97 protein-coding genes and 1 pseudogene (1 of these 98 running past the window's edge) are annotated in these 115343 nt (G+C 63.7%); 47 read left to right on the forward strand and 51 right to left on the reverse strand.

Features of this window, described 5'->3' with window-relative positions; genetic code table 11:
- Together JV241A_RS19465 and xerD are read right to left on the reverse strand one after the other, a co-directional pair.
- The coding region (locus tag JV241A_RS19465; protein ID WP_177414903.1) for a PAAR domain-containing protein at positions 1 to 699 on the reverse strand (699 nt) is incomplete at its 3' end.
- 105 nt (positions 700 to 804) lie between these two features.
- A complete protein-coding gene (xerD, locus tag JV241A_RS19470) occupies positions 805 to 1701 on the reverse strand; it encodes a site-specific tyrosine recombinase XerD (RefSeq protein ID WP_115088453.1) in 897 nt (298 codons plus the stop codon).
- Positions 1702 to 1777: 76 nt separating this feature from the next.
- On the opposite strand from xerD, the gene JV241A_RS19475 reads away from it, so the two are divergent.
- A complete protein-coding gene (locus JV241A_RS19475) occupies positions 1778 to 3574 on the forward strand; it encodes a sodium:proton antiporter (protein ID WP_134064068.1) in 1797 nt (598 codons plus the stop codon).
- 74 nt (positions 3575 to 3648) lie between these two features.
- On the opposite strand, the gene JV241A_RS19480 is transcribed toward JV241A_RS19475, so the two are convergent.
- The 6 genes from JV241A_RS19480 to ffh all read right to left on the reverse strand — a co-directional run bounded on the left by JV241A_RS19480 (position 3649) and on the right by ffh (position 7710).
- Positions 3649 to 4056 carry an acyl-CoA thioesterase gene (locus JV241A_RS19480; protein WP_115088455.1) on the reverse strand — a complete coding sequence of 136 codons (408 nt, stop codon included), beginning with the start codon at positions 4054 to 4056 and terminating at the stop codon, positions 3649 to 3651.
- Between the two features lie 95 nt (positions 4057 to 4151).
- A complete protein-coding gene (rplS, locus tag JV241A_RS19485) occupies positions 4152 to 4502 on the reverse strand; it encodes a 50S ribosomal protein L19 (protein WP_038996821.1) in 351 nt (116 codons plus the stop codon).
- A 43-nt stretch (positions 4503 to 4545) separates the two neighbouring features.
- Complete coding sequence (trmD, locus tag JV241A_RS19490; RefSeq protein WP_038996822.1) at positions 4546 to 5298, reverse strand: tRNA (guanosine(37)-N1)-methyltransferase TrmD; 753 nt, start codon at positions 5296 to 5298, stop codon at positions 4546 to 4548.
- Positions 5299 to 5301: 3 nt separating this feature from the next.
- A complete protein-coding gene (gene rimM / locus JV241A_RS19495; protein WP_115088457.1) occupies positions 5302 to 5838 on the reverse strand; it encodes a ribosome maturation factor RimM in 537 nt (178 codons plus the stop codon).
- 5 nt (positions 5839 to 5843) lie between these two features.
- Positions 5844 to 6095 (reverse strand): 30S ribosomal protein S16, encoded by a 252-nt coding sequence (rpsP, locus tag JV241A_RS19500; protein ID WP_028942918.1) that lies wholly within the window; start codon positions 6093 to 6095, stop codon positions 5844 to 5846.
- A 238-nt stretch (positions 6096 to 6333) separates the two neighbouring features.
- Positions 6334 to 7710, reverse strand: coding sequence for a signal recognition particle protein (ffh, locus tag JV241A_RS19505; RefSeq protein ID WP_115088458.1), 1377 nt, complete (start codon positions 7708 to 7710; stop codon positions 6334 to 6336).
- A 205-nt stretch (positions 7711 to 7915) separates the two neighbouring features.
- Here ffh and ccsA point away from each other — a divergent pair, with 205 nt between their 5' ends.
- From ccsA to JV241A_RS19520, 3 genes are all read left to right on the forward strand, one after another.
- Positions 7916 to 8719 (forward strand): cytochrome c biogenesis protein CcsA, encoded by an 804-nt coding sequence (gene ccsA / locus JV241A_RS19510; protein WP_177414905.1) that lies wholly within the window; start codon positions 7916 to 7918, stop codon positions 8717 to 8719.
- Between the two features lie 13 nt (positions 8720 to 8732).
- Positions 8733 to 9947 carry a transporter associated domain-containing protein gene (locus tag JV241A_RS19515; RefSeq protein ID WP_134064070.1) on the forward strand — a complete coding sequence of 405 codons (1215 nt, stop codon included), beginning with the start codon at positions 8733 to 8735 and terminating at the stop codon, positions 9945 to 9947.
- A gap of 264 nt (positions 9948 to 10211) precedes the next feature.
- Entirely contained in the window at positions 10212 to 11516 is a 1305-nt protein-coding gene (locus JV241A_RS19520; protein WP_115088461.1) for an MFS transporter, read from the forward strand.
- Between the two features lie 59 nt (positions 11517 to 11575).
- Here the strand turns inward: JV241A_RS19520 and purT are convergent, their stop codons facing one another.
- From purT to JV241A_RS19545, 5 genes are all read right to left on the reverse strand, one after another.
- Complete coding sequence (gene purT / locus JV241A_RS19525) at positions 11576 to 12757, reverse strand: formate-dependent phosphoribosylglycinamide formyltransferase (RefSeq protein WP_134064072.1); 1182 nt, start codon at positions 12755 to 12757, stop codon at positions 11576 to 11578.
- 97 nt (positions 12758 to 12854) lie between these two features.
- Positions 12855 to 13322 (reverse strand): VUT family protein, encoded by a 468-nt coding sequence (locus JV241A_RS19530; protein WP_134064074.1) that lies wholly within the window; start codon positions 13320 to 13322, stop codon positions 12855 to 12857.
- Positions 13323 to 13385: 63 nt separating this feature from the next.
- Positions 13386 to 13589: a DUF1289 domain-containing protein gene (locus tag JV241A_RS19535; protein WP_115088464.1), complete on the reverse strand. Its 204-nt coding sequence runs from the start codon at positions 13587 to 13589 to the stop codon at positions 13386 to 13388.
- A complete protein-coding gene (locus tag JV241A_RS19540; protein ID WP_134064076.1) occupies positions 13589 to 14113 on the reverse strand; it encodes a gamma carbonic anhydrase family protein in 525 nt (174 codons plus the stop codon). The genes JV241A_RS19535 and JV241A_RS19540 overlap by 1 nt, the downstream gene beginning before the upstream one ends.
- Before the next feature lie 43 nt (positions 14114 to 14156).
- Positions 14157 to 14756 (reverse strand): CoA pyrophosphatase, encoded by a 600-nt coding sequence (locus JV241A_RS19545; protein ID WP_010220257.1) that lies wholly within the window; start codon positions 14754 to 14756, stop codon positions 14157 to 14159.
- Positions 14757 to 14890: 134 nt separating this feature from the next.
- Here JV241A_RS19545 and JV241A_RS19550 point away from each other — a divergent pair, with 134 nt between their 5' ends.
- From JV241A_RS19550 to JV241A_RS19565, 4 genes are all read left to right on the forward strand, one after another.
- A complete protein-coding gene (locus JV241A_RS19550; protein ID WP_115088466.1) occupies positions 14891 to 15445 on the forward strand; it encodes an NUDIX hydrolase in 555 nt (184 codons plus the stop codon).
- A 21-nt stretch (positions 15446 to 15466) separates the two neighbouring features.
- Entirely contained in the window at positions 15467 to 16024 is a 558-nt protein-coding gene (locus JV241A_RS19555; protein ID WP_115088467.1) for a L,D-transpeptidase family protein, read from the forward strand.
- Between the two features lie 151 nt (positions 16025 to 16175).
- Positions 16176 to 17885 (forward strand): ShlB/FhaC/HecB family hemolysin secretion/activation protein, encoded by a 1710-nt coding sequence (locus JV241A_RS19560; protein WP_134064078.1) that lies wholly within the window; start codon positions 16176 to 16178, stop codon positions 17883 to 17885.
- A 28-nt stretch (positions 17886 to 17913) separates the two neighbouring features.
- Positions 17914 to 22467, forward strand: coding sequence for a hemagglutinin repeat-containing protein (locus tag JV241A_RS19565; protein ID WP_134064080.1), 4554 nt, complete (start codon positions 17914 to 17916; stop codon positions 22465 to 22467).
- A 13-nt stretch (positions 22468 to 22480) separates the two neighbouring features.
- On the opposite strand, the gene gspN is transcribed toward JV241A_RS19565, so the two are convergent.
- From gspN to JV241A_RS19625, 12 genes are read right to left on the reverse strand one after another with little or no spacing between them, the layout of a single operon-like run.
- Positions 22481 to 23128, reverse strand: a complete 648-nt coding sequence (gene gspN, locus JV241A_RS19570; protein WP_166675724.1) for a type II secretion system protein N — start codon at positions 23126 to 23128, stop codon at positions 22481 to 22483.
- Positions 23125 to 23511 carry a type II secretion system protein GspM gene (gene gspM / locus JV241A_RS19575; RefSeq protein ID WP_134064082.1) on the reverse strand — a complete coding sequence of 129 codons (387 nt, stop codon included), beginning with the start codon at positions 23509 to 23511 and terminating at the stop codon, positions 23125 to 23127. Before gspM ends, gspN begins: the two co-directional genes overlap by 4 nt.
- Complete coding sequence (locus JV241A_RS19580; RefSeq protein ID WP_134064084.1) at positions 23508 to 24617, reverse strand: type II secretion system protein GspL; 1110 nt, start codon at positions 24615 to 24617, stop codon at positions 23508 to 23510. The genes gspM and JV241A_RS19580 overlap by 4 nt, the downstream gene beginning before the upstream one ends.
- On the reverse strand, positions 24617 to 25204 hold the full coding sequence (locus JV241A_RS19585; RefSeq protein WP_134064086.1) for a prepilin-type N-terminal cleavage/methylation domain-containing protein: 588 nt from the start codon (positions 25202 to 25204) through the stop codon (positions 24617 to 24619). The genes JV241A_RS19580 and JV241A_RS19585 overlap by 1 nt, the downstream gene beginning before the upstream one ends.
- Positions 25201 to 25569, reverse strand: coding sequence for a type II secretion system protein GspI (locus JV241A_RS19590; RefSeq protein ID WP_134064088.1), 369 nt, complete (start codon positions 25567 to 25569; stop codon positions 25201 to 25203). Before JV241A_RS19590 ends, JV241A_RS19585 begins: the two co-directional genes overlap by 4 nt.
- The gene (locus JV241A_RS19595) at positions 25566 to 26000 is read right to left on the reverse strand and encodes a prepilin-type N-terminal cleavage/methylation domain-containing protein (RefSeq protein ID WP_115088474.1); all 435 of its coding nucleotides are present in this window, start codon (positions 25998 to 26000) and stop codon (positions 25566 to 25568) included. Before JV241A_RS19595 ends, JV241A_RS19590 begins: the two co-directional genes overlap by 4 nt.
- A gap of 2 nt (positions 26001 to 26002) precedes the next feature.
- Positions 26003 to 26437: a type II secretion system major pseudopilin GspG gene (gene gspG, locus JV241A_RS19600; RefSeq protein ID WP_115088475.1), complete on the reverse strand. Its 435-nt coding sequence runs from the start codon at positions 26435 to 26437 to the stop codon at positions 26003 to 26005.
- Positions 26438 to 26451: 14 nt separating this feature from the next.
- Positions 26452 to 27654 (reverse strand): type II secretion system inner membrane protein GspF, encoded by a 1203-nt coding sequence (gene gspF / locus JV241A_RS19605; protein WP_134064090.1) that lies wholly within the window; start codon positions 27652 to 27654, stop codon positions 26452 to 26454.
- A gap of 3 nt (positions 27655 to 27657) precedes the next feature.
- Positions 27658 to 29106, reverse strand: coding sequence for an ATPase, T2SS/T4P/T4SS family (locus JV241A_RS19610; protein ID WP_134064156.1), 1449 nt, complete (start codon positions 29104 to 29106; stop codon positions 27658 to 27660).
- Positions 29107 to 29111: 5 nt separating this feature from the next.
- Positions 29112 to 31064 carry a type II secretion system secretin GspD gene (gene gspD / locus JV241A_RS19615; protein ID WP_115088521.1) on the reverse strand — a complete coding sequence of 651 codons (1953 nt, stop codon included), beginning with the start codon at positions 31062 to 31064 and terminating at the stop codon, positions 29112 to 29114.
- Between the two features lie 3 nt (positions 31065 to 31067).
- A complete protein-coding gene (locus JV241A_RS19620) occupies positions 31068 to 31493 on the reverse strand; it encodes a pilus assembly protein PilZ (protein WP_115088477.1) in 426 nt (141 codons plus the stop codon).
- Complete coding sequence (locus JV241A_RS19625; protein ID WP_134064092.1) at positions 31490 to 33121, reverse strand: lipoprotein UxpA; 1632 nt, start codon at positions 33119 to 33121, stop codon at positions 31490 to 31492. Before JV241A_RS19625 ends, JV241A_RS19620 begins: the two co-directional genes overlap by 4 nt.
- Positions 33122 to 33358: 237 nt before the next feature.
- Here JV241A_RS19625 and JV241A_RS19630 point away from each other — a divergent pair, with 237 nt between their 5' ends.
- Positions 33359 to 35407: a PhoX family phosphatase gene (locus JV241A_RS19630; protein WP_115088479.1), complete on the forward strand. Its 2049-nt coding sequence runs from the start codon at positions 33359 to 33361 to the stop codon at positions 35405 to 35407.
- Positions 35408 to 35431: 24 nt separating this feature from the next.
- Here JV241A_RS19630 and gspK read toward each other — a convergent pair whose 3' ends face one another.
- Positions 35432 to 36397: a type II secretion system minor pseudopilin GspK gene (gene gspK, locus JV241A_RS19635; protein WP_134064094.1), complete on the reverse strand. Its 966-nt coding sequence runs from the start codon at positions 36395 to 36397 to the stop codon at positions 35432 to 35434.
- 143 nt (positions 36398 to 36540) lie between these two features.
- On the opposite strand from gspK, the gene tatA reads away from it, so the two are divergent.
- From tatA to nagE, 8 genes are all read left to right on the forward strand, one after another.
- Positions 36541 to 36765 (forward strand): twin-arginine translocase TatA/TatE family subunit, encoded by a 225-nt coding sequence (gene tatA, locus JV241A_RS19640; RefSeq protein WP_115088481.1) that lies wholly within the window; start codon positions 36541 to 36543, stop codon positions 36763 to 36765.
- Positions 36765 to 37043, forward strand: coding sequence for a Sec-independent protein translocase protein TatB (tatB, locus tag JV241A_RS19645; RefSeq protein ID WP_115088482.1), 279 nt, complete (start codon positions 36765 to 36767; stop codon positions 37041 to 37043). The genes tatA and tatB overlap by 1 nt, the downstream gene beginning before the upstream one ends.
- Positions 37043 to 37798: a twin-arginine translocase subunit TatC gene (gene tatC / locus JV241A_RS19650; protein WP_134064096.1), complete on the forward strand. Its 756-nt coding sequence runs from the start codon at positions 37043 to 37045 to the stop codon at positions 37796 to 37798. The genes tatB and tatC overlap by 1 nt, the downstream gene beginning before the upstream one ends.
- Before the next feature lie 70 nt (positions 37799 to 37868).
- Positions 37869 to 38600, forward strand: a complete 732-nt coding sequence (locus JV241A_RS19655) for a GntR family transcriptional regulator (protein ID WP_115088484.1) — start codon at positions 37869 to 37871, stop codon at positions 38598 to 38600.
- 10 nt (positions 38601 to 38610) lie between these two features.
- The gene (nagA, locus tag JV241A_RS19660; protein ID WP_115088485.1) at positions 38611 to 39708 is read left to right on the forward strand and encodes an N-acetylglucosamine-6-phosphate deacetylase; all 1098 of its coding nucleotides are present in this window, start codon (positions 38611 to 38613) and stop codon (positions 39706 to 39708) included.
- Positions 39698 to 40720 (forward strand): SIS domain-containing protein, encoded by a 1023-nt coding sequence (locus tag JV241A_RS19665; RefSeq protein WP_134064098.1) that lies wholly within the window; start codon positions 39698 to 39700, stop codon positions 40718 to 40720. The genes nagA and JV241A_RS19665 overlap by 11 nt, the downstream gene beginning before the upstream one ends.
- Before the next feature lie 19 nt (positions 40721 to 40739).
- A complete protein-coding gene (ptsP, locus tag JV241A_RS19670) occupies positions 40740 to 43280 on the forward strand; it encodes a phosphoenolpyruvate--protein phosphotransferase (protein WP_134064100.1) in 2541 nt (846 codons plus the stop codon).
- A gap of 12 nt (positions 43281 to 43292) precedes the next feature.
- Positions 43293 to 44960: an N-acetylglucosamine-specific PTS transporter subunit IIBC gene (gene nagE, locus JV241A_RS19675; RefSeq protein ID WP_134064102.1), complete on the forward strand. Its 1668-nt coding sequence runs from the start codon at positions 43293 to 43295 to the stop codon at positions 44958 to 44960.
- A 116-nt stretch (positions 44961 to 45076) separates the two neighbouring features.
- Here nagE and JV241A_RS19680 read toward each other — a convergent pair whose 3' ends face one another.
- Both JV241A_RS19680 and purL read right to left on the reverse strand, forming a co-directional pair.
- Positions 45077 to 45388 carry a YqfO family protein gene (locus JV241A_RS19680; RefSeq protein ID WP_134064158.1) on the reverse strand — a complete coding sequence of 104 codons (312 nt, stop codon included), beginning with the start codon at positions 45386 to 45388 and terminating at the stop codon, positions 45077 to 45079.
- 2 nt (positions 45389 to 45390) lie between these two features.
- Complete coding sequence (gene purL / locus JV241A_RS19685) at positions 45391 to 49290, reverse strand: phosphoribosylformylglycinamidine synthase (RefSeq protein ID WP_134064104.1); 3900 nt, start codon at positions 49288 to 49290, stop codon at positions 45391 to 45393.
- 246 nt (positions 49291 to 49536) lie between these two features.
- Between purL and mltF the strand changes: the two genes are divergently transcribed.
- Positions 49537 to 50997 carry a membrane-bound lytic murein transglycosylase MltF gene (mltF, locus tag JV241A_RS19690; protein WP_134064106.1) on the forward strand — a complete coding sequence of 487 codons (1461 nt, stop codon included), beginning with the start codon at positions 49537 to 49539 and terminating at the stop codon, positions 50995 to 50997.
- Positions 50998 to 51068: 71 nt separating this feature from the next.
- On the opposite strand, the gene tadA is transcribed toward mltF, so the two are convergent.
- The 7 genes from tadA to JV241A_RS19725 form a co-directional block, all read right to left on the reverse strand.
- Positions 51069 to 51551: a tRNA adenosine(34) deaminase TadA gene (gene tadA / locus JV241A_RS19695; protein WP_115088523.1), complete on the reverse strand. Its 483-nt coding sequence runs from the start codon at positions 51549 to 51551 to the stop codon at positions 51069 to 51071.
- Entirely contained in the window at positions 51551 to 52927 is a 1377-nt protein-coding gene (locus tag JV241A_RS19700; protein ID WP_115088524.1) for a multicopper oxidase family protein, read from the reverse strand. Before JV241A_RS19700 ends, tadA begins: the two co-directional genes overlap by 1 nt.
- Before the next feature lie 131 nt (positions 52928 to 53058).
- Positions 53059 to 55647 carry a membrane-targeted effector domain-containing toxin gene (locus JV241A_RS19705; protein ID WP_134064108.1) on the reverse strand — a complete coding sequence of 863 codons (2589 nt, stop codon included), beginning with the start codon at positions 55645 to 55647 and terminating at the stop codon, positions 53059 to 53061.
- 132 nt (positions 55648 to 55779) lie between these two features.
- On the reverse strand, positions 55780 to 57357 hold the full coding sequence (gene guaA, locus JV241A_RS19710) for a glutamine-hydrolyzing GMP synthase (protein WP_115088526.1): 1578 nt from the start codon (positions 57355 to 57357) through the stop codon (positions 55780 to 55782).
- 79 nt (positions 57358 to 57436) lie between these two features.
- Positions 57437 to 58906 (reverse strand): IMP dehydrogenase, encoded by a 1470-nt coding sequence (guaB, locus tag JV241A_RS19715; protein WP_115088527.1) that lies wholly within the window; start codon positions 58904 to 58906, stop codon positions 57437 to 57439.
- A gap of 85 nt (positions 58907 to 58991) precedes the next feature.
- On the reverse strand, positions 58992 to 59549 hold the full coding sequence (locus JV241A_RS19720) for a sugar ABC transporter ATPase (RefSeq protein WP_115088528.1): 558 nt from the start codon (positions 59547 to 59549) through the stop codon (positions 58992 to 58994).
- Between the two features lie 18 nt (positions 59550 to 59567).
- Positions 59568 to 60350 (reverse strand): sulfite exporter TauE/SafE family protein, encoded by a 783-nt coding sequence (locus JV241A_RS19725; RefSeq protein ID WP_134064110.1) that lies wholly within the window; start codon positions 60348 to 60350, stop codon positions 59568 to 59570.
- Positions 60351 to 60452: 102 nt separating this feature from the next.
- Between JV241A_RS19725 and JV241A_RS19730 the strand changes: the two are divergent.
- From JV241A_RS19730 to JV241A_RS19760, 7 genes and pseudogenes are all read left to right on the forward strand, one after another.
- Positions 60453 to 61316, forward strand: a pseudogene (locus JV241A_RS19730) (LysR substrate-binding domain-containing protein); the annotation flags it as partial.
- A 143-nt stretch (positions 61317 to 61459) separates the two neighbouring features.
- Positions 61460 to 62839, forward strand: a complete 1380-nt coding sequence (xseA, locus tag JV241A_RS19735; RefSeq protein WP_115088530.1) for an exodeoxyribonuclease VII large subunit — start codon at positions 61460 to 61462, stop codon at positions 62837 to 62839.
- 3 nt (positions 62840 to 62842) lie between these two features.
- Positions 62843 to 63667 (forward strand): peptidoglycan DD-metalloendopeptidase family protein, encoded by an 825-nt coding sequence (locus JV241A_RS19740; RefSeq protein ID WP_115088531.1) that lies wholly within the window; start codon positions 62843 to 62845, stop codon positions 63665 to 63667.
- 311 nt (positions 63668 to 63978) lie between these two features.
- Positions 63979 to 65652 carry a 2-isopropylmalate synthase gene (gene leuA / locus JV241A_RS19745; protein ID WP_134064112.1) on the forward strand — a complete coding sequence of 558 codons (1674 nt, stop codon included), beginning with the start codon at positions 63979 to 63981 and terminating at the stop codon, positions 65650 to 65652.
- Positions 65653 to 65810: 158 nt separating this feature from the next.
- The gene (locus JV241A_RS19750) at positions 65811 to 66950 is read left to right on the forward strand and encodes a merozoite surface protein 3b (RefSeq protein ID WP_115088533.1); all 1140 of its coding nucleotides are present in this window, start codon (positions 65811 to 65813) and stop codon (positions 66948 to 66950) included.
- Positions 66950 to 68389 carry a DUF6384 family protein gene (locus JV241A_RS19755; protein ID WP_134064115.1) on the forward strand — a complete coding sequence of 480 codons (1440 nt, stop codon included), beginning with the start codon at positions 66950 to 66952 and terminating at the stop codon, positions 68387 to 68389. Before JV241A_RS19750 ends, JV241A_RS19755 begins: the two co-directional genes overlap by 1 nt.
- 4 nt (positions 68390 to 68393) lie before the next feature.
- Positions 68394 to 69746, forward strand: a complete 1353-nt coding sequence (locus JV241A_RS19760; protein ID WP_134064117.1) for a hypothetical protein — start codon at positions 68394 to 68396, stop codon at positions 69744 to 69746.
- Positions 69747 to 69814: 68 nt separating this feature from the next.
- On the opposite strand, the gene JV241A_RS19765 is transcribed toward JV241A_RS19760, so the two are convergent.
- The 3 genes from JV241A_RS19765 to zwf are packed head-to-tail and all read right to left on the reverse strand — an operon-like array spanning position 69815 to position 72676.
- Positions 69815 to 70489, reverse strand: a complete 675-nt coding sequence (locus JV241A_RS19765; protein ID WP_115088536.1) for a bifunctional 4-hydroxy-2-oxoglutarate aldolase/2-dehydro-3-deoxy-phosphogluconate aldolase — start codon at positions 70487 to 70489, stop codon at positions 69815 to 69817.
- 17 nt (positions 70490 to 70506) lie between these two features.
- Positions 70507 to 71220 (reverse strand): 6-phosphogluconolactonase, encoded by a 714-nt coding sequence (pgl, locus tag JV241A_RS19770; RefSeq protein WP_134064119.1) that lies wholly within the window; start codon positions 71218 to 71220, stop codon positions 70507 to 70509.
- Positions 71207 to 72676 carry a glucose-6-phosphate dehydrogenase gene (gene zwf, locus JV241A_RS19775; protein WP_134064121.1) on the reverse strand — a complete coding sequence of 490 codons (1470 nt, stop codon included), beginning with the start codon at positions 72674 to 72676 and terminating at the stop codon, positions 71207 to 71209. Before zwf ends, pgl begins: the two co-directional genes overlap by 14 nt.
- 213 nt (positions 72677 to 72889) lie before the next feature.
- Between zwf and hexR the strand changes: the two genes are divergently transcribed.
- Positions 72890 to 73750, forward strand: coding sequence for a DNA-binding transcriptional regulator HexR (hexR, locus tag JV241A_RS19780; RefSeq protein WP_174242320.1), 861 nt, complete (start codon positions 72890 to 72892; stop codon positions 73748 to 73750).
- Here hexR and JV241A_RS19785 read toward each other — a convergent pair.
- The 10 genes from JV241A_RS19785 to edd all read right to left on the reverse strand — a co-directional run bounded on the left by JV241A_RS19785 (position 73743) and on the right by edd (position 85579).
- Positions 73743 to 74597 carry a D-hexose-6-phosphate mutarotase gene (locus tag JV241A_RS19785; RefSeq protein WP_134064123.1) on the reverse strand — a complete coding sequence of 285 codons (855 nt, stop codon included), beginning with the start codon at positions 74595 to 74597 and terminating at the stop codon, positions 73743 to 73745. The genes hexR and JV241A_RS19785 overlap by 8 nt on opposite strands.
- 143 nt (positions 74598 to 74740) lie before the next feature.
- Positions 74741 to 76087, reverse strand: coding sequence for a carbohydrate porin (locus JV241A_RS19790; protein ID WP_134064125.1), 1347 nt, complete (start codon positions 76085 to 76087; stop codon positions 74741 to 74743).
- A 54-nt stretch (positions 76088 to 76141) separates the two neighbouring features.
- On the reverse strand, positions 76142 to 77296 hold the full coding sequence (locus tag JV241A_RS19795) for an ABC transporter ATP-binding protein (protein WP_134064127.1): 1155 nt from the start codon (positions 77294 to 77296) through the stop codon (positions 76142 to 76144).
- Between the two features lie 6 nt (positions 77297 to 77302).
- Complete coding sequence (locus JV241A_RS19800; RefSeq protein ID WP_115088542.1) at positions 77303 to 78148, reverse strand: carbohydrate ABC transporter permease; 846 nt, start codon at positions 78146 to 78148, stop codon at positions 77303 to 77305.
- Entirely contained in the window at positions 78141 to 79049 is a 909-nt protein-coding gene (locus JV241A_RS19805) for a sugar ABC transporter permease (RefSeq protein ID WP_115088543.1), read from the reverse strand. The genes JV241A_RS19800 and JV241A_RS19805 overlap by 8 nt, the downstream gene beginning before the upstream one ends.
- 135 nt (positions 79050 to 79184) lie before the next feature.
- Positions 79185 to 80447: an ABC transporter substrate-binding protein gene (locus tag JV241A_RS19810; RefSeq protein WP_134064130.1), complete on the reverse strand. Its 1263-nt coding sequence runs from the start codon at positions 80445 to 80447 to the stop codon at positions 79185 to 79187.
- Positions 80448 to 80591: 144 nt separating this feature from the next.
- Positions 80592 to 81986 carry an ATP-binding protein gene (locus JV241A_RS19815; RefSeq protein WP_275670891.1) on the reverse strand — a complete coding sequence of 465 codons (1395 nt, stop codon included), beginning with the start codon at positions 81984 to 81986 and terminating at the stop codon, positions 80592 to 80594.
- A 43-nt stretch (positions 81987 to 82029) separates the two neighbouring features.
- The gene (locus tag JV241A_RS19820; protein WP_115088878.1) at positions 82030 to 82728 is read right to left on the reverse strand and encodes a response regulator transcription factor; all 699 of its coding nucleotides are present in this window, start codon (positions 82726 to 82728) and stop codon (positions 82030 to 82032) included.
- A gap of 74 nt (positions 82729 to 82802) precedes the next feature.
- Positions 82803 to 83756 carry a glucokinase gene (locus JV241A_RS19825; protein ID WP_115088546.1) on the reverse strand — a complete coding sequence of 318 codons (954 nt, stop codon included), beginning with the start codon at positions 83754 to 83756 and terminating at the stop codon, positions 82803 to 82805.
- Positions 83753 to 85579: a phosphogluconate dehydratase gene (gene edd / locus JV241A_RS19830; protein ID WP_134064132.1), complete on the reverse strand. Its 1827-nt coding sequence runs from the start codon at positions 85577 to 85579 to the stop codon at positions 83753 to 83755. The genes JV241A_RS19825 and edd overlap by 4 nt, the downstream gene beginning before the upstream one ends.
- 269 nt (positions 85580 to 85848) lie before the next feature.
- Here edd and gap point away from each other — a divergent pair, with 269 nt between their 5' ends.
- The 8 genes from gap (at position 85849) to JV241A_RS19870 (ending at position 96104) form a co-directional block, all read left to right on the forward strand.
- Complete coding sequence (gap, locus tag JV241A_RS19835) at positions 85849 to 86850, forward strand: type I glyceraldehyde-3-phosphate dehydrogenase (RefSeq protein WP_115088548.1); 1002 nt, start codon at positions 85849 to 85851, stop codon at positions 86848 to 86850.
- A gap of 88 nt (positions 86851 to 86938) precedes the next feature.
- Entirely contained in the window at positions 86939 to 87451 is a 513-nt protein-coding gene (locus JV241A_RS19840; protein ID WP_115088549.1) for a sigma-70 family RNA polymerase sigma factor, read from the forward strand.
- 94 nt (positions 87452 to 87545) lie between these two features.
- On the forward strand, positions 87546 to 88508 hold the full coding sequence (locus JV241A_RS19845; RefSeq protein WP_115088880.1) for a FecR domain-containing protein: 963 nt from the start codon (positions 87546 to 87548) through the stop codon (positions 88506 to 88508).
- Between the two features lie 119 nt (positions 88509 to 88627).
- On the forward strand, positions 88628 to 91222 hold the full coding sequence (locus JV241A_RS19850; protein WP_115088550.1) for a TonB-dependent receptor: 2595 nt from the start codon (positions 88628 to 88630) through the stop codon (positions 91220 to 91222).
- A gap of 145 nt (positions 91223 to 91367) precedes the next feature.
- Complete coding sequence (locus JV241A_RS19855; protein ID WP_115088551.1) at positions 91368 to 91982, forward strand: biliverdin-producing heme oxygenase; 615 nt, start codon at positions 91368 to 91370, stop codon at positions 91980 to 91982.
- A 60-nt stretch (positions 91983 to 92042) separates the two neighbouring features.
- Positions 92043 to 92468, forward strand: a complete 426-nt coding sequence (locus JV241A_RS19860; protein WP_115088882.1) for a YbaN family protein — start codon at positions 92043 to 92045, stop codon at positions 92466 to 92468.
- A gap of 101 nt (positions 92469 to 92569) precedes the next feature.
- Positions 92570 to 94696 (forward strand): methyl-accepting chemotaxis protein, encoded by a 2127-nt coding sequence (locus JV241A_RS19865; protein WP_134064134.1) that lies wholly within the window; start codon positions 92570 to 92572, stop codon positions 94694 to 94696.
- 49 nt (positions 94697 to 94745) lie between these two features.
- The gene (locus tag JV241A_RS19870) at positions 94746 to 96104 is read left to right on the forward strand and encodes a CoA transferase (RefSeq protein WP_134064136.1); all 1359 of its coding nucleotides are present in this window, start codon (positions 94746 to 94748) and stop codon (positions 96102 to 96104) included.
- A 105-nt stretch (positions 96105 to 96209) separates the two neighbouring features.
- On the opposite strand, the gene arcD (JV241A_RS19875) is transcribed toward JV241A_RS19870, so the two are convergent.
- Positions 96210 to 97637: an arginine-ornithine antiporter gene (gene arcD / locus JV241A_RS19875; RefSeq protein ID WP_115088554.1), complete on the reverse strand. Its 1428-nt coding sequence runs from the start codon at positions 97635 to 97637 to the stop codon at positions 96210 to 96212.
- Between the two features lie 441 nt (positions 97638 to 98078).
- Here arcD (JV241A_RS19875) and arcD (JV241A_RS19880) point away from each other — a divergent pair, with 441 nt between their 5' ends.
- The 12 genes from arcD (JV241A_RS19880) to JV241A_RS19935 all read left to right on the forward strand — a co-directional run bounded on the left by arcD (JV241A_RS19880) (position 98079) and on the right by JV241A_RS19935 (position 112312).
- On the forward strand, positions 98079 to 99506 hold the full coding sequence (gene arcD, locus JV241A_RS19880) for an arginine-ornithine antiporter (protein WP_115088555.1): 1428 nt from the start codon (positions 98079 to 98081) through the stop codon (positions 99504 to 99506).
- Between the two features lie 33 nt (positions 99507 to 99539).
- A complete protein-coding gene (gene arcA / locus JV241A_RS19885) occupies positions 99540 to 100796 on the forward strand; it encodes an arginine deiminase (RefSeq protein WP_115088556.1) in 1257 nt (418 codons plus the stop codon).
- Positions 100797 to 100875: 79 nt separating this feature from the next.
- Positions 100876 to 101886 carry an ornithine carbamoyltransferase gene (locus JV241A_RS19890; RefSeq protein WP_115088557.1) on the forward strand — a complete coding sequence of 337 codons (1011 nt, stop codon included), beginning with the start codon at positions 100876 to 100878 and terminating at the stop codon, positions 101884 to 101886.
- A 131-nt stretch (positions 101887 to 102017) separates the two neighbouring features.
- On the forward strand, positions 102018 to 102947 hold the full coding sequence (gene arcC, locus JV241A_RS19895) for a carbamate kinase (RefSeq protein ID WP_134064138.1): 930 nt from the start codon (positions 102018 to 102020) through the stop codon (positions 102945 to 102947).
- Positions 102948 to 103002: 55 nt separating this feature from the next.
- Positions 103003 to 103368: a DUF5064 family protein gene (locus JV241A_RS19900; protein WP_115088558.1), complete on the forward strand. Its 366-nt coding sequence runs from the start codon at positions 103003 to 103005 to the stop codon at positions 103366 to 103368.
- A 115-nt stretch (positions 103369 to 103483) separates the two neighbouring features.
- On the forward strand, positions 103484 to 104992 hold the full coding sequence (locus JV241A_RS19905) for a sigma-54-dependent transcriptional regulator (protein WP_134064140.1): 1509 nt from the start codon (positions 103484 to 103486) through the stop codon (positions 104990 to 104992).
- Between the two features lie 274 nt (positions 104993 to 105266).
- Positions 105267 to 105650 (forward strand): glycine cleavage system protein GcvH, encoded by a 384-nt coding sequence (gene gcvH, locus JV241A_RS19910; protein ID WP_134064142.1) that lies wholly within the window; start codon positions 105267 to 105269, stop codon positions 105648 to 105650.
- Positions 105651 to 105659: 9 nt separating this feature from the next.
- Positions 105660 to 108515, forward strand: a complete 2856-nt coding sequence (gcvP, locus tag JV241A_RS19915) for an aminomethyl-transferring glycine dehydrogenase (protein ID WP_134064144.1) — start codon at positions 105660 to 105662, stop codon at positions 108513 to 108515.
- Between the two features lie 120 nt (positions 108516 to 108635).
- Entirely contained in the window at positions 108636 to 110012 is a 1377-nt protein-coding gene (locus JV241A_RS19920; protein ID WP_115088562.1) for an L-serine ammonia-lyase, read from the forward strand.
- 28 nt (positions 110013 to 110040) lie between these two features.
- A complete protein-coding gene (gcvT, locus tag JV241A_RS19925; protein ID WP_134064146.1) occupies positions 110041 to 111165 on the forward strand; it encodes a glycine cleavage system aminomethyltransferase GcvT in 1125 nt (374 codons plus the stop codon).
- Positions 111166 to 111513: 348 nt separating this feature from the next.
- On the forward strand, positions 111514 to 111726 hold the full coding sequence (locus tag JV241A_RS19930; RefSeq protein ID WP_007931076.1) for a cold-shock protein: 213 nt from the start codon (positions 111514 to 111516) through the stop codon (positions 111724 to 111726).
- Between the two features lie 97 nt (positions 111727 to 111823).
- Positions 111824 to 112312 carry an RDD family protein gene (locus JV241A_RS19935; protein ID WP_115088564.1) on the forward strand — a complete coding sequence of 163 codons (489 nt, stop codon included), beginning with the start codon at positions 111824 to 111826 and terminating at the stop codon, positions 112310 to 112312.
- A gap of 51 nt (positions 112313 to 112363) precedes the next feature.
- Here JV241A_RS19935 and lptG read toward each other — a convergent pair whose 3' ends face one another.
- Positions 112364 to 113425 carry an LPS export ABC transporter permease LptG gene (gene lptG, locus JV241A_RS19940; protein ID WP_115088565.1) on the reverse strand — a complete coding sequence of 354 codons (1062 nt, stop codon included), beginning with the start codon at positions 113423 to 113425 and terminating at the stop codon, positions 112364 to 112366.
- Entirely contained in the window at positions 113418 to 114533 is a 1116-nt protein-coding gene (gene lptF, locus JV241A_RS19945) for an LPS export ABC transporter permease LptF (protein ID WP_115088566.1), read from the reverse strand. Before lptF ends, lptG begins: the two co-directional genes overlap by 8 nt.
- 280 nt (positions 114534 to 114813) lie before the next feature.
- Between lptF and JV241A_RS19950 the strand changes: the two genes are divergently transcribed.
- Positions 114814 to 115343, forward strand: partial view of a leucyl aminopeptidase gene (locus tag JV241A_RS19950; RefSeq protein ID WP_134064148.1) — the beginning only. It continues 964 nt past the right edge of the window; only the first 530 of its 1494 coding nucleotides appear in the window; the start codon lies at positions 114814 to 114816; the stop codon falls past the right edge of the window.

Raw genomic sequence — 115343 nt, forward strand, 5'->3', positions numbered from 1 at the left:
GCCGCCGCCGATGCGCACGTTATCGGAGATCAGCCCGGCGTCGACGATCACCGCCTCGCAGGTGCTGCGATCGCCGCTGCGACAGGCCGGGTGGCCGTTGATGGTGACCTTGCTCGAGCCTTCGGCCAGGTACTGCGGCGGCATCGGCGGGTGCTTGCTGCAGAGGATCTTGTCGTCGTCGGCAGGCTCGGTGTTCGGCGCCGGGCTGGCGACCGTAGGCCGCCACATCTGCGAGAAAAAGCCCTTGGCCATATCGAGGAAGCTTTCTTCCTCCTCCTCGGCCGGTGGCTGAGCCGCGTCGCTGCCAGCGGGCGCCGCGGCGGCAACGATGACACCTGCAGCGCGGGCGGCCGGTTTGCCATTGGTGTGGGTGTTCTTCGAGCCGGTGAGGATGTTGGCCTGCACCGAGGGCGGGAACAAAAAGTTGCCGATGCCCTCGCATAAACTGCTTAAACCCTTGTCGGCCCCGGTCTTGCTCATGGCCACGCCGACCACGATACCCACCACCGCGCCGAGCACGAAGCAGCCGAGGCCGCCGGTGACCACGGTCAGGCCCAGCGCCGCCGTCACCGCCGCGGTGGCCAGCACGCCGATGGCGACGTTGGCGGCCACCTCCAGCACGCCGCTGACGATGTCGGCCATCATCGAGGTGTGCATCAGCGCATCGCCCTGGCGGGCGGCCCACAGGGCGTCAGACATTACTGACCGGCAACGGCAAGGCTGCAGGGCACTTGAACCTGGTCATGCTTGATTTCCATATCGAGCGTTTGAGGTGTCGGAATCTGCTGGATGATCGCCCGAGCGTCAACCCCGAGGGTGATGCAAAGCGTGTAGTTCCTGCAGCCGCGCACGGGCCACATGGGTGTAGATCTGGGTGGTCGACAGGTCGCTGTGGCCCAGCAGCATCTGCACCACCCGCAGGTCGGCGCCGTGGTTGAGCAGGTGGGTGGCAAAGGCGTGGCGCAGCGTGTGCGGCGACAGGCTCTTGTCGATACCGGCCACCAACGCCTGGTGCTTGATGCGGTGCCAGAAGGTCTGGCGGGTCATCTGCTCGCCGCGCTGGCTGGGGAACAGCACATCGCTGGGGCGCCCGCCGAGCAGCTCGTTACGGCCGTCACGCAGGTAACGCTCGATCCACACCACCGCCTCTTCGCCCATGGGCACCAGGCGTTCCTTGCTGCCCTTGCCCATCACCCGCAGCACGCCCTGGCGCAGGTTGACCTGGTCGAGGGTCAGGCTGACCAGTTCGGTGACGCGCAAACCACAGGCGTAGAGCACTTCGAGCATGGCGCGGTCGCGCTGGCCGATCGGCTCGCTCAGGTCCGGCGCCTGCAACAAGGCCTCGACGTCGGCTTCCGACAGGGATTTGGGCAACGGCCGACCCAGTTGCGGCATTTCCACCTGCAGGGTCGGGTCGACGCCAATCAGTTTTTCCCGCAGCAAGTAGCGATAAAACCCTCGCACACCGGAGAGAAAGCGTGCCGTCGAACGCGGCTTGTAGCCCTGTTCCAGGCGCCAGGCCAGGTGATCGAGGATCAGTTCGCGCCCGGCATTGGGCAACTCGACGCCCTGCTCCTTGAGCCAGCCGTTGAACAGCGCCAGGTCGCTGCGGTAGGCATCGCGGGTGTTGTCGGCCAGGCCCTTTTCCAGCCACAGGGCGTCAAGGAACTGATCGATAAGCGGATGTTCAATAGCGGGCATGACAACTCTGCGGCAGGCGACGAAAACGACGAATTGCCGCTAGTCTTCCATAACACTGCCGGCATAGGGAGCCTGAATGAACGAACAACAGATATTGCTGGCATTTGGTGGTATCGGTCTAGCTGCATTGTGCTGCCAATGGCTGGCCTGGCGCCTGAAACTGCCAGCGATTCTTTTCCTGCTGCTCAGCGGCATTCTCGCCGGCCCCGTGCTCGGCTGGCTCGACCCGCAAGAATTGTTCGGCCCGCTGTTGATGCCGCTGGTATCACTGGCGGTGGCGCTGATCCTGTTCGAGGGCAGCTTGACCCTGCACCTGTCGCAGTGGAAAGACATCGGCAGCGTGGTACAGCGCATGGTCACCCTCGGTGCGCTGTCGACCTGGTTGCTGATTACCCTGGCCACCCATTGGCTGCTGGGTTTTGACTGGATGCTGGCGACGCTGTTCGGCACCCTGACCCTGGTCACCGGGCCGACGGTGATCGTACCGATGTTGCGGGTGGTGCGGCCCAAGGCGGCCATCGCCAACATCCTGCGCTGGGAAGGCATCGTCATCGACCCGATCGGCGCGCTGCTGGCGGTGGTGGTGTACAGCTTCATCATCGCCAGTGCCGCCGGCGAGGGCCTGAGCCATAGCCTGGTGACCTTTGCCGGGGTGATTGTCTGCGGCAGCGGTTTCGGCGTGGCCGGCGGCTGGTTGCTGGGCCAGGTAATCCGTCACCAGTGGTTGCCGGAGTATCTGCACAATCTGGCTTCGCTGGCGGCGGTGCTGGGAATTTTCATTGCTTCCAACCAGGTAATGCACGAGTCAGGACTGCTGGCGGTCACCCTCATGGGCATGTGGCTGGCGAACATGAAGGGCGTGGATGTACGACAGATCCTGCACTTCAAGGAGAACCTCAGCGTGCTGCTGATCTCCGGGCTGTTCATCCTCCTGGCTGCGCGCCTGGACCTGGATGCCCTGATTGGCCTGGGCCCGGCGGTACTGGCCTTGCTGCTGGTCATCCAGTTCGTTGCCCGGCCGCTGAACGTCGCGTTGTCGACCTTTGGTTCGCAACTGAACTGGCGCGAACGCGCCCTGCTCGCCTGGATCGCCCCACGCGGCATCGTTGCCGCAGCAGTGTCGGCGATTTTTGCCATTCGCCTGGACGAAGCCGGACATGCAGGCGCCCTGTTGCTGGTGCCGCTGACCTTCGCCGTGATCATCGGCACCGTGGTGCTGCAGAGCGCCACCTCGCGGCCATTGGCGCGCCTGCTCAAGGTTGCCGAGCCCGCCCCCAGCGGCTTTCTGATCGTCGGCGCCAACCCGCCGGCGCGGGCCGTGGCCAAGGCCCTGCAGCAGCTGGATTGCCGGGTGCTGCTGGCCGATTCCAGCTGGGAAAACATCCGCGCCGCGCGCATGGAGGGCTTGCCGACTTACTTTGGCCACCCTGCCTCGCAGCATGCCGATGCGCACCTGGACCTGGTGGGCCTGGGCCATCTGCTCGGGCTGTCGCCGGCGGGCGAGCTCAATACCCTGGCCTGCACCCGTTTTCGCCATGACTTTGGCCCGCAGCGGCTGTTTGTCCTGGCCAGCGGCCTGGAGGCCAAGCGCAGCGACAAGCACCGGGCCAGCGATGAGCATCGCGGGCAGACGCTGGGGAGCCAGCCGCTGACCTACGGGCAGTTGGCCGGTTTGCTCAACAACGGAGCGGAGCTGTACAGCACGCACCTGACCGAAACCTTTGGATGGGCGGACTATCAGGCGCTGCATGGCGAGCGGGCGAACCCGCTGTTTGCCCGCGATGGCAGCGGCTGGGTGCATGTGTTCGGGCCGGACAGTGTGCTGAAGCCTGGGCCAGGGTGGACGCTGGTGGCGTTGATTCAGCCGCAGTAGGAGCGGGCTTGCCCCGCGATGAGGCCGGTGAAGCCTGCACATTATCGCGGGGCACGCCCGCTCCTACAGGATGGTCAGAAACCGGGCAGCACCGGCACCGGGCGCTTGTCTTCATCAATGGCGACAAAGCTGAACAGGCCGTGGATAGCCTTCTCGCGGCTGTCACAGCTCATGCTCTCGACAAACACCTCGACCTCGACCTTGAGGCTGGTGTTACCTACCGTCGCCACCCGCCCAACCAGCTCGACGATGGAACCTGCGGCAATCGGGTGCTTGAAGTCGATGCGGTCGGTGGACACGGTCACCAGCGGCAAACGGCAGAAACGCGTCGCGGCGATGAACGACACTTCGTCCATCCAGGCCAGCGCGGTGCCGCCGAACAGGGTGTTGTGGTGGTTGGTGGTGGACGGGAATACCGCCTTGGTCACGCGGGTCACCGACAGTTCGGTGCGGCGTTCGATTTCCTGCTCTCTGGGGGTCATGGGCTTCATATCGGCAAACAAATTTCAGACAACAAAAAAGCAGCCCGAAGGCTGCTTTTTTCGCATGGTGGCCGCAGCCACCGGTCAAGCTGTCCTCAGGACAGTTTTTCCTTGATGCGAGCGGCTTTACCGGACAGGTCGCGCAGGTAGTACAGCTTGGCTTTACGCACGTCACCACGACGTTTCACGGCCAGGCTGTCGATTTGCGGGCTGTAGGTCTGGAAAGTACGCTCTACGCCAACACCGTTGGAGATCTTGCGAACAGTGAAAGCACTGTTCACACCACGGTTACGCTTGGCGATTACAACGCCTTCGAAAGCCTGCAGACGCGAACGATCGCCTTCCTTCACTTTCACCTGAACGACGATGGTGTCGCCCGGGGCAAAGGTCGGGATCTCTTTGGTCATCTGCTCTGCTTCGAGTGCAAGAATGATTTTGTTGGTCATGCTGTGCTCCTAAGGTAAATCAACTGGATTTACCATCGATACGTTAACTATCGTCCCGCTCACGGAGGTATTCCGCCAGCAGCTTCTTCTCTTCTCCAGAAAGTGAGCGACTTTCCAGAAGATCGACGCGTCGTTCATAGGTCCGCCCAAGGGACTGCTGTAAACGCCATCGCCGGATGTGTGCATGGTTGCCACTAAGCAACACGTCGGGAACACGCTGATCCGCATACACCTCAGGTCGGGTGTAGTGCGGGCAATCAAGCAGACCATCGGTGAAGGAGTCTTCCTCCGCCGAGTCCGCATGCCCTAAAGCTCCGGGCAGCAGTCGTGTAACCGCATCGATCAGGACCATCGCCGGCAGCTCGCCGCCAGACAGGACATAGTCTCCAATCGACCACTCTTCATCGACATGAGCTTCAATAAAGCGCTCGTCGATGCCTTCATATCGACCGGCTATCAGAATCAACGATTCGTGCTTCGCCAGGTCTTTGACCGCCGACTGAGTCAGCTTGCGGCCTTGTGGGCTCAGGTAAATCACCTTTGCCGCCTCTCCGGTTGCCTGCCTGGCATTCACCAGGGCGTCTTCCAGAGGCTTGATCTTCATCACCATGCCCGGACCACCGCCAAACGGCCGATCATCTACCGTATGGTGACGATCTGTGGTGTAGTCCCGCGGATTCCAGCAGGTCAGTTGCAACAACCCCTGTTTCACCGCGCGGCTGGTAATGCCGTACTCACTGATGGCCGAGAACATCTCGGGGAACAGCGTGATGACGTCTACGCGCAGGCTGGCCATTGCTTAGAAGTCCGCGTCCCATTCGACCCTCATTTCGCCTGCAACCAGGTCGATCTTCAACACGCATTGCCCGGTATAAGGCAACAGGCGTTCTCGATCATCCAGGCTGCCCGCGCAGGGCTTGACCACCATTACATCGTTCGCGCCGGTCTCCAACAGGTGATCAATCTTGCCGAACAGCTGTTCGTCCTGATTGATGACTTTCAGACCCACCAACTGGTACCAGTAGTACTCGTCGGCAGACAGGTTGGGCAAAAGGCTACGCGAGATACAAATCTCATAACCGCTCAGAAGACGGGCTTCATCACGATCGTCGAGGCCTTTGAGCTTGGCGACCAGGTCCTTTTGAGTGGAACGGCCACTGACCAGCTCGACCTGTTTTACCTTCCCTTCGTGCCGAAGCGTCCAGTTAGGGTAATCCAACAGGTTTTCAATCGGATCGGTAAAGGAAAAGACCTTTACCTCGCCGCGAACGCCGTGAACCGAAAAAATCTTGCCGACGACGATCAGGTCATCAGCTTTTTCTGGCGTCGCGCTCATACTATTCAGGCAGCAGCCTTAGCAGCATCTTTCAGCAGTTTTGCAACGCGCTCGGATGGCTGTGCGCCAACGCTCAGCCAGTGAGCAACGCGGTCTTGTTTAACGGACAGGCGAACTTCCTGGCCACGAGCGATAGGGTTGAAGAAACCAACCTGCTCGATGTGCGAACCGGTAACCGGGTTACGCGAGTCGGTCACGGTCAGGGTGTAGAATGGGCGCTTTTTAGAGCCACCACGGGCAAGACGGATGGTTAGCATTGAACATCGTTCCTGTAGTCGGTGCTGCAAATCATAATGCACAGCGGGCACACGGGTGCCCGAAAGGCCGCATATTCTCAAGGAATACACGGACTTTTGCAAATGCCTTTTTACGCCAGGTAAAAAGGCCAGCCTGCAGATCTGCGGTTCGTGCTGCCTCTATATAAAGGCAGCGGTGTTCCCGCCGGGGCGGGGTTCCGATCGTCGGCCCGTTTCCAGGCCGCCGATCCGAATGGGGTTACAGCTTGGGCATGCCGCCGCCGGGCATCATGCCACCCAGGCCGCGCATCATTTTGGCCATGCCGCCTTTGGCAGAAAACTTCTTCATCATCTTCTGCATCTGCTTGTGTTGCTTGATCAGACGGCCGATGTCCTGCACCTGGGTGCCGGAACCGAGGGCGATACGGCGTTTGCGCGAACCGCTGATCAGCTCAGGGTCGCGGCGCTCGGCCGGGGTCATCGAGTTGATGATCGCTTCCATCTGCTTGAACTGCTTCTCGGCGGCGCCCTGGGCGCTGCCCATCTGGGCCAGGTTGACGCCGCCGATGCTCGGCAGCTTGTCCATCAGGCCGCCCAGGCCACCCATGTTCTTCATTTGTTGCAGCTGGTCGCGGAAGTCTTCGAGGTCGAAGCCCTTGCCCTTCTTCAGCTTCTTGGCCAGTTTGTCGGCCTTTTCCTTGTCGAGGGTCTGTTCGGCCTGCTCGATCAGGCTGAGCACGTCGCCCATGCCAAGGATGCGCGAAGCGATACGGTCGGGGTGGAACGGCTCGAGCGCGTCGCTCTTCTCGCCCATACCGATGAATTTGATCGGCTTGCCGGTAATGGCGCGCACCGACAGCGCGGCACCGCCACGGGCGTCACCGTCGACCTTGGTGAGGATCACACCGGTCAGCGGCAGCGCGTCGCCGAAGGCCTTGGCGGTGTTGGCGGCGTCCTGGCCGGTCATGGCGTCGACCACGAACAACGTCTCGATCGGCTTGACCGCGGCGTGCAGGTCCTTGATCTCGGCCATCATTTCGGTGTCGATGTGCAGACGACCGGCGGTGTCGACGATGACCACGTCGATGAACTTGAGCTTGGCTTCGCGGATTGCCGCTTCAGCAATGGCCACCGGCTTCTGGCTGATATCGGACGGGAAGAAGGTCACGCCGATGTCGCCCGCCAGGGTTTCCAGCTGCTTGATCGCCGCCGGACGGTAGACGTCGGCCGACACCACCATCACGGTCTTCTTCTTGCGCTCTTTAAGAAAGCGCGCCAGCTTGCCGGCGGTGGTGGTCTTGCCCGCACCCTGCAGACCGGCCATCAGCACCACGGCAGGCGGCGCGGCGTTGAGCGCCAGGTCTTCGTTGGCAGCGCCCATCAGGCCTTCGAGCTCGGCCTGGACGATCTTCACGAACGCCTGGCCCGGGGTCAGGCTGCGCGACACCTCGGTGCCGACCGCACGCTCCTTGACCTTGTTGACGAAATCCTTGACCACCGGCAGGGCGACGTCAGCCTCGAGCAACGCCATGCGCACTTCACGCAGGGTGTCTTTGATGTTGTCTTCGGTCAGCTTGGCCTTGCCGGTGACATGGCGCAGCGTCTGTGACAGACGGTCGGTCAGGTTTTCAAACATGGTGATCCTTTCGGGCTCTGTAGAACCGAGGTTTATCAGCTGCCTCTGGCGTATTCGGCCGGCCTTGGGCAGGGGCAGGTCGGCGATTATAACGAAGACTTGGCCCAGCGCACACCATGCCGTCGGCTGGCAGTCTTCCTAGGCGGGCGCGATCTATGCCAAACTCATTCTCTTTCGGGCTTGCCTAACAGGACTTATGCTCCCCTTGTCACCCAGCTTGCTACCCAATCTCATCGCCGCCTGCCTGTATGCCGCCGCGACCTTCTATCAAGGCTCACGCCTGGCCCAGGGCACCAAGGCCGACAAACGCCTGCTCGGCCTGCTTGGCGCACTGGCGGTCATCGCCCAGGGCACCGCGCTGTTCTGGCAACTGCTCACGCCCCTGGGCCTGAGCCTGGACTTCTTCAGCGCCGCCAGCCTGATCGCCACTGCAGTGATCGCCCTGACCCTGCTGGCCTGCCTGCGCATCCCGGTGGAGAACCTGCTGCTGTTGCTGTTCCCGCTGGGCATGACCACGGCTCTGATCGCCCAGTTCGCGCCGTCGGGCACGGTGCCGCTGATCAACGAAGAGCCGGGCATCCTCGCGCATATCCTGCTGTCGATCCTGGCCTACGGCATGTTCACCATCGCCGTGGTCCAGTCCTTGCTGCTGCTGTTGCAGGATCACCAGCTCAAGCACAAACACCCGTCCGGGCTGATCAAGAACTTCCCGCCGCTGCAGACCATGGAAAGCCTGCTGTTCGGCTTCCTCTGGGCCGGCTGGGGCCTGCTGTCGCTGTCGCTGCTCTCCGGCTGGCTGTTCCTCGACAACCTGTTCGCCCAGCACCTGGTGCACAAGACCCTGCTGGCTTGCCTGGCCTGGATCGTCTTCAGCGTACTGCTGTGGGGCCGCACCCGCCTCGGCTGGCGCGGGCACAAGGCGATCCGCTGGACCCTGGCCGGTTTCTGCCTGCTGATGCTGGCCTATTTTGGCAGCAAGCTGGTACGCGAATTCATCCTGCATATCTGACGAGCACAGGTAAATGGACGCTCTGCCGTTAGGACCGCTACTCGGCGTATTGGCACTGGCACTGCTCTGGTCGGCGTTATTCACTGCGGTGGACGCCGCCCAGCAGCAGCTCAATGGTGCGCGGCGCAACGCCCAGACCGGCGCACACCCCGACCTTGCCGTTACCCCCCAGGCCCTGGTGCTGTGCTCGACCCTGGGCAAGCTGCTGGTGCTGGCCCTGGCCTGCCTGATCGGCCAGCGTTACAGCGGCGAACACGGCTTCTGGCTGGCGGGCCTGGGTGCCGCAGCGCTGCTGCTGATCGTCGCCGAGTACCTGCCACGGCAACTGGCCCGACGTAACCCGCAGGCCTTCATTGGCCTGGGCAACAGCCTGCTCAAGGTGCCGCTCAAGCTGCTGCAACCCCTGGCCTGGCTGCTCGATGGCTGCGCGCGCCTGCTGCTGCGCCCGTTTCGCGTGCAAAGCCATGCCGTGGCCGTGCACGACAACGACGATGCCGACAGCTACGCCGCCGATGAACCCGACACCGACCAGCGCCTGAACCTGCCCGAAAGCCTGCTGGCGCTGGATAAAATCACCGTCAACGACATCCTGGTGCCGCGCAACGATGTCGACGGCATCAACCTCGATGAGTCGATCGAGGCGATCATCGAGCAGTTGATCATCAGCCGCCACACCCGCCTGCCGGTCTACCACAGCGACATCAACCAGGTTGAAGCGATCCTCAACACCAAGCTGATCAGCCACCTGCTGCCCAAGGCCGAGCTGACCCGCGAAACACTGCAAGCAGCCTGCTACGAACCCTACTTCGTGCCGGAAAGCACGCCGCTGCAGCTGCAATTGCTCAACTTCCACAAGCAACAGCGGCGCCTGGGCGTGGTGGTCGACGAGTACGGTGAAGTGCTCGGCATCGTCACCCTGGAAGACATCCTCGAAGAAATCGTCGGCGAATTCGAAGACGAGCACAGCCTCGACAACCCGCACATTCACCCGCAAGCCGACGGGCGCTTCGTCATCGAAGGCAACGTGTCGATCCGCGAGCTGAACCGTACCCTGGGCTGGCACCTGCCCAGCGATGGGCCAAAAACCCTCAACGGCCTGGTCACCGAAGCCCTGGAAAGCATTCCGGCAAGCGCGGTATGCCTGAAAATCGGCCGTTATCGCCTGGAAATCCTCGAAACCGAGGACAATTGTGCCAGCCGCATACTGGTCTGGACGCTCAAGCGCTAGCTATACTCAGCAACGCTTACCCAGCCCCAGCCGTCTCGCCCGCTACCCGCACCGGCGTCACACGGCCAGTCAGCCTGACTGAATATTGCGCGCAATAGCGGTACTGGTTCACACCCCGAGCCTTGCCCGCGCCCGCCCCCATCCCCAAAGGGCGTATGTTCAGTTGCGCGACCATAACAATTCGCTTCGACGCACGCCCTTGCCTGCCTGTTCACCAGGCCTGGGGCCATGCCCATGGAGCTCTCGACTGTCAGGGAAAATCGCATGACGACCAGCAGCACCTACTCCGATACCGCCCAGGCCAGCCCCGGCAACTCGCCGGCGCGGGTCGCCACGGCCAGCTTCATCGGCACCGCCATCGAGTTCTACGACTTCTACGTGTACGCCACGGCGGCAGCGCTGGTGATCGGCCCGGTGTTCTTCCCGCAGACGTCGGGCACCGCACAGATGCTCTCGGCCTTCCTGACCTTCGGTATTGCCTTCCTGGCCCGGCCCCTGGGCTCGGCGCTGTTCGGCCACTTTGGCGACCGGGTCGGGCGTAAATCGACCCTGGTGGCCTCGCTACTGCTGATGGGGGTCTGTACCACCCTGATCGGCGTACTGCCCGGCTACGACAGTATCGGTGCCTGGGCGCCGATCCTGCTCTGCGTGCTGCGCTTCGGCCAGGGCCTGGGCTTGGGCGGCGAATGGGGCGGCGCGGCGCTGCTGGCCACCGAGAATGCGCCCAAGGGCAAGCGCGCCTGGTTCGGCATGTTCCCGCAGTTAGGCCCTTCGATTGGTTTTCTGGCGGCTAACGGCCTGTTCCTGACCCTGGCCATGCTGCTGACCGATGAGCAGTTCCGCAGTTGGGGCTGGCGCATTCCGTTCCTGCTCAGCGCCGCTCTGGTCATGGTTGGCCTGTACGTGCGCCTGAAGCTGGAAGAAACGCCGGTGTTCGCCAAGGCCGTGGCTCGTCACGAGCGGGTGAAAATGCCGGTGGTCGAGCTGTTTGCCCAGTACTGGGCCCCTACCCTGCTGGGTGCTGGGGCCATGGTGGTGTGCTATGCGCTGTTCTACATCTCGACGGTGTTTTCGCTCAGCTATGGCGTTTCGACCCTGGGCTACAGCCGTGAGACCTTCCTCGGCCTGCTGTGCTTCGCGGTCCTGTTCATGGCCCTGGCCACGCCACTGTCGGCCTGGCTCAGCGATCGTTACGGGCGCAAGCCGGTGCTGATTGTCGGTGGCCTGCTGGCGATCGCTTCGGGCTTTACCATGGAGCCGCTGCTGACCTCGGGTTCGACCACGGGGGTGGCGTTGTTCCTGGCCATCGAGCTGTTCTTGATGGGCGTGACTTTCGCGCCGATGGGGGCATTGCTGCCTGAGCTGTTCCCCACCCACGTGCGTTACACCGGGGCGTCGGCAGCTTATAACCTGGGCGGGATTGTCGGGGCCTCGGCGGCGCCGTTCTTTGCCCAGAAGCTGGTGGCGATGGGCGGTTTGAGCTGGGTCGGCGGGTATGTGTCGGCGGCGGCTGTGCTGAGCCTGATTGCGGTGTTGTGCCTGAAAGAGACGCGGCACTCGGAGCTGTAAAACCATCGCGGGGCAAGCCCGCTCCTACACCGGTAGGAGCGGGCTTGCCCCGCGATTGCCTAGAACTCTACCTTGACCGCCTGCGAAGCACGGGTTGCCTTGGCGCGGGCAGCTTCGATCGACTCGTCACGGGCCAGGCACACGCCCATGCGCCGCTGGCCATTGACCTCAGGTTTGCCGAACAGGCGAATCGCGGTATCCGGCTCGCTCAACGCCGCGCCCAGGTTATCGAATGCAGTCTGCTGCGACTGACCTTCAACCAGGATCACCGCCGATGCCGACGGGCCGAACTGGCGGATCAGCGGGATCGGCAAGCCCAGAATCGCCCGCGCATGCAGGGCAAATTGCGACAGGTCCTGGGAAATCAGGGTCACCAGGCCGGTGTCGTGCGGGCGCGGCGAAACTTCGCTGAACCACACCTGGTCGCCTTTGACGAACAACTCGACACCGAACAACCCACGACCGCCCAGCGCCTCGGTAACCGCCTTGGCCACCCGCTCGGACTCGGCCAGGGCCAGCGGGCTCATCGCCTGCGGCTGCCAGGATTCCTGGTAATCGCCCTTTTCCTGACGGTGGCCGACCGGTGCGCAGAAGGTAGTACCGCCGACATGACGAACGGTCAGCAGGGTAATTTCGTAGTCGAAATCGATAAAGCCTTCGATGATCACCCGGCCCTTGCCGGCACGCCCGCCTTCCTGGGCGTAGTCCCAGGCCTTATGCAGGTCGTCAGCGCTGCGCAGCAGGCTCTGGCCCTTGCCCGACGAGCTCATGACCGGCTTGACCACGCACGGGAAACCCAGGTCTTCGACAGCCTTGGAATACGCCTCGAAGGTATCGGCGAAATGATAGGGCGAGGTCGGCAGGTCCAGCTCTTCCGCTGCCAGGCGACGGATGCCTTCGCGGTTCATGGTCAGCTGCGCGGCGCGGGCGGTCGGCACCACGGTGAAGCCTTCGTTTTCCAGCTCGACCAGGGTCGCGGTGGCGATGGCTTCGATTTCCGGGACGATGTAATGCGGCTTCTCGGCCTCGATCACTGCCCGCAGGGCGGCGCCGTCGAGCATGTTGATCACGTGGCTGCGATGGGCCACCTGCATGGCCGGGGCATTGGCGTAACGGTCCACGGCAATCACTTCAACGCCCAGGCGTTGTAGCTCGATCACCACTTCCTTGCCCAGCTCGCCGCAGCCACAGAGCAGTACGCGGGTCGCGGTCGGCGACAATGGGGTTCCGATACGGGTCATTTCAGGTCCTCAGAGGGAAGAACATCCTGGGCCGCCCCGTACTCGGTGCAACCCGGTGAAAAGGAGCGCCATTTTACATGAACCGCGGCCGCTGGCCTCAGCCGGTGACCACCCGCTTGCGCGCACGCCAGGCCATGGCCAGCCAGACCACGGTGACACCGGCGAATTTCGACGCCATGGCGGTGCCGACCACGGCCGGGGTCAGGGCCCCGATCATGCCGAAGAAGATAAAGGTGTCGATCGGAATGCTCAGTGCCGAACTCAGCCACAGGCGATCATGCAAGGGCCGTTTGGTAAGGGTGAACACCAGCCAGTCGATGCATTCGGACACGGCAAAGGCGGTGGCACTGGCCAGGGCAATGGCCGGCTCCGAGGTGACATAGGACAGCACCAGAGCCGCCAGCATGGCGATCAGCGCACCATGGCCGAAGCGGGTCTGGACCATGTCGCGCAGGATGAACACCAGGCCGCCCCAGGCAGACCAGATGACATCCAGGTGCGGGGCACTGGAGAAGGCGTAGTTGATCAGCACTACGCTGCTGATATAGGCAATCAGAAAGAACATGGGATCGACCGCTGGGCAAGCGCTACAGGGTACTGCAGCGACTGCCGGCGGCCAAGGGGCGGATCATGCGCCGACGCTGAAGATCAGCCCGGCAGCGACTGCACGCTCATGGCACAGCTTGAGCACCTGGCGGCGCTCAATGTTGTCCATCCGCCCCCAGCGGGTGATTTCAGCGGCGGTGCGCTGGCAGCCGGTGCAGATATCATCGTCGTCCAGCGCGCAGATCTGCACGCAGGGCGAGGCCACCGGGCGTTCAGGCGTACTCATCAATCCTCCTGCAGGGCCAGGTCGCGGGCATAACGCTCGGCGTTGTGCACATAGTGAGCGGCGCTCGCTTCGAGCAGCTTTTTCTGCGCGTCGGTCAGCTCACGCACGACTTTGCCCGGCGAGCCCATGACCAGCGAGCCGTCGGGAATCTCCTTGCCTTCGGGGATCAGCGCATTGGCGCCGATAATGCAGTACTTGCCGATCCGCGCGCCGTTGAGGATCACCGCGTTGATGCCGATCAGGCTGTAGTCGTCGACCGAGCAACCGTGGAGCATGGCGTTGTGACCGACGGTCACGCCCTTGCCCAGGGTCAGCGGCGAGCCCATATCGGTGTGCATCACCGTGCCGTCCTGGACGTTGCTGTTCTCGCCGATGTCGATCAGTTCGTTATCGCCGCGCAGCACCGCGCCGAACCAGACGTTGGCACCGGCCTGCAGGCGCACCTTGCCGATCAGCGTGGCGGTGGGCGCAACCCAGCTGCGCGGATGGGTTTCGACCCGCAGGTCGCCCAGACGGTATTTCATGCGTGGTTCCTCACGGTGCGGCATGGCTGGCGGGTGGTCCCGCTCAAATTGGGGTAAAGCGTTCAGGCGGCTGATGCAGGCTGATGTTGGCATCGTAAAGCAAGTTGACCAGCTCGACGATCATGATCGCCGACAGGCCCCAGATCTTGTACTCGCCATACCGATAGCTGGGCACGTACCAGCTGCGGCCCTGATAATCGATACGGTGGGTATGGTCGCGCGGGTCCTGGCGGAAGAATTCCAGCGGCACGGTGAACACCGCGGCAATCTCGGCGTCGTTGGCCTGGTACTCGACGAAATCGGGGATCAGCCCGACGAAAGGCGTCACTTTCAGCCCATGCAGGGAAATCAGCGGGCTCAGTGGGCCGATGATTTCCACCAGGCCCGGCGGCAGGCCGATTTCTTCTTCGGCTTCACGCAGGGCGGTGAAGATCAGGTCGGGGTCTTCCGGGTCGCGGCGCCCACCGGGAAAAGCCACCTCGCCACCGTGGGTCGACAGCCCTTTGGCGCGCAGGGTCAACACCAGCTCCGGCTCTTCGCTACGGGTGATGGGCAATAACACGGCGGCCTCGGGAAAACGTCGGTCCGTCTCCAGGGTACTCGGCGTATGACTGCTCACGCGGCGAAGTAGCTCGTCCAGCATTGCTCTCTCTCGATTCCAAAGCCTGTCCTGCATGATGCACCAAAGCCGCGGGCCGCCCAAGTCCCGGCGACGATCCGGCTTGCGGCCCCGGTGACAGTGGCGCCAAGATAGGCGCACCTAACAGGAATAAAAGCATGAAATTCTGTAGCGCGTGTGGCAATCAGGTAATTCAGCGTGTTCCCGAAGGCGATACCCGCCTGCGCTATGTCTGTGATCACTGCCAGACCATTCATTATCAGAACCCCAACATCGTCGCCGGGGTACTGCCGACCTGGGGCAGCCAGGTACTCTTGTGCCGTCGCGCCATCGAACCGCGCCGCGGCTACTGGACCTTGCCCGCCGGGTTCATGGAGAACGGCGAGACGGTGGAACAAGCCGCGCGCCGGGAAACCATCGAGGAAGCCTGCGCCCGTGTCGGGGCGGCGAGCCTGTACCAGCTGTTCGACCTGCCGCACATCAACCAGGTGCATGTGTTCTTCCGCGCCGAGCTCGCCGACCTGGACTTCGCCGTCGGCGTCGAGAGCCTGGAAGTGCGGCTTTTCGACGAAAGTGAAATCCCCTGGGACGAGCTGGCTTTCCGCACCGTCAGTCGTACCCTAGAATGCTATTATCGTGACCGCATCGAGCAGCGCTTCCCGATTGGCAACGAATGCCTTTCACCCATGCTCGTCCCGTCACCCAATACCTAGCTTTCTCAGGGATATCGTTTCATGCGCTGGTTGCTTGCCCTTTTCTGCCTCAGTGTGGCTTCGATGTCCCAGGCGGGTTTCACCGAAACCATCATCACCCGGCCGGTCGACAAGACCGCGCCTTCGCCACTGCAACCGCAACAGCCACGGCCTGCGATGATCGACAAGATCCTGGTGATCAAGTCGGAGCGGCGCCTGCAACTGATCAGTGGTGGCACGCCGCTGAAAACCTACCGCATCTCCCTGGGCAAGCAGCCCAAGGGCGCCAAGGTGCAGGAAGGCGACAAGCGCACCCCCGAAGGTTTCTACTGGATCGACTGGCGCAAGCAGAGCGACCGCTACAACCTGGCCATGCACGTGTCCTACCCAAACATCAGCGACGCCGCGCGCGCCCGTCGCGAAGGTGTCCCGCCGGGCGGGATGATCATGATCCACGGCACGCCCCTGAGCGAGGAGTACCCGGAAGAGGTGTTCCACACCCTGGACTGGACCGAAGGCTGCATCGCCATGACCAACCGCGACATGCGCGAGGTGTGGAACATGGTGCCGGACGGCACCATGATCGAAATCCGTCCCTGATCACTCTCCAGGCTACTTCCGACAAATAAGTCGGAAGTTTCCCGCACAACTCAGGCTTCAGCCCTACCCATCTACCGGCCCGGTAGCACATCTATTCGAATAGTAGCGCCCATAAAATCCACGCACCTGGATATCCTCTGGACGCTACTGCATGCCCTGTTCACTCAGCATTGTTGCTGCACGCCTTGGTATCCGGCATCCGGCCGCCCCGGGTATCTTCGTCGTTTTACTGCTCATGGTGGGCCCCGCCAGCGCTCATGAACACCTAGGTGTACAGCCGCTGCGCGATCAACGCCTTTACCTTGAGCAACTCGAACAACGTCAACGCTTGCGCAAGCTGCAACGTACCGATGAGTTACCCGAGCCCGCTACCGATGTGCCAACACCCGCCGAGGCCACGCCCTGCTGGCCGCTGAACGGTGTACGCCTGGCAGGCAACCGGGAGTTGACGTCCGCAGAGCTGGCCGCCAACGTGCAACCGCTGGTGACGCCGTGCATGGACGTGGCGCAAATCAACCTGATCCTCAAATCCATCACCCAGCAATACGTGCAAGCGGGGTATCCGACCAGCCGCCCTTACCTCGTCAACCCGCCGCAAGCCGGCACGACCCTCGACATCGAGATCGTCGAGGGCTTTGTCGAATCGATCGAGTTGGCCACCCCCGATCTGCCGCTGTCACTGAGCAGCGCATTCCCGACCTTGCTCGGCGAGCCCCTGCGTTTGACCGAACTGGAACAGGGCATGGACCAGCTGAACCGGCTGCGGGCATTCGAGCTGGGCGCCGACCTGATGCCCGGAGAGCTTGAAGGCGGCACCCGCATCGTGATCACGTCACGGCAGGTCAACCCCCGCTGGCGCCTGGGCAGTACCTATGACAATCGCGGCAGCGAGCTGACCGGACGTGACCGTGTCGGTGCCAGCCTGACCCTGGACAGCCCGCTGCAGCTCAATGACTACACGCAGCTCTCGGTAACCTCGACGCTCGGTTCAGGCCCCCGCTACAGCCGCGGCTACGGCCTCTACTACAGCATCCCCTATGGCCCCTGGACCTACGCGCTTAACCTCAACCAATTGCACTACCAGGCGCAGCTGCCGGGCCGGCGAGTGCGCAGCAGCGGCCAGAGCGATTTTTATGGCCTGAGCCTTGAGCGCAACCTGTGGCGCAACCAGTACGGGCTGCTCAGCGCCAGCCTGCGCCTGGATCAGAAACGCCAGGACAATCGTCTGGCCGGGCAACGCCTGCAACTGCAAAGCCCGACCCTCACCAGCCTGGAAGCGGGCCTGAACCTGTTGTGGCTCGACGCCAACTTGTGGAGTGCCAATCTGGGCATTGTCCAGGGACTGGACCGGTTCGGCGCCGATAGCGCGCCCCTGGCCAGCAATGCGCCGCAGCCGCAGTTTCGCAAGTACCGCGCCAACCTCCTGCATCTGCGCCAAGGTCGTGACCCGGCTTGGCCCTGGCGCTGGCAGAGCGAACTGAACCTGCAGTACAGCCCCGATGCACTGCCTGCGGTCGAGCAGTTTCTGCTCAGCGACAACAGCGCCGTACGCGGCTTTCGCCAACAGGTGGCGGCAGGCGCCACGGGCGCCGTGTGGCGAAACACCCTGAGCCAGCCATTGGCCCTGGACTTGCCCGCCGGGCTGGTGATTCGCCCGCAACTGGGCATGGACCTGGGCTGGAGCAAATTCGACCACGGCCGCACTGCGCAACAACTGGCCGGTGCCCATGCCGGCCTTGAGCTGAGCCTGCCCGACAGCCTGCTCAAGCTTGACTACCAACGCGCCCTGCACGCCAGCAACACTCGCCGCCAGGACCTGAAGACCGGTTACTGGCTGCTGGAGTGGGTAATGAACATCTGATGTCCACAACAAGAAAGAGAAGACCGTGATGCCCAAGACGCCCTCCCCCGCAGTACAACGGCGCAGGCTCAATCGCCTGCGCTGGATGATCGCCCTGAGCCTGATGACCCCAGGCGTCAGCCTGGCCGATAACGGCCTGCAGGCGGCAACCGGCATTGCCGGTACGCCACTGATCACCGATCAGCACGGCGTGCCGGTGATCGACATCGTCGCCCCTAATGCCAGCGGCCTGTCGCACAACCAGTTCCTCGACTACAACGTCAACAAGCCCGGGTTGGTGTTGAACAACGCCCTGCAGGCCGGGCAATCGCAACTGGCCGGCGCCCTGGCCGCCAACCCGCAGTTCCAGGGCCAGGCCGCCTCGACCATCCTCAGTGAAGTGATCAGCCGCAACGCCTCGCGCATCGAAGGCCCCCAGGAAATCTTCGGCCGACCGGCCGATTACATCCTGGCCAACCCCAATGGCATCACCCTCAACGGTGGCGGCTTCATCAACACCACCCGCGCAGGCTTTCTGGTCGGCACGGCCGAACTTGAAGACCAGCGCATCAAATACCTCGATACCCGCGCCGCCAATGGCACGCTGGAGATACTCGACGCTGGCCAGAGCAACCGCGCCGGAGCCCTCGAGCTGATCGCCCCGCGCATCGAAAGCCGCGGCACGCTCGAAGCCCGGGACGAGTTGAGCCTGGTGGTCGGACGCAACCGCATCGACGTGGCCGACGGTCAGGTCATCGAGCACCTGGCGGCGCCGGCCGGCAGTATCGATGCTCGCCTGTTCGGTGCCATGCAGGCCGGGCGCATCCGCATCCTCAGCACCGCCCTCGGCGCCGGCGTACGCATGGGCAGCAGCCAGTTGCAAGCGCGCGACGGGATCGACATGGACTCTGCCGGTACCCTGGAGATCAGCGCCAGCGCCGAGCAGCCCGGCCGCTTGTACAGCGAAAACGGCGCGGTGAACCTCAAGGCCGCCGACGACCTGAGCCTCGACGCAGTGCGCGTGCAGGCGCCACAGGTAAACATCAAGGCCGGGAAAAATCTCACCCTCGATGCCCGGACCCGGGAAACCATCAGCCGCGAACGGCAGAGCCGCGAAGAAAAATGGTGGTTCGTCACCACCGAAACCTACGACCGCGAAAGCACCCGCACCCAGCGACAACAGGTCGGCAGCCAGATCCTGGCCAGTCAGGACATCAACCTGCAGGCGGGCGACGACCTGCGCATGGTGGCCGCTACCGTCGAGGCCGGCGGCGACCTGTCGGTCAACGTCGGCAAGGATCTGACCATCAGCGCTGGAACCGATAGCCTGCAGGTCGATGAGCAGATCCGTCACCGCAAGCACCTGTGGCGCGGCGACAAGGACAGCAGCAGCTACCAGGAAAGCGCCCGCGCCAGCGCGCTTTCCGGTCTGCAGGTTTCCCTGACGTCCAAAGGCAGCACGCAGATTCTGGGCAGCACGCTGAACAGCGCGGGTGACATGAGCCTCAAGGCCGGCAATCTGGAAGTGGCCGCCGTTACCCTGAAAAGCGATGAGAACACCCGCAACTACAGTGGTGACCTGGTTTCCGGCACCTTCTTCGGCAAGAACGGGCAAACCGAGGCCAAGGGTCAACAGGGCAGTGGCAGCACCCTTCAGGCCCAAGGTGCTTTGACTGTGGCAGCTGACCAGGTGCAGATCAAAGGCTCCAGGGTTCAGGCCAAAGGTGATGCGCTGTTGCTCAGTGAAAAAGCCCGGCTGTCGGTAGAAGCAACCCAAAACCAGTCCAGCGTTGATCAACGCGAGACTGACAGTAAGCTGTTCGGCCTGATTACCGAGACAAGCCAACGCCAGGAACAGCGTCAGCAGGTGCTGAGCAGCGACGTTGCCTCTGAAAGCAACCTGCGCCTGGCCAGCGCCGATGACCTGCAGGTGATAGGTTCAAGGCTCGAAGCCGGCAAGCAGCTGCACCTGCAGGCGCAGAACAACATCAGTGTCAGCACTGCCGAACAGCTTCAAAGCGTCAGCGAACAGAACCAGCAACAAGGCTTTACCGCCAGCGCCAGCCAGACCCAGGATGCCGCCGACGGCAAACCCGACTCGCGCCAGTACACCGCCTCGGTGGGATACGGCACTGTCCGCACCGACACCACGAAAACCGATCTTGAACAGGTTGCCAGTACGCTCAAGGGCGCCGGCGTACAACTCAACAGCGGCAATGACATCAACCTCAATGGCTCCTACATCGAGGCCGTCGAGGGCGACCTGCAGCTCGATGGCCGCGCGGTCACCTTGACGGTAGCCCATGAGCAACAGTCACAGCAGACCACCAGCACCGAAAGTGGCGGCGGCCTGCGTGTCAGTGGCGGCATCGATGCCGTCGGCAGCGCCTTCGAGGGTTATCACAAGCGCCAGGTACTGGATGAACGCGCAAGCCAGGCGCAACGCAGCAGCCTGGTGGCCGCCGGTGACGTGCAATTGAAAGCCGTCAAGCTGGTCAACGAGGCCGCCAGACTCACGGCAGGCCGGTCATTGGAGCTGCAAGCCAGCACCGTGGACAATCGTGCCGTCGACGATACCCAGGAATCCGAACTGACCCAGACCAACTGGCAAGCCAGCCTCGGCGCCAGCCTGGTGTACAAGGACCTGACCCGCCCGGTGGAAAACCTGGTCACCGGTACCGAGGCCAGTCGTTTCCAGCAGGCATCGATCGAAGACGCTCTCGCCCCGCCAACGCTGGGCGCCGACCTGGAGTTCAAGCATCTCAATCGCAAAGAACTCAAGCGCAGCAGCACGGCGCAGGTCACTGAGCTTACCGCCCAGCACATCACCCTCAAGGCCGACACCCTCAACGATACGGGCACCCAGTACCGGGCAACACAGGGACCGTTGGCGATTCAGGCGCAAAGCCATCGTTTTGCTGCGGCCCAGGACAGCACTGGCAAGCGTGTCGAGCGCCTGGATGTGGACGCCGCCGTGCGCGTCGAAACCAGCACCGGCAGCGATATCAACCTGCGTCTTTCCGGCAAGGGCGGCTCGCTGCTGACCGACAACAGCTCGCAAACCGCACGCCCTGGCAGCCTCTACGGCCAGACCGGTATCCAGATTCAGGTGGGCAGCGACGGTCTGTACGAGGGCACCCGTTTCAATGCCGGGGACGGTTCACTTGAGATTTCGGCCAAGGGCAACCTGAGCCTGGTCCAGGCCAACGATCAACAACGCCAGCAGGAGAACAAACTCGAGGGCAATGCCTGGTTCAAAGCAGGCAATGCCCCCGCAGGCAGTGCCCTGGAACTGCGCGGCTACCTTGACCAGAGCAAGCTGGACAGTATCGATACCCAGGCCCGCGTGGTAGAAATTGATGCCAAGGGCAAAGTACAGCTGCAGGCGGGTGGCGCCCTCGAGCTGGTGGGTGGGCGTATTGGCAGTAGCGCGGCAAAGGTCTCGGATATCGAGTTGCAGAGCGCAGGTGCGCTGAAGGTCAGCACTGGCGTCGATACCCACGAGGCCCAAGGCAGCAACCTTGGTGGTGGCCTGGAATTGCTGGGCAAGAGCACCAGCAATGGCAAGGGCGGTGGCCTGGGTGGTCACTTCAGCACTGGGCGGGTCGATGAAAGCAGTTCCACGGCTAGCGGGGCCAACTGGTTTGCCAAGGAGCAACTGCTGCTGAGCAGCGCCGCCGGCCAGGACGATGCGCTGCAGCTGCAAGGCGTCAAAGCATCGGCAAACCAGATCGCCGTCACTGCCCGCGAAGGCGGCGTGCTGATCGAGGCCGCCACCAGCAGCGATCGGCGCAACAACCTCGATATCACCGCCGGTGCCGGTATCAACGCAGCACCGGGGGCATCCTCGCAACAGGCCAAACGCGGGCTGTATGCCCGCGGGCAGGTGAACATTGATCGTCGTGACAACCTCACCTTCGACAACAGCCAATGGCGCGCCGGGCAAATCAGCCTGACCAGCCTGACTGACACTCGCCTTGAGGGCGTTGGCCTGGATGCCGGGCGCATCGACGGACAGGTTGGCGGTGATCTGCGCATCACCAGCCGCCAGGATCAGGTCGACAGCCTGAAAGTGGCGGTGGATGCACGCTTGAGCCAGGAGAGGAACCCACAGGGCTACATCAACGCCGCCAATGCCGTGGCTGGCCCCTTGGCTGGAAAGGTCGAGAAACAGGTCGGCAGTGCGCTGCAGAAAGTCGACCCGAAGACTTCGCCAACCTTCACCCTGAAGGTCGAGCACACCCAGCGCAACACCGTCGCCAGTCAAAGCGCGCTCAACGCCCGTGAAGGCATCGCCCTGGAGGTGGGCGGTAGGGTACTGCTCTCCGGCGCCAGCCTGCAGGCGAACAGGGGCAAGGTGCAGCTGGGCGGCGCGCCCGTCACCCAGCAAGCCCTGCAGGGCCGTGACTATTACCGCGAGGTGGGGGTCAATGCCTCGAATGCACCGGTAGACCTGGTCAGCGGCCTGATCAATGTCTACGGTTCCGGGGGCAACGCCAACGGCGGTGAACAGCCGGTTGACCTTGGCCTGCTACGCACCAGCGGGCATGACCGCAGCAGTATCCTGGCCTCGAGTATCAAGGAGGGTGGCAAGCCGCGCTGAGGCCGCCTGCCCGTCACCACCTGAGGTTGCGGTTCATGCGGGTTCCATCCGTCTTGAGCCAGCCGGCAGCCAGTAACACCGGGTACAGGGCCGTACCCGGTGTTACCTCCCCCTGCAGGTTCCCGCGACGGGCCAGCAGGTCAGCATCCAGCTCACCCTGATGCTGACCCTGCAACTGCAATTGCGCCAACAGGTGCATGCCGGCCGTGCAATCAATCCGCACCCGGGTCGCGCCCAACGGCACTGACCATGGCGCAACCAGCGCCAGGTTGCGGCCAGCGATCTCACCCTGGCTGACCCGGCACTGCCGACCGCTCCCCTGCACGTCGATCCGGCCGCTCCACTCGCCCGTCAGGCGATAGGACGAAGGCACTGTGAGCGTGCGCTGCAACGGCTCGATAGCCGCGCTCCAGTTCCACGGCCAGCCAGCGACCTTGACCTGCCAGCTTTGCCCCTGGAACCCGAGCTCCACCTGCGCCCGCAGACGCCAGGGTTGCCAGTGCCAGGCAACCGGCCCCACCTGTCCCAAGCGTTGCGCCTGGCCTTGCCAAAGGCTGCCGGAAACGCCCTCGGCGGCAACGGGTGCGAGCAGCCACCTGGCCGGCAGCCCGGCCAACACAGTCAGCGAGAACACCAGGCTGAACCAGCCGACGCGCTTCACTGCTGCAGCTCCAGCTCGAAGTTCATGGCGCTCTCGGCTTGCTCCAGCGACCAACGCAGCGGACGCACGCCTTCGCGCTGCACGGCCAGTAACCAGCGCTGCAAACCTTGCTCATCGACTGCACGGCCCTTTATCTGCCAGCTGTTTTTTTCCGCCAGCACCTCGTTGAGCACGATGCTGTTTGCCTGGGCTGATTGCTGCAATTGCTCGACACTGAACCGCGCATCGACCTGCAAGCCGGCCGCCGACCGGGCCAGGGCCTGCCACTGCTGGGCGTCCTGCCAGCGGGCCGTGCCTTCACGAATCATCAGGGTGATGAGCAACAACCCTACCGTTAACCAGGCTGCCGGCAACAACCAGCGGCGCTGCATCCACTGACTCATGATGCCGCTCCCAGGTCGAACATCAGTTGCAGGTGATCTTCGCCACCCGCCACTGCAACCGGCACACCGACCTGCTTGGCGATAGCCTCCCAGGTCGCGACCTCTGGCGGCTGATCGCCGCGAAGCCGCAACGTCCAGCGTTGCCCGTCGAAGCCGCTGGCGGTCATGTGCCAGGCGGGCTGCGCTTGCAGCCATTGCTGTAATGCGGCCTGCAATTGCCCGATCTGGCGCAGGCGCAGTTGGCGATCCTCCTCGGCCTGACGCTGACGTTTGAGTACCTGGGCGGCCTGACGAGGTGAAGTGACCGGCCCCGTCACCGCGAGCACTTGCGCTTTGTAGACCTCGTTCTGGCGCCATTGCTGGCTCAGCCACAGGCCGCACCAGAGCAGGCCCAACAGCGCGCACGCGGCGATCAGTCGCCAGTGCCCGCAGGCCATGGGAAGCCGCAGCCGCAGCTGACGCGAAGGGCGCAAATCAAACAGGCTGGGCAACCGCTCCAGCATGGCCAGTCGAGGTGGCCAGGCCCCCTCAAACGCTTCGCTTTGCAGGCCCGGCCATGGCGCCGGCAGGTTCGGCCCGAGCAAGGACGGCCAGGCCAGCCAGTGCTGTCGTGATTGCTCGGTTACGCCCTTGAGCAACAGCAGATCAGGGCTGCGCTGCCAGCGCAGGGCGGTGCCTGCCGGCGTATCCGCCAACAACTGAAACTCGGCCCAGCAACGCTCCACGCTTAGCCCCCAGTCCGCGCACCGGGCCAGCCACTGGCCGAGCAGCGCCTGATCGACGCTGACCAGCTCCAGCTGATTGCCCTGGCGCGAAACACAGCCACATCGGATGGACTCGGCTGGCTGCAGCAAACGCTCTTCGACCAGCAGCGGCCACTCGTCACGTTTGAGCCCAGGTGGCGCCGGAAGCTGAAAATGGCTGCACTGGTTACCCGGCAGAATCAGCACCACGCGAGCGCCGTCAGGGCTGGGAGGCAGCCCCTCCCCGGCTTCGCGCCTGCCGTCTGCCAGGCGCAGCCAGCTCCAGGGCGCTTGCCCCTGGCCCGGTCGCAGCAGCAGCCAGTTGCTGCTGCGTGGCGTTTGCCAGCGTTCAAGCCATTTCATCAGGGCGCCTCCGGCAGGGCGAAGGTACAGACATAAGGTGCTCCATCACGCTTGAACTCAAGCCGCACGCCGCGATCCGGGGCGGATCGCTCGGCAGAAGGAAAGGCCAGCCAACGGCCCGATTGAAAAAAGGAGAAACTCGGCGCGGTGACCTGATCGAGCTGATCGCGTTCACGCCATTGCGGTTTACCCACCGCATACAGGTCGGCGGAGGTTTCCAGCAGCAGGCGTTGCCCGCGCGAGTCATAACTCAGGCGCTGGCGCTGCAAGCGCGAACCGCCTTCCGCTTGCGGCCAGGCGCCGCGGGCCACCCATTGCAGTTGCAAGGTGGCGGGTTGCCAGTCCAGCCAGTTGATTGCCAGGGGCAGGCGCTGTTCATAGAGCTGGCGTAACACCGTCGAATCGAAACGCCGCTCCAGGGCCAGGCAAAAATTCAGTACCGGCGAGCCCTGCGCAGGTTGCTGCAAGCGTTCGCGCACGCCCACCCAGGCATTGACCAGCGTCGCCAGCAAGATCCCCAGCACGGCGGTCAGGGCCAGGGCCACCAGCAGTTCAAGCAAGGTCAGGCCCTGCTGTCGGCGCTTCATGGGCGCACCAGGAAGATGCGGTACTGGCCGAGGGGATCGCGCCCGTCACGGTCGGCAAACAGGTGCAACTCACCACGGCGCAGGTTGCGTACTCCGGTGGAGGTCAGTTGCAGTTGCCAATGACAGTAGCCATCGCCCTGCTGCAATTGCCCGGCAACGCTGTTCTGCATCGGCCAATAGCGCTCAACGGCGAAACGCGCCTGCAGCTCGCGGGCGCAAAACACGCCCAGGCGGTGTTGCTGCACGCTCTGCTGCACCGCCAGACGCTGGCGCAGCACCTGGCTGGTCATGATTGCCAGGGCTGCGGCAATACCCAGGGCCACGGTCACCTCCAAAAGGGTGAAACCTCGTTGCGCACGCTTCACCGTGGTGCCCTGTGCAGTTGGCCATCGCCGCTCCAGTGCCAGCGCTGGGTACCCTCAGGCCAGTGCCAGTTCAAGACAGCACTGCGCGCAACGCCGTAGGCCGAGAACACCAGTCGTGGCTCGTGGCTGGCAGGCCAGTCGGCGTGCAAAGCTGGCGGCCAGTCGCCCAAGGCGACGGTCTCGAGCTGCCAGCGCTCATCGACCCGGCGGACAAATTCGGGACGGCTGCCATTCCAGCGCAAGCCACGAATCTCCCCGCCATGCAGCGCCAGCTCCGCCTGCTGGCGGCTGGCGCTGGCAAGGCGCTCAAGAGCCTGCTGCATCGGCGCCTTGCCACTGTCGAGCCAGGCAATACTCAGGGTACTCATCAGCCCGGCAATCAGCAGCACCACGAGCATCTCCAGCAGGGTAAAACCACGCTCGCCGCGCATGCCTAGAGTTCCCAGTTACCCAGGTCGGCATCGATGCCTTCACCGCCCTCGACGCCATCGGCGCCCAGCGAGTAAATATCGATGCGTCCGTGCTGCCCGGGGGCACGGTACTGATACGCCGTGCCCCACGGGTCTTGCGGCAGGCGGCGGATATAACCGTCGGCGCGCCAGGCCCGAGGCTGTGGTTCTACCGTCGGTTTGCTGACCAGCGCCGACAGGCCCTGCTCGGCCGACGGGAAGCGCAGGTTGTCGAGGCGATACATGTCCAGCGCCTGTTCCAGGGTCGACAGGTCGGCCATGACCTTCTGCTTCATGGCCTTGTCCTGGCTGCCGAGCACACTGGGTGCGACCACGGCGATCAACAGGCCGATGATGAAGATCACCACCATGATTTCCATCAGGGTAAAACCGCGCTGACGCGCGCGTGGGCTGTGCATGGTCTTGCTCCTTTTCAAAGTGTCAGGCCCTGATTGAGCTGCATGATCGGCAACAGCACGGCGAGGACGATAAACAGCACCACCGCGCCCATCACCAGGATCATCAGCGGCTCGAACAAGGCCATGGCGCTGTCCACCTGGCGGGCGAAGCCGCGCTCTTGGTTGTCGGCGACCCGTTCGAGCATGTCCGGCAGAGTGCCGCTGGCCTCGCCGCTGGCGACCATGTTGAGCAGCAACGGCGGGAAGTGGCCGCTGGCATCCAGCGCCCGGTGCAGGCTGACTCCGCCCTGCACGTCAGTGCCGACCCGTTGCAGGGCCAGGTGAATGCGCTGGTTGTTGACCGTGGCCGTCGCCACTTGCAGGGCCTCAAGCAACGGCACGCCGCTGCCGGCCAGAATCGCCAGGCTGCGCGACAGGCGTGCGCTCTCCAGCACCGCCAGCAGGTTGCCGATCCGTGGCAGGCGCAGCAGCAGGTCGTCGCGGCGCAAACACCAGTGCGGGCGGCGCAGCAACCAGGCGCCGAGCAGTGCCGCCAGCCCCCCGCCGAGCAGCAACCAAGGGCCGACCAGTACCAGCAGGTCGCTGATGCCGATCAGCAGCGAAGTGATCCACGGCAGATTCTGTCCGGAGTGAGCAAACTGTTCAGTGAGTTTGGGCACCACGAAGGTCATCAGGCCGACCACCACCGCCAACGACACGCCCATCAGCACGCAGGGATAGATCAGCGCCGTACGCGCCTTGTGCTGCTGGCGCTGGACCTGTTCCAGGTGTTCGGCCAGCCGCTCCAGCACCTGGGCCAGGCGCCCGGAACGCTCGCCGGCCTCGACCAGTGCGCAATACAAGCCGGAGAACAAGCCACCCTGGCGCGCCAGGCTGCGGGCCAGGCTCAAGCCTTCGGCGAGCGAACCGCGCACCGCCACCAGCAGGTTGCGCAACGCCGGTTCCACCAGTTGCCGTTCCAGGGTCGCCAGGGCATCCACCAGGGGAATGCCGGCGCCGGTCAGGGTTGCCAGTTGCCGGGTCAGTTCGCACAACTGGGCGCGGTTGACCCGTTGCCGGCGCGGCAGAACATTGCTGGCGTCATGGCGTTGCAACTGCCGGGTGAACAGCCCCTGCTCACGCAGCAACTGGCGGGCATGGCGCTCGCTGTCGGCCTGGATACTGGCCTTGCGCGCCCGCCCGTTGAGGTCTACCGCCTGATAGCGAAAGGTCGGCATGGCTCAGCCCTGCACCGCGCGCAGCACTTCGGCCAGGCTGGTATCGCCCCGGCGCAGGCACTCGCTGGCCATGCCGGCCAGGCTCTGCCGACGCCCGGCCAGGTATTCCTGCATGGCCACTTCGCTGGCGCCGTCGTAAAGCAAGGCAATCAGCCCGGCGTCCAGTTCGATGAACTCGTAAAGGCCGAGCCGGCCACGATAGCCGGTGCCCTGGCACTGCTCGCAACCGACGGCATGAAATGTCTCACTCAACTCGGCCAACTCCGGCCACAGGTGCCGCTCGGCCGCCTGCAAGGGTTGTGGCCGGGCACAGCGGCACAGACGCCGCACCAGGCGCTGGGCCATGACCCCGCGCAGGCACGAGGCAATCAGGAACGGTTCGATACCCATGTCACGCAGACGTGTCACCGCGCCCACGGCGCTGTTGGTGTGCAGGGTCGAGAGCACCAGGTGGCCGGTGAGGCTGGCCTGCACGGCGATCTGCGCGGTTTCGCGGTCGCGGATCTCGCCGAGCATGATCACGTCCGGGTCCTGCCGCAGGATCGCCCGCAGGCCGGTGGCGAACGTCAACCCGGCGCGCGGATTGATTGCGGTCTGGCCGATGCCGGCGATGGCGTACTCGACCGGGTCCTCGACGGTGAGGATATTACGGCTGCCGTCGTTGAGGCTGTTGAGGCTGGCATAGAGGGTGGTGGTCTTGCCCGAGCCGGTCGGCCCGGTGCTCAGGACGATGCCGTTGGGCCGCGCCAGGCAAGCGCGCAAGTCCTGCTCCACGGCCACCGGCATGCCGAGGTTGGTCAGCGCCAGCAGGCTGGCCTGCTTGTCGAGCACGCGCATCACCACCCGCTCGCCGTGAATGCCCGGCAGGGTCGAAACCCGCACGTCCACTTCACGCCCAGCCGAGCGCAGGGTGATGCGGCCGTCCTGGGGTTGGCGCTTCTCGGCGATGTCCAGCCGGGCCATGACCTTGATCCGCGACACCAGCATCGCCGATAGCGCTCGCGGTGGGCGCAGCACTTCGCGCAAATGGCCGTCGACGCGCAGGCGCACCACCAGGCTTTGCTCGAAGGTCTCGATATGAATGTCCGATGCCTGCAAGCGCAGGGCCTGGGCGAACAGGCCATTGATCAGGCGGATCACCGGCGCTTCGTCATCGCTCTCCAGCAGGTCTTCGATGCGCGGCATTTCGCTCATCAGGCCGTCGAGGTCGACCTGCTCGCCGATGCCTTCGATCAGCGCTGCGGTGGCGCCTTCGCCGGCCTGGTACAGCTGCCCCAGCTGGCTGTCGAAACTGGCGCTGTCGAGGTGGCAGACCTCATCCGGTTGGCCCTGTACGCGCAACAGTTCCTGCAATTGATCGCTGTCGGCATCACTGCGCAGCCACAGGCTCCAGCCCGTCGCCGACGGCGCCACGGCAAGGCCGGCCTGGCGGGCCAGGCGATAGGGCAACAGCTCCATCACCAGACGCCCTCGTCCAGGCGCTGGCGGCTGGCCGGGAAGGCTTGCAACAGCTTGCCGTCGTCGCTGATGGCCGGCAGTTTCAGCGCGGTTTCCTGCTGCAGGTTGCGGTACTTCTCGGTGCTCAGGCTGGCCAGGCTCGGGCCGTCACGCAGGATCCGCGGGCGAATGAACACCATCAGGTTCTGCTTCACCCCCTGGTGGCCGGAGGAACTGAACAGCCGCCCCAGCCAGGGAATATCACCGAGCAGCGGCACCTTCTGTTTGCTCGAAGTGACCTCGTCGCTGATCAGGCCACCGAGGATCACCAGGCCGTTATCCTCGACCATGACCTTGGTCTTGATCTCGCGCTTGTTGGTGATCACGTCGCTGGCCGAGGCGTTGTCGGCAATCGACGAGACCTCCTGGACGATGTCCAGGCGCACCGTATTGTCGATGTTGATCTGCGGCTTGATGCGCAGCTTGACCCCGACTTCCTTGCGCTCGATGGTCTGGTAGGGGTTGGTGTTGTCCTGGGTCACGGAGCCGGTGACGAAGGGCACTTCCTGGCCGACCAGGATCGACGCTTCGGCGTTGTCCAGGGTCAGCAAGGTCGGCGTCGACAGCAGGTTGAAGCCGCTTTTGCTTTTCAGCGCATTGACCAGCACGGCGAAGTTGAAGCCACCGCCGAAGTTGCCAAAGCCTGCGGTCAGGCCGTTGGTGCCGGACAGCAGCTTGGCCAGCGCGGCGTTGTCCTTGCCCGCCGCCGCCCCGGCAATGGCGGCGATGCTGGGGCCGCTGCTGCCGAAGTTGACCGTGCCGGCACCGAACTTCTCATCGGCAAACAGCCACTGCACGCCCAGCTCTTCGGCGCGCGAATCCGACACTTCGGCAATGATCGCCTCGACCACCACCTGCGCGCGGCGCACATCCAGTTGCTCGACAATGTTGCGATAGGCTGCCAGCTCGCTGTCGGGGCCGACCATGACCACGGCGTTGGTGCCTTCTTCATATTCCAGGCGGATCCCCGAGCTGCTGACCGGAGCCGGCGCCTTGTCATCCTTGCTGCCTTCGCCGGTGCCGGCCGGCAGCGTGTCCTGGCTGAGGCTGCGCAGCACCTTGACCACTTCACTGGCATTGGCATGGCGCAGGTAGATCACCTGGGTGTTGGAGCTGCGCAGGTTCTCGCCAGGGCGATCCAGTTGCGCCAGCAAGGCCCGCACCCGCTCACGGCTGTCGGCACTGCCGCGCACCAGCAGGGCATTGCTGCGCGGGTCGGCCACCACCTGGGCGCTGTCGGCGCCCTGCTCGCGGGCCAGCAACTGACTGATCAACTTGCTGGTGTCGTTGGCACTGGCATGTTGCAGCGGCATCACCTGCATCGGCTCGTCACTGACCTGATCCAGTTGCAGCAGCAGGCTGTCGATGCGCTCCAGGTTGCTGCGCCAGTCGGTGATCACCAGCAGGTTCGCCGCCGGATACGGAGTGATCACCCCGACCCGTGGATCAATCAGCGGCTTGAGGATCCCCAGCAGCTGTTCGCTGGCAGCGTTGCGCACATTGAACACGCGGGTGGCGACACCGTCACTGCCTTGCGCCGATTTGCCCGCTGTCTCCACCGGCACCGGCTCAAGACGCGCGGCCTGGTCGGGGACGATCTTGACGCTGCCGTTGGGCAGGTCGACGGCAGCAAAGCCCTGGGCGCGCAGTTGGGCCAGGAAGATGTCGTAGATCGCTTCGCTGTCGTGACGGTCGACGGTGCGCACGGTGACCTTGCCCTTGACCCGTGGATCGACGATGAAGGTGGTGCCGGTGATCTGCGAGACGCTGTCGATGAACTCGCTCAGTTCGGTATCGACGAAATTGACTTCGTACAACGGCGTCTCGTTGTCATCCAGCGCCACCGGCTCTTCGGCCCAGGCCAGGTTGAGGCCCAGGCTCAGCACGCTGGCCAGGCAGAGTCTTGCGATCATCATTCATCCTTGGCGCTTGAAGCCGGTCACGGCAGGCCGTGGCGGCCAGGGCAGGCGTTCGCGCCGCCCCTGGTTGTCGAAAATCAGGCCCTGGTCATCGATGCTCTCGAGCACGATGCCCGGGGCCAGGCGCTGGCCACGGCGCAAGCTGCGCGTGACCTGGCCGTAGCGCAGCACCACCACCGTGGCGCTGACCGGCACGGCCCTGAGGCCGCCCAGGTACTGCAGCGGTAAACGGGTCAGCGGCACAGCGCCGCTGTCGACCTGGGCCTGCCAGTGGCCAAGCATCAGGCCCGGCATGGGCGCAACGTCCTGCACCTGAGCCACGGCCGGCAGCGGCGCACGGCTGAGCTGCAGCACGCACTGGGCGGCGAGCCAGGCGGCCAGGCTCAGCAGCGCGGCGCTGAACAGGCGCGCACTACCGATCACGCGTTCAGCTCACGGGGATGCCAGCCGGGGTGACCCTGGACATAGCGCAGCTGCGGCAACTGCAACGCCGGCAGTTGCCAGTCGGCAGGCTGCTGCGCCAGCCAGGCTTCGACCCGTTGCCACAGCGGCTCGCCGCTGCTGGAGGCGTACTGCAAACCAAAAGTGCGGCACTGTCCCTGGGTTTCACTGAAGCCGGAGACGCGCTTGCCGTTCGGGCTGTAGCTGAGTTGCCAGGGCTGGCCCAGCCAGCGCGGCAGGTCCTGGCTGTTGTCGAGCAACAGCGGGTCGCCGAACAACTGCTCAGCGGCGTTTTCCAGCACCTGCTCGACTTGCCGGGCGGGCGCTTCGACCACCGGTGCCGGGTAACTGCCGGTCAGGCTGATCAGGTGTTCGCGGGTGATGGCCTGGCCGGCGGCCAGGGGGCTGTCATAACGCAGACCCGGGAGCAACACCGGGTAGCCGCTGTCGGCTGCCAGGGCCTGATGCAGCAGACGGTCCCAGCTGCCGCCGCGGGTATCGCGGCGCCATAGCGCCTGCGGTGCACGGGCCAGGGGTTGATCGAGCCAGGCCGCGTGACCGGCGCGTTGCTGCGCCAACAGCCCACGCAACTGCGCAGCACGGGCCTGGGCAGTGGCTGTCAGGCTGCTGTCGAAGGCGGGATGAAAATCTGCGCTGAACTGCCATTGGCCGGCCGTGCGTTGGCAGCGCACCTGAAAGGCACCGCAGGCGCGATTACCGGCAAACAGCACCGGCACCCGCTTGCCGCTAGCTTGCAGCACGGCAACCGGTTCCGGCCAGAAGTCCTGGCCACGGGCACAGAGCAGCAGGTCGGCATCGCTCAGACGCTCGGCCAGCCACAGGCCGGGGCCGGTGCCGACATCGGCCAGGGCGATCACCAGGTCCGCTTGCCCGCGGGCCTGCTCGAAGGCCGGCAACAGCGACTGGTACCACTGTTTGAGCGAGGCTTTCTGGTCCTGGGCATAGGGGTCGGTGATGCCGACCACGGCGACCCGTACAGCGCCTCGGCGAACCACCATGAAAGGCGCAACACCCAGCGCGGTGGCCTGCTCCGGAGCCAGGCCGGCGCCCAGCACGGTCTTGCCATATTCCCGGTAAAGGCCGGCGCAGCGCTGCGGCCAGAGCACCCGCTCATCGCTGCTGACCCGCACGTCACTGGCCAGCAACTGACTGCCTTCAACGCCACTGCTGCCCTGGGTCAGGTAGGCCAGCCCGCTGCCATTCCAGCCCTGGCCGTTTTCCAGGGTCAGGCAGTTGTCGGCCCCGGCGCGTTGGCGCAGTTGCTCCAGCAAGGCCGCCAACACGGCATAGCCGCCGGTGCGCACGCCATCGGCCAGGCTGGCGTCGAGCAGCGGGTTGAGTTCGGCACGGGCCTGGCGGGCGCTGGCGCCGGTCATCCATGGCGCCTGACCCAGGTGAGTAACCGGTCCCAGGCGCGTGGCCGGGACCACGGGTTTACCCGCCTGGCGGGCGTCGAGGGTGTCGGCGAAATACAGCACATCCAGCGAAGCATCGTTGCCGGCCGACGTCCCGCCCAGGCCAGCACAGGCCGTGAGCAGCGGCGCCGCAGCGCCAACGCCAATCCAGTTCAACACTTCCCGTCTGTGCATGTTCAGCCTGTCCCGTCGCCTTCGCGCTTGTTGGTTGTCGGGCCGGGATATTGGGGCGCCTGGATTACAGTTTGATGGCAGTTAATCGACAGCCGGGGCAAAACCTCAGGCAAATCAGGTGGTAACGATTTATTTCCTTCAACGCCTTTTAACAAAACTGCCAATCAATCATCACACTTGCTCACTAAAGTCCCGGTTTCTTTCACGCCGCATCATTGAACAAAAGGAACTGAACTGATGAGTCGAGACACCGGCGACAACCTGAACCGCAACCAAAGTGGCAACCTGCCCATGGACAGCGTTCTGGAGTCTTACCTGAGCCGCCGCAGCGTGGTACGCGGTGGCCTGGGCGCCGCGATCGCGATGATTGCCGGGACTGGCCTGACGGGTTGCTTCGACAGCAGTGACTCGGATGACGACGAACCGGTCGTCGAGCCACCAACCCCGCCGAAACTGAAACTGGGCTTCACCTCCATCCCCGGCTCGCGCACCGACGCCTGCGTGGTCGCCGCCGGATACACAGCCTACGTCCTGGCGCCCTGGGGCACGCCGCTGAACACCAGCGCCAACCCGTGGAAAGCCGACGGCAGCAACACCGCCGCCGACCAGGCCAACTCGGTGGGCATGCACCATGACGGCATGCATTTCTTCCCCATCAACGGCAGCTCCGAAGACGGCCTGCTGGCGATCAACCACGAATACATCGACGCCGACGCCCTGCATCCCAACGGCCCGACCAGCGACAGCAGCGGCAAGCGTCCGGTCGAGGAAGTACGCAAGGAGATCAACGCCCATGGCGCCGGGGTGATCCGCCTGAAGAAAGTCAGCGGCCGCTGGCAGGTGGTCGACAACGACCCGCTCAACCGCCGCTTCACCACCGCCACGGTGATGAACATCGCAGGCCCCCTGCGTGGCAGCGAGCACGTCAAGACGCGTTTCTCGAAGAACGGCACCCAGGCTCGCGGCACCAACAACAATTGCGGCAACGGCTACACCCCGTGGGGCACCTATCTGACCTGCGAAGAGAACTGGCCGGGGATTTTCGTCAACACCAGCACCACCCTGCCGGCCGACCAGAAGCGCATCGGCGTGAGCACCAAGACCGGTAACTACAAGTGGGAAAGCGTGGCGGGCGATCCGACTGAAGTGGATGGCGAATTCAGCCGCTTCAACATCACCCCGAGCGGCGCCAGCGCCAGCGATGACTTTCGCAACGAGGCCAGCACCTACGGCTACATCGTCGAGATCGACCCCTACACGGCCAATACCCTGGCCGTAAAACGCACGGCACTCGGGCGCTTCCGTCACGAAGGCTGCTGCCCGGGCCTGCCGGTGGTGGGCAAGCCGCTGGTCTGGTACATGGGCGACGACTCGAACAACGAGTACCTGTACAAGTTCGTCTCCACCGCGCTGTGGGAAGCGGCCGATGCCAACCCGGCCGACCGCCTGGCCACCGGCAACAAGTACATGGACCAGGGCAAGCTGTATGTCGCCCGCTTCAACGCCGACGGCTCGGGCGTGTGGTTGCTGCTCGACGTCAACACCCCGACCAGCAGCGGCAAGACCCTGGGTTCGATCTATGGCGACCTGCCGGGGATCATCCTCAACACCCGCGGTGCTGCCGACGCCCTGGGCGCAACACCGATGGACCGCCCGGAATGGACCACGGTCAACCCGCTCAATGGCGACGTGTACCTGACCCTGACCAACAACAGCGCGCGTACCGCTGCCAAGGTCGATGCCGCCAACCCGCGCGGGCCGAACCGCCACGGCCATATCATCCGCTGGCACGACAGCGACGATCAGTTGAGCTTCAGCTGGGACATCTTCGTGTTTGGCGCCAACGCCGCCGGTACTGCCGACATCAACCGCTCGGGCCTGACCGAACTCAACCAGTTCGCCAGCCCCGACGGCATGAGTTTCGATAGCCGCGGCATCCTCTGGTTCCAGACCGACAACGGCGAAAAAACCCTGACCGACTACACCAACGACCAGATGCTGGCGGTGATTCCTACCGACTTGGTAGATGCCGCTGGCAAGCAGGTCCCGGTCAATGCCAAGAACCAGGTCGACCTGCGCCGCTTCTTCGTCGGCCCTAACGGCTGCGAAGTCACCGGCATTGCGTTCACGCCGGACAACAAGTCGATCTTCGTCAACATCCAGCACCCGGACAACTGGCCGTCTACCGACGTCGCCACTGCCGTTACCCCGGCCGGCACCAAGGTGCGCCCACGGGCCTCGACCGTGGTGATCCAGCGTGCCGATGGCGGTGAAATCGGCGTGTAACCCAAGCGGCGCTCGCCGCAGCCCTTACCAGGGTTGCGGCGAACGGCTGATCACTTGCACCTGCTGGGCCGGCACCAGCGCGTGCCACTGCACGATCCCTCGTGCCCGCAGCTGAAATTCGCTGCGCATCTTCTGCCCGTCCTGTTCGAATTCCAGTTGCAGGGCAAAATCACCGCTGTTGAGCAGCAAGCCTTCGCTCAGCCGGGCAAACGTCGCGTCGTCCATGGCGCCCAGTGCCTGGCGCAAAGCCCCTGCATCGTGATAACCACCAGCGGGCCGGCCGGTGATGATCCGGGTCAGCAGCGAACGCGACACCTCCCCTTCGTACAGCGCTTCGAGCAACGGCAACTGCTCCAGGCTCAAGGCATTGGCATTCAGTCGCCAGCCGCTGGTCTGCGGCAGCGCGCACAACTGTGGATAGCGTTGCTGGCGCTGGGCGTCGGGCTCGAGCAGCAGGTTCAGTTCACTCATGTCGACCATCATCTGGTTGGCCGCCAGACGCGCAGGTGACTGGCGCAGGTACTGATCGCTCTCGGCGCCGCTGAGTCGGGCCTGGCCGTCGCTGTCGATCCAGTCCGCGAGGGCATCGGTCAGCCGTTGGGCGGCCATGTCATCGCCAAGCAGGTAGCGCAATTGCCGCGCGGCACGTTCGCCCTCTTCGCCAATCAACGCATTGACGTTGAAGCAGCTGTGCAAGTCGCGGATGCGCAAGGCCGCCGAACCGCCGGCAAAGGCATAGGACAACGGCTGCCCGCGCAGCGCTTGCCAGAACAACGGGCTGGCGCGCCAGGCCGGGTCTTTCAGGGCCTGTTCGGCAAAGGCCAGGCCGGCGGTTTCCATGGCCCTTGCCTGCACCCGTTGCTGCACCAGGCGCACGCTGTCGATCTGCTGGCGACCGTCCTGCACCAGCCAGGTCAAACCTGCGGCAAGCATCGCCAGCACCACCAGCACCATCAACAGCGCCGCCCCTTGTTGCCTCTTCGCACCCATGAACTGCACATCCCGAGCAAATAAGGCGTCAGTCAACACAACGGATGTTGCAGGCACATGGCAAATACATCTGCACGTCACTTTTGCGTCATAAAGCGCAGGCAGGATAAGGCCTTCTTTTTCATGAGCTTGGAGCGTTTTTCATGGGTGGTATCGGGATCTGGCAGTTGCTCATCGTGTTGGTGATCGTGTTCATGCTGTTCGGCACCAAGCGCCTCAAAGGCCTGGGTGCGGACGTGGGCGATGCGATCCAGGGCTTTCGCAAATCCATGGGCAATGGGCCGGCAGAGGACGACGTCATTGCCCAGGTCAAACCGCAGGCGCCGCTAAAGGCAGACAGCGTGCAACAAGCGGAACACCAGCGCTGATGTTCGAAGTCGGTTTTACCGAACTGCTGCTGGTGGGCATCGTCGCCCTGCTGGTGCTCGGCCCCGAGCGCCTGCCGGCGGCGGCGCGCACCCTGGGCCGCGGCCTGGGTCAGGCGAAACGCGCCATGGCGTCGATCAAGGCCCAGGTGGACCGCGAACTGGACACCCAGGCCTTGAGCCAGGAACTCGATGCCCTGCCGTTGCAGCGCCTTGAGCAGGACCTGCGCCGCGGCGTCAGCCTGCAGCCGGACAACAGCCCAACCAGCGGAAACCCTTGATGAACACAGCAACCCACGACCCCGGCATGCCGCTCACCGCTCACCTGCGCGAACTGCGCAAGCGCCTGGTGCGCTGCCTGCTGGCCATCGCCGTGGTTTTCCTCGGCCTGTTCCCGTTTGCCCAGACGCTGTACACCCAGGTCTCGGAGCCGCTGCGCCGCTACCTGCCCGAAGGCGCGAGCATGATCGCCACCAGCGTCACCTCGCCGTTCCTGGCGCCGTTCAAGCTGACCCTGATGGCGGCGCTGTTCGTGGCCATGCCGGTGCTGTTGCACCAGGCCTGGAGCTTCATTGCCCCGGCCATGTACCGCCAGGAAAAGCGCATCGCCCTGCCACTGCTGGTGTCGAGCATCGTGCTGTTCTATTCCGGCATGGCTTTCGCCTTCTTCGTAGTCTTCCCGATGATGTTCGGCTTCTTTGCCAGCGTCACCCCCGATGGCGTGGCGATGATGACCGACATCGGCCTGTACCTGGACTTCATCCTCGCCCTGTTCCTGGCCTTCGGCCTGGCGTTCGAAATCCCGGTGGCGACTTTTATCATCGTCTGGGCCGGGGTCACCGACGTCGGTACCCTGCGCAAAAGCCGCCCCTATGTGATCGTCGGTTGTTTCGTGGTTGGCATGCTGCTGACCCCGCCGGATGTGTTCTCGCAAACCCTATTGGCGGTGCCGATGTGGATATTGTTTGAAGTCGGATTACTGGCCTGTGCTGCGGTCGAGCGCAAGGGCAACCAGGAAATCGCCTGCAACAGCTGACAAGTGGTATTGACGTGGTATGCAAGTGGTATTAAATTTTTAATACCACTCGCCACCTGAAGCCACCGCCATGCCTCCGTTGACCGCCCTGCGCCCCGACGACACCCTGGCCACCCCGCTTTACCTTCAGTTGGCGCGCAATCTGGAACAGGCCATCCACGCCGGGCAGTGGAAAGCCGAACAGGCCCTGCCTTCGGAAAGAAGCCTCAGCGAAGCCCTGGACATCTCCCGGGTTACCGCGCGCAAGGCCCTGGAAGTACTGCTCGAACAAGGCCTGATCCGCCGCATCCAGGGCTCTGGTACGTTCATCACCCCGCGCCTGGAACAACCGCTCTCACGCCTGTCGAGCTTCAGCGAAATGCTCCGCCTGAAAGGCTTTACCCCAAGCTCGCAGTGGCTGGAGCGCAGCGTCGACGCGCCGTCGGCCGATGAGCTGGTGCGCCTGGGCCTGTCGCCCAACGAACAGGTGGTACACCTCAAGCGCCTGCGCAAGGCCGATGACATCGTCATGGCCGTCGAATACAGCACCCTGCCCGCGCGCTTGCTGAGCAACCCCGAAGCCATCGGCGATTCGCTGTACCAATATCTCGACCAGATCGGCAAACCGGTGGTGCGTGCCCTGCAACACATTCGCGCGATCAACGCCAGCGCCGAACTGGCCGCACGGGTCGGCATCCAGCCCGGCACCGCCATGCTGCTGATGACCCGGGTCGGCTACCTCGACGACAACACCCCCATCGAACTGACCGACACCTACTGTCGCGACGACTACTACGACTTTGTCGCCGAGCTGCGACGCTAGCGGAGCCCCCATGAGCGAACACAACATACTCACCCCGACGGGCTGGGTACGCGGACGCCTGTTGCTGCGTGACGGCCGCGTCGCCGCCATCGACGGCCAGCCGTGCGATCCTCAGGGCAATGATTTGCCCTACCTGCTGCCCGGTTTCATCGACCTGCACGTACACGGCGGCGGCGGCAGCGATGTGATGGAGGGCGCCGGAGCCTTCGCCACCATCGCCCGTACGCATGCCCGGTTTGGCACCACTTCGCTGTTGGCCACCACCATGACCGCGCCGAAGGAAGAACTGACCCAGGTGCTCGGCGAACTCGGCGCCTACGCCCGCCAGCCGCGCAGCAACGGCGCGCGGGTGCTGGGTGTGCACCTTGAAGGACCGTACATCAACCCGGGCAAGCTCGGCGCGCAGCCGAACTTCGCCCACTTGGGGTTGCTTGAGGAAGTCGAGGCCTACCTGGCCCTGGCGCCAATCAAGGTGATCACTATCGCCCCGGAAGTCGCTGGCCACCTGCCGTTGATCCGTGCCTTGAGTGAGCGCGGCGTGCGCCTGCAGATCGGCCACACCCTGGGCAGCTATGAAGAAGGCGTGGCGGCACTTGAGGCCGGCGCCACCAGTTTCACTCACCTGTACAACGCCATGAGCCCGCTGCATCACCGCGAGCCGGGCATCGTCGGCGCGGCCCTGGCCCATGCGCGCTACGCCGAACTGATTCCCGACCTGCTGCACGTACACCCCGGCGCGATCCGCGTGGCCCTGCGCTCGATCCCCTGCCTGTACTGCGTGACCGACTCCACCGCCGCCGCCGGCATGCCCGATGGCGAGTACAAGCTCGGCAGCCACACCGTGACCAAATGCCTGGGCGGCGTGCGCCTGCCCGACGGCACCCTGGCCGGCAGCACCCTGACCATGGACCAGGCCCTGCGCAACCTGGTGAAGATCGGCCTGCCTCTGGCCGAAGCCTCTCAGCGCCTGTCGCAATTCCCCGCCGACTACCTCGGCCTGGAGGAGCGCGGACGCCTGCAGGCCGGTAGCTGGGCCGACGCAGTCAGCCTGGATCGCAACCTTGAACTGATCGGCGTAATGGTCGAAGGAGAACACCTTGAGCTCTAAAATGCTTGCCGAGGCCCTGGCCTCGGCCACCGTCGTGCAGACCCAACTCGAGCGTTGCGATGCCCGTATCGCCGAGGTTGCCGAACACCTGCGCCGCCTCGCACCGCAGGTTGCCCTGACCGTGGCCCGGGGCAGTTCGGATCACGCCGCCAGCTATTTCGCCTACCTGACCATGCAACAGCTTGGCCTGCCGGTGGCGTCGCTGCCGATGTCGGTGGTGACCCTGCAGAACTCGCCCTTGCAGGTGCGCGGCCAGGTGGCCCTGGGCTTTTCCCAGTCGGGCCAGAGCCCGGACCTGGTCAACAGCCTGCAAACCCTGCGCGAACGCGGCGCCACCAGCGTCGCCCTGGTCAACGCCGAGGATTCGCCGCTGGAACGCGCCTGCCAATACAGCCTGCCGCTGTGCGCCGGCCCCGAGTTGAGCGTTGCCGCCACCAAGAGTTTTATCGCCACCCTCAGCGCCAGCGCCCGCCTGGTCGCCCACTGGCAGCAAGACCCGGCGCTGCTCGAGGCTGGCCTCGCCCTGCCCGGGCAACTGCGCGAAGCAGCGGCGCAAGACTGGAGCCTGGCCATCGAACAACTGCACGATTGCCAGCGGCTGATGGTCATCGGCCGGGGCGCCGGGTTTGCCGTCGCCCAGGAAGCAGCGCTCAAGTTCAAGGAAACCTCGGCGATCCAGGCCGAAGCCTTCAGCAGCGCCGAAGTGCGTCACGGCCCGATGGCACTGATCGATGCCCATTACCCGTTGCTGGTATTGGCGCCTCGTGGCGTGGAACAGGCAGGCCTGCTGCAACTGGCCGAAGACATGCGCCAGCGCGGCGCCAAAGTGCTGCTGGCCGCACCGGCGGACATCCCCCAGCGCAACCTGACCTTGAGCAGCGCCGCCCACCCGGGCCTCGACCCGCTGCTGGCGATCCAGAGCTTCTATGTCATGGCCGCAGGCCTGGCCGAGGCGCGTGGCATGGACCCGGACCAGCCCCGTCACCTGAGCAAAGTGACCCGAACTCACTGAGGCACCGAGGATCTTGCGCATGCCCGACAACAAGAACATCACCCTCCATGCACCCCTCGAAGGCCCCCTGTTGCCACTGGACCAGGTGCCCGACCCGGTGTTCGCCGGCGGCACCCTGGGCAATGGCATCGCCATCGACCCGCTCAACGACTGCCTGCAGGCACCCTGCGCCGGCACCGTCATTCAACTGGCAAAAACCCTGCACGCCCTGACCCTGCGTGCCGACAACGGCGCCGAGATCCTTATGCACATCGGCCTTGATACCGTGCAGTTGCAGGGCCGCGGCTTCGAAGCGCTGGTGGCCAATGGCGAGCGCGTCGAACGGGGTCAGCCGCTGATTCGTTTTGACCTGGACCTGGTCGCACAACACTGCACCAGCCTGATCACCGTCATAATCCTGAGCAATAGCAGCGAATACCGATTGCTGCCGCGCACGACCCGTTCGGTGGCCCTGGGTGCGCCATTGCTGGATGTCATTCCCAACGCTGGCGTCGGCGCAGTCAAAGCTGCCAGCGCAGGTGAGACAGTGCGCGGTAGCACCAAGGTCGCCCATCACGGCGGCCTGCATGCGCGCCCTGCAGCATTACTGCGCCAGACCGCCCAGGGTTTCGCCAGCCACGCCGAACTGCACTTCAACGGCCAGGTCGCCGCGCTCAACAGCCTGGTGGCGATCATGGGACTGGGGGTGGGCGAGCAGGATGAAATCGAAATCGTCTGCAGCGGTGCCGACAGTACGCCAGCCTTGCGCGCCTTGTTGGCAGCAGTCGCCACAGCGACCGTCGGCGAACAGCACGCCGGCCCTGCCGTCAGCGTCCAGGCCAAACCCGTCGCCAACCTGGAGCCCGGCATTCTCAATGGTGTATGCGCATCACCTGGCCTGGCCAGCGGCCCGTTGGCACGCCTGGATGCCATTCGCCTGCCGCACGACTCCGGCGGCCATCAACCCGGCCCGCAGCATCAAGCCCTGAACGTCGCGCTAGCCAGCGTCAAGGCCGCCATTGAAGCTGACCTGCAGCACCTGCAACAGGGCGACGCCGCAGCCATCTTCGAAGCGCACCTGGCACTGCTCGACGATCCGTCCCTGATCGATGCCGCGCGCCAGTGCATCGACCAGGGCACCGCCGCCAGCCACGCCTGGAGCCAGGCCATCGACGCCCAGTGCGCGATCCTCAAGGCACTCGACAAGCCGCTGCTGGCCGAGCGCGCCAACGACCTGCAGGATTTGCAGCAACGGGTATTGCGCGACCTGCTCGGCGAAACCCGAGAGCTGAACCTGCCGCCTTCGGCAATTGTCGCCGCCCATGAACTGACGCCCTCGGACCTGCTGCTGCTCGACAAGCACGCGGTAGCCGGGTTGTGCATGGTCGCCGGTGGCGCGACCTCGCATGTCGCCATCCTCGCCCGCGCCCGTGGGCTGCCATGCCTGGTTGCCCTGGGCCCGGAGCTGATGAACCTGCAGGCAGGCCAGGTACTGGTCATGGATGGCGAACAGGCCCGACTGGAAACCGCGCCAGACACCAAACGCCTGGCCCAGGTCGCGCAGCTTCGCCAGCAACAGCAGCAACGCCGCGATGAGCAGCAAGCCGCCGCCCAGGGCAGCGCCCAGACCCGTGACGGACGCCTGATCGAAGTCGCCGCCAATGTCGCCTCGGCTGTCGAGGCCGCCCAGGCCCTGACCCTGGGCGCCGACGGCGTCGGCCTGTTGCGCACCGAATTCCTCTTCGTCGACCGCCACACCGCTCCGGATGAGCAGGAGCAACGCGCCGCCTACCAGGCAGTGCTCGACGCCATGGGCGATCGCCCGGTGATCATCCGCACCATCGATGTCGGCGGCGACAAGCAACTGGACTACCTGCCACTGCCCCATGAAGCCAACCCGGTGCTCGGCCTGCGCGGCATTCGCCTGGGCCAACTGCGCCCCGAGCTGCTCGACCTGCAATTGCGTGCCCTGCTGCAGGTCAGCCCGCAGCGCCGCTGCCGGATCATGCTGCCAATGGTCAGCGAGGTCGATGAACTGCTGGAGATCCGCCAGCGCCTGGATCGACTGACCAGCGAGCTGGGCATCAGCCAGCGCGCCGAACTTGGGGTGATGATCGAAGTACCGGCCGCCGCCCTGCTCGCCGAGCGCCTGGCCGAACACGCCGACTTCTTCTCCATCGGCACCAACGACCTGTCCCAGTACACCCTGGCCATGGACCGCGACCACGCGGGCCTGGCGGCTCGCGTCGACGCCCTGCACCCGGCGCTGCTGCGCCTGATCGACCTCACCTGCCAGGGCGCCGCCCGTCATGGCCGTTGGGTCGGCGTGTGTGGCGCCTTGGCCTCGGACCCACTGGCCACTTCGGTACTGATCGGCCTTGGGGTCAGTGAGCTGTCGGTCAGCGCCCCGCAGGTCGGCGAGATCAAGGAGCGCGTGCGCCAGCTCGACAGCACGCAATGCCGCGCCTTCAGCCAGCAGTTGCTGGGTCTGTCCAGTGCCCACGCGGTGCGCCAGGCCTGCCGTGACTTTGATGCGCGGCCGCTACAACCACGCCATTCTCCACTTAGCACAGAACAATAACCGGAGCGCACCATGTACCAGCACTTCATTCAGGGCCTGCAACGGCTCGGCCGCGCCCTCATGCTGCCCATCGCCATCTTGCCGATTGCCGGCCTGCTGCTGCGCCTGGGCGACACCGACCTGTTGGACATCGCCCTGATCCACGACGCCGGCAATGCAATCTTCGCCAACCTGGCGCTGATCTTCGCCATCGGCATCGCCGTCGGCTTTGCCCGTGACAACAACGGCACGGCGGGCCTGGCCGGGGCCATCGGCTACCTGGTGCTGGTGTCGACACTCAAGGTGATCGACCCGCACATCGACATGGGCATGCTCGCCGGGATTATCGTAGGACTGCTCGGCGGCGCGCTGTACAACCGTTTCAAGGACATCCAGCTGCCCGAGTACCTGGCCTTCTTCGGTGGCCGGCGTTTCGTGCCGATTGCCACCGGCCTTTCAGCCGTTGGCCTGGGCTTGCTGTTCGGCTTGATCTGGCCACCGCTGCAGAACGGCATCAACAGCCTGGGCCAGCTGCTGCTCGACAGCGGAAGCATCGGCGCGTTCTTCTTTGGCGTGCTTAACCGCCTGCTGATCGTCACCGGCCTGCACCATATCCTCAACAATCTGGTGTGGTTCGTCTTCGGGAGTTTCGAGGGTGCCAATGGCCTGACCGTGACCGGCGACATCAGCCGCTATTTCGCCGGTGATCCCCGGGCCGGCCAGTTCCTGGCCGGGATGTTCCCGATGATGATCTTCGGCCTGCCCGCTGCGTGCCTGGCCATGTACCGCCATGCCCTGCCGGCGCGGCGCAAGCTGATCGGCGGCATCCTCCTGTCGATGGCCCTGACCTCGGCGCTGACCGGGGTCACCGAGCCTGTCGAGTTCGCCTTCATGTTCCTCGCGCCGATGCTTTACCTGATCCACGCCGTACTCACTGGCCTGGCCATGGCACTCTGCGACCTGCTCAACATCCGCCTGGGCTTTACCTTCTCCGGTGGCGCCATCGACATGGCCCTGGGCTGGGGCCGTTCAACCAATGGCTGGATGGTGTTCCCGGTAGGGCTGTTGTATGCGCTGGTGTACTACTTTGTTTTCGACTTCTGTATCCGCCGCTTCGATCTGAAAACCCCGGGCCGTGAAGATCAGCCCAGCGAAGAAGCGCCGGCCCCAGACAGCAGCGCGCCACGCGGCAAGCGCTACATCGATGCCCTTGGCGGCGGCGCAAACCTGCTCTCGGTGGACGCCTGCACCACCCGTCTGCGCCTGCTGCTTAAAGACCGTAGCCTGGCTCAGGATGCCGTGCTGAAAACTCTCGGCGCCATGGCCGTAGTGCGGCCGGGTTCCGGTGGCAGCCTGCAGGTGGTGGTCGGACCGCTGGCCGATACCATTGCCGACGAGATTCGCAACCAGTTGCCACATGCCCTGGCGAACACTGCTGAGCAGCCACAAGCGAAAATCGAGGCGACAGAAACCATGGCCGCTGACGATTGGCTCAGCGCCCTGGGCGGCAAGGATAATCTGCTGAAGGTGGAGTGCGTGGCCCTGACCCGCGTGCGCATCGAGTTCAAGGATGCGCGCAAGGTGGCACGCGAGCGCCTGCTGGCGCTGGGGTGCCAGGGGGTCAGTCCGCTGACGGATGGCACCTGGCATCTGTTGATGGGCAAGCGTGCTGCGGCCTTGAGCCAGGCGTTGCAGGGCTGAAAAGCATCGCGGGTCAAGCCCGCTCCCACTGTGGGAGCGGGCTTGACCCGCGATGAGGCCCGAGCAGACACAAAAAAGCCGCGACCCGATCACAGGTCGCGGCTTTTTTTCAGCCCTTAGAAGTCCGCTAGCTGCCAGACCTCATAAGCCGGGGTTTCATAGGGATGACTGAGCTTTAGCGCAGCGACCACCGAGCCAATCAACTGGTCGGCCACCACCAGCTCGACCCGCCATTCTTCGACCTGCTCGACCACGCCGGTCTGCCCGAGGAACGGCTGGCTGCCGTCCAGCGGGCGGAACTGGCCCTGGCCCAGCACCTGCCAGGCGCAGCAATCGTAGTCGCCGATGCGCCCGCCGCCAGCGGCGAACACAGCAGCCTTGACCACCTCCACATGGCTAGGCGGGACGAAGAAGGCGAGCTTGTACACCCTTAGTTCACCCACACCCGGGCGTTGCGGAACATGCGCATCCACGCCGCGTCTTCGTTCCAGTCATCCGGACGCCAGGAGTTCTGCACGGCACGGAAGACCCGCTCAGGGTGCGGCATCATGATGGTGACGCGACCGTCGCGGCTGGTCAGGCCGGTGATCCCACGCGGCGAGCCGTTCGGGTTGGCCGGGTAGCTCTCGGTGACCTTGCCGTGGTTGTCGACGAAGCGCAGGGCCACGCAACCGGACAGGTCGGCTTCGAGCAGGGCTTCTTCGCTGGCGAATTCGGCATGGCCTTCACCGTGGGCGATGGCAATCGGCATGCGCGAACCGGCCATGCCCTGCAGGAAGATCGAGTTCGACTTCTGCACTTCGACCATGGCCACTCGGGCTTCGAACTGCTCGGAACGGTTACGCACGAAGTGCGGCCAGAACTCGCTGCCCGGAACCAGTTCGTGCAGGTTGGACATCATCTGGCAACCGTTGCACACACCCAGGGTGAAGCTGTCGGTACGCTCGAAGAAGCCCTGGAAGGCATCACGGGCACGGGCGTTGAACAGCGCCGACTTGGCCCAGCCTTCACCGGCGCCGAGAACGTCACCGTAGGAGAAGCCGCCGCAGGCCACCAGGCCCTTGAAGTCGTTGAGGTCAACGCGACCGGCGAGGATATCGCTCATGTGCACGTCGATGGCGTTGAAGCCGGCGCGGTCGAAGGCTGCCGCCATCTCGACCTGGCCGTTGACGCCCTGCTCGCGCAGCACTGCCACCTGCGGGCGCACGCCCTTCTTGATGTACGGCGCGGCGATGTCCTGGTTGACGTCAAAGCCAAGCTTGACGCTCAAGCCCGGGTTGTCTTCTTCCAGCAGCACGTCGAACTCTTGGTCGGCGCAGTCGGCGTTGTCACGCAGGCGCTGGATCTGGTAGCTGGTCTCGGCCCACTGGCGTTGCAGCAGACGACGGTCGCCCTTGAACAGCTCTTCACCGGCCAGCTTGATCAGCACTTCGCCGTTGTTGATCGGCTGACCGATCACCGCGACGCAGTCTTCACCCAGGCCAGCAGCACTGAACTGGGCCAGCACGTCCGGCGTTGCGTCCTGACGCACCTGGATCACCGCACCCAGCTCTTCGTTGAAGAGGATGGCGGCGATTTTCTCGCGCTTGCTGGTCAGGGTGTCCAGTTCCAGGTCCAGGCCGCAGTGGCCGGCGAAGGCCATTTCCAGCGCGGTGGTCAGCAGGCCACCGTCGGAACGGTCGTGGTAGGCCAGCAGGTGACCGTCGGCGTTCAGGCCCTGGATCACAGCGAAGAAGGCCTTGAGGTCTTCGGCGTCGTCGACGTCCGGTGCCACGGCGGCCAGCTTGCCGTGGGTCTGGGCCAGGATCGAGGCGCCCATGCGGTTCTTGCCACGGCCCAGGTCGATCAGGATCAGGTCGGTCTCGCCCTTGTCCATGCGCAGTTGCGGGGTCAGGGTCTTGCGCACGTCGAGCACCGGGGCGAAGCCGCTGACGATCAGCGACATCGGCGAAGTGACGCTCTTCTCAGCGCCCTCCTCGCTCCACTTGGTCTTCATCGACATGGAGTCCTTGCCCACCGGAATGGTCAGGCCCAGCTCAGGGCACAGTTCCATGCCGACAGCCTTGACGGTGTCGTACAGGCGGGCATCTTCACCCGGGTGGCCGGCAGCCGACATCCAGTTGGCCGACAGCTTGATGTCGGACAGTTTGCCGATATGCGCGGCAGCCAGGTTGGTCAGGGTCTCGCCGATTGCCATGCGCCCGGACGCCGGAGCGTCGAGCAGGGCCAGCGGGGTGCGCTCGCCCATGGCCATGGCTTCACCGGTGTAGACGTCGAAGCTGGTGGCGGTGACGGCGCAATCGGCCACCGGTACCTGCCACGGCCCGACCATCTGGTCGCGGGCAACCAGGCCGGTAATGGTGCGGTCGCCGATGGTGATCAGGAAGCTCTTGCTGGCGACGGCTGGGTGACGCAGTACGCGCTCGACCGAGTCGTTCAGTTCCAGGGTGCTTGGGTCGAAGTCATCGCCCAGCTCCGCTTCGCGAGTCACCGAACGGTGCATGCGCGGCGGCTTGCCGAGCAGCACGTCGAGCGGCATGTCCACCGGGGTGTTGCCGAAATGGCTGTCGGTAACGGTCAGGTGCGGCTCTGCGGTGGCCTCGCCGACGACCGCGAACGGGCAGCGCTCACGCTCGCAGATGGCCTGGAAGCGCTCGAAGTCGCCTGCGCTCACCGCCAGGACGTAACGTTCCTGGGATTCGTTGCTCCAGATCTCGTGCGGGGCCATGCCCGGCTCGTCGTTGGGCACGTTGCGCAGTTCGAAGCGGCCACCACGGCCACCGTCGTTGACCAGCTCCGGGAAGGCGTTGGAAATACCGCCCGCGCCGACGTCATGGATGAAGGCGATCGGGTTCTTGTCGCCCAGCTGCCAGCAGCGGTCGATGACCTCCTGGCAGCGGCGTTCCATTTCCGGGTTCTCGCGCTGCACCGAGGCGAAGTCCAGGTCAGCGGAGCTGGCGCCGGTATCGACCGACGAAGCCGCGCCGCCACCCAGACCGATCAGCATGGCCGGGCCACCGAGCACGATCAGCTTGGCGCCGACGGTGATTTCAGCCTTCTGTACGTGATCTTCGCGGATGTTGCCCAAGCCACCAGCCAGCATGATCGGCTTGTGATAACCGCGCACTTCTTCACCGTGCGGGGTATTGATCGACTGCTCGAAGGTACGGAAGTAGCCGGTCAGGGCCGGACGGCCGAATTCGTTGTTGAACGCGGCGCCGCCCAGCGGGCCTTCGACCATGATGTCGAGGGCGTTGACGATACGGTCCGGCTTGCCATAGGCCTTTTCCCATGGCTGTTCAAAGCCCGGGATGCGCAGGTTGGAGACGGTGAAACCGGTCAGGCCAGCCTTGGGCTTGGCACCGCGGCCGGTAGCGCCTTCGTCACGGATTTCGCCACCGGAACCGGTGGAGGCGCCGGAGAACGGCGAGATGGCGGTCGGGTGGTTGTGGGTCTCGACCTTCATCAGGATATGCACCGGCTCCTGCACCGCGCCGTACTGGCGGGTTTCAGGGTTCGGGAAGAAGCGCCCGGCCACGGAACCGACGATCACCGAGGCGTTGTCCTTGTAAGCGGACAGCACGCCTTCGCTGTGCATCTGGTAGGTGTTCTTGATCATGCCGAACAGGCTTTTTTCCTGGCTCTGGCCGTCGATATCCCAACTGGCGTTGAAGATCTTGTGGCGGCAGTGCTCGGAGTTGGCCTGGGCGAACATCATCAGTTCGATGTCGTGCGGATTGCGCTTGAGGCCCTGGAAGCTGGTAACCAGGTAGTCGATCTCGTCTTCGGCCAGGGCCAGGCCCAGCTCGACGTTGGCTTTTTCCAGGGCGGCGCGGCCACCACCGAGGATGTCGACGGCGGTCAGCGGCTTGGGCTGGGCGTGGCTGAACAGGCCGGCGGCCCCTTCGAGCTTGCTCAGCACCAGTTGGGTCATGCGATCGTGCAGGATGTCGGCAACGACGGCGGCATCGGCGTCGCTCAGCTCACCGCTGACGTAGTAGGCAATGCCCCGCTCCAGGCGCTGGATGTTTTCCAGGCCGCAGTTGTGGGCGATGTCGCTGGCCTTGCTCGACCAGGGCGAGATGGTGCCGAAACGCGGAACCACCAGGAACAGGCGGCCGCTCGGCTCCTGGACCGGTACGCTCGGGCCGTACTTGAGCAGGCGCGCGAGCACTTGCTGTTGGTCGGCACTCAGATCGCCGTCAACCTCGGCGAAATGCGTGAATTCAGCATACAAACCACTAACAGCGGGGACTTTCTGGCTCAGTTGCTCGATTAACTTACCGTGGCGAAAGGCAGAAAGGGCAGGAGCGCCGCGCAGGATCAACATCGTCGGGACAGCCTCAGGAAGGGGGTGTGCTTAGAGGCCGTGCATTCTAGCCTAATTCCAGCGCTTCCGGCACCCGAAACACGCCATTGCGACACCTCCGCATGTCGGCCCGGCAAAGCGGACTCGGGGGTCAAAAAAAACCACCCATTTCGACCTGCATTTCGCCCTAAATGCAAAGATCGCTAGCAGACAAGCAAACCGTTGTCGAGATATGGCGCAACCGGTCCTTTGCGTATACTGCAACCTATGTTCGCCCAAACCGCTTTGCGCCAGCGGTGCGCCAGATGGCTCATCGCAACCGGACTCTTCCTGATGCTCGGTGCCTGTGTTGAAAAACCCAGCACCCTCGAGCGCGTCAAGGAGGACGGCGTGCTGCGCGTGATTACCCGCAACAGCCCGGCCACCTACTTCCAGGACCGCAACGGCGAAACCGGCTTCGAGTACGAGCTGGTCAAGCGTTTCGCCGACGATCTGGGCGTGGAGCTGAAGATCGAGACCGCCGACAACCTCGACGACCTGTTCAACCAGCTCGGCCAGCCTTCCGGCCCGGTGCTGGCCGCAGCGGGCCTGGTCAGCAGCGAACAGCGCAAATCGCAGGTGCGTTTTTCCCACCCGTACCTGGAAGTCACCCCGCAGATCATCTACCGCAACGGCCGCCCACGGCCCACTGACGCCAAGGACCTGGTCGGCAAGAAGATCATGGTGCTCAAGGGCAGTACCCATGCCGAGCAGATGGCCGAGCTGAAAAAGCAGTATCCGGCGCTCGAATACGAAGAATCTGACGCTGTTGAAGTGGTCGACCTGCTGCGCATGGTCGATGAAGGGCAGGTCGACCTGACCCTGGTCGACTCCAACGAGCTGGCGATGAACCAGGTCTACTTCCCCAAGGTACGGGTGGCCTTCGACCTCGGTGACGCCCGCGACCAGCGCTGGGCCGTGGCCGCCGGCGAAGACAACAGCCTGCTCAACGAAATCAACGAGTTTCTCGACAAGGTGCAGAAGAATGGCACCTTGCAGCGTCTGAAAGATCGCTACTACGGGCACGTCGATGTACTGGGTTACGTAGGCGCCTATACCTTTGCCCAGCACCTGCAGCAGCGCCTGCCACGCTACGAGAAAGCCTTCCAGGCCTCGGCCAAGAAGGAACAGGTCGACTGGCGCCTGCTGGCTGCGATCGGCTACCAGGAGTCCATGTGGCAGGCCGAGGTCACTTCCAAGACCGGCGTACGCGGCCTGATGATGCTGACCCAGCGCACCGCCCAGGCCATGGGCGTGTCCAACCGGCTGGACCCGGTGCAAAGCATCCGCGGCGGCGCCAAGTACTTCATGTACGTCAAATCCGAGCTGGATGACAGTATCGAGGAGCCGGACCGCACCTGGTTCGCCCTGGCCGCCTACAACGTCGGCAGCGGCCACCTGGACGATGCGCGCAAGCTGGCCAAGCGCGAGGGCCTGAACCCGAACAAGTGGCTGGACGTGAAGAAGATGCTGCCGCGCCTGTCGCAGAAGCAGTGGTACAGCAAGACCCGCTACGGTTATGCCCGCGGCGGCGAGCCGGTGCACTTCGTCGCCAACATCCGCCGTTACTACGACATTCTCACCTGGGTGACCCAGCCGCAGCTTGAAGGCAGCCAGGTGGCCGATAGCAACCTGCATGTGCCGGGCGTGAACAAGACCAAGCCAACCGAGCAGACCCCGCCACTCTGAACTGTTTCGCGGGGCAAGCCCGCTCCTACAGGCTCCTGTGGGAGCGGGCTTGCCCCGCGATCAAGGCCACCTCAGGCCTTCGCCCGCCGCGCCTTGAAGAACTCGGACAGAATCGTCCCGCACTCCTCTGCCAGCACGCCCCCCTCGAATAGCACCCGGTGATTCAGAAAGCCCTGGCTAAAGAACTGCCCCTGGCTCTGCACCACGCCCGCCTTGGGCTCCAGCGCGCCGTACACCACCCGGTTGATCCGCGAATGAACGATCAGCCCGGCGCACATGCTGCACGGCTCCAGCGTCACGTACAGGGTACTGCCCGGCAGCCGGTAGTTGCTCGCTGCCTGGGCGGCGGCACGGATGGCGACCATCTCGGCATGGGCGCTGGGATCGCTGCCGCTGATCGGACAGTTGAAGCCACGGCCAATCACCTGGCCATGCTGGACCAGCACCGCGCCGACAGGCACTTCGCCCATGGCCGCGCCTTGCGCCGCCAGCTCAAGCGCCAGGCGCATGAATTCCTGATCGCGGCTGCGATCGATGATTTGCGGTTGGCGCATCACGCCACCTCGATCGCGGCCATCAGGCCGGTTTCCATATGGTCGATCACGTGGCAGTGGAACATCCAGGTCCCCGGGTTATCGGCCACCAGCGCCACCCGCGCGCGCTCGTTCTTGCCCAGCAGGTAGGTGTCGGTGAAATAGGGCTCGACCTTGCGCTTGTTCGAGCCGATCACCTTGAAACTCATGCCGTGCAGGTGAATCGGGTGCTGATACTGGGTCATGTTCTTCAGCTCAAAGATGTAGCTCTTGCCCTTTTGCAGCGTGGCGATCGGCCGGTCGGCGCAGGTCTTGTCGGTGATGTCCCAGGCCTTGCCGTTGATCTGCCAGAGGCTCGGTGGCTTGCCGTTGTCGGTGTTGACCGAGACCGAACCGACCCACTCGAAATTGAAGTTGAGCTTCTCGGCGTTGGCCAGGTCCGGTTCGGCAATCGGGTTGGCCGGCAGCGCCGGTGGCCAGTCGCCCGGAGCTTCGCTGCTGGCCACCGAACGCAGGGTGCCCAGGCGCACCGGGCCATCGCGCAGCGACAACTCTTCACCGGCCGGCGGCATCTTGATCGCCAGGCAGATACGCATGCCCGGGCCCAACCAGTAGTCCTTGCCCAGCGGGCGCGGAGTGATGGGATTGCCGTCCAGCGCATAAACCCGGGCCTCGAAGTTGCCTTTGAGGTTGATACGGTAGGTCAGGGTGTTGTCGAGGTTGAGCAGGCGCACCCGCACGATCTGCCCGGCAGGCATGTCGACCACGGCGTTGGCCTGGCCATTGATGGTGATCAGCCGGCCAGCGGTGCCACCTCGGGCAGCCTCGCGCGGGATGCTGAAGGGCAGGTAAGTGCCCTGCTCGTCCACATGCCAGTTCTTCAGGCTCAGGGTGCGCTCGTGCTTGAAGCCGGTGGGTTCACGTTCCTCGACGATCAGCGGACCGACCAGGCCGCGGCCGAGCTCTTCGGAACTGTTGACGTGCGGGTGGTACCAGTAGCTGCCGGCATCCGGCACGCGGAACTTGTAGTCGAAGTACTCCCCCGGCAACACCGGCAGTTGCGAGACATAGGGTACGCCGTCCATCTCCAGCGGCAGACGGATGCCATGCCAGTGAATGGTGGTGGCCACCGGCAGGTGGTTGATGAAGCGTACCCGCAGCCATTCGCCCTGGCGCACCCGCAGCTCGGTGCCCGGCGCCGACGGGCCGAAGGCCCAGGCCTCGGTCTTGAATCCGGAGACCAGCTCGACATCCAGCGGCGCGGCGATCAGCTCGTAGTCATGCCCGGCGTTCGGATCGGTACGCCCCAGCCAGTACCGGGACGCGCCACCGGCGCCCAGGCCAATCGCCACCAGGCCGGTCAGGCCACCGAGTATTTGTCGCCGGGTAAAGGACATGCAGCAGGTACCTCGTAATGCCAGGAACAACATGCCGGTACCGGGCTGAAAAGCGCCAAGGGACCGGCGATGAAGGGCGAATACGATACACCTGCAATTGAGAAAGATTAAGTGAAGAGTTGCCGCAGGGCCTAGCTTCCAGGCCTTATCACGCCTGGCGGGGCAGTAATGGCGTCACGAAACGCAACGGGCTGATCCTGCGTCTGCAGTGCCAGGCGCAAGTCCCCCTGTACGATACCGTCGGGGTTGCCCATGCTCGGCAAATAGTATTCACCTGCATCCAGGGTGATACCGGTCGCCTGTCCCGGCCCGGCATCGACCAGACGCAAGCCCGGCACCCCTTGCAGCTCCGCCAGACCCGGCACGCGCTTGTAAAAATTGCTGTGGGTGTTGCCGACCAAGGCCACCCATTTGCCTGCGCCAGTCTCGGCTTGCCCGGCGGAAACAATTCGGCTGGCATAGTAGTTCATGACCTTCTGCCGTAACGGATTGCCCGGGTGCTCGACCTCAAGGCCCTCCAGTTGATAGCTCGCGACACAATCCACAGCCTGTACCCTGATATCGTTGGCCCGGGCTTTTCTAACCAGTTCCAGGAAGCTGTACCGCCCGGTGGTATCGGTGCGCTGCCCGACATCCAGCCGCTCCAGATAGCGCCGCAATTGCGCACTCATGCGCCCGCTGCGATGGAACAGGTCCAGGTCCGCTTGGTGCAGATCCGTCATCAGGTGCTCGAGATAAAGCGTGCGTACGCCTTTGGCATACATCGGCGTGAGGTTTTCCAGCAGCCAACGCTTGCTGGCGATCGAGTCGTGCGATTCGCCAATGACCACGCCGGCGTGCTCGTCGAACAATTCGATGAATGCCCGCTGCGGGCTGATCGAGGCCGCTGGCGGGTGAATCCTGAACCTGGGCAGGGTTATCCGGGTGAAGAAAGTCTCGGCATCGGTGCGCAATTGCTGCCGAATCTGCTCCAGGCTATCGCGCACTTCCATCAGCGGCGACTCCGGGTCGTAGTAATCACCGCCGATCGCCCGCCGATTACTCGCACTGACCAGTTCCAGCACCGCAGGCCGGGCCGGCTCGGGGACTTCATAGCGCCCTGGTACAGCCTCGAAGGGCGAATAATCCACCATCGCGGCCGCCGGCTCGGGCGTCAGCCCTCCCAGGCACTGGCCGCCCCCGCGCAAACAGACGGACTCGAGCACGATCCACTGCCCCTGCTCGTCCAGGCGCACGGGTATTACGCCATTGAAGGCAAACGGATTGTCTTCAGGAACAATCAACCAGGTACGCAAGGCCTGGTCATAGCGAACCCGGTAGGGTACGCCCTTGAGCTCGATGTACTGGGCACCATCAGCCAAAGTACTGACACCTTGCACAAGGCCGCTGGTAGCTGCTGGTTCATCGATGATCTCATTGCCTTCAAGCTGACCCAGCTCTTGCGCCGCACCACGCCCCAGCGGCAACAGAAACGGCAGGTTGAGCAGCAGGTCGACCCCGGCAAGGATGGCCCCGAGCAAGCCCGCCCGACGTTCTTCGGGGTTGTCGCCATCGACCGCCTGCTCGACGTTCAATGCAAGGCTCGCAGTACCTACAGCCACCGCCAGCAGTGCCAACGGCCAACCGGCAGGCGCCACGGCACCGAGCAGGCGCGAGGCCACGCCCAGGTAGCCCACCCACAACTGCGCACGCAGTTCGGCATTGGTGCGCAAGGCGGCATCGGTTTCAGTCTCCATGTGCCGCTTGGCGTTGTCGCGCATCCAGGTGAAAACCTCCCCTGTGATCGGCGCACGCTGAACCTGGCTGGCAAAGGCCTGGAGGCTACCCTTCGCCCAACTGTCGAATTGATCGCGCTGCCTTTGCTGCGGATCACCGGAGAAATGCACCAACAGCTGCTCGCTGCTGGCAGGCGCCTGCAGCCAGCCGAACAACCACCCGGCCACCTCTTGCTGGCGGCTGAACCCTTGAAAGGACGGCGTCGCACCGGGCAAATAGAGCACATGCTGACCGCCCGCCCCCTGCAACCAGATCACATCAGTTGACAGCTGCCCGGCCAGGCTCAGTGTCGCGATATGAATCCCGGCGGCGGGCGGCTTCGCCTGGTCAAAATGCCGCAATTGCGGCATGACACTGCTGTCGAAACCGACGGCATCGAACACCAGTTGCAACTGCTGTTCGTTCAGTTGCCCGCTCAAGCCGGCCTGCAGGGCTTCGGACAGGTAGTTGAGCTTGCTCAGTGTGCGAACGTCAGCGCCGTGATCGCTCCAGAATGCCGTCCTGCGTCGCAGGAAAGCCGCGCCGAAGTCCAGTTGCCACAGGGCATTGAGCACCTTCTGTGGATCCAGGCGTACTTCGTTGGTTTCATCGAACCGTCGTGCTCCGGGTCCCTCGGTGTAGAAACCGCCGTACAGGAGCAGTAGATCGGCGTTGTCCTGATCACTGACGCGAAAGCGGCGCATCACCAGCTCAGTCAGGGTCATGGATTGAACGGGCGCGCCGTAATGCTCCCAGCCCGTAAAGGTTCTGCTGCTACTGGCCGCTCCAGAGAAACGGTGCCAGTAGATGCGATCCGGATCTGCGATCAGGTTACCCTCGGTGCGCAGCAAGCTTTTTGCAGCCTCACGAGCCTCGTTGTGCAGATCGGGAAAGGCTTGCACAACCCGCAGGGCAATGGCTGACAGGTCGTTGTGCAATAACACGGACAACGGTGTTTCATTCATGACGCTAGCCTCCGGTACAAGGGAGACCCACTGTGCGAGACAGCGTTGAACCACGGCGTTAGATAGTTATCGCGACAAAAAAAAGCGCCATGCCCCGAGGGGACATGGCGCTTTCTCAAGCAACCGGCGGGATCATTCCCACTCGATGGTCGCTGGCGGCTTGCTCGACACGTCGTAGGTGACGCGGGAGATGCCTTCGATCTCGTTGATGATCCGGCCGCTGACGGTTTCCAGCAGCTCGTAAGGCAGGTGTGCCCAACGCGCGGTCATGAAGTCGATGGTCTCTACCGCACGCAGGGCCACGACCCAGGCGTAACGACGGCCGTCACCAACCACGCCCACCGATTTCACCGGCTGGAACACCACGAAGGCCTGGCTGACCTTGTGGTACCAGTCGGCCTTGCGCAGTTCTTCGATGAAGATGTGGTCGGCGCGACGCAGCAGGTCGGCGTATTCCTTCTTCACTTCACCCAAGATGCGCACACCCAGGCCCGGGCCCGGGAACGGGTGACGGTAGACCATGTCGTACGGCAGGCCCAGCTCCAGGCCAAGACGACGAACCTCATCCTTGAACAGCTCACGCAGCGGCTCGACCAGCTTGAGGTTCATCTCTTCCGGCAGGCCACCAACGTTGTGGTGCGACTTGATCACGTGGGCCTTGCCGCTCTTGGCGCCAGCCGACTCGATCACGTCCGGGTAGATGGTGCCCTGGGCCAGGTACTTGATGTTGTGCAGCTTGGTGGACTCGGCATCGAATACGTCGATGAAGGTGCGACCGATGATCTTGCGCTTCTTCTCAGGGTCAGCTTCGCCGGCCAGGTTGCTCAGGAACTGCTCTTCGGCATTGGCGCGGATTACCTTGACGCCCATGTTCTCGGCGAACATGGCCATCACTTGCTCGCCTTCGTGCAGGCGCAGCAGGCCGTTGTCGACGAACACGCAGGTCAGCTGGTCGCCGATGGCCTTGTGCAGCAGCGCAGCTACTACCGAGGAGTCAACGCCGCCGGACAGGCCGAGCAGGACGTTGTCGCTGCCAACCTGGGCGCGAATCTGGGCGATGGCGTCTTCAGCGATGTGCGACGGGGTCCACAGCGCTTCGCAGCCGCAGATGTCGAGGATGAAGCGCGAGAGGATGCGACCGCCCTGCTTGGTGTGGGTCACTTCCGGGTGGAACTGCACGCCGTAGTAGCCGCGGGTGTCGTCGGCCATGCCGGCGATCGGGCAGCTCGGGGTGCTGGCCAGGATATGGAATTCTTCCGGGATGCGGGTGACCTTGTCACCGTGGCTCATCCACACGTCCAGGCCGAGGACGCCGTCGGCATCGACGTGGTCTTCGATGCCGTCGAGCAGGCGGCTCTTGCCGACTACGTCGACGCGGGCGTAACCGAACTCACGCAGCTCGGAGCCTTCAACCTTGCCGCCCAGCTGTTCGGCCATGGTCTGCATGCCGTAGCAGATACCGAATACCGGTACGCCCAGGTCCCAGACGGCCTGTGGCGCGCGCGGGCTGTCGGCTTCGTGCACGGACTCGGGACCGCCGGCGAGGATGATGCCGCGCGGGGCGAATTCGCGAATCGCTTCATCGTCCATGTCGAACGGGTGCAGTTCGCAATACACGCCGATTTCGCGCACACGGCGGGCGATCAGCTGGGTGTACTGGGAACCGAAGTCGAGGATCAGGATGCGGTGAGCGTGAATGTCGAGGGCCATGACTCAATCTCGTCAGTGGAAATCGGAAACGACGCGGGGCTGTCGATAACAGCCCCGCTAGCAAGTGTTGCCTGAAGCATCAACCTACACGGTAGTTTGGCGCTTCTTTGGTGATTTGAACGTCATGCACGTGGGACTCGGCCATGCCGGCACCGGTGATGCGCACGAATTCAGGCTTGGTGCGCATCTCTTCGATGTTGGCGCTGCCGGTGTAACCCATCGAGGAACGCAGGCCGCCCATCAGCTGGTGGATGATCGCGGTCAGGGTGCCCTTGTACGGCACGCGGCCTTCGATACCTTCCGGTACCAGCTTCTCGGCACCGGCCGAGGAGTCCTGGAAGTAACGGTCCGAAGAACCCTGGGCCTGGGACATGGCGCCCAGCGAGCCCATGCCGCGGTAAGCCTTGTAGGAACGACCCTGGAACAGCTCGATCTCGCCCGGGGCCTCTTCGGTACCGGCGAACATCGAACCCATCATCACCGCAGAAGCACCAGCAACGATGGCCTTGGACAGGTCACCGGAGAAGCGGATGCCGCCGTCGGCGATCAGCGGGATGCCCGTGCCTTCGAGGGCGGCGGCGACGTTGGCGATGGCGCTGATCTGCGGCACACCGACACCGGCGACGATACGGGTGGTGCAGATCGAGCCTGGGCCGATACCGACCTTGACCGCGTCAGCGCCGGCTTCGGCCAGGGCCTTGGCGGCAGCGCCGGTGGCGATGTTGCCGCCGATGACCTGAACCTGCGGGAAGTGCTCTTTGACCCAGCGAACGCGATCGATCACGCCCTTGGAGTGACCGTGAGCAGTGTCGACCACCACCACGTCAACGCCCGCGGCAACCAGCGCCGCAACGCGGTCACCGGTGTCTTTGCCGGTACCGACCGCAGCACCGACACGCAGGCGACCCTGGTCGTCCTTGCTGGCCAGCGGGTAGGCCTTGGCTTTTTCGATGTCGTTGACGGTCATCATGCCCTTGAGGGCGAATTTTTCGTCGACGATCAGCACGCGCTCGATGCGGTGCTTGTGCAGCAGCTCGCGGGCTTCGTTCTTGTCGGCGCCTTCGCTGACAGTGACCAGACGCTCTTTGGGCGTCATCACTTCACGTACGGTGGCATCCAGACGGTTTTCGAAGCGCACATCGCGGGAGGTGACGATACCGACCAGGTCGCCATCGTGGAGCACCGGTACACCGGAGATGTTGTGCAGGCGGGTCAGCTCGAACAGGTCACGTACCGTGGCGTCAGCCTCGATGGTGATCGGGTCCTTGACCACGCCAGCCTCGAACTTCTTGACCTTGCGCACTTCGGCAGCTTGCTGCTCGATGGTCATGTTCTTGTGGATGATGCCGATGCCGCCTTCCTGGGCCATGGCAATGGCCAGACGGGCTTCGGTCACGGTATCCATGGCGGCGGAAACCAACGGAATGTTCAGCTCGATGCCACGGGTCAAACGGGTCTTGAGACTGACTTCATTGGGTAGCACCTCTGAATAACCAGGCACTAGGAGAATGTCGTCGAAGGTCAGGGCTTCTTGGCTGATACGCAGCATCGCGGGGGCTCCCGGGCGGGAAAAATGGAAGCGCGCCATTATACTCATCCCGTGCCCTTCGCTCAATGCCAAGATGGGCCTTCGGTCAGTTACCTTCGCGGGTTACCTGCACGACGGCCACCGGTTGGTCCAGCCAATCGGCGAAGTTATCCAGAAAAGCCTGCGTGAACCCCGCCGCACTCCAGTTATTGAAGATGAAGCCGAGGTTGGAAAACGCGCAGGGCTGGAGGAACAGAAAACCGTTGATGTCATCTTCATGGCCGCACAACGGGCAAACGAAGTTTTCTGTGCGCCCGGGCATCCAGTCCTCCAGGCTTTCGAATAGTGCCACGCCGACTTCCTTGCGGCATTCAGCGCAGCCGGCTTCTTCAAGAAAGCCCTCGGTCGGGGTATAGATACAGCGCTTGGTAATGACCTCAAGGCCATTGACCGGCAGGTCGTACGGCAGCAGTTCCGGCCGTTCGACCACCTTGCGCGCGCCTTCGGCGATGGCATAGGCCATGCGGTTGCCGGTGCTGCCACAGGTGCTCAGTTGCTCCTCGATGACCTTCTCGCGCACCAGCCAGCGCAGGATTGCCCGGGCACGGGGCTCATGCACGGGGACGGTGGAAATCTTCGGGACAATAATGCTCTGGGTCGTCATGACAGCGGCCAAACAGGTTCAAAGGTGCCAGTTTACCTCACTCAGGTAGCGGCCGATCAGGGAGATGCCGCTGGCCAGCACCAACCAGGTGACCAGGCGTACGAAGGTGTCGCGTGACATGTTCAGGGTCAGGCGCCGGCCCAGGTACAGCCCGACGGCCATCATCGGCAACAAGCACAGCGCCAGCAGCAACAGCGGCAGGTCGGCATACACGCCGGCGATCAGGAACAGGCTCAGGCGCACCACGGTGCTGCAGCTGATCAACGCGCTCTGGGTGGCCCGCGCCTGCTCCTTGGAGGGCAGGCGGGCATTGAGGTAGAGGGCATATAGAAAGCCGCCGCTGCCGAACAAGGCACCGAACAGGCCGCCCACCGTTCCCATCGGCACCGACCAGGCGGCCGACAGCTGCGCCGGCTTGACCTTCACCGCCAGGCTGTACAGGGCATAAGCGCTGATAAACAACCCCATCAACAACAGCAACAGGTCGGACTTGAGGTTGAGCAAAAACACCACGCCCAGGGTACAACCCAGCGCCATGCACGGCAGCAGGCGCATCAGCTCCGGGCGCGCCACCGCTTTGCGCGCAGGCAGCCAGTTGCCGAAGGCGGCGACAAAATCCAGCAACACCAGCAAGGGGATGATCCGCGACAGCGGCATGAAGTTGATCAGCACGGGGCCGGCCACCAGTGCGGTGCCGAAGCCGGCGATGCCGAAGACGATATAGGCGGCGCCGATGCCCAGCAGGATCGGCAGCCAGTCGAGGGTGGTAAAAGGCAATTGGGCAAGCAGGGTCGAGAACATGGCGGTCTTCACCAGTGGATGTAGGGAAACTTTAGTCAGCAGCAAGCCATGCCGACTAATATGCAATTACCTTATTAGCCATCTTGAAACGGCATAGCACCGATGATTTCCACCCGTCAGTTGCGTTACTTCGTCGAAATTGCCGAAAGCGGCAGCTTCAGTGCGGCCGCCGAACGCCTGTTCATCGCCCAGTCGGCCCTGAGCCGGCAGGTCAAGGAGCTGGAGTCACACCTCGACACCCTGCTGTTCGAGCGCACTGCACGCCAGCCGCGACTTACCGCAGCGGGCCAGGCATTTTTGCCGCGAGCGCGGACCTTGCTGGTGGACCTGGAAAAAGCCGAACGCCTGGCCCGTGAGGTTGGCCAGGGCGTGCGTGGCAGCCTGCGCCTCAGTCATTCCAGCACGGTGCCGCTGACCGGCCAATTGCTGGCGCGCCTCAGCGGCTATCTGAATGACAACCCGGGCGTATCCATGGAAATCGCCCAGCAGTCGTCCGAGGCGCAGCTTGAAGAACTGGCCGCGGGTCGCCTGGAGCTCGGCCTGCTGCGCTTGCCGGTGCTGCGTCAGCATGAAGGGCTTTGTGTCCGGCCATTGTTCGAAGAACCCCTGTTGCTGGCGGTCGCCGAGGGTCATCCATTGGCTGAAGAAAGCAGCGTTTGCCTGGCGCAGCTGCGTGACGAGCCTTTTATCTCCATCCCCCATCGCCAGCGTGGCGGCCTGAGCTACCTGTCTGCCGAATTGTGCATGGGTGCAGGGTTCTTTCCGCAATCGGCGCGCGTGGTGTCGCGCAAGACCACTCAGCTGCAGTTGATCCAGGCAGGTTTTGGGGTGGCGTTGTTGCCGCAATGCATGGAGGAGATTGCCCCGGCTTCGCTGCGCTTCATTGCCCTGGCCGATGAGGGTTGCCGCAGTACGGTGGCGCTGGCCTATCGGCGCGATGCCGGAGCTTTGGTTGAGCAGTTCATCCTGCATATGGGGGCTGCTGCGCAGCCCATCGCCGGCAACAATGGGCCGGAGTACACAGCTCCTGTGGGAGCTGGCCTTGCCAGCGATGAAGACACCGCCGAGCCACTGCCACCCCGGCTCCACAATCCTTTATGATGCAGCCCATGATCAAAGACCCCTTCGAAAGACTCGGCCTGGACCGCGAAGTCCTGACCGTCAGCCAACTCAACGGCCGCGCCCGGGTGCTGCTGGAAGACGTGTTCCGCAATGTCTGGGTCGAAGGCGAGATCTCCAACCTCGCCCGCCCGGCCTCCGGTCATGTCTACTTCACCCTCAAGGACAGCGGCGCCCAGGTGCGCTGCGCGCTGTTCCGCCAGAACGCCGCGCGGGTCCGCCAGGCCCTGCGCGATGGCCTGGCGGTCAAGGTGCGCGGCAAGGTCTCGCTGTTCGAGGGCCGTGGCGACTATCAATTGATCCTCGACACCGTCGAGCCGGCCGGCGACGGTGCCCTGCGCCTGGCCTTCGAAGCGCTGAAGGAAAAGCTCGGCGCAGAAGGCCTGTTCAGTACTGAAGCCAAGCTCGCCCTGCCCGCTCACCCGCAGCGCATCGGCATCGTCAGCTCGCCCACCGGCGCGGTGATTCGCGACATCATCAGCGTGTTCCGCCGCCGAGCACCGCAGGTCGAGCTGACCCTGATCCCCACCGCCGTACAAGGCCGCGAAGCCATCAAGCAGATCGTCCGCGCCCTGCAACTGGCCGACAGCCGCGGCTTCGACGCGCTGATCCTGGCCCGGGGCGGCGGCTCGCTGGAAGACCTCTGGTGCTTCAACGAAGAAGCCGTGGCCCGCGCCATCGCCGCCTGCAAGACGCCGATCGTCAGCGCCGTCGGCCATGAAACCGATGTCTCGATCAGTGACTTCGTCGCTGACGTGCGCGCCCCGACGCCGTCTGCCGCCGCCGAGCTGCTGGCCCCGGACAGCAGCGACCTGCAACGGCGTATCGACAGCCTCAAACGCCGCCTGTTGCTGCGCATTCAAAGCCGCCTGATGCACGACCGCCTGCGCCTGGACAGCCTGACCCGGCGCCTGCGCCACCCGGGCGAACGCCTGCGCCAACAGGCCCAGCGCCTGGACGATCTGGACATGCGCCTGCGCCGCGCCTTCGAGCAGCGTCTGAACCAGCGCCGCGAACGCCTCGCGCGCCTGGACACGCGCTTGGCCGCGCAACACCCCGGACGCACCCTGGCCCTGCTCAAGCAACGCCTGGACAGCCTCGCCGAACGCCTGCCGCGGGCCATGCGCGACACGCTCAAGGACCGCCGCCAGCGCCTGCAAGCCCAGGTCCAGACCCTGCACGTGGTCAGCCCCCTGGCGACCCTGGGCCGTGGCTACAGCATCCTCCTCGACGAGCGAGGCCAAGCCATCCGCAATGCCGCCCAGACCCACAACGGCCAACGCCTGACTGCCCGCCTGGGCGAAGGCGAACTGCAGGTACGGGTCGAAGACAATCACCTGACTCCGGTCACGCTTTCTTTACTGGATTGAATCATGCCCCGTCTGTTTGCCCCGCTGTTGCTGCTGTGCCTGATGTTCGCCAGCAGTGCCCAGGCCAGCTACATCACCCGCCAACTGAACAAGCCGGTACCCGGCGGTGTGGCGGTCATAGACCTTGGCCCGGCCGCCGCGGCACCGAGCGCGCGCTTTGATGGCAAGCCGGTGCTGGTGGTCAAGGAGCAGGACCGCTGGCTGGCCATCGTTGGCCTGCCGCTGACGCAAAAGCCCGGTACCGCACAGCTCACCGAGGGCACGCGCACCCTGAACTTTACCGTCGGCAGCAAAAAGTACCCGGAGCAGCGCATCACCCTGAAGAACAAGCGCCAGGTCAACCCCGACCCGGCCGACCTCAAGCGCATCGATGCCGAGCTTGCCGAGCAGATCAAGGCCTACCGCAGCTTCAGTCCCAACCTGCCGAGCAACCTGATCCTCGACAAGCCGGTCAGCGGCCCGCTGTCGAGCAAGTTCGGCGTGCGCCGTTTCTTCAATGGCGAAGAACGCAATCCGCACGCAGGCCTGGATTTTGCGGTACCCGCCGGCACGCCAATCAAGACCCCGGCCAACGGCAAGGTCATCCTTGTCGGCAACTACTTCTTCAATGGCAACACGGTGTTCGTCGACCATGGCCAGGGCTTTATCAGCATGTTCTGCCACATGTCGAAGATCGACGTAAAACCCGGCCAGCAGCTTAGCCGCGGCGCCGTGGTTGGCCGGGTAGGTTCGACCGGCCGTGCCACAGGCCCGCACATGCACTGGAACGTCAGCCTCAATGATGCGCGGGTCGATCCGGCCATTTTCATCGGTGCCTTCCAGCCCTGAGGGCTGAGTTGCGCTATTAAAAAAGACCGCGCAACTGGCGCGGCCTTTTCATTCATGAAGCGCCATAAAATCTCGACAATTCTCGTTTTTTAAGCATTTATCTCAATTTTTTCGCAAGGCTTGCCATCTTTAACCCCACTGGTTAGGGTTGAAGCCATGAAAACCTTTCAGACCCTCATCCTGCTTCGTCAACATCGCAGCCTCTGCCTGGTCAGTGCACGACTACCAAGCTGAATCGCGTCGCCTCGCCTTTTCATCTCGTTTTCGTTCGGCGGGCCCCTTTCAAGGCCGCACATTCAAGGATTGCTTTCATGACCATGCTCAAAGACCCTTCGAAAAAATACAGCGCCTTCGCGACCGTCAACTTGCCTGACCGCACCTGGCCTTCGAAGACCATCACCGAAGCGCCGATCTGGTGCAGTTCGGACCTGCGCGATGGCAACCAGTCGTTGATCGAGCCAATGGATGCGGCGAAGAAGCTGCGCTTCTGGAAGACCCTGGTCAGCGTTGGCGTGAAAGAAATCGAAGCCTCGTTCCCGTCCGCTTCGCAAACCGACTTCGACTTCGTCCGTACCCTGATCGAAGACGGCCATATTCCGGACGACACCACCATCCAGGTGCTGACCCAGGCCCGTGAAGATTTGATCGCTCGTACGTTCGAATCCCTGCGCGGCGCGAAAAAGGCCATCGTCCACCTGTACAACGCCACCAGCCCGTCGTTCCGCCGCATTGTCTTCAACCAGGACAAGCAAGGCGTGAAAGACATCGCGGTGAACGCGGCGAAATTGTTCGTCAAATACGCCGCCCAGCAGCCGCAAACCCAGTGGACCTTCCAATACTCGCCAGAGACCTTCAGCGCCACCGAACTGGAATTCGCCAAGGAAGTCTGCGATGCGGTGATCGAGGTGTGGAACCCTAGCCCTGAGCACAAGATCATCCTCAACCTGCCGGCTACCGTCGAAGTCTCGACGCCGAACATCTACGCCGACCAGATCGAGTGGTTCGGCCGTAACGTCAACCGCCGCGACAGCGTGATCATCAGCCTGCACACCCACAACGACCGCGGCACTGGCGTAGCCGCTACCGAACTGGGCCTGATGGCCGGCGCCGACCGTGTCGAAGGCTGCCTGTTCGGCAACGGCGAGCGTACCGGCAACGTCGACCTGGTGACCCTGGCGTTGAACCTTTACACCCAGGGCATCGACCCTGAGCTGGATTTCTCCGACATCGACGGCGTGCGCAAGGTGGTCGAGGAGTGCAACCAGATTCCGGTGCACCCGCGTCATCCGTACGTTGGCGACCTGGTTCACACCGCGTTCTCCGGCTCGCACCAGGACGCCATCCGCAAAGGCTTCACCCAGCAGAAGGATGACGCCAAGTGGGAAGTGCCGTACCTGCCGATCGACCCGGCCGACATCGGCCGCAGCTACGAGGCGGTGATCCGCGTCAACAGCCAGTCGGGCAAGGGTGGCATCACCTACCTGCTCGAACAGGAATACGGCATCAGCCTGCCACGGCGCATGCAGATCGAGTTCAGCCAGGTGGTACAGGGTGAAACCGACCGCCTGGGCCTGGAGATGACTGCCCAGCAGATCCACTCGCTGTTGCACCGCGAGTACCTGCAGGCCAACTCGCCGTACGCGATGGTCAGCCATCGCCTGCAGGAAGAGAACGGCCACAGTGCGGTGGAAGTGGAAGTCGCCGGTGAAGGCGAGACCACCCTGCATTGGCGCGGCAAGGGCAACGGTGCCCTCGAGGCCCTGGTGGCCGGCTTGCCGATCGCCGTGGAAATCATGGACTACAACGAGCACGCCATCGGCGCGGGTACCAACGCCAAGGCTGCGGCCTACATCGAACTGCGCGTCGCCGGTGGCCGCCCTGTGCACGGCGTGGGTATCGATGAAAACATCACCACTGCCAGCTTCAAGGCATTGTTCAGCGCCCTGAACCGTTCGTTGAGCCAGCAGGCTGCCAAGGCGGCCTGAGCCATACGCTGAGCTGCAACCGAGTGCCCGCCTCCATCCGGAGGCGGGCACTTTCGTTTGCGCCCGAGAAAAATCGTCGGTCAGCTTGACGGCAACCCCCGGTATACTCCCTTCCTCGCTTTACCCTGCGCTGTGCGCACATCATGAAAGGACACTCGATGAGCAACTACCTCGAGCGGGCACTGAGCGGCCTGCGCACCATCGGCATCAACCTCCTGCGCCCTGTCCAGGACGCCCCCGTGCTGATGCTGCTCGACCGCGTGGCGCAGTACGACAGCAGCAAGGTCACCTCGATCGCTGCGGTCCTGCAGCAATCCACCGCTTTCAACAGCATGGTCCGCGAGCAGATCGAGGGCATGGACATCTCCACCCGCTTCATGGACATCACCCAGAGCTTCACCTCGATCCGCGAAGACGCCGCGGCCATGGCCGGCTGGATGGACGACGGGCGCCTGGACAGCATGGAAAAACTCAAGCTGGCCTGGATGAACGTGCGCCGTGGCTCGATCCCCAGCCGCTTCAACGACATTCGCGACAACTACCTGCAGGTGTGCAAGTCGGCCAACGACCAGATCAGTCGCGAGACGGTGATCCTTGAGTCCTACATGGACTTTCGCATGGCCATGAAGGCTGCAGAGGTCGAAGCCCAGCAGGTGCTGGCCATTGCCGGCCAGGCCCTGGAACAGCGCACGGCCGAACTGAATGAGGCAAACCAGCAAGTCGCCGCCGCCGAATCGGCCGAGCCGGCCGAACGTGCCGCGCTGGAACTGCGCCGCGACGAAGCCGTGCGTGCCCTGCAGGACGAAGACAAGCGCTACCAGATCGTCAAGGACATCGCCGATGACCTCAAGGTCGGCTACAACACTGCCGAGATGGTCTTCGCCCGCATCAACCAGGTACACGTGATCAAGGAGCGCCAGTACCAGCGCATGGTCTCGTTCTTCTCGACCAACGAAGTGGTGCTTACCGGCCTTGCCGTGTCATTCACCGCCAACAGCGGCCTGGCCGAGGCGACCCATACCCTCAATGCCACCACCGATGGCATCAGCAAGGGCCTCGAAGCCCTCGGCAGTACCGGCAACCAGCAGCTCGAAGCCGCGGTCAAGGCCAGCTACGGCTCGACCATCAAGGTCGATTCGGTACGCGCGCTGGCCGACGCCACGCTGTCGTTCCAGACCGACATGAACAGCCTCACCGAAACCTACCGGGCCGAGTCGAGCAACGCTTCGCGCGACATCGCTGCCGCGGTCGAGGATGCCAAGCGTAAATTCGCCGCGCTGCTCAGCAAGGCGGCCTGATGACCAGCATCCCACTCTCCGAACAGCTCGGAGCGATGGCGTTCGTCGACGAATTGCGCCACCAGCAGGTGCAAATCCAGGAACACCTGAACCTGCCCAAGCGCCGCGCCGAAGTCGCGGCGCGTATTCGTGACTACTACCAGAGCCACAACATCGCCTTCGACGAGGCGCTGATCGACCAGGGCGTGCGCGAGTTCTTCGCCCGCCGGCTGATGTTCGAAGCCCCGCCGCTGAGCTGGCGGGAAAAGCTGCTGAGCAAGGCATCGATGGCGCGCGGCCAGCTCTACAAGCTGTTCCTGGCAATCATTGCCGCGGCGCTGATCACCCAGTGCACACGCATTGCCCACGACAGCGGCATTACGGTCGAGATCGAAAACAGTGCCCGTGACCTGCGCTGGCATGATGAAGACGTGCGCACCGAGATCCAGCTCAATCACAAGCAGCTCGAGCAGTGGCAGCAAAAGGCTTTGGCCCAGCCCGATGTCGCCGTCAGCCGCATTCTCGATCAGGTCCGGCAAACATTGCCGCCGCTGGATCAGACCTTTGCCAGCGATGTGCCGCAGTTCGTGCGCAAGACCAACCGCGACAGCGTCAAGACCCTGGTCACGCAGCGTGAGGCGCAGATCAAACTGGCCCGCCAGGCCATCTCCTCGGCCCGCTCTGGCTTCGCCACGGTAGAAGGTATCTACCAGCAGCGCGATAAACTGGCCAGGCTCCTGGCGATGCCGGCCTATACCGAAGGCCTCAAGCCGTTCCCCAATCTCAAGGAACTTGCCAGTTCGGCTGACCAGCAACTGCTGCAAGTCAAGGATACTGACACGCTCAAAGCGGCCGGCTTCCAGGTCGGCAAACTGGATTATGAGATCGATCGAGTCTCCTATTGGCTCGAACAGATCACCCTGCGCGATCAGTTGCAGCAGCGCCTGCAGGCGATGCCGCTGGCCGCCGGTGACCGAGCGCAACTACAAGCGCTGCTCGCCCAAGCCAACAACAGCCTGCACAACGAGGACGTCAGCCAGACCGGCGATCAGCTCAAACACCTCAAGCGGATGCTCGACTTCGCCGCCGTGCCGCTGACCCTGCAGATCGTCGACCGCACCGGGATCAAGTCCGGGGTCGAGCGTTGCTACGACCCCGCCGGCTGCAACCGCGGCGAGGACACCGACAAGGGCAAGAGCTGGTTCCTGGTGGTCGAGGCCACTGACGCCGGCGGCATCAGCGCTGAAGTACCGGTCACCAGCTCCGAAACCGGCAAACAACGCTGGAGCCGCCTGTTCGCCGTGCGCGTCAGCCAGGCCGAATACCTCAAGGTCAAAGTGGACAAGCTCGACGATGGCCATATCGATGACCGCATGATGGGCAGCAAGGCTGCCAACTCGCTGACCCTGCGCTTCAACCAGCGCACCACGGGCAACCCTGACATGATCATGGACTGGTGAACACATGACCCCTTCTACCCTCACCGGCACCGTGGCGCAGAACGCCCGCAGCAGCGAGGCCTTGCTGCGCAGCGCCGAGCAACTGCTGTCGGCCCTGAGCGATCAGGAAGCGCGCCTGGAACAGGACATCCTCACCCGGCTGAGCAACATCGCCACGCTAAAGCTCGAACATCGACCGGCCCTGGACCAGGACACCCTGCTGCAACTGCAGGCACGCCAGGATGCCGAAGCGCAACTGCGCGCCGAACTTGCCCGGGTCGAAACCGATATTGCCGTGTCGCTGGCCGACCAGCACACCGTGCGCAGTCGCATTGAGAGCATCGACCGCCAGGTCAAGGATCAACTGGTGCTTGAGCCTGACTGGTGCGAGCTGGGCGAGCAGTTGCGGGCCGCGCAAGAGGCCAACGGCGAAGCGCTTACCGGCTATCAGGAGATCCGCCAGGAGTGCGTCGACAAGCTGCCTTCGTACAGCGCCAACCCGATCTACTACCACTTGCTCAAGCGCGATTACGGCACTGACCAGTACCGCTACAACTTCCTGCACCGCTGGCTCGACAACAAGCTGGCCAAGCGCGTCAACTTTGTCGGTAACCGCAACAACGAGCTGATGCTGCGGGCCATGCAGACCCGCAACGAAGAGCTGCAAGGCGAACGCCTGAGCCTGATTGCCGGGCTGCAGGACGCTATCGACCAGCGTCTGGCCCAGGCGCGTACAGCGGCAGGGATGGACCCGCTGACCCGCGAAGACGTCACCCTGAACAAGCACATCGTCGCCGCCAAGGCCCGGGCCAACGAGCAACACCAGCAATTGGCCAATTTTGCCGGTAAACAGGACCCGCATTACCTGCGGATCCGTCAGAACATCACCGAACGCCTGCAGGCACAGACCATCGAACAACTGCTGGTCGAAGTACAAAAGACTCCGGACAACAACGACGACAAGATCGCCGCCCAGCTCAAGGAGCTGTACCCGCGCCTGCGTGACGTACAGGACCGCCTGCCCGAGCTGCGCGACCAGCATGACCGTGCCCTGCGCGACTATGAGCGGGCCAAGGAGCTGGAGCGGGCGCTGCGCACCGACTATTACCGTGACAGCGACTACAACTACTACACCACCTTGAGCATCGAGCGCCTGCTGGCCGACTACATGACCCGCGACCTCAGCCTGCACGCGCTGGAAACCGTGCTGCAAAGTGGCCGACGCCTGGTGCCGCGCAGTTCTTCGTCCAGCAGCTCTTCGTCGTTCAGCTGGTCGAGCTCCGGTTCCAGTAGTTCAAGCTCAAGTTCGAGTTCCAGCGATTTCTCCACCTCCAGCAGCAGCGGTGGTGGCAGCTTCAGCACTTCGGACAGTTTCTGAGCAGGCAAAAAAAAAGGTGCGCCGACCAAGCGCACCTCAAAGCCGTGTAGCACACAACGAATTCGGTTTCAGTCCAGCAGTGCCAGGGCCTCGGCACTGCAGGCCTGGATACGGGCCCAGTCGCGGCTCTTGATCCAGCTGCTGTCGAGCATCCAGGTACCGCCCACGCACATCACATTGGCCAGGGCCATGTAGTCCTTCACATTGCCCGGGTTGACCCCGCCGGTGGGGCAGAAACGCACGTCGCCGAACGGGCCGCCATAGGCCTTGATCGCCGCCACGCCGCCGCTGATCTCAGCCGGAAACAGCTTGAAGCGCCGGTAGCCCAGGGCATAGCCCATCATGATTTCCGACGGTGTGCTGATACCTGGCAGCAGCGGGATGTCGCTGTCGACGCCGGCCTCAAGCAAGTCCTGGGTAATGCCCGGGGTGACCACGAACTGCGCGCCAGCCGCCTGCACGGCAGCAAACATGTTGCGGTCGAGTACGGTGCCAGCCCCGATGCACAGCTCCGGGCGCTGCTCGCGCAGCACCTGGATGGCCTTGAGGCCGTGGGACGAGCGCAAGGTCACTTCCAGGGTCTTGATACCACCGGCTGCCAGGGCATCGGCCAGAGGCAGGATGTCTTCTTCGCGGGCGATGGTGATCACCGGCAGAATGCGCGCCTGGGTGCAGATCTGATCGATCCGGGCAATCTTGTCGGCCATGGAAGCTCCCGGCTGTTTCAGTTCATGCGTGGTCATAACGGCGGATCCTTGGCTCATGGGCACCAGTAAATATCCAGAGGGTCTTGTAAGAAGGCACGAATCGGCATCTCGGCCTGGTCATCGCCGGCCAGCGCGGCGCGCAGGGTAGCGAGTTTGCCCGGGCCTTGCACCGACAAGGCGGTAAATCCGGCGCGGGCCAGCAGCGCCCGGGTCATGCTCAGCCGTTGATGCGGCACGCTCGGCGCCAGCATCGGCAGGCAGCGACGGGGGCTGTTCGGGTCGAGACCTTCGGCAAGGTTCGGGCTGTTGGGGAACAGCGAGGCGGTATGGCCGTCATCGCCCATGCCCAGTACCAGTACGTCGATACCCGGCAGTTCGGCCAGGGCCTGATCGGCTTCCTGCGCAGCGGCCTCAAGACTGCCTGCGGCGCGATAGAGGCTGAGGAAACGCGCCTTGGCAGCAGGACCGGTCAACAAATGGCGCTTGAGCAGGCCGGCATTGCTGTCGGCATGCTCGACCGGCACCCAGCGTTCATCGGCCAGGGTCACCAGCACCTTCGACCAGTCCAGCGGCTGCTTGAGCAGCGCGGCAAAAAACGCCACCGGACTGCGGCCGCCCGACACCACCAGGGTGGCCTGGCCCTTGGCGGCAATGGCCGCATTCAGGCGCCCTGCCACATCCTTGGCCAGCCCTTCAGCCAGCAGCGCGGGTGTATTGAAATCACGTGCCGTGACCTTCGCCGGCAGTTGCAGTTCAGATATCGCCATACCAGGACCTCCCATCGCGGGTAATCAGTGCAATCGAGCTCATCGGCCCCCAGGAACCGGCGGCATAGGGCTTGGGCGCGTCGCCCGACTGTTTCCAGCCGGCGATCAGCTGATCGCACCACTTCCACGCGTATTCGATTTCATCCTTGCGCACAAACAGGTTCTGATTGCCGCGCATCACTTCCAGCAACAACCGCTCGTAGGCATCGGGGATCCGCGCACTACGCCAGGTGTCGGAAAAAATCAGCTGCAAGGGCCCGCTGCGCAGCTGCATGCCTTTGTCCAGACCCTGCTCCTTGGTCATTACCCGCAAGGAGATACCTTCGTCCGGCTGCAGACGGATGATCAGCTTGTTGCCGATCTGCAAACGCTGTTCCGGGGCGAAGATGTAGTGCGGGGTTTCCTTGAAGTGGATGACAATCTGCGACAGTTTTTGCGGCATGCGCTTGCCGGTGCGCAGGTAGAACGGCACCCCGGCCCAGCGCCAGTTGCGGATATCGGCACGCAGGGCGACGAAGGTTTCGGTGTCGCTCTGGGCGTTGGCGTTGTCTTCTTCCAGGTAACCGGGCACCGGCTTGCCTTCGCTGTAGCCGGCAATGTACTGGCCGCGCACCACCTGGGTGCTCAGGCCCTCGCCCTTGATCGGCGCCAGGGCTTTGAGCACCTTGACCTTCTCGTCACGGATGCTGTCGGCCGAGAGGTCGCTGGGCGGGTCCATGGCAATCAGGCAGAGCAACTGCAACAGGTGATTCTGGATCATGTCGCGCAGTTGCCCGGCCTTGTCGAAATAGCCCCAGCGCCCTTCGATGCCGACCTTCTCGGCGACGGTGATTTCCACGTGGGAGATCGAGTTCTGGTTCCACTGGGTTTCGAACAGGCTGTTGGCAAAGCGCAGGGCAATGAGGTTCTGCACCGTCTCCTTGCCCAGGTAGTGGTCGATACGATAAACGCGGTTTTCCGGAAAATACTGGGCCACGGCGTCGTTGACCCGCCGTGAGGATTCCAGGTCATGGCCGATGGGTTTTTCCAGCACCACCCGGGTACGGGCGCTGAGGCCGGCTTTGTCGAGGTTCTCGCAAATGCCGCCATACACCGCCGCCGGGGTGGCGAAATAGGCGATCAGCTGGCTGTCGCTGCCGACCTGTTCGGCCAGGGCCTGGTAGTCCTCGGCCTTGAGGAAATCCACGTGCAGGTAGGTCAGGCGCGCCAGAAAGCGCTGCAGCACCGGCGCCTCGATCTGCCCGGCAGGCACGAACTCCTGCAGGTGCGCCTCGATCGACGCCAGGTGCTCATCGACACTGCCCGGCTCGCGGGCCAGGGCCAGCACCCGGGTGTCGGCGTGCAACAAGCCGGCCCGGTCGAGCTGGTAGAGCGCCGGAAACAGCTTGCGCAAGGCCAGGTCGCCAAGGGCGCCAAACAGGGCAAAGGTGCAGGGTTCAACGCTGATCGAAGCCATGATGTTGGTTCTTTTATCAAGTTGACGTAGAAATACCGTTTTCAATCGCAGTTTTCAAGGAATAATGTAGTAAAAACCACAACATTTTACCCAGTGGACAGATTCAAGTGGTGTGCCAACCATGCCATCAGTACGATAGGCCACCGTGTCAAAAGCCCGCTGCTGTCGCCAGCCGGTTGTCTCAACGACCCAAGGAAAACACCCATGGACCGCGTGCGAAACCTCCTGGAGCAGATCCAGGGCCGCCTCGAAGAGCTGAACAAGGCTGAGCGCAAAGTCGCCGAAGTCATCCTGCTCAACCCCCAGCAAGCCACTCGTTTCAGCATTGCCGCCCTGGCCCAGGCTGCCAAGGTCAGCGAGCCGACGGTAAACCGCTTCTGCCGCTCGTTCGGCGTCAGCGGCTACCCCGAGCTCAAGCTGCAACTGGCGCAGAGCCTGGCCAGCGGCGCTGCCTACGTCAGCCGGGCAGTGGAGGCCGACGATGATCCGGCGTCCTACACCCAGAAGATCTTCGGCAGCGCCATTGCCTCGCTGGACAGTGCCTGCCAGCAACTGGATCCGCAGCTGATCAGCCGCGCCGTCGACATGCTGATCCAGGCCCGGCAGATCCACTTCTTCGGCCTCGGCGCCTCGGCCCCGGTAGCGCTGGATGCACAGCACAAGTTCTTCCGCTTCAACCTGGCGGTGTCGGCCCATGCCGATGTGCTGATGCAGCGCATGCTGGCCTCGGTGGCCCACACCGGCGAGCTGTTCGTGATCATCTCCTACACCGGGCGCACCCGCGAGCTGGTCGAAGTCGCACGCCTGGCCCGGGAAAACGGCGCCTCGGTGCTCGGCCTGACCGCCGCCGACTCGCCGCTGGCCAAGGCCAGCAGCCTGAGCCTGAACATCCCGCTGCCGGAAGACACCGACATCTATATGCCGATGACTTCGCGGATCATCCAGCTGACCGTGCTCGACGTGCTGGCCACCGGCATGACCCTGCGCCGCGGCGTCGACTTCCAGCCGCACCTGCGCAAGATCAAGGAAAGCCTCAACGCCAGCCGTTACCCGATCGACGACGAACTCAACTGAGCAAGTGCGCCTGCAGACGCAGGTGCGCTTGCTCACCCGGCGCCAGGCTCAGGCTGTCACTGCTGCCACTGGCCGCCTCGACACAGACGAAGCCCAGGGTTTCGCTGCCACTGACACCCATCAATGGCCGACTGCCGGGGTGCCAGACCACGGTGTCTTCGCTGTCACCGGTGTCGATGCACAACTGGCGCTGCCAGGCCGGGTCGTGCAACTGCAGGGTCGCCGCATTGGGGAACACCCGCTGGCACCCGCCGTGGACCTTCAAGGCGCCCTTCTGACGACAGGCCTGACGGTTCAAACGGTCGTAACCCTCAATGTTTTCTAGCCCAGATAGCGCTATCTCAGAAACGTCACTAATACGCCAGTAAGCCAGCAGAGCATGACTCAACTGACAAGGCTGGCTGTCCTGATGCTCGGTACTGAGTTGCAGCTCCATGCGTTTGCCCAGCGTGGCCACCAGGTCGACCTGCCAATCGCACAGTTGCAGGCGCCACTTGAGGGTCACGCCCTCTTCGGTTTCGCTGCTGTCGATCAGCTTCCAGTCGAGCAGGCGCGCCCAACCGTGGGCCGGCCACATGTCTTCGCTGGGGTGACGGCCGTACCAGGGCCAGCACACCGGCACACCGCCACGGATCGCGCCGACTTGTGGCCACTGCGCCGCACACCACAGCCACGGGCGCTCGCCCTGTGGTTGGAAGTGCAACAATTGCGCGCCCTGACGGCTGAAGACTGCCTGGCATTGCGGGTGATCGATGATCAGCACATCGCGCTGCTGGTAACGCTCCCACTCGAAGGTCGGCCGCGGCCTCTGCGAGGTGAAGAAACGTTGTAGCGGGTGCTCTGGCATGGCGGGGAACTCTTGTTATTCAGTGGGAACGCTATCGCTGGCAAGCCAGCTCCCACAGGATCTGCGCAATCCATGTGGGAGCTGGCTTGCCAGCGATCGACCGCACAGCGGTCGCAATATGCGTAAATTTACAACATATCGCCTCAGAACGACGACTGAATCTTCAACCCGGCGACCAGCGCGTTATCCACCTCGTCCACCCCGCCCGGGCTCTTGATGTACTGCAGGTTCGGCCGCACGGTCAGCCAGTTGGTGACATGGAAGCCGTAGTACAGCTCGGCGTTGTACTCGGTCTTCTGGATCGGCACGAAGCCGGCATCGTTGTAATCCTCTATGCCGCTCTGCTGATTGAGCAACTGCGCACGGTCCTTGACGTCGTCATTGACGTGAATCCGCGCCACACCAAAGCCGATGTCATCCTTGGGCCGGCCATCGAAGGCGCCCTTGTAGACCATACCTACCTGCTGGTAGTTGTCCACCACGTTGGTAGCCTTGTCGTGCACGGTGAAGTTGGCGAACAGGCTCAGGCCGCGGTTGGCATCACCGCCGTGCGCGGTGACCTGCTGCTGGGCCACCACCCACCAGCCGTGCTTGCTCGAGTGCGACTTGAAGGCTGCGCCGGTCAGCGCCTGGGGCTGGCCATTGACGTCGTCATAGACGTCATCGGCCTTGGCCGTGCTGTAGTAGTAACCCAGACGGTACTCACCCGGCAGGCCGTTGACCTGCGGCGACCAGACCAGCTCCACCGGCAGGATCATGCCCTTGGTGCCGCTGCCGCTGAGCTTGAAGCCGTTGCCGGTTTCAAGGTTGGACGGGTTCTGTTCATACACACCGACCTGGGCGAAGAACTCCGGAGTGATGTTGTATTTGACCCGCATCGCCCACTGGCTGACCGGCCAGTTGTACCAGATACCGCCAACCCAGTTGCCCACTTGCGAGCCGCAGAACGCCAGGTTCTGGAAGTCGCAGGGGAAGCTGTTGAAGTCCTCGCCTTCGCCAAAGCGCCCGACCTTGATGTCCAGGGCGCCATCGAAATACTTCTGCTTGACCCACATCTGGGTCAGGCGCCAGGTCTGGCCGCGCCCCCAGACTTCCTGCACCGAACTGAACTGCCCGGCACGCGGGTCGCTGATGCGGTCGTTGGACAAGTTGCGGCCGCTACGCTCGGTGATCGCCAACTTGAACTCGGCATCCTGCCAGCCGAAGATCTTCTCCAGGTCCAGGTGCGCGCCGAGGGCGAACTGGTCGCTGTAGCGCGCGGTCTTGTCGTCGTTGTAGCCACCGTTGAGGTTGCCGGCCACCTCACCGACGTAGTCGAGGGTGAAGTCGTAGCCTTTCTCCAGCAGCTCGGTGCGGGTACCGCCCCAGTCGCCGCTCATCCATTTCGACTCCGGGGCAAAGGCGCCAGCCGCCTGCGCCCCGCAACTGAGGCCCAGGGCCGCCAGCAGGGTCAACGGCGCCAGAGGCTTGATACGCTTGAAGTGATCCATCCCTTGTTTCCTCGTTTTATTGTTCTCGATGGGTGTCTACGTTCTATAACGAATTCAGCGGCCCTTGAATTGGGCGACATTGTCCTTGCTCGCCTGTGCTGGCGCGGCGACACCCAGGCGCTCGCCGGTGGCGGCATCGAACAGCAGCACCCGTGCCGGATCGAACTGCAGGTTCAGGGTGTCGCCGACCTGGGTCGGCACATCCGGGGCCAGTCGGCAGCAGACCTTGGTCTGGTTGAGGGTGACGAACACCAGCAGGTCCGGCCCGGTGGGCTCGGTGATCTGCACCTCGGCACGAATACTCGGCAAACCATTGGCCTGGGCCGGGGCCAGGGCGATCTGTTCCGGGCGCATGCCGAGGATCACTTCACGGTCCTCCAGGCCCGCCACATTGAAGCCCAAGGGTAGCTCGCAGCGGGCCTGGCCACTGTCGAGCAGGGCCAGCAGGCGGCCGTCCTTGCGCTGCAGGCGCAGGGGAATGAAGTTCATCGGGGGCGAACCGATGAAGCTGGCCACGAACAGGTTGGCCGGATCGTTGTAGATCTGCTGCGGGGTGCCGAACTGCTGGATCAGCCCGTCCTTCATCACCGCCACCTTGTCGCCCAGGGTCATGGCCTCGATCTGATCGTGGGTGACGTACACCGTGGTGGTCTTCAAGCGCTGGTGCATCAGCTTGATTTCGGTGCGCATCTCCACCCGCAGCTTGGCGTCGAGGTTGGACAGCGGCTCGTCGAACAGGTAGATCTTCGGCCGCCGCGCCAGCGCCCGGCCCATGGCCACGCGTTGCTGCTGGCCACCGGACAGTTGGCCAGGCTTGCGCGTCAGCAGGTGCTCGATCTGCAGCAGCTTGGCCACTCGCGCCACCTCTTCGTCGATGGCGGCGGCAGGCATCTTGCGCATTTTCAGGCCGAAGGCGATGTTGTCGCGCACATTCATGGTCGGGTACAGCGCGTACGACTGGAACACCATGGCGATGTCGCGATCCTTGGGGCTCATGCCGCTGATGTCGGCATCGTCCACCAGGATCGCCCCGCCGCTGATCTGTTCGAGGCCGGCGATGCAGTTCATCAGGGTCGATTTACCGCACCCGGACGGGCCGACCAGAATCAGGAATTCGCCGGAGTCGATCGACAGTTCGATGTTCTTCAGGGTGTCCGGCAGACCGCTGCCGTAGCTCTTGTTGACGTTGCGCAGTTCAAGCGTTGCCATTGTTGTTTACCCCTTGACCGCGCCGGCCGTGAGCCCGCGCAGGAAATACTTGCCAGCCAGCACATAGACCAACAGGGTCGGTAACCCGGCGATCATCGCCGCCGCCATGTCGACGTTGTATTCCTTGACCCCGGTGCTGGTGTTGACCAGGTTGTTCAGGGCCACGGTGATCGGTTGCGCATCGCCGCTGGCGAACACCACGCCGAAGAGAAAGTCGTTCCAGATCTGGGTGAACTGCCAGATCAGGCAGACCATGATGATCGGCACCGACATCGGCAGCAGGATGCGCCCGAAGATGGTGAAAAAACCCGCGCCATCGAGCCGCGCCGCCCGCACCAGAGCCTCCGGCACGCTGCAGTAGTAGTTGCGGAAAAACAGCGTGGTGAAGGCCAGGCCGTAGACGATATGCACCAGCACCAGGCCGCTGGTGGTGCTGGCCAGGCCAAGCTTGCCGAGGGTGAACGAGGCCGGCAGCAGCACGGTCTGGAACGGCAGGAAGCAGCCGAACAAGAGCAGGCCGAAGAACAGCTGCGACCCCCTGAAACGCCACATCGACAGCACATAGCCGTTGAGCGCACCGAGCAGGGTCGAGATCACCACCGCCGGCACGGTGATCTTCACCGAGTTCCAGAAGTAGCCGCCGACCGTGTCCCAGGCCTTGATCCAGCCGATGCCGGTGATCACCTCGGGCCAGCTCAGCAGGTTGCCGGTACGGATGTCTTCCGGCGACTTGAAGCTGGTCAGCAGCATCACGATCAGCGGGATCAGGTACAACGCACAGGCCAGGATCAGGGTCGAGTAGATGGCCAGGCGGCTGAAGCTCAACGAGCGGGGAGCGAGGGACCTAGTCATGGCGTTTGTTCCTCAGTTCCGAATACAGGTACGGCACCAGGATCGACAGGATCGCGCCGAGCATCAGGATCGCGCTGGCCGAGCCCATGCCCATCTGCCCACGGCTGAAGGTGAAGGAATACATGAACATCGCCGGCAGGTCAGAGGCATAGCCCGGGCCGCCCGCAGTCATGGCCGCGACCAGGTCGAAGCTCTTGATCGCGATGTGCGCAAGGATCATCAGTGCGCTGAAAAACACCGGGCGCAAACTTGGCAAGACGATGCGCAGGTAGATGCTCGGCAGGCTGGCGCCATCGACTTGCGCGGCACGGATGATCGACTGATCGACGCCGCGCAGGCCGGCCAGGAACAGCGCCATGACAAAGCCCGAGGCCTGCCACACGGCGGCGATCACCAGGCAGTAGACAACCCGGTCGGGGTCCACCAGCCAGTCCAGGCGAAAGCCTTCCCAGCCCCAGTCGCGAAGCATCTTGTCCAGGCCCAGGCCGGGGTTGAGCAGCCACTTCCAGGCGGTGCCGGTGACGATCATCGACAGCGCCATGGGGTACAGGTAAATAGTGCGAATGAACCCTTCGCGGCGGATGCGCTGGTCGAGCAAAATCGCCAGCAGCACGCCGATCACCAGGCTGATGGCGATGAACATGCCGCCGAACAGCAGCAGGTTCTTGCTCGCCACCCACCAGCGGTCGTTCTCCATCAGCCGTGCATATTGCGCCAGGCCCACCCACTTGTAGCTGGGCATGAAGCTTGAGTTGGTGAAGGACAGGACGAAGGTCCAGAGGATGTAGCCGTAAAAACCCACCAGGACGATCAACATGCTCGGCGCCAGTACCAGTTTCGGTAACCAGCGCTGCAGGGCGTCCAGGGGTGAGGCCTTGTTGATTGTGGCAACAGTGCTCATCAGAAAGTCTCGGTTGAAGGGCGGCGCTGCGCACCGCATCGCTGGCAAGCCAGCTCCCACAATGGACTGCATGCACCGACCCTGTGGGAGCTGGCTTGCCAGCGATGAAGCCCCGCAGAGTCGTTGCCTACACCATCACTTGGCCGACTTGATCGCCGAATTCAGCTGCTTGACCGCCGTTGCCGGATCGGCTTTCGGGTCGTTGAAGAAGTTGGTGACGACATCGAAGATCGCCCCCTGCACCGCCAGGGAGGTCGCCATGTTGTGGGCCATGCTCGGTTGCAGGCCGTCACCCTTCTCCGCTTCCTTGAAGTCCACCGCCGACTTCTGCGTGCAGGCGTCGAACTGGCTCATGTCCATGTCCTGGCGCACCGGCAAGGAGCCCTTGTTCTGGTTGAACACGGTCTGGAACCGCGGTTCCAGGGCGACCTTGGCCAAGTCGTTCTGGGCCTTGATGTCGTTCTCGTTCTTGAGCTTGAACATCGCCAGCGAATCGATGTTGTAGGCGAAACTGCCCTGGGTGCCGGGGAAGGCCACGCACTGGTAGTCCTTGCCTGCCACTTTGCCGGCGGCGGTCCATTCGCTCTTGGCCCAGTCGCCCATGATCTGCATGCCGGCCTTGCCATTGATGACTTCGGCGGCAGCAATGTTCCAGTCGCGCCCGGCGCGATTGGGATCCATGTAAGTGCCCAGGCGCTTGAGGGTTTCGAACACCTTGACCATCTGCGCGCCAGTCAGGGTGTCTTCATCCAGTTCGACGATGGCTTTGTGATAGCCCTGGGGCCCGAGGATGCTCAGCACCAGGTCTTCGAAAACGGTGCTGTCCTGCCACGGCTGGCCGCCATGGGCGAGCGGGATGAAACCGGCCGCCTTGAGCTTGTCGGCGGCGGCGAACAGTTCATCGAGGGTGGTCGGCACCTTGGCCCCGGCCTTGTCGAACACCTGCGGGTTGATCCACAGCCAGTTGACCCGGTGGATGTTCACCGGCACCGCTACATAGTGGCCGTCGTACTGCATGATCTGGGCGACTTTCTTTGGCAGCAGGGCGTCCCAGTTGTTGGCTCTGGAGACATCGTCGAGTTCGGTGAGCAGGCCCAGCGCACCCCACTCCTGGATGTCCGGCCCCTTGATCTGGGCGGCGCCTGGCGGGTTACCGGCCACTGCGCGGCTCTTCAGTACGGTCATGGCCGCTGCGCCACCGCCACCGGCGACGGCGTTGTCCTTCCAGGTGAAACCGTCTTTCTCGACTTGTTCCTTGAGGGTTTTCACCGCCGCGGCTTCGCCTCCGGAGGTCCACCAGTGGGTGACTTCGACCGTGCCGTTAGCAGCAGCAACAGCACTCAGGGGCAACAAGGAGGCGAGGGAAATGACAGCGGCGAGGCGATTGATCGCATTCATCGAGAGGAACCTTTTCTTGTTGTTATGCAGGTGCAAGTCGTGGTGCTTGCGCTTGCATTGGAGTCTAACCAACGGCACCCGGGCCGGAGGTAACGAAGGGATGCGCGAATGTCACCAGCTGGTGACATTCGCCCAGGCAGAATTTCAGTCAACGCTGCGCGGCAGGCTCAAGGTCACCCGCAAGCCGCCCTCACGCAGGTTGCGCAGGCTCACCTCGCCGCCGTGGCTATGGGCGATGTTGCGCGCGATACCCAGGCCCAGGCCGTAGCCCTGCTGCTGTCCGGCCAGGCGAAAATGCGGCTCGAACACCTGCTCCTGACGTTGCTCGGGCACGCCCGGGCCCTCGTCATCGACCTGCAAGACAAAGCCAATGTCACTGTCGAGGATGCGCAGGTGGGCGCGCTCGCCGTATTTCAGGGCGTTGTCGATCAAGTTGCCAATGCAGCGCTTGAGCGCCAGTGGCTTGCCGGGATAAGGCGCCTGGGCGCGACCTTCGAGGGTGATCTGGCCACTGCCCAGGTACGGTTCGACCAGGCATTCGAGCACCTGGTTGAGGTCGATACGCTCGATGTTCTCGTGGATGTCGGTGTCCTTCACACATTGCAGCGCGCCCTTGACCAGCATCTCCAGCTCGTCCAGGTCGCGGCCGAACTTGGCCTGCAACTGCTCGTCATCAAGCAACTCGACACGCAGGCGCAAGCGCGTGATCGGCGTGCGCAGGTCGTGGGAGATGGCGCTGAACAACTGGCTGCGTTCGGTCAGGTAGCGGCTGATGCGCTCGCGCATGGCGTTGAAGGCCCGGCCCACCTCCTCCACTTCACTGCCACCGCCTTCGGTCACCGGCTCGACGTCGGCCCCCAGCGACATCTCCCGTGCGGCCAGGGCCAGGCGCTTGAGCGGGCGGCTCTGCCAGTGCACCAGCAGACCGATGAACAGCAGCAGGAATGAACTGGTCAGCACGATGAACCATAACTGCTGGCTGGGCAGGCCCTGCTCTTCGAGGCTGGTGTAGGGCTCGGGCAGCAGCGAGGCGATGTACAGCCACTCGCCTTCAGCGAGGCGAATCTGGGTCACCAGCACCGGCGGGTTGATCGGCTCCAGGGTCAGCGCATAGTGGGCCCAGGAACGCGGCAGCTCATCGAGCTTCAGGCCGCTGTTGAAGATCCGCAAATCCTGCGGGCTGACAAACTGGATGGAAATTTCCAGCTGCGCGCCGAGGCGCTGGTGCAGCACATCAGCGACGGCGTCGATCACCGCCTCCTTGCGCGGCGTGGCCGGCAGTACCTGCATGCCCAGCGGTTTGTCGTTGAGCGAAACGACGAAGCGGGTACCGCCCATGCTACGCAACTGGTCGAGCACCATCGGCCGGTAAGCCACCGGCAGGGAGCGAAAATAACTGACGCTGGCACTCATCGAATGGGCCAGGCTGCGCGCGCTGGCGACCAGGCCTTCCATCTGGCTGGCACGCAATTGCGACAACCAGATCACACTCGACAGCCCCTGGGCCAGCAACACCACCAGCAAGGTCAACAGCAGCATGCGCCCCAGCAGCGAGCGTGGCAGCGGCAGGCGCCAGCGCCCTTCAGTGCGCGGGCGCAACGCTGGCCGCCAGCAGGTAGCCACTGCCGCGTACGGTACGGATCAACCGTGGCGGTTTTTCGGTGTCGCGCAGGCGCTGGCGCAGGCGGCTAACCGCCATGTCGACAATGCGGTCCAGCGGCATCGGCTCACGGCCACGGGTGGCGTTGCCGATGGTGTCGCGGTCGAGGATCTGTTGCGGGTGATCGAGGAACAGCTTGAGCAAGGCGAAGTCAGCACCGGAGAGAATCACCTCTTCACCATCGCGGTGGAACAAGCGGTGGCTGATGGTATCCAGGCGCCAGTCATCGAAGGCCAGCACGTCACAGCCACTGCGCTCCTGGCCAAAACCGGCACGGCGCAGCAGCGCCTTGATCCGCGCCTGCAGTTCGCGCGGGCTGAAGGGTTTGCCCAGGTAATCATCGGCGCCCAGCTCCAGGCCGATGACCCGGTCGGCTTCGTCGGAGCTGGCGGTGAGCATGATGATCGGCACCTGGGCCAGGCGCGGATGCTGGCGCACCCAGCGACACAGGCTGAAACCGTCTTCGTCGGGCAACATCACGTCGAGGATCACCAAGTCGCAGTCGCTGGCGTCGAGGGCCTGGCGAAAGCCGCGCCCGTCGGCCACCGCCTGGACGCTGAAACCGGCGCGGCTCAGGTAGGTCTGCAGCAGTTCACGAATGTCCTGGTCGTCGTCGACCATCAATATCGACTTGCTCACGCATCACTCCTTGTTGAACAGGTGAGTGCTTCGCGGGGCAAGCCCGCGCCTACACCTCAGCCGGCTTGTTGCAGCGCCACGCCGGCCCCGAGCAAGCCGGAGAATTCGGCGGTCACCAACCATACCGGGAGATCCTTGAAGTAGCCACTCATGCAGCCCTTGTCGGCAAAGCTGGCGCCAAAGCCGCTGCGCAGGAACAGCTCGGCAAAGCGTGGAACGATGCCGCCGACGATAAACACCCCGCCACGCCCGCCGAGGGTCAGGACGTTGTTGCCCGCCACCCGGCCCAGGAAGCGGCAGAACTGCTCGATCACCGCCAGGGCAACGGGCTCACCGGCCAGCGCCGCGTCGGTGATCGCCGCCGGACTTTGCAGCGGCGCAGGCTGACCATCCAGGGCACAGATGGCCTGGTACAAGCGCAGCAGGCCGCCGCCGCTGAGGACGGTTTCGGCGCTGACATGGCCGATTTCGCTTTCGATCTGCTGGCGGATCTGCGCTTCGCGGGCATTGCCCACCGGCAGGTCGACATGCCCGCCCTCGCCCGGCAAAGCCATCCAGCGGTCCTCACCCAGGTTGAGCAAGGTGCCGACGCCAAGGCCGGTGCCCGGGCCGATCACCAGCGCCGGGCGGCTGGCATCAGGCGTGCCTGCGCAGACGGTACGGTACTCGTCCGCCTGCAAGCGGGTCATGCCCAGGGCCATGGCGGTGAAGTCGTTGATCAGCAGCAACTGCTCGACCTGCAAGGTTTTGCAGAACGCCTGGCGGCTGAGCCGCCAGTGGTTGTTGGTAAAGCGAAACTCATCACCGTCGACTGGCCCGGCCACCGCCAGGCACACCGCGCCCAGCTCGCCGCGGGCCAGGCCCTGGTCAGCCAGGTAAGCGCCAATGGCCTGTTCCGGGCTGGTGTAGTCCGCCGTGGCAAAGACCTGCACCGCGTGCATGCGGTTGTCTTCCCAGAGGGCGAAGCGTGCATTGGTGCCGCCGATATCGCCGACCAGTGCGCGCTTCATTTGAGTGTCTCCAGGGCCGAGGTGAAGGCGCTGGCGCCTTTCTCTGCCGGGCTCAGGGCGGTACGCAGGAAGCCGAACAGCTCGCGGCCGCAACCCAGGTCGTTGCCGGTCGGTGGTGCGGGCAGTTCTCGATCGGCCAGCTCGGCTGCACTGAGTTTCACCGTCAGGGTACCCGCCACGCCGTCGACCCGGACGATATCGCCATCGCGCAGGCGCGCCAGCGGGCCGCCATCGAAGGCTTCGGGGCAGACATGAATGGCCGCGGGGATTTTCCCTGAAGCACCGGACATGCGCCCGTCGGTTACCAGTGCGACCTTGAAGCCACGGTCCTGCAACACGCCAAGGAACGGGGTCATCTTGTGCAGCTCGGGCATGCCGTTGCAGCGCGGCCCCTGGAAGCGCATTACCGCAACGAAATCACGCTCCAGCTCGCCGGCCTGGAAGGCATCGGCCAGCGCCTGCTGGTCATGGAACACCAGTGCCGGGGCTTCGACCACCTGATGCTCGGGGGCTACTGCGGACACCTTCATCACCCCGCGACCGAGGTTGCCTTCCATGACCCGCAGACCGCCTTCGGGCGAGAACGCCCGTGCCACTGGGCGCAGGATCGCCTCATCAAGGCTGGCCTTCGGGCCTTCGCGCCAGACCAGTTTGCCGGCCTCAAGGAACGGCTCCTGGGTGTAGCGACGCAGGCCATGGCCGGCGACGGTGTTGACGTCTTCGTGGAGCAAACCGGCATCGAGCAGTTCGCGAATCAGGAAGGCCATGCCGCCGGCAGCCTGGAAGTGGTTGATGTCGGCCTTGCCGTTCGGATAGACGTGGGACAGGGTCGGCACCACTTCCGAGAGCTCGGCCATGTCCTGCCAGGTCAGCTGGATGCCGGCGGCCTGGGCAATCGCCGGCATGTGCAGGGTGTGGTTGGTCGAGCCGCCGGTGGCGTGCAGGGCAACGATGGAGTTGACCAGGGATTTCTCGTCGACAATCTCACCCAGCGGCATGAAGGCGCCACTGGCCTTGGTCATGCGCGTGACCTGCTGCGCAGCCTCGACAGTCAGGGCATCGCGCAGCGGCGTATACGGGTTGACGAAAGAGGCGCCCGGCAGGTGCAGGCCCATCACTTCCATCAGCAGCTGGTTGGTATTGGCAGTGCCGTAGAAGGTGCAAGTGCCGGGGCTGTGGTAGGACTTCATCTCCGACTCCAGCAGCTCTTCGCGACTGGCCTTGCCTTCGGCGTAACGCTGGCGCACATCGGCTTTCTCCTTGTTGGAAATGCCCGACGGCATCGGCCCACCCGGCACGAACAGCGTCGGCAGATGGCCGAAGCGCAACGCGCCCATCAGCAGGCCGGGGACGATCTTGTCGCAGATGCCGAGCATCAGCGCCGCATCGAACATGTTGTGCGACAGGGCGATGGCGGTGGACATGGCGATCACTTCGCGGCTGGCGATGCCCAGTTCCATACCGGGTTCACCCTGGGTGACGCCGTCGCACATGGCCGGCACACCGCCGGCGAACTGGCCGACCGAGCCGATTTCGCGCAGCGCCTGCTTGATCTGTTCGGGGTAATGCTCGTAGGGCTGGTGCGCCGAGAGCATGTCGTTGTAGGCGGAGACGATGGCGACGTTGGCCGCGTTCATCATCCGCAGGCTTTGCTTGTCCTGGCTGCCGCAGCCGGCGACACCGTGAGCGAAGTTGGCGCACTGCAGCTTGGCACGCATCGGCCCGTCGCTGGCGGCCCCGCGAATCAGCTCAAGGTAGCGTTCACGGGTGGGGCGACTGCGGGCGATCAGCCGTTGGGTGACCTCAAGAATGCGCGGATGCATGTACTGGACTCCAGGCTATCGGTGGTTGCGACCTCTGCGGCGGTTTCCCTTATCAACGATCGCGGCCTAGGCTCAATGGCAGGGGCGATGCGTTGCGGGAGGAACGGCTTGGCCGATCGCTCGTTGTAGATTGAATAAAATATTGCCAGCAAAAAGGCTTGTTTTCTATTTTTTTACGAATAATCTTGTAATTCCAACAACAAAATCAGATGCAGTGAAGCAAAACTTCAATTGCCACGGGCTTCACCCGGTCTCCCAGAGGTAGCTCCATGACCCTTCGTATCGCAATCAATGGCTTTGGCCGCATCGGCCGCAACATCCTTCGCGCACTCTATACCCAAGGCTACCGTCAGGATCTGCAGGTCGTCGCCATCAACGACCTGGGCGACAGCGCGATCAATGCCCATCTGCTCAAATACGACAGCGTCCACGGCAGCTTCGCTGCCACGGTTGAATCCGATCACGAGAGCATTACCGTCAACGGCGACCGCATCGCCGTCAGCGCCATCCGCAACCCGGCGGAGCTGCCATGGAAAGCCGAAGCCATCGATGTGGTGTTCGAGTGCACCGGTTTGTTCACCGAGCGCGCCAAGGCCGCCGCCCATCTTACTGCCGGGGCCGGCAAAGTCATTATCTCGGCGCCGGCCAAGGGGGCTGATGCCACCGTGGTGTACGGGGTCAACCATGACATCCTGCGCCCCTCGCACCAGATCATCTCCAGCGCTTCGTGCACCACCAACTGCCTGGCGCCGCTGGCCCAGGTGCTGCACCGCGAGTTCGGCATCGAGCAGGGGCTGATGACCACCATTCATGCCTACACCAACGACCAGAACCTTACCGACGTCTACCACAGCGACCCGTTCCGCGCCCGTTCGGCGACCCAGTCGATGATCCCGAGCAAGACCGGCGCCGCCGAAGCCGTGGGCCTGGTGCTGCCGGAACTGGCCGGCAAGCTCACCGGCATGGCCGTGCGGGTGCCGGTGATCAACGTGTCGCTGGTCGACCTCACTGTCAACCTTGAGCGCGAGGCCACGGCCGAGGCCGTCAACGCGCTGTTCAAGGAAGCCAGCCGGCATTCCAAGGTGCTCGGCTACAACAGCCTGCCGCTGGTGTCCTGCGACTTCAACCACAACCCGTTGTCGTCGATTTTCGATGCCAACCATACCCGGGCCAACGGGCGCATGCTCAAGGTGATGGCCTGGTACGACAACGAATGGGGCTTCTCCAACCGCATGCTGGATAACTGCCTGGCGCTGCACAACGCCCGCTAGGACCATCCCTTGCAGGAGCGGAGGCAGTACTTGACCAATGCGCTGATGATAAGCATTATCATTCGCCACGCCATGGTCGGGTACCGCTGTGAGTCAGTCCCAGTTCAACGCCGTTTTCCTCGCGCAGCGGGTCAGCCTGCTGCGTACGCTGCAGCGCATGGTGGATAACCCCAGTACTGCCGAAGACCTGTTGCAGGAGACCTACCTGCGGGTGACCCGCGCCCTGGGCGAACGGCCCATCGAGCACCTCGAGCCTTTCGTGTTCCAGACCGCGCGCAACCTCGCCCTCGATCACTTGCGCGCACGCCGGGCGCAGTCGCGCAACCTGGTCGACGATGTGCCCGAGCAAGTCCTGCACAACGTCGCTGCGCCCAGCAGCAGTGCCGAAGACGCCGCCCACGCCGAACAACTGCTCAAGCGCCTGAGCGTCAGCCTCGCGCAATTGACCGAACGCCAACAGCGCATCTTCATCCTCAGCCGCCTGCATGGCGCCAGCTACCTGGAAATCGCCGAACAACTGAAAGTGTCGGCAAGCACGGTTCAGAAGGAACTGAAACTGATCATGGCCATCTGTGTAGGGGTAGCCGACCGGCTGAAGTAAACAGCCCGTCGTGGATCGCAGCTAAAACCTTGCCATCCCCATGGATACCCCGGATCATTCGCAAAAAAGCGCCAGCCCCGCCAAGGACCCACCCGTGACCGACAGTCCCTCTCCTCGCCCCTCGCCGCCTGGCCAAGCCGCCAGTGACCGGGCCATGGACCAGGCCCTGGACTGGCTGATTCGCCTGCAATGTGCGTCAGAGCAAGACACCCAGGCCTTCGAAGCCTGGCTCGAGGCAGACCCGGCCAACGCCCGCGCCTATGTCGAGGCCGAGGCGGTCTGGAACGGCGCGCCCCTGCGCCAGGCCGCCGGGCAACTGCATCAGGTACAGCGCCGCAGCCTGCGCTCACGTATCCGCCCACACTGGAAACCCCTCGCTACGGCCGCTGTGCTGCTGGTGGGGATTTTCACCGTAGGCAACCTGCCGGTGCGCCTGCAGGCCGATCATCTGACCGTAGTGGGTGAACGCCAGCGGGTACAGCTGGACGACGGTTCCAAGGTCTTGCTCAACACCAATTCGGCGTTTGCCAGCGACCTGCGCGACAACCGCCAAGTGGCCCGGCTGCTGCAGGGCGAGGCCTACTTCGAGGTTCCCGGCGGCGCCCAGCCACCGCTGGAACTGCAGGCCGGCCCGCTGCGTGCCAGTGTGCGCGATACCGATTTTGCCGTGCGCTACCTCAACGGCGAAGCCCAGGTTCGGGTGCAACGCGGCGACGTCGACCTGCAGGCCAGCAGCGACCAGCGCATTCGCCTGTCGGCGGGTGACAGCATCAGCGTCGGGCCCAATGGCTTCGGCCAGCGCGGACGCCTGGATGCGCAAAAGGACCTGGCCTGGGTCCAGGGCCGCCTGGTGTTCGAGAACTGTCCGCTGAGCCAGGTGCTGGCCGAACTGCGCCGCTACTACCCCGGCTGGATCATCAACGGCAACGAGCAGCTGGCAAACGTCGCGGTCACCGGCAACTACCGCCTCGACCAGCCCCTGGAAACCTTGCGTGCCCTGGCCCACATCACCTCGGCACAGTTGCACGAGTACCCGGCGCTGGTGATTCTCAACTGAGGCAAAAGTTTTTTTACGCGATCCCTGAAGCTGTTACGTCTCGTTATAGCCAATGCAACTGATTCTTATTTTTGAATCAGCCAGCACCTATAACATTCGCGCGACAGGGAGCGCTTTCGATGTCCACTGGTTTCACTCGTCGATCTTCAGCCACTTCACGTACCCCCGGCCTGCAGCGTTGCACGCTCTCCCTGTTGACCCTGGCCATGCTCGCCAGCGGCGCCTGCAGCCTGCCGGCATTGGCCGCGGAACCGGCCCAGGCCAGTGCCCCGCGCATGGGCGACTACCGCTTCGCCATCAACCAGCAGCCGCTGGTGTCGGCGCTCAACGCCTTTACCGCGGTGACCGGCTGGCAAGTGGGCTTCTCTGCGGAACTTGCCGAGGGCGTCGCCTCGCCGGGCGTGCATGGCTCGCTGAAACCGGAAGCGGCCCTGCAGCGCCTGCTGGCCGGCACCGGCCTGAGCTACCGCACGCTCAACAGCGGCAACGTGGTGATCGAACGCAGCGCCAGCAAGGCCATCGCCCTGCAGCAAATCACCGTCAGCGCCACCCGTAGCGCCCAGGACATCAGCCAGGTGCCGAGCACCGTCAGCGTACAGACCCGCGAGCAGCTCGATCGCCAGAACGTCAACAACATCAAGGAACTGGTGCGTTACGAGCCTGGCGTTTCGGTCAGCGGCACCGGCCAGCGCAGCGGCCTGAACGGCTACAACATCCGCGGTATCGACGGTGAGCGGGTGCTGACCCAGATCGACGGCGTGTCGATCCCCGACAGTTTCTTCTTCGGCCCCTACGCCCAGACCCAGCGCAACTACGTCGACCCTGAGATCGTCAAGCGCGTGGAGATCCTCCGTGGCCCGGCTTCGGTGCTGTACGGCAGCAACGCCATTGGCGGCGCGGTCAGCTACTTCACCCTCGACCCCGACGACATCATCAAGCCTGGCCAGGACGTCGGCGCACGCCTGAAGACCGGCTACAGCTCGGCAGACGAAAGCTGGCTGAACTCGGCCACCGTCGCCGGCCGCCAGGGCGAGTTCGACGGCCTGCTGCACCTGAGCCAGCGCAACGGCCATGAAACCGAGTCCTACAGCAGCCACGGCGGCACCGGCCTGGCACGCACCGCCGCCAACCCGGAAGACGTGCGCACCACCAACATCCTCGCCAAGGCCGGCTGGAACTACGCCGACGACGCGCGCCTGGCCTTCACTTACGAAAACTACAAGGACGACCGTGACCTGAAGCTCAAGAGCGCCGTGGGCGGGCCGTTCATTCCGGGCTTCGGCGCGATGAACGCGTACCGCGACCGCACCGGCAACGATACCGTGACCCGCGAGCGTTTCGGCATCAACCACGAATTCGCCCTGGGCAGCGTGCTGGCCGACAACATGAAGTGGAGCCTGAACTACCAGATCGGCAAGACCGACCAGCGCACCGAAGAGCTCTATTTCGCCTCGGGTCGCCAGGTGTTCCGTGACCGCCAGACCACCTACAAGGACCGCCAGTGGGTGTTCGACGCACAACTGGACAAAGCCTTCAGCGTCGGCGCCACCGAGCACTTGCTGACCTACGGCACCACCCTCAAGCACCAGAAGGTCACCGGCTCGCGCAGCGGCACCGGCACCTGCCTGAATGTCGGTGGCAGCTGCCGCTTCATCGGCCAGGTCAGCACCAGTGACAGCCAGGCGCTGGTCAGTGACTTCCCCGATCCGACCGTCAACACCTACAGCCTGTTCGCCCAGGACGAGATCCGCTGGAACCAGTGGACCTTCCTGCCGGGCGTGCGCTACGACTACACCAAGCTCACCCCGCACATGACCGACGAGTTCCTGCGTGGCGTCGGCGCCAACCCCACCGACCCGGTCGACGACGACGCCAAGAAATGGCATCGGGTCTCGCCCAAGTTCGGCCTGACCTACGCCTTCAACGACAACTACACCTGGTACGGCCAGTACGCCGAAGGCTTCCGTACGCCGACCGCCAAGGCGTTGTACGGCCGCTTCGAGAACCCGGGCCTGGGCTACAGCGTGCGCGGCAACTCCAACCTCGAGCCGGAAAAGAGCAAGAGCTACGAGACCGGCCTGCGTGGCAACTTCGAGGCCGGTGACTTCGCCGTCGCGGTGTTCTACAACAAGTACCGCGACTTCATCAACGAAGACGCGGTGCAGGGCAGCAACCTCGGCCAGACCTTCGAAGCCAACAACATCAAGCACGCCACCATCAAGGGTGCCGAGTTCAAGGGCCGCCTGAACCTCGACGCCTTCGGCGCACCGCACGGCCTGTATACCCAGGGCTCGCTGGCCTACCTCTATGGCCGCAACGACGACACCGGCCAGCCGCTCAACAGCGTCAACCCGCTGACCGCGGTGATGGGCCTGGGTTACGAGCAGGAGCAATACGGCGCGCTGCTGAGCTGGACCCTGGTCAAACGCAAGAACCGCGTCGACGACACCACCTTCTTCGCCCCCGACGGCACCAGCAAGCAGTTCCGCACCCCGGGCTACGGTGTGCTCGACCTGACCGGCTTCTACAAGGTCACCGACGACATCACGGTCAACGCCGGCCTCTACAACCTGACCGACAAGAAGTACTGGCAGTGGGATGACGTGCGCGGCTACGACGGCCTCGGTGAAGCGGCGGTAACTGCCCCCGCCAACCTCGACCGCCTGACCATGCCGGGCCGCAATTTCGCCATCAACCTGGTCTGGGATATCTGAACCGCAGCGCGGGGCAAGCCCGCTCCTACAGATTTTGCAGGAGCGGGCTTGCCCCGTGAAAAGCCTTTGAGGTGAGGTTTTTTTACTGTCACGCGTCTTCTCATTCGTCTAGTCATCAGGCACGCCCATTTCGCAAGGAATCACCATGACCGCCGCTACCACCACCGAACGCGCCAGCCTGCGTTCGCAGCGTTTGAACCAGCTGACCCACGCCCCGCACACCGAACTCGACGCCCTGGTCAAATCCCACGCGCCGTTCGAAACCCGCGAGAGCTTCGCCCGCTTCGTGGTTGCCCAGTACCTGTTCCAGTCCGAGCTCAAGGCGCTGTACACCGACCCGGCGCTGATCGCCATCGTCCCGGACCTGGCCGCACGCTGCCGCGCCGAACAGGCCGGCCTGGACCTGGCTGACCTGAACACCGAGATCCCGGCCGACTTCGCCGGCGCCCTGCAGCGCCCAAGCCTGGGTGAAGCCATGGGCTGGATCTTCGTTTCCGAAGGTTCCAAGCTCGGCGCTGCGTTCCTGATCAAGCGTGCCGTCGGCCTGGGCCTGTCGGACAGCTTCGGTGCCCGTCACCTGGGCGAACCGGCCGGTGGCCGCGCCGAAGGCTGGAAGCAGTTCACCCGCATCCTCGACGGCCTGGAACTGAGCGCCGAAGAAGAAGCCAAGGCCGAGCAAGGCGCCGTGGCCGCCTTCGAGCGTTTCACCGAGCTGCTCAAACACGCCTACGCAACTGCGCCTAAAGCCGAACTGGCCTGATGCGCCGTACCCGGTTACCCTCGTGGTAACCGGGCCTTGCCCGTGCACACCGACAAGCCCATGACCCGCCCAGCCGCTTCAAAACTCTCGCGCCTGCTCTTCGGCCTGCTGGCCTACGTCAGCCTGGGCATCGGTCTGGTGGCCATCGTGATTCCCGGCCTGCCCACCACCGAGTTCATCCTCCTCGCCGCCTGGGCCGCCACCCGCAGCTCGCCGCGCCTGAGTGCCTGGCTGGAAAACCATCGCCTGTTTGGCCCGATCCTGAGCAACTGGCGCAACGGCAAGGTAATCCAGCGCCGGGCCAAGGTCAGCGCCACTGTCAGCATGCTGCTGTGCGCCGGCGTGATGCTGGTGTTTCTGGAGCATCGCTGGCCGGTATTTCTCGCCATCGCCGGCATGACGCTGGGCAACCTGTGGATCTGGTCGCGGCCAGAAACCGCGCCCTTGAGCCTCGTCGACCGTTCATCGGCGCGCACTCATGGCTAAGGCTATAAAGCCGATGAACTGTTATCGCTAAAAGGATGTAGCGAACCGAGCCCGCCCAGTGACTCGGTCCTCTACCGGCCTGCCTTTTAGCGAGTACGTCCATGTTCGACACGCTCTCGATCCGCCTGAAAATCGTCCTGCTCTCCGGCCTCTGCCTGCTTGGCGTGGTCGCACTCGTCGTCGGTATCAACCTGTATCAATCGCACCAGAGCGATGAACTGGTCGGCGACGCCAGCACCACCATGCTCACCCGCAACGTCCAGGCCCTGCTACAGGCCCGCGCCGGCGAAAAGGCCGAGATGCTGCGGCGTACTTTCAGCGACAGCCAGACCGTCATCACCGCCCTCGCCGATCAGGTCCAGGACCTGCAGCAATTGGCCCGCGACCGCGGCCTGAGCGCTGGCGACCTGCGTGAAGCGATCAACCAGAGCCTGGCCACCAGCTTCAAGCGCAACCCCGACGTACTGGGCGTGTGGCTGGCATTCGAGCCCGAAGGCCTGGACGGTGGCGACAGCGCGTTTGCCAACGATGCCAAGCGCCTGAGCAACGAGAGCGGCCGCTTCGCCAGCTACTGGAGCCGCGCCCAGGGCCAGGCCTTGAACACGGTGATCAGCGACGCCGACCTGAACAAGACCGAAATCAACCTCAGCGGCACGCCGTACAACGTCTGGTACACCTGCTCGCGCAACAGCGCCCGCGCCTGCCTGCTCGAGCCCTACTCCGACACCGTCGGCGGCAAGCAGATGCTGATGACCAGCATCACCATGCCCTTGCTGCACAACGGCAAGGTGATCGCCGTGGCTGGCGTTGATATTTCCCTCGATGCCCTTCAGGCCGCTGCCGCCAAAGCCCAGCAGGAGCTGTTCAATGGCGCCGGGCGCTTGATGATCGTCGCCCCCAGCGGCCTGCTGGCGGCCAACAGCAACGATGCCGGCAAGGTCGGCAAGAGCATCGACCAGGACGGCCAGCCGGCGCTGCAAAAGCTGGCCGCCAATCAGCCACTGATCCTTGAGCAAGGCGAGACCATCCGCGCCGTGAACCCGGTGCAACCGATTGCCGACAGCAAGCCCTGGGGCATTCTGATCGACCTGCCCAAGCAGGTCCTGCTGGCCGACGCCACCAGCCTCCAGGCCACCCTCGAAGACGCCCGCACCAGTGGCACCCTCAAGGTGCTGCTGTTCGCCACCCTGGCCGGTCTCGGCGGCCTGTTGCTGATGTGGCTGACCGCTACCGGTGTGACCCGCCCGCTGAACAGCGTGGCCAGCATGCTCGAAGACATCGCCAGCGGCGACGGCGACCTCACCCAGCGCCTGCGCTATGCGCGCAAGGACGAACTCGGCCGGTTGACCGGCGGCTTCAACCGCTTCCTCGACAAGCTGCAGCCGACCATCGCCCAGATCAAGCAGAGCATCACCCAGGCCCGGGCCACTGCTGACCAGTCCTCGGCGATTGCCCAGCGCACCAGCGAAGGCATGCAGGTGCAGTTTCGCGAGATCGACCAGGTGGCCACCGCCTCCAACGAGATGAGCGCCACCGCCCACGACGTCGCCAACAGCGCTGCCAGTGCCGCCGACGCCGCCCGCGGAGCCGACCGCTCGGCCAAGGACGGCATGGCGATCATCGAGCGCAGCACCCGCGACATCACCGTGCTCGCCGAACAGGTCAGCAAGGCCGTGAGCGAAGTGGAAACCCTGGCGCAGAACAGCGAGCAGATCGGCTCGGTGCTTGAAGTGATCCGCAGCATCGCCGAGCAGACCAACCTGCTGGCCCTCAACGCCGCCATCGAAGCGGCCCGCGCCGGCGAAAGCGGCCGTGGTTTTGCCGTGGTGGCCGACGAAGTACGCAACCTGGCGCGCCGTACCCAGGACTCGGTCGAAGAGATCCGTCTGGTGATCGAACGCATCCAGAGCAACACCCGCGAGGTGGTGGCGACCATGCATTCGAGTCACGGCAAAGCCCAGGAAAACGCCGGGCAGATCCACCAGGCGGTGCAGGCGCTGGACAAGATCAGCGAGGCGGTAACGGTGATCAGCGACATGAACCTGCAGATCGCCAGTGCCGCCGAGCAGCAAAGCGCGGTGGCCGAAGAGGTCAACCGCAACGTCTCGGCGATCCGTGGCGTGACCGAGACCCTGACCGGCCAGGCCGCCGAATCGGCCCAGGTGAGCAGCCAGCTCAACACCCTGTCGTCGCAGCAGATGGCCCTGATGGATCAGTTCAGGGTTTGACCTGGCGCCGCTGATGGTCTGCAATGGCCCTTCTGCTGGAGGGCCATTGATGACCGCGCTACTCGACACCCTTGTCGCCGAACTGCAGCTGCCAACGGCACTGCGCGATACCCTGCGCTTTCGCGGCAACGGCGCCCTGCCTTCGACTTTCGCCGTCACCGCGCTTGCCAGCAGCAGCGTTGCCGCCTGTGGCCTGGCAATCGCCGAACTGCTGCAGCGCCAGCTTGAGCAACAGCCTGCCGTTGAAGTTGACCGCCGCCTGAGCTCGTTCTGGTTCGCCACCAGCCTGCGCCCGCAAGGCTGGAGCACACCGCCCTTGTGGGACCCGATTGCCGGTGACTACCGCGCCGAGGATGGCTGGATTCGCCTGCATACCAACGCAGCTCATCATCGCGCCGCCGCCGAGAAGGTAGTGGGCCGTGCGGCTGACCGCGCACAAATGGCCGACCTGGTTGCGCGCTGGCGCGCAAGCGAGCTGGAAAGCGCGATAGTCACCGCTGGCGGTTGCGCCGCGCACATGCGCAGCGGGTCCGAATGGTCGGCCCACCCTCAGGGCCTGGCAGTGAATGCCGAGCCGTTGATTCACCGCCAACTGGCTCCAGCCTTTACAAGCAGACGCTGGAGCGGTAACGCCGTCCGACCTCTGGCCGGGGTCAAGGTGCTGGACCTGACCCGCATCCTCGCCGGCCCCACAGCCAGCCGCCTGCTGGCTGGCTTCGGCGCTGAGGTACTGCGGATCGACCCGCCAGGCTGGGAGGAACCGGCGGTGGTTGCCGAGGTGACCCTGGGTAAACGCTGTGCGCGCCTGGACTTGCACGATGGGGATGATCGACGGGTGTTTGAACGCCTGCTCAGCGAAGCCGATATTCTCCTGCATGGTTACCGCGCCGATGCCCTCGAACGACTGGGGTATGCCAGCGAACAGCGCCGCCAGCTCAACCCCGGACTGATCGATGTGAGCCTCAACGCCTACGGCTGGAGCGGCCCCTGGCAACAGCGCCGGGGCTTCGACAGCCTGGTGCAGATGAGCTGCGGCATCGCTTGCGAAGGCATGCGCTGGCAACAGGCCGACCAGCCCGTGCCGCTGCCGGTGCAGGCATTGGACCATGGCACCGGGTACCTGATGGCGGCTGCGGCAATCAAGGCCTACAGCGAACGCCTGGGCAGCGGTTGCGGGGCAACCCTGCGCCTGTCGCTGGCGCGCACGGCGAAGCTGTTGATCGATCAGGGGACGCTGGCAGCGGATGTGCCGTTGCAGGCTGAGACGGCAGCGGACCTGAACCCGCACCTGGAGCAGACGCCCTGGGGGCTGGCGCAGCGGCTGAAGGCGCCGCTGCTGGTCGAAGGGGCGCCGTTGGTTTGGCAGCGAGGGGCTTGTGAGCTGGGTTCTGCTGCTGCCTGTTGGTGAATGTGAGGGCCTCTCGCTGGCAAAGCCAGCGCCCACAGAGTTTGCTGCACACCGATCTACTGTGGGAGCCGGCCTTGCCGGCGATGGGCTGCGCCGCAGCCCTGATTAAAGGCTCAACACCCCACTGTACAACCCATAAGCCGCCAACCCCGCGCCCACCAGAACGGCGGCAAAGATCAGCTTCTCCCAGGTGGTAAACAGCGCCTGCCCCTGCTCATGCTTGGCCCGGGCAAACAGGATCACCCCCGGCGCGTACAACAGCGCCGACAACAACAGGTACTTGAGCCCCCCGGCGTACAGCAGCCAGATCGCATACACCAGGGCGGTGCCGGCAATCACCAGGTCCTTGCGCCGCGCACCCGGATGCCCTTCATACGATTCCCCACGTACCGCCAACAGCACTGCATAGGCCGCCGACCACAGGTATGGCACCAAAATCATCGACGACGCCAGGTAGATCAGGCTGGTGTAGGTCCCGGCGGAAAACAGCGTGATCAGCAAGAACAGCTGAATCATCACGTTGGTCAGCCACAAGGCATTGGCCGGCACGTGGTTGGCGTTTTCCCGGGCCAGAAAGCGCGGCATGGTCTGGTCGCGGGCCGTGGCAAAGAGGATCTCGGCGCACAGCAAGGCCCATGACAGCAAAGCCCCCAACAGCGACACCGCCAGGCCGATGCTGATCAGCAAGGCACCCCAGGGCCCGACGATATGCTCGAGCACCGAAGCCAGCGACGGATTCTGCAAGGCGGCCAGTTCCGGCTGGGTCATCACCCCGAGCGACAGCACGTTGACCAGCACCAGCAGGGCCAGCACGCCAATAAAGCCGATCACCGTGGCCTTGCCGACGTCCGAACGCTTCGCCGCCCGTCCGGAGTAGACACTCGCACCCTCGATGCCGATAAACACGAACACGGTCACCAGCATCATGTTGCGCACCTGGTCGAGCACTCCACCGAATTTCGGGTTGCTCAAGCCCCAGATGTCACGGGTAAAGATGTCGGCGCGAAAGGCTACGGCAGCGATGACGATGAACATCACCAGCGGCACGATCTTGGCCACGGTGGTCACCTGGTTGATGAACGCCGCCTCCTTGATCCCGCGCAACACCAGAAAATGCACCGCCCACAACAGCAACGAGGCGCAGGCGATGGCAATCGGCGTGTTGCCCTCGCCAAACACCGGAAAGTAGAAACCCAGGGTGCTGAACAGCAGCACGAAGTAGCCGACGTTGCCCAGCCAGGCGCTGATCCAGTAGCCCCAGGCCGAAGAAAAGCCCATGTATTCGCCAAAGCCGGCCTTGGCGTAGGCATACACCCCGGAATCCAGCTCGGGTTTGCGGTTGGCCAGGGTCTGGAACACGAAGGCCAGGGCCAGCATGCCCACCGCTGTGATCCCCCAGCCGATCAGTACCGCGCCGACGTCGGCACGTGCGGCCATGTTTTGCGGCAGCGAAAAAATCCCACCGCCGATCATCGAGCCGACCACCAAGGCGATCAACGCACCCAGGCGCAATTTCTGTCCAGGTTCGGACATGCAGATCCCCTTCTGTCTCGTGTTTGTAACGCCAGAGGTACACCCTGAGTTAAATATATGCAGAGTGTAAGCGTTCATATGTATTAAACCACTAAGCTTCCGCTGCTCATAACTTGTGCGTCTATGCCTGACGAACTAAATAGGGAGTTTTGTGCACTATTTCCGCTTGTTCAAGCCAATAAGATATTTTCTCAGGAAAAATTTGCGATTCCCCCAAAACGGACTAGCTTCAATTCTCACAGCCCCGCAAGAGCGATTGCTCTAAAAGGCCATGGAGGTGCCAGTGGACAAGGCTTGCAGCACTGCGATCGGCATACTCCGGGAGGCTGTTTCAGTCACTGATCTCAATGGAATGTCCTCATGAACTGACCTGAATCAGCTAATGACTTCGCCGCTGGATTTATTCTAGCGCCATCTCTTCTCCTGGTACGGAGTTATTCAATGTCAGACGCTCCCGGAAAACTACGACTTGGTGCGCTGGTTGCACTTGTTGTCGGCTCGATGATCGGCGGCGGGATCTTTTCGTTGCCGCAAAACATGGCCGCAAGTGCCGATGTAGGCGCTGTTCTGATCGGCTGGGGCATCACCGCCATCGGCATGCTGACCCTGGCTTTCGTGTTCCAGACCCTGGCCAATCGCAAGCCTGACCTGGACGGCGGGGTGTACGCCTACGCCAAGGCCGGTTTCGGCGATTACATGGGCTTTTCTTCGGCCTGGGGCTACTGGATCAGCGCCTGGCTCGGCAACGTCGGCTACTTCGTGTTGCTGTTCAGTACCCTCGGCTACTTCTTCCCGATCTTTGGCGAGGGCAACACCCCGGCAGCGGTCATTGGCGCCTCGGTGCTGCTCTGGGCCGTGCATTTCCTCGTGCTGCGCGGGATCAAGGAAGCGGCGTTCATCAACCTGGTCACGACCGTGGCCAAGGTCGTGCCGCTGGCGTTGTTCGTGCTGATCGCCGTGTTCGCCTTCAAGCTGGACATCTTCACCGCTGACATCTGGGGTTCGATGAACCCGGACCTGGGCAGCGTGATGAACCAGGTGCGCAACATGATGCTGGTCACCGTGTGGGTGTTCATCGGCATCGAGGGCGCGAGCATCTTCTCGGCCCGGGCAGAAAAACGCTCGGACGTGGGTAAGGCCACGGTCATCGGCTTCATTACCGTGCTGCTGTTCCTGGTGCTGGTCAACGTGCTGTCGCTGGGCATCATGACCCAGCCGGAACTGGCCAAGCTGCAGAACCCGTCGATGGCCGCCGTGCTTGAGCACGTGGTCGGTCACTGGGGCGCGGTGCTGATCAGCGTCGGCCTGATCATCTCGCTGCTCGGTGCCCTGCTGTCGTGGGTGCTGCTGTGCGCCGAGATCATGTTCGCCGCCGCCAAAGACCACACCATGCCGGAGTTCCTGCGCCGCGAGAACGCCAACCACGTGCCGGCCAACGCCCTGTGGCTGACCAACGCCATGGTGCAGATCTTCCTGGTCATCACCCTGTTCTCGGCCAGTACCTACCTGTCGCTGATCTACCTCGCCACTTCGATGATCCTGGTGCCTTACCTGTGGTCGGCGGCCTACGCCTTCCTGCTGGCGCTGCGCAGCGAAACCTACGAACAGGCCCTGGCCGAACGCAAGAAAGACCTGGTCATCGGTGCCATCGCCCTGCTCTACGCGGTCTGGCTGCTGTATGCCGGCGGCGTCAAATACCTGCTGCTTTCGGCCCTGCTCTATGCCCCTGGCGTGATCCTGTTCGCCAAGGCCAAGCGCGAGGTCGGCCAACCGATTTTTACCAACGTGGAGAAGCTGATCTTCGCCGCCGTGGTCCTTGGCGCCCTGGTGGCTGCCTACGGCCTGTACGACGGCTTCCTGACTCTGTAACCACCCGTTTTCGCAACTTGGAGGAAATGAACCATGTCCACGGATAAAGTTAAGTACGGCGTACATTCCGAAGCCGGCAAACTGCGCAAAGTGATGGTCTGCTCCCCTGGCCTGGCGCACCAGCGCCTGACGCCGAGCAACTGCGACGACCTGCTGTTCGATGACGTCATCTGGGTCAACCAGGCCAAGCGCGACCACTTCGACTTCGTCACCAAAATGCGTGAACGCGGCATCGAAGTGCTGGAAATGCACAACCTGCTGACCGAGACCGTGCAGAACCCCGAAGCACTGAAATGGATCCTCGACCGCAAGATCACCCCGGACACCGTCGGTGTCGGCCTGACCAACGAAGTGCGCAGCTGGCTCGAAGGCCTGGAGCCACGCAAACTGGCCGAGTTCCTGATCGGCGGCGTGGCCGGTGAAGACCTGCCCGACAGTGAAGGCGCCAGCGTCATCAAGATGTACCGCGACTACCTGGGCCACTCCAGCTTCCTGCTCGACCCACTGCCCAACACCCAGTTCACCCGCGACACCACTTGCTGGATCTACGGCGGCGTGACCCTCAACCCGATGTACTGGCCGGCGCGACGCCAGGAAACCCTGCTGACCACCGCGATCTACAAGTTCCACCCCGAGTTCAGCGGTGCCGACTTTGAAGTCTGGTACGGCGACCCGGATCATGACCACGGCAAGGCCACCCTCGAAGGCGGCGACGTCATGCCGATCGGCAATGGCGTGGTCCTGATCGGCATGGGCGAGCGCACCTCGCGCCAGGCCATCGGTCAACTGGCGCAATCGCTGTTTGCCAAAGGTGCGGTCGAGAAGGTCGTGGTGGCCGGCTTGCCGAAATCCCGCGCCGCGATGCACCTGGATACCGTGTTCAGCTTCTGCGACCGCGACCTGGTCACGGTCTTCCCGGAAGTGGTCAAGGAAATCGTCCCGTTCGTCATTCGTCCGGACAGCAGCAAGCCGTACGGCATGGACGTGCGCCGCGAGAACAAGACCTTTCTCGACGTGGTCGCCGAATCCCTCAACCTCAAGCAGCTGCGCGTGGTGGAAACCGGCGGCAACAGCTTCGCCGCCGAACGCGAGCAATGGGATGACGGCAACAACGTGGTGGCGCTGGAGCCCGGCGTAGTCATCGGCTACGACCGCAACACCTACACCAACACCCTGCTGCGCAAGGCCGGTGTCGAAGTCATCACCATCAGCGCCGGCGAACTGGGCCGTGGCCGCGGCGGCGGTCACTGCATGACCTGCCCGATCGTGCGCGACCCTATCGACTACTAAAACGACCATCAACCGCCTGCACCCACGGGTGCAGGCGGGCCGATCACCGCTTTCCGTTCACCAGAACAGGAGAATCATCATGGCGTTCAACATCCACAACCGTAACCTGCTGAGCCTGGAACACCACACCCCTCGCGAGTTGCGCTACCTGCTGGACCTGTCCCGTGACCTGAAACGTGCCAAGTACACCGGCACCGAGCAGCAGCACCTCAAAGGCAACAACATTGCGCTGATCTTCGAGAAAACCTCGACCCGCACCCGTTGCGCCTTCGAAGTGGCTGCCTACGACCAGGGCGCCAACGTCACTTACATCGACCCGAACTCTTCGCAGATCGGCCACAAGGAAAGCATGAAGGACACCGCCCGCGTACTCGGGCGCATGTATGACGCCATCGAGTACCGTGGCTTCAAGCAGGAAATCGTCGAAGAGCTGGCCAAATTCGCCGGTGTGCCGGTGTTCAACGGCCTGACCGACGAATATCACCCGACCCAGATGATCGCCGACGTGCTGACCATGCGTGAACACGCCGACAAGCCGATCCACGACATCAGCTACGCCTACCTGGGCGATGCCCGCAACAATATGGGTAACTCGCTGCTGCTGGTCGGCGCCAAACTCGGCATGGACGTGCGCATCTGCGCGCCGAAAGCCCTGTGGCCGCACGACGACCTGGTCGCCCGTTGCAAAAAATATGCGGAAGAAAGCGGCGCGCGCATCACCCTCACCGAAGACCCGAAAGCGGCGGTCAAGGGCGTCGATTTCATCCACACCGACGTCTGGGTATCGATGGGCGAGCCGGTTGAAGCCTGGGGCGAACGCATCCAGCAACTGCTGCCGTACCAGGTCAACGCCGAGCTGATGAAAGCCACTGGCAACCCGCGGACCAAGTTCATGCACTGCCTGCCAGCGTTCCACAACTCCGACACCAAGGTCGGCAAACAGATCGCCGAGCAGTACCCGCACCTGGCCAACGGTATCGAAGTGACCGACGACGTGTTCGAGTCGCCAGCCTGTATCGCCTTCGAGCAAGCGGAAAACCGCATGCACACCATCAAGGCGATCCTGGTGTCGACCCTGGCTGACCTGTAATCCAGCTGCCAGTCTCTGTGGGAGCGGGCTTGCCCCGCGATAGCGTCACCGCGGTGCAGCAGATGCACCGCCATCGCGGGGCAAGCCCGCTCCTACAGGGTGGCATCTCCCTTTCCTAAAAGGACATCATCATGCGTATCGTTGTTGCATTGGGCGGCAACGCCCTGCTGCGCCGTGGCGAACCCATGACTGCAGATAATCAGCGCGCCAATATCCGCATCGCCGCCGAGCAGATCGCCAAGATTCACCCAGGCAATGAACTGGTCATCGCCCACGGCAATGGTCCGCAAGTCGGCCTGTTGTCGTTGCAGGCGCAATCCTACAAGCCGGACGAAGCCTACCCGCTGGACGTGCTCGGGGCCGAAACCGAAGGCATGATCGGCTACATCATCGAACAGGAGCTGGGCAACCTGCTGGAGTTCGAAGTGCCGTTCGCCACCCTCCTGACCCAGGTCGAAGTGGACGCCAATGACCCGGCCTTCAAGGACCCGACCAAGTTCATCGGCCCGGTCTACAGCAAGGAAGACGCCGAGCGCCTGGCCAAGGAGAAAGGCTGGGTGGTCAAGGCCGACGGCGACAAGTACCGCCGTGTGGTAGCCAGCCCGAAACCCAAGCGCATCTTCGAGATTCGCCCGATCAAATGGCTGCTGGAAAAGAGCAGCATCGTCATCTGCGCCGGTGGCGGCGGCATCCCGACCATGTATGACGCCGACCGCAAGCTCAAGGGCATCGAAGCGGTGATCGACAAAGACCTGTGCTCGGCGCTGCTGGCCGAACAGCTCGAAGCCGACCTGCTGGTGATCGCCACCGACGTCAACGCGGCGTTCATCGACTATGGCAAGCCGAGCCAGAAGGCGATTGCCCAGGCGCACCCGGACGAGCTCGAACGCCTCGGCTTTGCCGCCGGCTCCATGGGCCCGAAAGTCCAGGCCGCTTGCGACTTCGCCCGCCATACCGGCAAAGTGGCGGTTATCGGTTCGCTGGCCGACATCGAAGATATCGTCAAGGGTACGGCCGGTACCCGGGTGAGCACCTCGAAGCCTGGAATCAGCTACCGTTGAATGCAGTGGGCGGGCTTGCGGGCCCGCCGTTTTCACCTTTGCGGAGGATTCCATCATGGCCCAGTTCAAATCCGGTCACGTGCATATCGAGCGCACTGCGCTGAACAAGGCTGATCACAGTTACGACCTGAATATCGAGTACGCAGTAGTCCGGGAAGCCAACAAACACGGCATTGATTTCCACATGCATGGGAGCATCGAAGGCAAGACCGTGGAGGAAAAGTTCTTCCTGAGCAAAGAAGAGGTATTGCCGAGCTTCCTGAGTGTCGCCACGCGCAGGGCGCAAAGCTACATGCCGTCGCCCAAGAAATTCGAGAGCCTGGGCTCAACGCACAAGATCTACGACCTGATGTTCGAGGACATTCGCGAGAAGCTGGATGTGAAGTCGGGGGATTCGGTCAATCCCGAGCACTTCGAGTAGCCCTACCGGCCTCATCGCGGGGCAAGCCCGCTCCCACCCAGGTAGGAGCGGGCTTGCCCCGCGATTGCGCTGAACAGCATACTGGCCGCCTCCGGCAGCCTTGAACCCCTCCCCCATGCGCATCCACGTCAGTTTCATCGACCGCGTCGGCATCACCCAGGAAGTGCTGGCCCTGCTCGGCGCCCGCAACCTCAACCTGGACGCCGTGGAGATGGTGCCGCCGAACGTCTACATCGACGCCCCGACCCTCAGCCCCCACGTGCTCGAAGAGCTGCACGACGCGCTGTTCAACGTGCATGGCGTGCAAACCGTACAAGTGGTCGACATCCTCCCCGGCCAGCGTCGTCACCTGCAGCTCGATGCCCTGCTCGCGGCCATGAGCGATCCGGTACTGGCCTTGGACAGCGCCGGCCATGTACTGCTGGCCAACCCGGCGCTGGTGGCGCTGTGCGGCCAGGAGCCGTCCGACCGTTCGGTGGCCGATCTGTTTGGCGACCCTGGCCTGCTTGAAGCCCTGATCGAACAGGGCTTCCACCTGCCCCTGCGCGAAGTGACTCTCAACGGCCAGACGCTGCTGCTCGATGCCACGCCGATCACCAACGCCGGTGCACTGCTGACCTTGTATCAGCCCAATCGCATCGGCGAACGGCTGTCGGCGCTGCACCATGATCACGCCGAGGGCTTCGATGCACTGCTGGGTGATTCACCGCCGATCCGCACCCTCAAGGCCCGCGCCCTGCGCGTGGCGGCCCTGGATGCACCGCTGCTGATCCACGGTGAAACCGGTACCGGCAAGGAGCTGGTGGCCCGCGCCTGTCACGCCATCAGCAGCCGTCACAGCGCACCCTTCCTGGCGCTCAACTGCGCGGCGCTGCCGGAGAACCTGGCCGAAAGCGAGCTGTTCGGTTACGCCCCCGGCGCCTTTACCGGCGCACAACGCGGCGGCAAGCCGGGGCTGATGGAACTGGCCAACCAGGGTACGGTGTTCCTCGACGAGATCGGCGAAATGTCGCCGTACCTGCAGGCCAAGCTCCTGCGTTTTCTCAACGACGGCAGCTTTCGCCGGGTCGGTGGCGACCGTGAGGTGAAGGTCAATGTGCGGATCCTCAGCGCCACCCACCGCGACCTGGAAAAGATGGTCGCCGAAGGCACCTTTCGCGAAGACCTGTTCTACCGCCTGAACGTGCTCAACCTGCAGGTGCCGCCGCTGCGCGAGCGTGGCCAGGACATCCTCCTGCTGGCGCGCTACTTCATGCAGCAGGCCTGCACCCAGATCCAGCGCCCGCTGTGCCGCCTGGCCCCGGCCACTTACCCGGCGCTGCTGGGTAACCGTTGGCCGGGCAACGTGCGTCAGCTGCAGAACGTGATCTTCCGCGCCGCCGCCATCAGCGAAAGCAGCCTGGTGGACATCGGTGACCTGGACATCGCCGGCACCTCGGTGGCCCGTGGGCATGACGCTGAAGTCGACAGCCTGGAACAGGCCGTGGAAGACTTCGAGCGCAACCTGCTGACCAAGCTCTACAGCAGCTACCCCTCGACCCGCCAGCTGGCCAGCCGCCTGCAAACCTCGCATACCGCCATTGCCCATCGCCTGCGCAAATACGGCATCCCGACCAAGCCCTGACCGGCCGTACTGAAATCACTACAGCGTAACGATATCGATACAGCACAGTTTCAGGGCCATGGCGCAAGGTTCTGATCCCCTTGCGCTTTTTTTCCCGGCTTCGGGTGTAGCGATTTCGCTACAGCTGTAAACCTTCCATTACTCAGAAAATTTATAACCTATTGTTTTATAACGATATTTTATAGATGGCCGCATTATTGCTATGGCATTGCTCATCCCTGGGCTCACTTGAGCCACGCCCACAGCCGTCCCCTGCGGCCCTTGAGGAGTTTCCATGAGCGAGTTGCGATTCACCGAAGATCACGAATGGCTGCGTACCGAAGCTGACGGCAGCGTCACCGTCGGGATTACCGCCTTCGCCCAGAACGCCCTGGGCGATGTGGTCTACGTGCAACTGCCGGAGCTGCAAAGCTACGACAAAGGTGCCGAAGCTTCGACCGTCGAATCGGTCAAGGCTGCCAGTGGCGTATACATGCCGCTGACCGGCGAAGTGGTTGCGGTCAACGAACAGCTCGAAGGCAACCCCGAGCTGGTCAACGAAGATCCGCTGGGTGAAGGCTGGTTCTTCCGTTTCATCCCGGCCGACGCCGGCGCCGTCGCGCAACTGCTCGACCAGGACGCCTACGACCGCCTGATCAAAGCCAACGCTGACGCCTGAGGAACCGCCATGACCATCAACCTCGGCACCGCCAACGAATTCATCGCTCGCCACATCGGCCCACGCCAGCGCGACGAGCAGCACATGCTCGCCACCCTCGGCTTCGACTCGCTGGAAGCCATGAGCGCCGCCGTCATCCCCGACAGCATCAAGGGCACCAGCGTCCTGGAGCTGGGCGCTGGGCAAAGCGAAGCCGAGGCCCTGGCTTCGCTCAAGGCTATCGCTGGCAACAACCAGCTGTTCAAGAGCTTCATCGGCCAGGGTTACTACAACTGCCATACCCCGGCGCCGATCCTGCGCAACCTGCTGGAAAATCCGGCCTGGTACACCGCCTACACCCCATACCAGCCTGAGATTTCCCAGGGCCGCCTGGAAGCGCTGCTGAATTTCCAGACCCTGATCAGCGACCTCACCGGCCTGCCGATCGCCAACGCATCCTTGCTCGACGAAGCCACCGCTGCCGCCGAAGCCATGACCTTCTGCAAACGCCTGAGCAAGAACAAGGGCAGCCACGCCTTCTTCGCTTCCGTGCATTGCCATCCGCAGACCCTCGACGTGCTGCGTACCCGGGCCGAACCGCTGGGTATCGACGTCATCGTCGGCGACGAGCGTGAACTGGGCGATGTCAGCGCCTTCTTCGGTGCCCTGCTGCAATACCCGGCCAGCAGCGGTGAAGTCTTCGACTACCGTGAGCTGGTCGAGCGCTTCCACGCCGCCAATGCCCTGGTTGCCGTGGCTGCCGACCTGCTGGCCCTGACCCTGCTGACCCCACCGGGCGAATTCGGCGCCGACGTGGCCATTGGCAGCGCCCAGCGCTTCGGCGTGCCGCTGGGTTTCGGTGGCCCGCACGCGGCCTACTTCTCTACCCGCGACGCGTTCAAGCGCGACATGCCGGGCCGCCTGGTCGGCGTCTCGATCGACCGCTTCGGCAAGACCGCCTTGCGCCTGGCCATGCAGACCCGCGAGCAGCACATCCGCCGCGAGAAAGCCACCAGCAACATCTGCACCGCCCAGGTGCTGCTGGCCAACATCGCCAGCATGTACGCCGTGTACCATGGTCCCCAGGGCCTGAAGCAGATCGCCGAACGCACCCATGCGCTGACCGCGATCCTCAAGGCCGGCCTGCAGCAGCTGGGTGTGAATGTCGAGATTGAACACTTCTTCGACACCCTGACCCTGGCCACTGGCAGCGCCACCGCCGCCCTGCACGACCAGGCCCGCGCCCAGCGCCTTAACCTGCGCCAGATTGACGCCCAGCGCCTGGGCCTGTCGCTGGATGAAACCAGCACCCAGGCAGACGTGGAAGCGCTGTGGCAGCTGTTCGCCGACGGCAAGGCCACTCCGGACTTCGCCGCCCTCGCTGCCAGCGTTCAAGCGCAATTGCCTCGCGCCCTGCTGCGCCAGTCGGCGATCCTTGAGCACCCGGTGTTCAACCGCTACCACAGTGAAACCGAGCTGATGCGCTACCTGCGCCGCCTGGCCGACAAGGACCTGGCCCTGGACCGCACCATGATCCCGCTGGGCTCGTGCACCATGAAGCTCAACGCCGCCAGCGAAATGATCCCGGTGACCTGGACCGAATTCGGCAACCTGCACCCGTTCGCCCCGGCAGAACAGAGCCAGGGTTACCAGCAACTGACCAGCGAACTGGAGGCGATGCTTTGCGCCGCCACCGGCTACGACGCCGTGTCGCTGCAGCCCAACGCCGGTTCCCAGGGTGAATACGCGGGCCTCTTGGCCATCCGCGCCTACCACCAGAGCCGTGGTGAAGCACGCCGCGACATCTGCCTGATCCCGTCCTCGGCCCACGGCACCAACCCCGCCACCGCCCACATGGCCGGCATGCGCGTGGTGGTCACCGCCTGTGACGCCCGCGGCAACGTCGACATCGACGACCTGCGCGCCAAGGCCATCGAGCACCGCGAACACCTCGCCGCGCTGATGATCACCTACCCCTCGACCCACGGCGTGTTCGAAGAAGCCATCGGCGAGATCTGCGCGATCATCCATGACAACGGCGGCCAGGTGTACATCGACGGTGCCAACATGAACGCCATGGTCGGCCTGTGCGCACCGGGCAAGTTCGGCGGCGATGTCTCGCACCTGAACCTGCACAAGACCTTCTGCATCCCCCACGGCGGTGGCGGCCCGGGCGTTGGCCCGATCGGCGTCAAGTCGCACCTGGCACCGTTCCTGCCCGGCCACGCGCACATGGACAACAAGCAGGGCGCGGTCTGCGCCGCACCGTTCGGCAGCGCCAGCATTCTGCCGATCACCTGGATGTATATCCGCATGATGGGAGGCGCCGGGCTCAAGCGCGCATCGCAGATGGCCATCCTCAACGCCAACTACATCGCCCGCCGCCTGGAAGAGCACTATCCTGTGTTGTACACCGGCAGCAACGGCCTGGTGGCGCACGAGTGCATCCTCGATTTGCGTCCAATCAAGGACAGCAGCGGCATTAGCGTCGATGACGTGGCCAAGCGCCTGATCGACTTCGGCTTCCACGCCCCGACCATGTCGTTCCCGGTAGCCGGCACGCTGATGATCGAACCGACCGAAAGCGAGTCTAAAGAAGAACTGGACCGTTTCTGCGAGGCGATGATCCGCATCCGCGAAGAGATTCGCGCGGTAGAAAGCGGTAGCCTGGACAAGGACGACAACCCGCTGAAGAACGCCCCGCACACCGCCGCCGAGATCGCCGGTGAGTGGAGCCACCCGTACAGCCGCGAGCAGGCGGTGTATCCGCTGGCATCGCTGGTGGAAGGCAAATACTGGCCACCGGTCGGCCGGGTCGACAACGTGTTCGGCGACCGCAACCTGGTCTGTGCCTGCCCGTCGATCGAGAGCTATCAGGACGTCTGAGTCCGGCCTGCTGGCCTCATCGCTGGCAAAGCCAGCTCCCACAGGTTTCGAGAACACCAAAGAACCCTGTGGGAGCCGGCCTTGCCGGCGATGCTTCTCCCCAACAATGAGGGTACGACCATGTCACTAAGCGTCTTCGACCTGTTCAAGATCGGCATCGGCCCCTCCAGTTCCCATACCGTCGGCCCCATGCGCGCCGCCGCGCGCTTTGCCGAAGGCCTGCGCCGCGACGAGCTGCTCAGCGCCACGGTCTGCGTCAAGGCCGAACTCTACGGCTCGCTTGGCGCCACCGGCAAAGGTCACGGCAGCGACAAGGCCGTGCTGCTCGGCCTTGAAGGCGAACACCCGGACACGGTCGATACCGAAAGCATCCCCGCACGCCTGCAGGCCATCCGCAGCAGCGGCCGGCTCAACCTGCTCGGCGAGCATGAAATCGACTTCGTCGAAAAGCAGCACCTGGCAATGATCCGCAAGCCCCTGGCCTTTCACCCCAATGGCATGATCTTCCGTGCCTTTGACGCCGCCGGTTTGCAGATTCGCAGCCGCGAGTACTACTCGGTAGGCGGTGGTTTCGTGGTCGATGAGGACGCGGCCGGCGCCGATCGCATCGTCGAAGACAGCACCGTTCTGCCTTACCCGTTCAAGACCGCCAAGGAACTGCTCGGCCATTGCACCGCGCAGAACCTGTCGATCAGCCAGATCATGCTGGCCAACGAAGCGGCCTGGCGCCCGGAAAGCGAAACCCGCAGTGGCCTGTTGCGCATCTGGCAGGTCATGCAGGACTGCGTGTCCGCCGGTTGTCGCAACGAGGGCATCCTGCCTGGCGGGCTCAAGGTCAAGCGCCGTGCCGCAGCGCTGTACCGCCAGCTGTGCAGCAACCCGGAGGCGAGCCTGCGCGATGCGCTGTCGGTGCTCGACTGGGTCAACCTGTATGCCCTGGCCGTCAATGAAGAAAACGCCTTCGGCGGACGCGTGGTCACCGCGCCGACCAATGGCGCCGCCGGTATCGTCCCGGCAGTGCTGCACTACTACATGCGCTTTATCCCGGGCGCCAACGACGACGGCGTGGTGCGCTTTCTGCTCACGGCCGCCGCCATCGGCATCCTCTATAAAGAGAACGCCTCGATCTCCGGTGCCGAAGTCGGTTGCCAGGGCGAGGTCGGCGTCGCCTGCTCGATGGCCGCCGGCGCCTTGTGCGAAGTGATGGGCGGCAGCGTGCAGCAGGTCGAGAACGCCGCCGAGATCGGCATGGAACACAACCTGGGCCTGACCTGCGACCCGATCGGCGGGTTGGTCCAGGTGCCCTGCATCGAGCGCAACGCCATGGGCTCGGTCAAGGCTATCAATGCCGTGCGCATGGCCCTGCGCGGTGACGGGCAGCACTTCGTCTCGCTGGATAAAGTCATCCGCACCATGCGCCAGACCGGCGCCGACATGAAAAGCAAATACAAGGAGACCGCCCGCGGCGGTCTGGCCGTCAACATCATCGAATGCTGACACCCTCTCAAGCCCCAAGGAGTCATCAATGTCCACCGAAACACTGCTCAAGACCCCGCTGCACGCCCTGCACCTGGAACTGGGCGCCCGCATGGTGCCCTTCGCCGGTTACGACATGCCAGTCCAGTACCCGCTGGGGGTGATGAAAGAGCACCTGCACAGCCGCGAGCACGCCGGCCTGTTCGATGTTTCGCACATGGGCCAGATCCGCCTGAGCGGCGCCGCTGCGGCCAAGGCCCTGGAATCCCTGGTGCCGGTCGACATCATGGACCTGCCGGTGGGCATGCAGCGCTATGCCATGTTCACCAACGAACAAGGCGGCATCCTCGACGACCTGATGGTCGCCAATCTGGGCAACGACGAACTGTTCCTGGTGGTCAACGCGGCCTGCAAGGAACAGGACCTGGCCCACCTGCGCAAGCACATCGGCGATCAGTGCCAGATCCAGCCACTGTTCGAAGAGCGCGCCCTGCTGGCCCTGCAGGGGCCGGCGGCGGTCACGGTACTGGAGCGCCTGGCACCTGCGGTTGCGAAAATGACCTTCATGCAGTTCCAGCCGGTGCAACTGCTGGGCGCCGACTGTTTTGTCAGCCGCTCGGGCTACACCGGTGAAGACGGTTTCGAGATTTCCGTTCCGGCAGAAAAAGCCGAAGAACTGGCGCGCCGTCTGCTGGCCGAACCGGAAGTAGCCGCAATCGGCCTGGGGGCACGTGATTCGTTGCGCCTGGAAGCCGGCCTGTGCCTGTACGGCCACGACATGAACACCCAGACCACACCGATCGAAGCCAGCCTGCTGTGGGCCATCTCCAAGGTCCGCCGCGCCGACGGCGAGCGTGCCGCTGGCTTCCCGGGCGCCGCAGCGATCTTCGCCCAACAGCAAAGCGGTGTTGCGCGCAAACGCGTGGGCCTGCTGCCGCAGGAGCGAACGCCGGTCCGTGAAGGCGCCGAGATTGTCGATGAAGCGGGCACGGTAATCGGTAGCATCTGCAGCGGCGGCTTTGGTCCGTCATTGAATGCGCCAGTGGCAATGGGTTACCTGGATGCGGCGCATACCGCACTGGATACCCCGGTGTGGGCCATTGTTCGCGGCAAGCGCGTGGCGATGAAAGTCAGCAAGATGCCGTTCGTTGCGCAGCGCTATTATCGCGGCTGAATCGTTACTTGAAACAGAGTGTCATGACGCGTTCGGGTTTTCGATTTCGAACGCGTTTTATAACTTTCGAAAAGCGTTGCAACACCGCTTGGAATGAGCCGGAAAAAATCCACCGAACGGTGGCTAAAAGGCACAGCGGCAGCGGTCTGCAGGGCTTGTTTTTGTCTTCAAAGTTAGCGTATTGTCTGTGCACTGTGTTTGCATGGGTCGCTATGGTTCGTGACCTGGGCAGTAGCTCTGATGTTTGCTACACCCGTTCGACGTCTCTTACTTTCCTGCAACCCAGCCCAGTACTCTTTCATTTGGAAGAAGCTGTTACTAATTCTAAGTTTCAAAGGAAATAAGACAATGTCCCAACGTCAGAGCGGTACCGTCAAGTGGTTTAACGACGAGAAAGGTTTTGGTTTCATCACTCCAGAAAGCGGTCCGGATCTGTTCGTACATTTCCGCGCTATTCAGGGCAACGGCTTCAAGAGCCTGAAAGAAGGTCAGAAAGTCACCTTCATCGCCGTGCAAGGCCAGAAAGGCATGCAGGCTGACGAAGTTCAAGCCGAAGGCTGATCTTCATCAACAAAGAAGCCTCTGCTGGCAACAGCAGGGGCTTTTTTGTGCGCGCAATTCCGTAGAATGGGCGTTTTGCGCAAGGAGGGCCTCGCCAGTGCCCAAGCACCTGTTACAGCCCGAGGGTGAATTTCCCCCTGTCGACCTTGGCCGCCGCCTGGCCGCCATGTTCTATGATTTCCTGCTGTGCACCGCGCTGCTGATCGTCACTGCCGGTGCATACAAGATGATCCAGATGGCCTTTCTCGGTGAGGCGCGCATGCGCGAATTGACCGAAGCCGGCGCCCTGGACGGCGACCCGCTGCTATCGACTATTTTGCTCTTCGCCCTGTTCGGTTTCTTTGCCAAGTTCTGGACCCATGGCGGTCAGACCCTGGGCATGCAGGTGTGGGGCATCCGCGTGCAGAACGCTGATGGCAGCGCCATCAGCCTGTGGCAGGCGCTGCTGCGTTTTGTGGTGTCGATCGGCTCGTGGCTGTGCCTGGGCCTGGGTTTCATCTGGGCACTGTTCGACAAGCGCAAGCGCAGCTGGCACGACATCTACTCCGACACTCAGCTGGTGCGAATTCCCAAGCTCAAGAAATAGCAGGCAGAAAAAAGCCGACCCAAGGGTCGGCTTTTTCTTGTGTGCAACGCCCTATCCAGCGCGCCGCAACAACCACAACCCCGCCACCGCACAGATCGCCGCCGGCAGCACCACCGCAAGCAACGGCGGGAAGCCGAATACCTGACTGGAAGGCCCGAGCAGGTCCTGGGCGATGCGGAACACAAAGCCCACCAACACCCCGGTGAATACTCGCTGGCCCAAGGTCACCGAACGCAGGGGGCCGAAGATGAAGGAAATGGCCATCAGCACCAGGGCCGCAGTCACCATCGGCTGCAGCACCTTGGTCCAGAACGCCAGCCAGTAACGGGCGTTGTTCAGGCCCTGGTCGGACAGGTAGTGGATGTAATCCCACAGGCCGGTGATCGACAACGACTCTGGCGCCACGACCACGGTATTGAGCAGTTGCGGAGTGACGGAAACATCCCAGCGCTCTTCGGCGGCCTTGACCACTTCGGTGTGGTCACCGCGGAAATGCGTGGTGGTCACATCGCTGAGCTGCCAGTGATCGTCCTGGTACTGGGCGCGCCGGGCAAAGCTGGACGTCAGCATATGCCGCTCGTTGTCGAAGCGATAACGGGTCACGCCATACAGCAGACCATTGGGCTGCACCGAGTTGATGTGCACGAACTCATCACCCTGGCGGTGCCACATGCCACGTTTGGAACTCTGCGCCTCACCACCGCCCTGGGCCAGGGAACGGTCGGCCTGGGCCTTGTTCTCGGTTACCGGGGCCAGGTACTCGCCAATCAGGATACCGGCCAGCATCAACACCAGCATCGGCTTCATCACCGCCCAGACAATCCGGCCAATGGACACGCCAGCGGCGCGCATGATGGTCAGTTCGCTGCTGCTGGCCAGGCTGCCCAGGCCGATCAGGCAGCCGATCAGCGCGGCCATCGGCAGCATGTCGTACAGCCGCCGCGGCGCGGTGAGCAAGACGAAGTTGCTGGCGTCCATCACCGTGTAGGTGTCGGTGATGTCGCCCATCTCGTCGATGAAGGCAAACAGCGAAGCCAGGCCGAGAATGATCCCCAGCACGGCCAGAATGGCCATCAGCACGCTTTTGCCGATGTAGCTGTCGAGCTTAACCATGGGCCACCTCCGCACGGCGAGCGGCACGCTTGAGGCGCAACGGCTCCCAGTACATAAGCCCCAGGCCGATCAGCAAGAACAGGCCGTGAACCCACCAGATGCCCAGGCCGATCGGCAGTTTGCCTTTCTCCAGGGCGCCACGCACGGCGATCAGCATTGTCAGGTACGCCATATACAGAAGAATCGCCGGCAGCAGCTTGAGGAAACGGCCCTGGCGCGGGTTGACCCGCGACAGCGGCACCGCCAGCAGGGTCACGATGAATACCAGCAGCGGCAACGACAGGCGCCATTGCAGCTCGGCACGTTCGCGCAGGCCGTCACTGCCAAAGAGTTGCGAAGTCGGGATGGCCTCACGCTCGGTGATTTCCTCGCTGACTTCAGGCTTGGGCAACAGCACCCCGTAGGTGTCGTACTTGATCGCACGGTAGTCGGCCTGGCCGGGGTTGCCGTCATAGCGGTAACCGTTTTCCAGGATCAGGTAACGGTTGCCATCGGCGTTGACCTGCTGGTGGCCCTTTTCCGCGACCAGTACCGACGGTCCGCGATCCTTGGTCTTGTCCTGACTGAAGCGTTTCTCGGAAATGAACACGCCGCCCAGGTTGACCCGGTCTTCCGACAGTTCTTCGGTGTAGGTCACCCGTGAACCATCGCGCAGGGTCTGGAAGCGACCCGGCACCAGGGTGTCGAACTCGGTCAGGGCGTCCTGCTGGTTGATGATCTGCGCCACCTGGGTAACGCCCTGGGGCGCCAGGCTCAGGCTCAGCCAGGCCACCAGCAGGGCAACCAGTGCCGCCGGAGCCATGGTCATGCCCAGCAGCCGCTGCTGGCTCATGCCGGTGGCCGACAGCACGGTCATCTCGCTTTCCAGGTACAGCCGGCCATAGGCCAGCAAAATACCGAGGAACAGGCCGAGGGGCAGGATCAACTGCAGGAACCCCGGCAGGCGATAACCCATGATCAGGAACAGCACGCTCGGATCGAGCACGCCCTGGGCCGCCTGGGCCAGGTACTTGATGAAGCGCCCGCTCATGATGATGACCAGCAGCACGGCGCTGACGGCACTCAAGGTCACCAGGACCTCGCGGGACAGATAACGAAAGACGATCAAACCAGACACTCCTGGGTTGTCAGGCTCGGACAGCCGAACAAGAAATCCATAACAGCCAAGATAGTAGCCCGCTCGCCAGAGCGGACCCGGGTAAAAGTTGGCGCATTATCCTGTGATTGACCGTGCCTGTCACTTGGCGCTGCACAATGGTTCATCTCGGGGTTGTCAGGGCGGGCGAAGCAGGCTCAAACTGGGGGCTTTAGCACTGGTACGCGACCACGCGGCCACGACAGCGCCTGCATAGACAACGCGCACCGACAGATCATTCGGGGAACCTGACATGGAACTGGTTGTAAAAAGCGTAGCCGCAGCATCCTTGAAAACCGCCACCCTGGTACTGCCCGTGGCAGAAGGCGGCAAACTCGGCGCCATTGCCAAAGCCATCGACGAAGCCACCGGCGGTGCCCTGGCCAGCGTGCTCAAGCGCGGCGATTTGGCCGGCAAGGTCGGCCAGACCCTGCTGCTGCACAGCCTGCCCAACCTCAAGGCCGAGCGCGTACTGCTGGTCGGTACCGGCAAGGATGCCGAACTGGGTGATCGCAGCTGGCGCAAGGTCATTGCCAGCGTGCTGGCAGTGCTCAAAGGCCTGAACGGCAGCGATGCGGCACTGGCCCTGGACGACGTCGCCGTCACCGGCCGCGATGCCTTCTATGGCAAGACCCGCCTGCTTGCCGAAACCCTGCTCGATGGCCAGTACGTTTTCGACCAGTTCAAGAGCAAGAAGGCCGAACCTCGCGCCCTGAAGAAGATCACCCTGCTCAGCGCCAAGGCCGGCGCCAGTGACGTTGAGCGCGCGGTCAAGCACGCCAT

Source organism: Pseudomonas sp. JV241A, assembly GCF_900275665.1.
GTDB classification, from domain to species: domain Bacteria; phylum Pseudomonadota; class Gammaproteobacteria; order Pseudomonadales; family Pseudomonadaceae; genus Aquipseudomonas; species Aquipseudomonas wadenswilerensis.

Bases quoted from the DNA above. Each gene is read 5' to 3' on its own strand.
- JV241A_RS19785 (WP_134064123.1), bottom strand. From the start codon at position 74,597: ATGCCAGAGCACCCGCTACAACGTTTCTTCACCTCGCAGAGGCCGCGG.
- JV241A_RS19765 (WP_115088536.1), bottom strand. From the start codon at position 70,489: ATGACCACGCATGAACTGAAACAGCCGGGAGCTTCCATGGCCGACAAG.
- ptsP (WP_134064100.1), top strand. From the start codon at position 40,740: ATGCCCGACAACAAGAACATCACCCTCCATGCACCCCTCGAAGGCCCC.
- JV241A_RS19810 (WP_134064130.1), bottom strand. From the start codon at position 80,447: ATGAATGCGATCAATCGCCTCGCCGCTGTCATTTCCCTCGCCTCCTTG.
- lptG (WP_115088565.1), bottom strand. From the start codon at position 113,425: ATGGTTAAGCTCGACAGCTACATCGGCAAAAGCGTGCTGATGGCCATT.
- rpsP (WP_028942918.1), bottom strand. From the start codon at position 6,095: ATGCTAACCATCCGTCTTGCCCGTGGTGGCTCTAAAAAGCGCCCATTC.
- JV241A_RS19535 (WP_115088464.1), bottom strand. From the start codon at position 13,589: ATGAGTACGCCTGAACGCCCGGTGGCCTCGCCCTGCGTGCAGATCTGC.
- JV241A_RS19545 (WP_010220257.1), bottom strand. From the start codon at position 14,756: ATGCTGGACGAGCTACTTCGCCGCGTGAGCAGTCATACGCCGAGTACC.
- JV241A_RS19795 (WP_134064127.1), bottom strand. From the start codon at position 77,296: ATGGCAACGCTTGAACTGCGCAACGTCAACAAGAGCTACGGCAGCGGT.
- JV241A_RS19705 (WP_134064108.1), bottom strand. From the start codon at position 55,647: ATGAATGAAACACCGTTGTCCGTGTTATTGCACAACGACCTGTCAGCC.
- arcC (WP_134064138.1), top strand. From the start codon at position 102,018: ATGCGTATCGTTGTTGCATTGGGCGGCAACGCCCTGCTGCGCCGTGGC.
- ffh (WP_115088458.1), bottom strand. From the start codon at position 7,710: ATGTTTGAAAACCTGACCGACCGTCTGTCACAGACGCTGCGCCATGTC.
- JV241A_RS19560 (WP_134064078.1), top strand. From the start codon at position 16,176: ATGCCCTGTTCACTCAGCATTGTTGCTGCACGCCTTGGTATCCGGCAT.
- JV241A_RS19850 (WP_115088550.1), top strand. From the start codon at position 88,628: ATGTCCACTGGTTTCACTCGTCGATCTTCAGCCACTTCACGTACCCCC.
- guaB (WP_115088527.1), bottom strand. From the start codon at position 58,906: ATGCTGCGTATCAGCCAAGAAGCCCTGACCTTCGACGACATTCTCCTA.
- JV241A_RS19870 (WP_134064136.1), top strand. From the start codon at position 94,746: ATGACCGCGCTACTCGACACCCTTGTCGCCGAACTGCAGCTGCCAACG.
- JV241A_RS19520 (WP_115088461.1), top strand. From the start codon at position 10,212: ATGACGACCAGCAGCACCTACTCCGATACCGCCCAGGCCAGCCCCGGC.
- trmD (WP_038996822.1), bottom strand. From the start codon at position 5,298: ATGGCCAGCCTGCGCGTAGACGTCATCACGCTGTTCCCCGAGATGTTC.
- pgl (WP_134064119.1), bottom strand. From the start codon at position 71,220: ATGGCGATATCTGAACTGCAACTGCCGGCGAAGGTCACGGCACGTGAT.
- xseA (WP_115088530.1), top strand. From the start codon at position 61,460: ATGATCAAAGACCCCTTCGAAAGACTCGGCCTGGACCGCGAAGTCCTG.
- JV241A_RS19750 (WP_115088533.1), top strand. From the start codon at position 65,811: ATGAGCAACTACCTCGAGCGGGCACTGAGCGGCCTGCGCACCATCGGC.
- nagA (WP_115088485.1), top strand. From the start codon at position 38,611: ATGAGCGAACACAACATACTCACCCCGACGGGCTGGGTACGCGGACGC.
- JV241A_RS19760 (WP_134064117.1), top strand. From the start codon at position 68,394: ATGACCCCTTCTACCCTCACCGGCACCGTGGCGCAGAACGCCCGCAGC.
- JV241A_RS19805 (WP_115088543.1), bottom strand. From the start codon at position 79,049: ATGAGCACTGTTGCCACAATCAACAAGGCCTCACCCCTGGACGCCCTG.
- JV241A_RS19720 (WP_115088528.1), bottom strand. From the start codon at position 59,549: ATGACGACCCAGAGCATTATTGTCCCGAAGATTTCCACCGTCCCCGTG.
- JV241A_RS19565 (WP_134064080.1), top strand. From the start codon at position 17,914: ATGCCCAAGACGCCCTCCCCCGCAGTACAACGGCGCAGGCTCAATCGC.
- JV241A_RS19625 (WP_134064092.1), bottom strand. From the start codon at position 33,121: ATGCACAGACGGGAAGTGTTGAACTGGATTGGCGTTGGCGCTGCGGCG.
- JV241A_RS19595 (WP_115088474.1), bottom strand. From the start codon at position 26,000: ATGCGCGGCGAGCGTGGTTTTACCCTGCTGGAGATGCTCGTGGTGCTG.
- gcvP (WP_134064144.1), top strand. From the start codon at position 105,660: ATGACCATCAACCTCGGCACCGCCAACGAATTCATCGCTCGCCACATC.
- gspM (WP_134064082.1), bottom strand. From the start codon at position 23,511: ATGAGTCAGTGGATGCAGCGCCGCTGGTTGTTGCCGGCAGCCTGGTTA.
- arcA (WP_115088556.1), top strand. From the start codon at position 99,540: ATGTCCACGGATAAAGTTAAGTACGGCGTACATTCCGAAGCCGGCAAA.
- JV241A_RS19630 (WP_115088479.1), top strand. From the start codon at position 33,359: ATGAGTCGAGACACCGGCGACAACCTGAACCGCAACCAAAGTGGCAAC.
- JV241A_RS19855 (WP_115088551.1), top strand. From the start codon at position 91,368: ATGACCGCCGCTACCACCACCGAACGCGCCAGCCTGCGTTCGCAGCGT.
- arcD (WP_115088554.1), bottom strand. From the start codon at position 97,637: ATGTCCGAACCTGGACAGAAATTGCGCCTGGGTGCGTTGATCGCCTTG.
- JV241A_RS19755 (WP_134064115.1), top strand. From the start codon at position 66,950: ATGACCAGCATCCCACTCTCCGAACAGCTCGGAGCGATGGCGTTCGTC.
- JV241A_RS19725 (WP_134064110.1), bottom strand. From the start codon at position 60,350: ATGTTCTCGACCCTGCTTGCCCAATTGCCTTTTACCACCCTCGACTGG.
- gcvT (WP_134064146.1), top strand. From the start codon at position 110,041: ATGTCCACCGAAACACTGCTCAAGACCCCGCTGCACGCCCTGCACCTG.
- JV241A_RS19740 (WP_115088531.1), top strand. From the start codon at position 62,843: ATGCCCCGTCTGTTTGCCCCGCTGTTGCTGCTGTGCCTGATGTTCGCC.
- tadA (WP_115088523.1), bottom strand. From the start codon at position 51,551: ATGCGCCAACCGCAAATCATCGATCGCAGCCGCGATCAGGAATTCATG.
- zwf (WP_134064121.1), bottom strand. From the start codon at position 72,676: ATGGCTTCGATCAGCGTTGAACCCTGCACCTTTGCCCTGTTTGGCGCC.
- JV241A_RS19930 (WP_007931076.1), top strand. From the start codon at position 111,514: ATGTCCCAACGTCAGAGCGGTACCGTCAAGTGGTTTAACGACGAGAAA.
- JV241A_RS19475 (WP_134064068.1), top strand. From the start codon at position 1,778: ATGAACGAACAACAGATATTGCTGGCATTTGGTGGTATCGGTCTAGCT.
- JV241A_RS19530 (WP_134064074.1), bottom strand. From the start codon at position 13,322: ATGTTCTTTCTGATTGCCTATATCAGCAGCGTAGTGCTGATCAACTAC.
- tatC (WP_134064096.1), top strand. From the start codon at position 37,043: ATGAACACAGCAACCCACGACCCCGGCATGCCGCTCACCGCTCACCTG.
- mltF (WP_134064106.1), top strand. From the start codon at position 49,537: ATGTTCGCCCAAACCGCTTTGCGCCAGCGGTGCGCCAGATGGCTCATC.
- JV241A_RS19580 (WP_134064084.1), bottom strand. From the start codon at position 24,617: ATGAAATGGCTTGAACGCTGGCAAACGCCACGCAGCAGCAACTGGCTG.
- JV241A_RS19790 (WP_134064125.1), bottom strand. From the start codon at position 76,087: ATGGATCACTTCAAGCGTATCAAGCCTCTGGCGCCGTTGACCCTGCTG.
- edd (WP_134064132.1), bottom strand. From the start codon at position 85,579: ATGCATCCGCGCATTCTTGAGGTCACCCAACGGCTGATCGCCCGCAGT.
- gcvH (WP_134064142.1), top strand. From the start codon at position 105,267: ATGAGCGAGTTGCGATTCACCGAAGATCACGAATGGCTGCGTACCGAA.
- gspD (WP_115088521.1), bottom strand. From the start codon at position 31,064: ATGATCGCAAGACTCTGCCTGGCCAGCGTGCTGAGCCTGGGCCTCAAC.
- JV241A_RS19815 (WP_275670891.1), bottom strand. From the start codon at position 81,986: ATGCTGCTGTTGACCTTGCTGGTGGTGTTGCTGGCCCAGGGGCTGTCG.
- JV241A_RS19585 (WP_134064086.1), bottom strand. From the start codon at position 25,204: ATGAAGCGCCGACAGCAGGGCCTGACCTTGCTTGAACTGCTGGTGGCC.
- JV241A_RS19890 (WP_115088557.1), top strand. From the start codon at position 100,876: ATGGCGTTCAACATCCACAACCGTAACCTGCTGAGCCTGGAACACCAC.
- purT (WP_134064072.1), bottom strand. From the start codon at position 12,757: ATGACCCGTATCGGAACCCCATTGTCGCCGACCGCGACCCGCGTACTG.
- rimM (WP_115088457.1), bottom strand. From the start codon at position 5,838: ATGAGCGCGACGCCAGAAAAAGCTGATGACCTGATCGTCGTCGGCAAG.
- JV241A_RS19920 (WP_115088562.1), top strand. From the start codon at position 108,636: ATGTCACTAAGCGTCTTCGACCTGTTCAAGATCGGCATCGGCCCCTCC.
- JV241A_RS19700 (WP_115088524.1), bottom strand. From the start codon at position 52,927: ATGTCCTTTACCCGGCGACAAATACTCGGTGGCCTGACCGGCCTGGTG.
- xerD (WP_115088453.1), bottom strand. From the start codon at position 1,701: ATGCCCGCTATTGAACATCCGCTTATCGATCAGTTCCTTGACGCCCTG.
- JV241A_RS19860 (WP_115088882.1), top strand. From the start codon at position 92,043: ATGACCCGCCCAGCCGCTTCAAAACTCTCGCGCCTGCTCTTCGGCCTG.
- JV241A_RS19555 (WP_115088467.1), top strand. From the start codon at position 15,467: ATGCGCTGGTTGCTTGCCCTTTTCTGCCTCAGTGTGGCTTCGATGTCC.
- JV241A_RS19820 (WP_115088878.1), bottom strand. From the start codon at position 82,728: ATGGTCGACGACGACCAGGACATTCGTGAACTGCTGCAGACCTACCTG.
- gap (WP_115088548.1), top strand. From the start codon at position 85,849: ATGACCCTTCGTATCGCAATCAATGGCTTTGGCCGCATCGGCCGCAAC.
- JV241A_RS19480 (WP_115088455.1), bottom strand. From the start codon at position 4,056: ATGACCCCCAGAGAGCAGGAAATCGAACGCCGCACCGAACTGTCGGTG.
- JV241A_RS19905 (WP_134064140.1), top strand. From the start codon at position 103,484: ATGCGCATCCACGTCAGTTTCATCGACCGCGTCGGCATCACCCAGGAA.
- rplS (WP_038996821.1), bottom strand. From the start codon at position 4,502: ATGACCAACAAAATCATTCTTGCACTCGAAGCAGAGCAGATGACCAAA.
- JV241A_RS19540 (WP_134064076.1), bottom strand. From the start codon at position 14,113: ATGAAATACCGTCTGGGCGACCTGCGGGTCGAAACCCATCCGCGCAGC.
- nagE (WP_134064102.1), top strand. From the start codon at position 43,293: ATGTACCAGCACTTCATTCAGGGCCTGCAACGGCTCGGCCGCGCCCTC.
- JV241A_RS19655 (WP_115088484.1), top strand. From the start codon at position 37,869: ATGCCTCCGTTGACCGCCCTGCGCCCCGACGACACCCTGGCCACCCCG.
- arcD (WP_115088555.1), top strand. From the start codon at position 98,079: ATGTCAGACGCTCCCGGAAAACTACGACTTGGTGCGCTGGTTGCACTT.
- gspF (WP_134064090.1), bottom strand. From the start codon at position 27,654: ATGCCGACCTTTCGCTATCAGGCGGTAGACCTCAACGGGCGGGCGCGC.
- JV241A_RS19800 (WP_115088542.1), bottom strand. From the start codon at position 78,148: ATGACTAGGTCCCTCGCTCCCCGCTCGTTGAGCTTCAGCCGCCTGGCC.
- JV241A_RS19865 (WP_134064134.1), top strand. From the start codon at position 92,570: ATGTTCGACACGCTCTCGATCCGCCTGAAAATCGTCCTGCTCTCCGGC.
- gspG (WP_115088475.1), bottom strand. From the start codon at position 26,437: ATGCACAGCCCACGCGCGCGTCAGCGCGGTTTTACCCTGATGGAAATC.
- JV241A_RS19900 (WP_115088558.1), top strand. From the start codon at position 103,003: ATGGCCCAGTTCAAATCCGGTCACGTGCATATCGAGCGCACTGCGCTG.
- guaA (WP_115088526.1), bottom strand. From the start codon at position 57,357: ATGGCCCTCGACATTCACGCTCACCGCATCCTGATCCTCGACTTCGGT.
- leuA (WP_134064112.1), top strand. From the start codon at position 63,979: ATGACCATGCTCAAAGACCCTTCGAAAAAATACAGCGCCTTCGCGACC.
- JV241A_RS19550 (WP_115088466.1), top strand. From the start codon at position 14,891: ATGAAATTCTGTAGCGCGTGTGGCAATCAGGTAATTCAGCGTGTTCCC.
- tatB (WP_115088482.1), top strand. From the start codon at position 36,765: ATGTTCGAAGTCGGTTTTACCGAACTGCTGCTGGTGGGCATCGTCGCC.
- gspK (WP_134064094.1), bottom strand. From the start codon at position 36,397: ATGGGTGCGAAGAGGCAACAAGGGGCGGCGCTGTTGATGGTGCTGGTG.
- JV241A_RS19515 (WP_134064070.1), top strand. From the start codon at position 8,733: ATGGACGCTCTGCCGTTAGGACCGCTACTCGGCGTATTGGCACTGGCA.
- JV241A_RS19825 (WP_115088546.1), bottom strand. From the start codon at position 83,756: ATGAAGCGCGCACTGGTCGGCGATATCGGCGGCACCAATGCACGCTTC.
- tatA (WP_115088481.1), top strand. From the start codon at position 36,541: ATGGGTGGTATCGGGATCTGGCAGTTGCTCATCGTGTTGGTGATCGTG.
- purL (WP_134064104.1), bottom strand. From the start codon at position 49,290: ATGTTGATCCTGCGCGGCGCTCCTGCCCTTTCTGCCTTTCGCCACGGT.